Source organism: Paenibacillus anseongensis (assembly GCF_009757995.1).
In the GTDB taxonomy this organism is placed as follows: domain Bacteria; phylum Bacillota; class Bacilli; order Paenibacillales; family NBRC-103111; genus Paenibacillus_E; species Paenibacillus_E chondroitinus.
On the sequence record NZ_WSEM01000004.1, the window covers coordinates 173,014 to 288,356 of the forward strand.

Annotated in this window: 82 protein-coding genes (2 of these 82 only partly in view); 51 read left to right on the forward strand and 31 right to left on the reverse strand. The window is 49.0% G+C overall.

Translation table 11 applies throughout. From position 1 onward, the window contains the following. From GON05_RS02785 to GON05_RS02800, 4 genes are all read left to right on the forward strand, one after another. Window positions 1–2,675 carry the 3' portion of an NPCBM/NEW2 domain-containing protein gene (locus GON05_RS02785; RefSeq protein ID WP_157317717.1) on the forward strand. The gene continues 1,801 nt to the left of window position 1, outside the view, so only the last 2,675 of its 4,476 coding nucleotides appear in the window; the start codon falls outside the window, past its left edge; its stop codon occupies window positions 2,673–2,675. 164 nt (window positions 2,676–2,839) lie between these two features. Continuing rightward, window positions 2,840–13,810, forward strand: a complete 10,971-nt coding sequence (locus GON05_RS02790) for a glycosyl hydrolase family 95 catalytic domain-containing protein (protein WP_157317718.1) — start codon at window positions 2,840–2,842, stop codon at window positions 13,808–13,810. 164 nt (window positions 13,811–13,974) lie between these two features. Beyond that, window positions 13,975–17,799: a glycosyl hydrolase family 95 catalytic domain-containing protein gene (locus tag GON05_RS02795; RefSeq protein ID WP_157317719.1), complete on the forward strand. Its 3,825-nt coding sequence runs from the start codon at window positions 13,975–13,977 to the stop codon at window positions 17,797–17,799. Between the two features lie 79 nt (window positions 17,800–17,878). Beyond that, window positions 17,879–23,149: a discoidin domain-containing protein gene (locus GON05_RS02800; RefSeq protein ID WP_157317720.1), complete on the forward strand. Its 5,271-nt coding sequence runs from the start codon at window positions 17,879–17,881 to the stop codon at window positions 23,147–23,149. A 367-nt stretch (window positions 23,150–23,516) separates the two neighbouring features. On the opposite strand, the gene GON05_RS02805 is transcribed toward GON05_RS02800, so the two are convergent. The 6 genes from GON05_RS02805 to GON05_RS02830 form a co-directional block, all read right to left on the reverse strand. Then, window positions 23,517–24,416 carry a fumarylacetoacetate hydrolase family protein gene (locus tag GON05_RS02805; RefSeq protein WP_157317721.1) on the reverse strand — a complete coding sequence of 300 codons (900 nt, stop codon included), beginning with the start codon at window positions 24,414–24,416 and terminating at the stop codon, window positions 23,517–23,519. A gap of 57 nt (window positions 24,417–24,473) precedes the next feature. Beyond that, window positions 24,474–25,247, reverse strand: a complete 774-nt coding sequence (locus tag GON05_RS02810; protein WP_157317722.1) for an SDR family NAD(P)-dependent oxidoreductase — start codon at window positions 25,245–25,247, stop codon at window positions 24,474–24,476. Window positions 25,248–25,263: 16 nt separating this feature from the next. Continuing rightward, window positions 25,264–26,013 carry an IclR family transcriptional regulator gene (locus GON05_RS02815; protein WP_157317723.1) on the reverse strand — a complete coding sequence of 250 codons (750 nt, stop codon included), beginning with the start codon at window positions 26,011–26,013 and terminating at the stop codon, window positions 25,264–25,266. A 167-nt stretch (window positions 26,014–26,180) separates the two neighbouring features. Beyond that, window positions 26,181–26,861 carry a TIGR00266 family protein gene (locus GON05_RS02820; RefSeq protein ID WP_157317724.1) on the reverse strand — a complete coding sequence of 227 codons (681 nt, stop codon included), beginning with the start codon at window positions 26,859–26,861 and terminating at the stop codon, window positions 26,181–26,183. 36 nt (window positions 26,862–26,897) lie between these two features. Continuing rightward, window positions 26,898–28,097 (reverse strand): MFS transporter, encoded by a 1,200-nt coding sequence (locus tag GON05_RS02825; protein WP_157317725.1) that lies wholly within the window; start codon window positions 28,095–28,097, stop codon window positions 26,898–26,900. A gap of 280 nt (window positions 28,098–28,377) precedes the next feature. After that, window positions 28,378–29,283, reverse strand: a complete 906-nt coding sequence (locus GON05_RS02830; protein ID WP_157317726.1) for an ArsR/SmtB family transcription factor — start codon at window positions 29,281–29,283, stop codon at window positions 28,378–28,380. Between the two features lie 182 nt (window positions 29,284–29,465). On the opposite strand from GON05_RS02830, the gene arfA reads away from it, so the two are divergent. The 15 genes from arfA to GON05_RS02905 all read left to right on the forward strand — a co-directional run bounded on the left by arfA (window position 29,466) and on the right by GON05_RS02905 (window position 47,449). Beyond that, window positions 29,466–30,977: an arabinosylfuranosidase ArfA gene (gene arfA, locus GON05_RS02835; RefSeq protein WP_157317727.1), complete on the forward strand. Its 1,512-nt coding sequence runs from the start codon at window positions 29,466–29,468 to the stop codon at window positions 30,975–30,977. A gap of 250 nt (window positions 30,978–31,227) precedes the next feature. Further along, on the forward strand, window positions 31,228–31,557 hold the full coding sequence (locus GON05_RS02840; RefSeq protein ID WP_157317728.1) for a c-type cytochrome: 330 nt from the start codon (window positions 31,228–31,230) through the stop codon (window positions 31,555–31,557). Between the two features lie 97 nt (window positions 31,558–31,654). After that, the gene (locus tag GON05_RS02845; protein WP_157317729.1) at window positions 31,655–33,679 is read left to right on the forward strand and encodes an LTA synthase family protein; all 2,025 of its coding nucleotides are present in this window, start codon (window positions 31,655–31,657) and stop codon (window positions 33,677–33,679) included. A 172-nt stretch (window positions 33,680–33,851) separates the two neighbouring features. Further along, entirely contained in the window at window positions 33,852–34,628 is a 777-nt protein-coding gene (locus GON05_RS02850; protein WP_157317730.1) for an ABC transporter permease, read from the forward strand. Continuing rightward, entirely contained in the window at window positions 34,625–35,416 is a 792-nt protein-coding gene (locus GON05_RS02855; protein WP_181646620.1) for an ABC transporter permease, read from the forward strand. The genes GON05_RS02850 and GON05_RS02855 overlap by 4 nt, the downstream gene beginning before the upstream one ends. A gap of 32 nt (window positions 35,417–35,448) precedes the next feature. After that, window positions 35,449–36,420, forward strand: a complete 972-nt coding sequence (locus GON05_RS02860; RefSeq protein WP_157317731.1) for an ABC transporter ATP-binding protein — start codon at window positions 35,449–35,451, stop codon at window positions 36,418–36,420. A gap of 16 nt (window positions 36,421–36,436) precedes the next feature. Further along, window positions 36,437–38,731, forward strand: a complete 2,295-nt coding sequence (gene helD, locus GON05_RS02865; RefSeq protein WP_157317732.1) for an RNA polymerase recycling motor HelD — start codon at window positions 36,437–36,439, stop codon at window positions 38,729–38,731. A gap of 130 nt (window positions 38,732–38,861) precedes the next feature. Beyond that, entirely contained in the window at window positions 38,862–39,959 is a 1,098-nt protein-coding gene (locus tag GON05_RS02870) for an endospore germination permease (RefSeq protein WP_157317733.1), read from the forward strand. After that, the gene (locus GON05_RS02875; RefSeq protein ID WP_157317734.1) at window positions 39,857–41,407 is read left to right on the forward strand and encodes a spore germination protein; all 1,551 of its coding nucleotides are present in this window, start codon (window positions 39,857–39,859) and stop codon (window positions 41,405–41,407) included. The genes GON05_RS02870 and GON05_RS02875 overlap by 103 nt, the downstream gene beginning before the upstream one ends. A 2-nt stretch (window positions 41,408–41,409) precedes the next feature. Beyond that, on the forward strand, window positions 41,410–42,567 hold the full coding sequence (locus GON05_RS02880; protein ID WP_157317735.1) for a Ger(x)C family spore germination protein: 1,158 nt from the start codon (window positions 41,410–41,412) through the stop codon (window positions 42,565–42,567). A 246-nt stretch (window positions 42,568–42,813) separates the two neighbouring features. Beyond that, the gene (locus GON05_RS02885; protein WP_157317736.1) at window positions 42,814–43,737 is read left to right on the forward strand and encodes a hypothetical protein; all 924 of its coding nucleotides are present in this window, start codon (window positions 42,814–42,816) and stop codon (window positions 43,735–43,737) included. A 65-nt stretch (window positions 43,738–43,802) separates the two neighbouring features. Beyond that, window positions 43,803–44,540, forward strand: a complete 738-nt coding sequence (locus tag GON05_RS02890; protein ID WP_157317737.1) for an ABC transporter ATP-binding protein — start codon at window positions 43,803–43,805, stop codon at window positions 44,538–44,540. Continuing rightward, window positions 44,533–45,282: an ABC transporter permease gene (locus tag GON05_RS02895; protein WP_157317738.1), complete on the forward strand. Its 750-nt coding sequence runs from the start codon at window positions 44,533–44,535 to the stop codon at window positions 45,280–45,282. Before GON05_RS02890 ends, GON05_RS02895 begins: the two co-directional genes overlap by 8 nt. Window positions 45,283–45,287: 5 nt before the next feature. Further along, the gene (locus tag GON05_RS02900; protein WP_157317739.1) at window positions 45,288–46,763 is read left to right on the forward strand and encodes a sensor histidine kinase; all 1,476 of its coding nucleotides are present in this window, start codon (window positions 45,288–45,290) and stop codon (window positions 46,761–46,763) included. Beyond that, a complete protein-coding gene (locus GON05_RS02905; RefSeq protein WP_157317740.1) occupies window positions 46,760–47,449 on the forward strand; it encodes a response regulator transcription factor in 690 nt (229 codons plus the stop codon). The genes GON05_RS02900 and GON05_RS02905 overlap by 4 nt, the downstream gene beginning before the upstream one ends. Window positions 47,450–47,520: 71 nt before the next feature. Here the strand turns inward: GON05_RS02905 and GON05_RS02910 are convergent, their stop codons facing one another. After that, window positions 47,521–50,637, reverse strand: coding sequence for an efflux RND transporter permease subunit (locus tag GON05_RS02910; protein WP_157317741.1), 3,117 nt, complete (start codon window positions 50,635–50,637; stop codon window positions 47,521–47,523). A gap of 47 nt (window positions 50,638–50,684) precedes the next feature. Continuing rightward, window positions 50,685–51,971 (reverse strand): efflux RND transporter periplasmic adaptor subunit, encoded by a 1,287-nt coding sequence (locus tag GON05_RS02915; protein ID WP_157317742.1) that lies wholly within the window; start codon window positions 51,969–51,971, stop codon window positions 50,685–50,687. Window positions 51,972–52,974: 1,003 nt separating this feature from the next. Here GON05_RS02915 and GON05_RS02920 point away from each other — a divergent pair. After that, window positions 52,975–53,661, forward strand: coding sequence for an MgtC/SapB family protein (locus GON05_RS02920; RefSeq protein WP_157317743.1), 687 nt, complete (start codon window positions 52,975–52,977; stop codon window positions 53,659–53,661). A 325-nt stretch (window positions 53,662–53,986) separates the two neighbouring features. On the opposite strand, the gene GON05_RS02925 is transcribed toward GON05_RS02920, so the two are convergent. After that, on the reverse strand, window positions 53,987–54,439 hold the full coding sequence (locus tag GON05_RS02925; protein ID WP_127453647.1) for a flavodoxin: 453 nt from the start codon (window positions 54,437–54,439) through the stop codon (window positions 53,987–53,989). A 208-nt stretch (window positions 54,440–54,647) separates the two neighbouring features. Here GON05_RS02925 and GON05_RS02930 point away from each other — a divergent pair, with 208 nt between their 5' ends. Both GON05_RS02930 and GON05_RS02935 read left to right on the forward strand, forming a co-directional pair. Continuing rightward, a complete protein-coding gene (locus GON05_RS02930) occupies window positions 54,648–55,568 on the forward strand; it encodes a TrmB family transcriptional regulator (protein WP_157317744.1) in 921 nt (306 codons plus the stop codon). Then, window positions 55,565–56,245, forward strand: a complete 681-nt coding sequence (locus GON05_RS02935; RefSeq protein ID WP_157317745.1) for an HD domain-containing protein — start codon at window positions 55,565–55,567, stop codon at window positions 56,243–56,245. The genes GON05_RS02930 and GON05_RS02935 overlap by 4 nt, the downstream gene beginning before the upstream one ends. 287 nt (window positions 56,246–56,532) lie before the next feature. On the opposite strand, the gene GON05_RS02940 is transcribed toward GON05_RS02935, so the two are convergent. Continuing rightward, window positions 56,533–57,360 carry a DUF2935 domain-containing protein gene (locus GON05_RS02940; RefSeq protein ID WP_157317746.1) on the reverse strand — a complete coding sequence of 276 codons (828 nt, stop codon included), beginning with the start codon at window positions 57,358–57,360 and terminating at the stop codon, window positions 56,533–56,535. A gap of 166 nt (window positions 57,361–57,526) precedes the next feature. Between GON05_RS02940 and GON05_RS02945 the strand changes: the two genes are divergently transcribed. From GON05_RS02945 to GON05_RS03000, 12 genes are all read left to right on the forward strand, one after another. After that, a complete protein-coding gene (locus GON05_RS02945) occupies window positions 57,527–58,774 on the forward strand; it encodes a DUF445 domain-containing protein (protein WP_157317747.1) in 1,248 nt (415 codons plus the stop codon). A gap of 41 nt (window positions 58,775–58,815) precedes the next feature. Further along, window positions 58,816–59,655, forward strand: a complete 840-nt coding sequence (locus tag GON05_RS02950) for an ABC transporter ATP-binding protein (RefSeq protein WP_157317748.1) — start codon at window positions 58,816–58,818, stop codon at window positions 59,653–59,655. Next, entirely contained in the window at window positions 59,588–60,352 is a 765-nt protein-coding gene (locus GON05_RS02955; RefSeq protein WP_127453636.1) for an ABC transporter permease, read from the forward strand. The genes GON05_RS02950 and GON05_RS02955 overlap by 68 nt, the downstream gene beginning before the upstream one ends. A gap of 15 nt (window positions 60,353–60,367) precedes the next feature. Next, window positions 60,368–61,393 carry an ABC transporter substrate-binding protein gene (locus GON05_RS02960; RefSeq protein ID WP_157317749.1) on the forward strand — a complete coding sequence of 342 codons (1,026 nt, stop codon included), beginning with the start codon at window positions 60,368–60,370 and terminating at the stop codon, window positions 61,391–61,393. Window positions 61,394–61,506: 113 nt separating this feature from the next. Then, window positions 61,507–61,965, forward strand: coding sequence for a UPF0158 family protein (locus GON05_RS02965; RefSeq protein WP_157317750.1), 459 nt, complete (start codon window positions 61,507–61,509; stop codon window positions 61,963–61,965). A gap of 374 nt (window positions 61,966–62,339) precedes the next feature. Further along, a complete protein-coding gene (locus tag GON05_RS02970; protein WP_157317751.1) occupies window positions 62,340–63,299 on the forward strand; it encodes an ABC transporter permease in 960 nt (319 codons plus the stop codon). A gap of 94 nt (window positions 63,300–63,393) precedes the next feature. Then, window positions 63,394–65,124 carry an extracellular solute-binding protein gene (locus tag GON05_RS02975; protein WP_157317752.1) on the forward strand — a complete coding sequence of 577 codons (1,731 nt, stop codon included), beginning with the start codon at window positions 63,394–63,396 and terminating at the stop codon, window positions 65,122–65,124. Window positions 65,125–65,199: 75 nt separating this feature from the next. Beyond that, window positions 65,200–66,111 carry a carbohydrate ABC transporter permease gene (locus GON05_RS02980; protein WP_181646622.1) on the forward strand — a complete coding sequence of 304 codons (912 nt, stop codon included), beginning with the start codon at window positions 65,200–65,202 and terminating at the stop codon, window positions 66,109–66,111. Window positions 66,112–66,234: 123 nt separating this feature from the next. Beyond that, the gene (locus GON05_RS02985) at window positions 66,235–67,254 is read left to right on the forward strand and encodes a LacI family DNA-binding transcriptional regulator (RefSeq protein WP_157317754.1); all 1,020 of its coding nucleotides are present in this window, start codon (window positions 66,235–66,237) and stop codon (window positions 67,252–67,254) included. A 31-nt stretch (window positions 67,255–67,285) separates the two neighbouring features. Continuing rightward, entirely contained in the window at window positions 67,286–68,218 is a 933-nt protein-coding gene (locus GON05_RS02990) for a carbohydrate kinase family protein (RefSeq protein WP_181646623.1), read from the forward strand. Window positions 68,219–68,230: 12 nt separating this feature from the next. Next, a complete protein-coding gene (locus GON05_RS02995) occupies window positions 68,231–69,172 on the forward strand; it encodes an aldo/keto reductase (protein ID WP_157317755.1) in 942 nt (313 codons plus the stop codon). Next, window positions 69,169–69,924, forward strand: coding sequence for a sugar phosphate isomerase/epimerase family protein (locus GON05_RS03000; RefSeq protein ID WP_157317756.1), 756 nt, complete (start codon window positions 69,169–69,171; stop codon window positions 69,922–69,924). Before GON05_RS02995 ends, GON05_RS03000 begins: the two co-directional genes overlap by 4 nt. Before the next feature lie 79 nt (window positions 69,925–70,003). Here GON05_RS03000 and GON05_RS03005 read toward each other — a convergent pair whose 3' ends face one another. Together GON05_RS03005 and GON05_RS03010 are read right to left on the reverse strand one after the other, a co-directional pair. Continuing rightward, window positions 70,004–70,453, reverse strand: coding sequence for a bactofilin family protein (locus GON05_RS03005; RefSeq protein ID WP_157317757.1), 450 nt, complete (start codon window positions 70,451–70,453; stop codon window positions 70,004–70,006). Then, complete coding sequence (locus GON05_RS03010) at window positions 70,453–71,454, reverse strand: M23 family metallopeptidase (protein ID WP_246238778.1); 1,002 nt, start codon at window positions 71,452–71,454, stop codon at window positions 70,453–70,455. Before GON05_RS03010 ends, GON05_RS03005 begins: the two co-directional genes overlap by 1 nt. Window positions 71,455–71,699: 245 nt before the next feature. Here GON05_RS03010 and GON05_RS03015 point away from each other — a divergent pair, with 245 nt between their 5' ends. After that, window positions 71,700–72,911: a YCF48-related protein gene (locus GON05_RS03015; protein ID WP_157317758.1), complete on the forward strand. Its 1,212-nt coding sequence runs from the start codon at window positions 71,700–71,702 to the stop codon at window positions 72,909–72,911. A gap of 147 nt (window positions 72,912–73,058) precedes the next feature. Further along, complete coding sequence (locus GON05_RS03020; protein ID WP_157317759.1) at window positions 73,059–74,060, forward strand: C40 family peptidase; 1,002 nt, start codon at window positions 73,059–73,061, stop codon at window positions 74,058–74,060. Here GON05_RS03020 and GON05_RS03025 read toward each other — a convergent pair. From GON05_RS03025 to GON05_RS03045, 5 genes are all read right to left on the reverse strand, one after another. Continuing rightward, complete coding sequence (locus GON05_RS03025) at window positions 74,057–74,785, reverse strand: polysaccharide deacetylase family protein (RefSeq protein ID WP_164819546.1); 729 nt, start codon at window positions 74,783–74,785, stop codon at window positions 74,057–74,059. The two genes, GON05_RS03020 and GON05_RS03025, sit on opposite strands and share 4 nt — an antisense overlap. Window positions 74,786–74,841: 56 nt before the next feature. Then, window positions 74,842–75,348, reverse strand: a complete 507-nt coding sequence (locus GON05_RS03030) for a hypothetical protein (protein WP_157317760.1) — start codon at window positions 75,346–75,348, stop codon at window positions 74,842–74,844. A 24-nt stretch (window positions 75,349–75,372) separates the two neighbouring features. Next, window positions 75,373–76,554, reverse strand: a complete 1,182-nt coding sequence (locus GON05_RS03035; RefSeq protein WP_127453609.1) for an MGDG synthase family glycosyltransferase — start codon at window positions 76,552–76,554, stop codon at window positions 75,373–75,375. Window positions 76,555–76,630: 76 nt separating this feature from the next. Then, window positions 76,631–77,209, reverse strand: a complete 579-nt coding sequence (locus GON05_RS03040) for a thymidine kinase (RefSeq protein WP_127453607.1) — start codon at window positions 77,207–77,209, stop codon at window positions 76,631–76,633. 46 nt (window positions 77,210–77,255) lie between these two features. After that, window positions 77,256–78,233, reverse strand: a complete 978-nt coding sequence (locus GON05_RS03045; RefSeq protein WP_157317761.1) for an HD domain-containing protein — start codon at window positions 78,231–78,233, stop codon at window positions 77,256–77,258. Window positions 78,234–78,690: 457 nt separating this feature from the next. On the opposite strand from GON05_RS03045, the gene gltB reads away from it, so the two are divergent. After that, entirely contained in the window at window positions 78,691–83,283 is a 4,593-nt protein-coding gene (gene gltB, locus GON05_RS03050) for a glutamate synthase large subunit (protein WP_157317762.1), read from the forward strand. Between the two features lie 68 nt (window positions 83,284–83,351). After that, complete coding sequence (locus GON05_RS03055; RefSeq protein ID WP_157317763.1) at window positions 83,352–84,836, forward strand: glutamate synthase subunit beta; 1,485 nt, start codon at window positions 83,352–83,354, stop codon at window positions 84,834–84,836. 410 nt (window positions 84,837–85,246) lie between these two features. Here GON05_RS03055 and GON05_RS03060 read toward each other — a convergent pair whose 3' ends face one another. Then, window positions 85,247–86,524 carry an MFS transporter gene (locus tag GON05_RS03060; protein ID WP_157317764.1) on the reverse strand — a complete coding sequence of 426 codons (1,278 nt, stop codon included), beginning with the start codon at window positions 86,522–86,524 and terminating at the stop codon, window positions 85,247–85,249. Between the two features lie 153 nt (window positions 86,525–86,677). Here GON05_RS03060 and GON05_RS03065 point away from each other — a divergent pair, with 153 nt between their 5' ends. Continuing rightward, on the forward strand, window positions 86,678–87,148 hold the full coding sequence (locus tag GON05_RS03065) for a hypothetical protein (RefSeq protein WP_157317765.1): 471 nt from the start codon (window positions 86,678–86,680) through the stop codon (window positions 87,146–87,148). A gap of 162 nt (window positions 87,149–87,310) precedes the next feature. On the opposite strand, the gene GON05_RS03070 is transcribed toward GON05_RS03065, so the two are convergent. Continuing rightward, a complete protein-coding gene (locus GON05_RS03070) occupies window positions 87,311–88,003 on the reverse strand; it encodes a response regulator (RefSeq protein WP_157317766.1) in 693 nt (230 codons plus the stop codon). 82 nt (window positions 88,004–88,085) lie between these two features. Further along, complete coding sequence (locus GON05_RS03075) at window positions 88,086–89,294, reverse strand: sensor histidine kinase (protein WP_157317767.1); 1,209 nt, start codon at window positions 89,292–89,294, stop codon at window positions 88,086–88,088. A 137-nt stretch (window positions 89,295–89,431) separates the two neighbouring features. Here GON05_RS03075 and GON05_RS03080 point away from each other — a divergent pair, with 137 nt between their 5' ends. Together GON05_RS03080 and GON05_RS03085 are read left to right on the forward strand one after the other, a co-directional pair. After that, complete coding sequence (locus GON05_RS03080) at window positions 89,432–90,367, forward strand: ABC transporter ATP-binding protein (protein WP_157317768.1); 936 nt, start codon at window positions 89,432–89,434, stop codon at window positions 90,365–90,367. Further along, window positions 90,360–91,295, forward strand: a complete 936-nt coding sequence (locus tag GON05_RS03085; protein WP_157317769.1) for an ABC transporter permease — start codon at window positions 90,360–90,362, stop codon at window positions 91,293–91,295. The genes GON05_RS03080 and GON05_RS03085 overlap by 8 nt, the downstream gene beginning before the upstream one ends. An 82-nt stretch (window positions 91,296–91,377) precedes the next feature. Here GON05_RS03085 and GON05_RS03090 read toward each other — a convergent pair whose 3' ends face one another. The 3 genes from GON05_RS03090 to GON05_RS03100 form a co-directional block, all read right to left on the reverse strand. Then, on the reverse strand, window positions 91,378–92,112 hold the full coding sequence (locus GON05_RS03090) for an HAD family hydrolase (protein ID WP_157317770.1): 735 nt from the start codon (window positions 92,110–92,112) through the stop codon (window positions 91,378–91,380). Window positions 92,113–92,204: 92 nt separating this feature from the next. Beyond that, on the reverse strand, window positions 92,205–92,666 hold the full coding sequence (locus tag GON05_RS03095) for a bactofilin family protein (RefSeq protein WP_157317771.1): 462 nt from the start codon (window positions 92,664–92,666) through the stop codon (window positions 92,205–92,207). Window positions 92,667–92,671: 5 nt separating this feature from the next. Beyond that, a complete protein-coding gene (locus GON05_RS03100; protein WP_157317772.1) occupies window positions 92,672–93,700 on the reverse strand; it encodes a M23 family metallopeptidase in 1,029 nt (342 codons plus the stop codon). Window positions 93,701–93,901: 201 nt separating this feature from the next. On the opposite strand from GON05_RS03100, the gene GON05_RS03105 reads away from it, so the two are divergent. Further along, window positions 93,902–94,993 (forward strand): ParM/StbA family protein, encoded by a 1,092-nt coding sequence (locus GON05_RS03105; protein ID WP_157317773.1) that lies wholly within the window; start codon window positions 93,902–93,904, stop codon window positions 94,991–94,993. Window positions 94,994–95,038: 45 nt separating this feature from the next. On the opposite strand, the gene GON05_RS03110 is transcribed toward GON05_RS03105, so the two are convergent. The 4 genes from GON05_RS03110 to GON05_RS03125 are packed head-to-tail and all read right to left on the reverse strand — an operon-like array spanning window position 95,039 to window position 99,530. Next, window positions 95,039–96,418: a GerAB/ArcD/ProY family transporter gene (locus GON05_RS03110; protein WP_157317774.1), complete on the reverse strand. Its 1,380-nt coding sequence runs from the start codon at window positions 96,416–96,418 to the stop codon at window positions 95,039–95,041. Window positions 96,419–96,453: 35 nt separating this feature from the next. After that, window positions 96,454–96,684 (reverse strand): hypothetical protein, encoded by a 231-nt coding sequence (locus tag GON05_RS03115; protein ID WP_157317775.1) that lies wholly within the window; start codon window positions 96,682–96,684, stop codon window positions 96,454–96,456. 4 nt (window positions 96,685–96,688) lie between these two features. Continuing rightward, window positions 96,689–97,864, reverse strand: a complete 1,176-nt coding sequence (locus GON05_RS03120) for a Ger(x)C family spore germination protein (protein ID WP_157317776.1) — start codon at window positions 97,862–97,864, stop codon at window positions 96,689–96,691. Next, window positions 97,851–99,530, reverse strand: a complete 1,680-nt coding sequence (locus GON05_RS03125) for a spore germination protein (protein WP_246238780.1) — start codon at window positions 99,528–99,530, stop codon at window positions 97,851–97,853. The genes GON05_RS03120 and GON05_RS03125 overlap by 14 nt, the downstream gene beginning before the upstream one ends. A gap of 203 nt (window positions 99,531–99,733) precedes the next feature. Between GON05_RS03125 and cls the strand changes: the two genes are divergently transcribed. Beyond that, window positions 99,734–101,164 carry a cardiolipin synthase gene (gene cls, locus GON05_RS03130; protein ID WP_181646624.1) on the forward strand — a complete coding sequence of 477 codons (1,431 nt, stop codon included), beginning with the start codon at window positions 99,734–99,736 and terminating at the stop codon, window positions 101,162–101,164. Between the two features lie 23 nt (window positions 101,165–101,187). Here cls and ligD read toward each other — a convergent pair whose 3' ends face one another. Then, window positions 101,188–102,072 carry a non-homologous end-joining DNA ligase gene (gene ligD, locus GON05_RS03135; protein ID WP_157317777.1) on the reverse strand — a complete coding sequence of 295 codons (885 nt, stop codon included), beginning with the start codon at window positions 102,070–102,072 and terminating at the stop codon, window positions 101,188–101,190. 233 nt (window positions 102,073–102,305) lie between these two features. On the opposite strand from ligD, the gene GON05_RS03140 reads away from it, so the two are divergent. From GON05_RS03140 to GON05_RS03160, 5 genes are all read left to right on the forward strand, one after another. Then, complete coding sequence (locus GON05_RS03140) at window positions 102,306–102,923, forward strand: nitroreductase family protein (RefSeq protein WP_127453574.1); 618 nt, start codon at window positions 102,306–102,308, stop codon at window positions 102,921–102,923. Window positions 102,924–103,063: 140 nt separating this feature from the next. Beyond that, window positions 103,064–104,746, forward strand: coding sequence for a hypothetical protein (locus GON05_RS03145; RefSeq protein WP_157317778.1), 1,683 nt, complete (start codon window positions 103,064–103,066; stop codon window positions 104,744–104,746). Window positions 104,747–104,889: 143 nt separating this feature from the next. Beyond that, window positions 104,890–105,456, forward strand: coding sequence for a sigma-70 family RNA polymerase sigma factor (locus tag GON05_RS03150; protein WP_127453570.1), 567 nt, complete (start codon window positions 104,890–104,892; stop codon window positions 105,454–105,456). A 4-nt stretch (window positions 105,457–105,460) separates the two neighbouring features. Next, entirely contained in the window at window positions 105,461–106,189 is a 729-nt protein-coding gene (locus GON05_RS03155) for an anti-sigma factor (protein WP_157318047.1), read from the forward strand. 171 nt (window positions 106,190–106,360) lie between these two features. Next, the gene (locus tag GON05_RS03160; protein ID WP_181646625.1) at window positions 106,361–106,687 is read left to right on the forward strand and encodes a YnfA family protein; all 327 of its coding nucleotides are present in this window, start codon (window positions 106,361–106,363) and stop codon (window positions 106,685–106,687) included. Between the two features lie 8 nt (window positions 106,688–106,695). Here GON05_RS03160 and GON05_RS03165 read toward each other — a convergent pair whose 3' ends face one another. Together GON05_RS03165 and GON05_RS03170 are read right to left on the reverse strand one after the other, a co-directional pair. Continuing rightward, a complete protein-coding gene (locus GON05_RS03165) occupies window positions 106,696–107,307 on the reverse strand; it encodes a DUF2238 domain-containing protein (RefSeq protein ID WP_157317779.1) in 612 nt (203 codons plus the stop codon). Window positions 107,308–107,399: 92 nt separating this feature from the next. Further along, entirely contained in the window at window positions 107,400–108,692 is a 1,293-nt protein-coding gene (locus GON05_RS03170; RefSeq protein WP_157317780.1) for an arsenic transporter, read from the reverse strand. A 152-nt stretch (window positions 108,693–108,844) separates the two neighbouring features. On the opposite strand from GON05_RS03170, the gene GON05_RS03175 reads away from it, so the two are divergent. Both GON05_RS03175 and GON05_RS03180 read left to right on the forward strand, forming a co-directional pair. Continuing rightward, on the forward strand, window positions 108,845–109,246 hold the full coding sequence (locus tag GON05_RS03175) for a MarR family winged helix-turn-helix transcriptional regulator (RefSeq protein WP_127453562.1): 402 nt from the start codon (window positions 108,845–108,847) through the stop codon (window positions 109,244–109,246). Window positions 109,247–109,464: 218 nt separating this feature from the next. Further along, window positions 109,465–113,541: a sulfite reductase subunit alpha gene (locus GON05_RS03180; RefSeq protein ID WP_157317781.1), complete on the forward strand. Its 4,077-nt coding sequence runs from the start codon at window positions 109,465–109,467 to the stop codon at window positions 113,539–113,541. Here the strand turns inward: GON05_RS03180 and GON05_RS03185 are convergent. Then, the gene (locus GON05_RS03185) at window positions 113,538–114,506 is read right to left on the reverse strand and encodes a helix-turn-helix transcriptional regulator (RefSeq protein ID WP_157317782.1); all 969 of its coding nucleotides are present in this window, start codon (window positions 114,504–114,506) and stop codon (window positions 113,538–113,540) included. The two genes, GON05_RS03180 and GON05_RS03185, sit on opposite strands and share 4 nt — an antisense overlap. Before the next feature lie 169 nt (window positions 114,507–114,675). Between GON05_RS03185 and modA the strand changes: the two genes are divergently transcribed. After that, window positions 114,676–115,343, forward strand: partial view of a molybdate ABC transporter substrate-binding protein gene (gene modA, locus GON05_RS03190; protein WP_397370942.1) — the 5' portion only. Its footprint extends 205 nt past the window's final position; the window shows 668 of its 873 coding nt (coding positions 1–668); the start codon lies at window positions 114,676–114,678; the stop codon falls past the right edge of the window.

Genomic DNA, 115,343 nt, shown 5'->3' on the forward strand with positions numbered 1-115,343 from the left:
AGTTGGCATTGGAAAACAGCAACGGTTCTACCGCTGACGGAAATCCGGTTGTTCAAAATACGTATACCGGAAGCGACAGCCAATTATGGAAAGTGGAAAGCATGCCTTCTTTGATCAAAAATGTGAAAGTGAACGGAGTGCCTGTCAAAGGCCTTAATGCGGAGAATCCTACGGTAACTCTGCCTGTTTTGAGAGAAGGGAATCTAGCGGTCCCAACCGTTACAGTGGACAAAGCCTCAGAAGACGTGCAGGTGGTCATCGATCCAGCCGACAGCTTGCCAGGTGCAACGACCATCACGGCTACAGCTGACAGCGGAGCGAAGCAGGAAGTCTACACGTTGAACTTTGAGTTGGTGGATCGTTATGCGAGCGACTTGGAATGGTTGAGTGCATCCTCAGGCTGGTTAACCGTTAAGAAGGACAAGAGCCTGGATGGCAATGCGATTCGTTTAATGGGCAGTAACGGCGCTGTCACATACGAGAAGGGCTTTGGCGTACATGCGGATTCAAGAATTATTTTTGACATATCGGGTAAAAATTATGAGTCCTTCACTGCTCTTGTGGGTGTCGACCAAGAAATAGCCAAATCGCCGTCTTACGCTGATGTGGAGTTTAAGGTGCTTGTAGACGGCGTAGAGAAATTTGCGAGCGGTGTCATGAAGGTTACCGACGTGGCCAAACCGGTAGATGTCAATGTAACTGGCGCTAGTACAGTGGAACTTGTTGTCACGAAGAGTGATAACGACAATAGCGAAGATCATGCAAGCTGGGCCAATGCGTCGTTTAGAGTTGCGGCAGGCAAATCCGAACAGAAGGAACAATTGCCTGAAGTTGACTATTTAAGCGATTTGAACTGGGCAAGCGCGAATTCCGGCTGGTTAACGGTTCAGAAAGACAAGAGCATTGGCGGCAATACGATCGTATTGAATAATGGGGATCAGGATCTCGTCTTTGCCAAAGGGCTTGGGACTCACGCTAATTCAACGATCAAGTATGATCTTACTGGAGCAGATTATGACACGTTTTCCTCCTTTATCGGTGTAGATAAGGAAGTGAATGGCGGAAGTTATAACGGCTCGGTACAGTTCAAAGTGTCAGGAGTGAAGAACGATGACACGATCGAATCGCTTTACTCCGGAAGTGTGTTGAGAGAGTCGGGTAATGCCCAATATGTGAAGGTAAATGTGAAAGGCTATAAACAGCTAATCTTGGAAGTTACGGATTCGGGCAATGGCAACAGCGAGGATCACGGTGATTGGGCGGATGCGAAGCTGACTAAGGCTGCTGTTGAAGCGACACCGGTAATTACTGGAGTTACGCCAGTAAATGTGGTTACAGCTAAGAATGTTCCGCCGGTTCTGCCTGCGAGTGTCACAGCTGTGTATAACAATGGGACAACGGCTGAGAAGTCGGTTCAGTGGGATCAGGTAGATTCGTCCAAGTATGCAATAGCTGGCAGTTTTGTCGTAAACGGTGTTGTAGATGGCACAGTCATACCGGCTGTAGCGAACGTAACGGTTACGGAAGCACAGCAGGTGAATGTTCAATCGATTGCTGTCACAAGTTCGGCGACGACAATTACCGAGAAGGAAGGAAGTTTACAATTCCAAGCTTCGGTTCTCCCAGCCAATGCGACGAACAAGTCTGTGGCATGGGCGGTTTTTGAATCAGATGGGGTAACAGTAACAGATAAGGCAGTGATTACGTCCAGCGGCTTGTTAACTGCGCAAAAAAACGGGATCGTGAAAGTCATTGCGACAGCAACGGACGGCAGCGGCATTCGAGGCACCAGCTATGTCGTGATCAGTGGTCAGCTACCTGTGCCGACCGATGTACCGCAAGCTACGCTCACGGGACCGGGAGTTGTTCAGACAGGGGCTGCGTTCTCGACGCAGTTTGGTTTAAACAATGTAACTGCCAGCGTATATTCGGCGGTGTATGCAGCGGATATTACCGTATCGTTTGACGCTGACACCATTGATTTTGTATCTGTAGATCCATTAATTTCTGGATTTACTAACGTTGAAACCAAAACCGATGTACCCGGCCAAGTTCGGATTCTAGCTGTGAGCCAAGGGAATACGGGAGTCGTAACGACAAACGGCGATTTATTCAAATTTAATTGGATCGTTAAGCCGAATCATCCGTCCACGACAACGAATTTGGTACTGACCCAAGTAGCTGTTTCTAACGGGCTTGCGCAAAAGGTGGATGCTACTCCAGCTAGTCTGACGGTATCGGTTATGGCAGCGTCAGATAAGACAACGCTGCAGACGGTGATCGGCTTGGCGCAATCCATTTATGATCGCGCCGTAGAAGGGACGCAAGTCGGACAATATGCCGCCGGTTCCAAAGCGGTGCTGTTAACAGCTATCCAGACTGCCACTGCTATTCAATCGGATGCTACGGCTACGCAGCAGCAGTTGGAACAAGCAGCTATTACGTTAAACCAAGCGTTGCAAGCTTTTTACGGGAAGATCGTTACGGATTATGAACGTGGAGATGTCAATGGAGATTACGTCATTGATATTGGTGACTTGGGTAAAGCAGCTGTGCATTACGGGAAGACCACGGCTAGCAGCGACTGGAATTTGGCGAAAAGCGCGGATATCAATCAGGACGGCAAGATTAACATTGTGGATATCGTAGGGATTGCTAAGCTGATTCTGCAGTAACGAGCAATAAGAGATGGAGGAGAAAGGTAAACCCTTTCTCCTTCTATATTTAAATGTGGTGCAAAGGAATGGAGACTTTATTAAGCAAGTCCCCTTTTTTTTGTCGCCTAGATCTGATTAATCAATTAGAAAAATTGCTCCAAGAGAAAACGGAGGAATGGAAGATGTCTCTTTTTAAAAGAAAGTCTATCGCAAAAAAAATAACGGTAAGCCTGCTGTCAGCAGGCTTGCTTCTTCCAACTTCTTTGCCTGTCCCGCTCGCTGAAGCAGCTGCTCCCACACTTACAGGGTCTTCCACTGCGCCTGACCATAAGCTGTCTCTGTGGTACCGGCAGCCAGCAGCGGATTGGGAATCCGAAGCGCTTCCCATCGGTAACGGATTTATGGGGGGCATGGTGTTCGGCGGCGTAGAGCAGGAGCGCATTCAGCTGAATGAGAAAACATTATGGTCCGGTGGTCCGGGTTCCACCTACGTGTATAATTGGCCTTCATCCGAAGCCGGCGGAAGCGCTTCTACTCCTTATACTTACGGGAACCGCGAAGATGCATCTGTTTCACACTTGGAAAGCGTCCGCGCTAAACTGCGAGCAGGGGACGTGAATGGCGCTCATAGCGAAGCAAATGCCTATCTGACAGGCTTGAATGCAGGGCTTGGAAGTTACCAGACATTCGGTGACTTGTATCTGGACTTTGCTGCCGTCTCGTCGACGGAAGCGGCTAATTACCGCCGTGAGCTGGATATTGAAGACGCGGTATCTCGAGTGAAGTATACGCTGGACGGAGTAGAGTATACCCGAGAATACTTTATCAGCTATCCAGACAAAGTGATGGTTACACGATTGACAGCTAACCAGCCCGGAAAACTGTCCCTGGATGTACGTCCAACGAGCAGCCAGGGAGGAACCGTTACCGCGAATGGTAACAACATTCAGATTCGGGGAAATGTAGCTGACAATAACTTGTTGTATGAAGGAAACTTCCGTGTTCTGAATCAAGGCGGTACACTAACGCCGGGCAATGGCAAGATTGCTGTCGCGAATGCCGACTCGCTCACCATCCTCTCAACCTTGGGCACGAATTATGCGAACAGCTATCCGGCTTATCGTGGCGAAGATCCGCATGATACGGAGATAGCGGTTCTGGATGCTGCGGAAAGCAAATCTTACGATGCGCTGCTGACGAATCATAAGCAGGACTACAAATCGTTGTTTGATCGCGTCAAATTGGATTTGGGCGAAGCGAAACCAACGGTTCCGACGGATGAACTGCTGGCTGCGTATGCGGGAACGAAGAGCAAGGCGCTCGAGGTTCTCTTTTATCAATATGGACGTTATCTGTTGATCTCTTCCTCCCGAGCAGGCTCACTTCCGGCTAACTTGCAGGGCGTATGGAACAATAGCAATAAAGCACCGTGGAGCAGCGATTATCATTTTAATATTAATCTTCAAATGAATTATTGGCCGGCGATGGTATCGAATCTTTCGGAGACGATGACGCCGCTGATCGATTATATCGAATCGCTGCGTGTTCCGGGCCGTGTTTCATCTGAGAAATACTTTGGCATTAACGGAGCGTGGTCGGTGGGAGTAGCACAAAATCCGTTTGGCTATACGTCGCCGGGGTGGGATTTCGATTGGGGCTGGTCCCCGTCCTCTAATGCATTTATCGCGAATAATATGTGGGAAAGCTATAAGTTTTCCGGTGATGTTAATCTCTTAAGGGATCGTGTTTATCCGATTTTAAAAGAAACAGCGGAATTTTGGACACAGTTTCTTGTTGAAGACGGCGACGGAACATTAGTATCCACGCCTTGCTATTCACCGGAACATGGAACGATTAGCACAGGATGTGCGTATGACCAACAGCTTGCATATGATCTGTTCACTAACTACTTGGAAGCGAGCGCAACACTGGGCGTAGATACAACTTACCGTACTGAAGTTCAAAATAAACTAAATAAATTGTCTCCAATCCAAATCGGCAGGTATGGTCAAATCCAGGAATGGAAGCAAGACATCGACGATCCGAACGACCAGCACCGCCATCTATCGCAATTAGTCGCACTATTCCCTGGCAAGCAAATTAATAAAAGCACACCTGCTCTCCTGAATGCGGCCAAAGTGACACTGGAGCATCGCGGAGATGGCAGTACGGGTTGGAGTAAAGCCAACAAGATCAACATGTGGGCCCGTGCTCAAGACGGTACGCATGCCCATACAATTCTTGAAGGACAGTTAATGGAAAGCACGCTGAAAAATTTGTTCGACACCCATGCTCCGTTTCAAATTGACGGCAACTTCGGCGCAACCTCCGGAATCTCCGAGATGTTGTTGCAAAGCCATATGGATAATATCGATATTTTGCCGGCGCTTCCTGCTTCATGGCCCAAAGGCAGTTATGCAGATCTGGTAGCCCGGGGTGGCTTCGAGGTTGGTGCGGACTGGAAAGATGCCAGGGCTATTAGTATCACAATCAAGTCAAACAAAGGCAATCGTGCGGTTGTGTCTTATCCGAGCATTGCCGGAGCCATTGTCACTAACCAAGCGGGCGAGAACGTCACATATACAACGGACAATAGCAACCAGATTTCGTTTGATACCCAAGCGGGCAACACCTATAAGCTGAGCGCGATTCCTTTCATAGAGCGGAATCCGTTGGATCAACAAACATTCAACCTAACCGTTCAGCATAGCCAGCTTCGCATGGATGTAAATGGCGGATCCAGTGCGGACGGCGCCAAGATCATTCAATGGTCCGCCGGTACAGGGTTGAATCAACAATGGCAGTTTGTCAAAACGTCGCCTGGATATTACAAAATCATCTCAAAAAGCAGCTTAAAAGCACTTGCTGTACAAGATGCCTCGACAGCAGATGGAGCAGGAATCATTCAGGCATCTTACACAGATGATGCGACATATAATGACGAATGGTCCGTTGTGGATGCCGGAGATGGCTACTATCAGTTGAAGAACCGGCTCAGCGGCAAAGTTATTGAAATTCCAGGAAGCAGTGCAACTGGCGGCGTACAGTTTGTACAGCAGACAGCCGGTGCGGGAAGTAATCAGAAATTCCAATTCTCCTTCGATAGAACGGTGAATGATAATGCGACTGGGGCGGGGAGTGACCAGTTTGTTTACAGCTCAGGATGGGGCTATGCCTCTTCCGAGTCAGGCGCGTACAGCCGTGACAACCACTATTCGAACACAACGGACGCTTATGCGCTATTACGTTTTACTGGCTCCAAGGTCCAGTTATTCGGCGCCAAAAACAATAATCAGGGCATCGCTGCGATCTCGATCGATGACGGTCCTGAAACGCTAGTGGATACGTACGCTTCATCCAGATCGGATCAACAGCTGCTCTTCGATAGCGACAGCTTGGCGAATCAAGAGCATGTGCTGCGCATCCGAGTGACTGGCCAGAAGAATGCCGGCGCGAATAATACCTTTTTGTCGATTGACCGTGCGGACATTCAGTCCAGGATAGTCAAAGAAGAGGGAGCAGGTGATGACTTCACACAAAGTACAGAGATGATTAATGGGGTTAATCATACCGTGATCACCCTTAATTACACAGGCGATGACGCTGGGGATGCGGTAAGGGCGGCTATAGATGCTGCAAAAGCGGCACCGAAGCCTGTTATTCTGGACTTCCCGGCAGGGACGTATCATTTTAAAGCCGGAACTGCTACGAACGCGCAATATTATATTTCGAATACATCCACTTCCGAGCAAACTCCGGGAGCAATGAGAAAAGTAGGTCTTTTGTTTAAGGACATTAATGATCTAACAATTCGCGGAAACGGCTCGACCCTGCTGTTTCACGGCGTGATGACGCCTATGGTATTCGACCATGCAACGAATGTTAAGATCAACGGGATCAACGTAGACTTTAATCGTCCCGTCGTTTCGGAAATGACTGTTACCGAGGTTGGCAACAATTATATGAAAGCCAGCATTCATCCAGACTCTTGGTACGCTATTCAAAATAACCAATTGTCATGGCTCGGCGAAGAGAACTGGTCGCAGAATGGCACTCAGAATGTTAGAGCCACACAAGAATATGATCCAGCTACGAAACAAACCTGGCGGGTTGCAAACCCGTTGGACAACGTAACCAACGCGCAGGATTTGGGCAATCGCGTGGTGCAGTTCAACTATGCAAGCAAACCGAATGCAACAGTTGGCCACACCTTCCAGCTCCGGGACACCGCTCGTAGAGAACAAGGGACGCTCATTTATCGAAGTAAAGATATGACTTGGACGGACGTCAACTTCTATGCAGCGCCAGGACTTGGGATTATCAGCCAATATAGCGAGAATTTGACGCTCGATCGGTTGAATTTTGCGCCTAAAGCAGGAAGCGGGCGGACGAACGCGTCCATGGCGGACTTTCTGCAAGTTTCAGGCAGCAAGGGCAATATTCAGGTGACGAATTCCCATTTTGCCGGCGCGCATGATGACGCCATTAATGTTCACGGCACCCATCTGCAAATTGTGCAGATTCCGGCATCCAATCAAGTGAAAGTGCAGTTTATGCATAATGAGAGCTGGGGTTTTGATGCTTTTGCCATTGGGGACACGATTGAATACATCAACAAGTCGACATTGCTTTCTAAGCAGAGTTCAGTGGTTACGGGGGTGACGCGCGTTGACGATACGCAAATCATCCTGACATTGGATAAACCGGTGCCGGCTGCGGTAACTGCGAATGAATTTGTCGTGGAAAACGCCTCTTGGACGCCGAATGTCACCATTGCGAATTCGACGTTTGAAACGATTCCGACGAGAGGCATTCTTATGACGACGCGTGGTGCCATTCGTATCGAGAACAATACGTTCGGCGGCATGCCCATGAGCGCGATATTGATTGCAGACGATGCGAATAGCTGGTACGAATCCGGGATGGTGAAGGACGTCGTCATCCGAAACAATACGTTTACGAACGTTGGAAACGCAGTGATTAGTGTAGAACCAAGTACGTCGCTCTCGAATCCTGATCGAACCGTGCATAGCAACATTGTGGTGGATGGTAATCAGTTTATTCAGACGAGCGGAGACTCCAAAATTGCAGCCAAGAGTGTAAACGGGTTTACATTTACGAATAATACAGCCGTTCAAGGCGGCTTAGAGATTAATCTGGATGCCTCAAAAGCGATAACAATAGCAGACAACAGCTTTAATTCAGGTGCTGCTGCCAAGAAAATCAATATGGATCACATGTACGCGAATGAGGGTTCAATCAACGCGAATCAAGGGTTTGTTATCACACGAACCAATTCCTTAACGCCTTTGGATCCGAATGAGATTCCACAAAGCGAGATGACAGCGGTATCCACCAGCCAACACAGCGGGAACGAGGCGGGTAACGCGATTGACGGAGACCCTTCGACGATCTGGCATTCGGAATGGGATCCCATGGCGAACTTACCGCAGTCGATTACGCTTGATTTGGGTAATACTTATGCCATTTCGAAGCTGAAGTATTTACCACGACAAGAAGCTCAAATGAACGGCAATATCACAGCTTACGAAGTATCGACAAGTGTGGACGGGACCTCCTTTACCCCGGCAGCAAGCGGAACGTGGAACGATGATAGCACGGAGAAAAGCATTGCTTTTGCACCGGTAACAGGCCGGTATGTGAAGCTAACTGCTACAGCAGGCCACGGCGGTTTCGCTTCTGCTGCAGAGATTCATGTGAGCAAGGAAGCGAACGTTGTCGTCTCCAAGCAAGAGCTGATCGCGCTAATTGCCAACATGCAAAGCAAGCACGATAACGCGGTTGAAGGCAGCGACAACGGGCAATATCCGGTTGGCTCCAAACAAACGCTGCAAGCAGCAATTGATTTGGCACAGCAAGTTGTGGACAACAGTTCGGCGGATCAGCAGCAAGTAGATGGAGCAGTAACCAGTTTGACCAATGCGCTTCAAACGTTTGAAGCTTCGGTCATCCACTCGGGGCAAGGGCAATACGTGCCAGAGGCGACGAATAGACAGGAATTGAATTTCAATACCGGTTGGTTGTTCCATCGCGGGGATGTTAGCGGTGCGGAGGCGGCAAGCTTTGATGATACCAGCTGGGAAGGCGTCAACGTGCCTCATAGCGTGCGTTTGGAGCCTAAAGTGAATGGAGGCGACAATCAGAGCTATCAAGGCATCGGATGGTATCGGAGACATTTTCCGTTGGACAGCTCCTATGCAGGCAAGAAACTTTTTGTTGAATTTGAAGCTGCGATGACGAATGCCGAAGTATGGGTCAATGGTACTTATCTTGGCATCCATCATGGCGGGTACACACCTTTTACCATTGATATTACGAATGCTGTGCATTTGGACGGTACACCGAATGTCATTGCGGTAAAGCTGGATAACAGGGACGATCCGCAAACGCCGCCGGGTAAGCCGCAAAAAGATTTGGATTTTGCCTACTTCGGCGGACTTTACAGAGACGTCAAGCTTCATGTGACGGATAACCTGCACGTAACGGATGCGGTATTCGCGAACAAAGTGGCAGACGGTGGCATTTTTGTCACGTATCCGTCAGTCAGCGCTGCACAAGCGACGGTACAAGTGAACACGAACATCATTAACGAGAACGCCGTAGCGAAGAACGCCACGGTCAAAACAACGATTGTCGACAGTAACAATCAAGTAGTCGCAACGATGGAGAGCGGCGCCCAGCAGATAGGGGCGGGAAGCGACTATACATTCATTCAATCGACGACGATTGCCAATCCCAAGCTGTGGCATCCTGATCACCCGAATCTGTATACGGTTTATACTGCCGTTAGCGATGGGAATGGCTTTGTCGACAGCTATAAAACTCGAATCGGGATTAGAACCATTCAATTTACGCCCGATCAAGGCTTCCTTATTAATGGCGAAAAATTAATGCTGAATGGCGCGAACCGGCACCAGGAATATCTGTATGTCGGGAATGCTCTGCCGAATTCCGGACAATATCGTGACGCCAAGCAGATCAGGGAAGTCGGCTTTAATAACGTTCGTACGGGCCACTATCCGCAGGATCCGTCTTTCCTCGATGCAGCCGACGAGCTTGGACTTACGATTATTGAGCCTACGCCAGGTTGGCAATATTTTGGAGATTCCGTATTCCAGGAAAGATCTTATCAAATGATCAGGGATATGGTTCGCCGTGACCGGAATCATCCAAGCATTATTATGTGGGAATCAAGCCTGAATGAGACGTATTATTCGAGAGAGTATGCAGAAAATGCGCATCGCGTTACCCATGAGGAGTATCCGGGCGATCAGACGTATACGTCCGCAGAATATGGATTCTGGGGCAAAGAAGTCTACGATGTGAATTACAAAGAATTGACTTCGGCGCTCAAGCCACTGTTTACAAGAGAATGGGGAGACGATTGGTCGGAAAGTGCTACGAGCCCTACGGGGTATCGTTCAGTTAGAAAAGTTGGCGAAACCGATATGCTTAACTCCTTGATCCTGCGTCAAAAGGCGCTCAATGGAGACGGCGGCTACGATTGGGCAGGTCTCAATGCCAATCCGCGCATCGCGGGGAATGCATTATGGAGCTTTTACGATGTTAATCGGGGCATGGATACCGATCCATCTTACTCGGGTATCGCAGATATTGATCGCTATCCGAAATTCAATTATTACTTTTTCCAAAGCCAGCGCGATCCCAACTTGATGCTTCATGGTGTCGATTCTGGTCCTATGGTATTTATCGCTAACTACTGGACGGCAACCTCGCCGAGAGACGTTACTGTGGCCAGCAATGCGGAGCAAGTTAAGCTGTATTTGAACGACAGGCTCATTGCTACACAAAATCCCGACAGCGGTTTAACGTATGTGAAGCATCCGACGTTTACGTTTAACAACGTGCCTTGGGAGCCTGGCACGCTTCGGGCGGATGGACTGATGAACGGTGTCGTCGTTGCGTCTCACTCGGTAAGTACGCCGGGGCAACCGCATCACCTGTCCGTCGAGTTCGATACGAAAGGCAAAGGTTTGGTTGCCGATGGTTCCGATCTGGTTATGGCCTATGTCACCGTTCGCGATGCGAACAACAGTATCGTTCCGACGAATAATATTTCCGTTTCGTTAAGCTTGAGTGGTCCAGGCGGACTGATCGGCAATGGCGATACACGTACCTTTGCGAATCCGGTCGCCGTGGAAGCAGGCGTTGCTGCAGCGCTTGTGAAATCTACGCTGACGCCAGGAGCTATTAAGCTTACGGCAACGGCAAGCGGCTTGCTCGCAGGAAGCGCTGAAATAACAAGCACCGCGAACCAAGGCATATTCGTGCCTGGTGGAAGCGATGGCGGCGAACATTGGTTTGAGGGCGGGAATATCGCTCTGAATAAAAGTGTGACGACAAGCAGCGAACAGAGCGGGAATCCCGGATCAAACGGCAATGACGGGGATGAAGCCACTCGTTGGTTGGCAGCAAACGGAAACACGAACCAATGGTGGACGGTCGATTTGGGAGGCACCTATAACATTACGGGATCAGAGATCGTATGGGCTAGCGAGTCCTCCTACTATCAATACAAAATCGACGTATCTGAAGACAATACAAACTGGACTACCGTGCTGGACAAAACACAAAACATGACCCCGACAGATAAGCAGCGGGATGCGCTTGCTGCCAATGCACGATATGTGCGCATGACGGTGACAGGGGTTCAAACCGGAGGACAAGCCGGCTTTAGCGAGTTCAAAGTGTTTGGCGTGCCGCCGTTCCAAAGCGAGGTTCAGCAATATCCGGCTCTTGTCAATGTCGCGCTGAATAAGCTAGCAACGGCAAGCAGCTCGATCAGCGGCCACGATGCATCACAGGCGAATGACGGCAACGGCGTCACGTGGTGGGAAGCAAGCGATAGCGCGCCTGCATGGTGGCAAGTGGACTTAGGAGCCAATTATAATCTGACCGGCAGCAAACTCCTGTGGGGAAAAGACAACATCCAATATACGTACAAAGTTGAGGTTTCTACTAACGGGGTAACTTGGTCACAAGTTGCTGGCAGAAGGGCTTCGGGTCAGGATATGAACCCTGACAATTTTACAGCAACTGGCATCCGTTACGTTCGGGTGAGCGTTGATTCGCTTTTAGGTGGTACCGGTACGGAAAAGCCTGCAATCAAAGAAATGCAAGTTTACAGCGAGCCGATAAACGTGGCATTGAACAAGCTTGCTAGCGCGGATAGCTACCAAAACGACAATGCTGCCGCTTCCGGCAACGATGGCAACGAAACAAGCCGTTGGTCAGCGGCTGACGGAAACGTTGGACATTGGTGGAAGGTTGATCTTGGTGCCAGCTACGATATATCGGGTACTCGGGTCAAGTGGGAAATGAAAAATAAAAGCTACGAATACCAAATCGAGGTATCGAACGATAATGAGCACTGGTCTTTAGTTTCGCAAAAAACAAGCACACAGCAAACGCAATTTGATTATTTTAGCGCGAATGCCAGGTATGTGCGCATCCAAGTCACGAATTTGTCATCCGGCGTGTGGGCGGGCTTCTGGGAATTTGATGTGTACGGTGCGATTTCGATTGACACATCGCTAATTCCGCAATCCCAAATGACAGCTGCAGCAACGAGTGAAGAGACGGTAAATAAGGATAATCCCGCATCGAAGGCGATTGACGGCAATCCGTCGACGATCTGGCATACGGCATGGGATTCGGCGGGGAATATGCCGCAGGCGATTACCCTCGATCTTGGAGGCACTTATGTCATTTCGAAGCTAAAGTATTTACCACGGCAAGAAGTTCAAATGAACGGTAACATCACAGGTTATGAGATTTCGACAAGTATGGATGGGGTATCCTTTACCCCAGCAGTAAGCGGAACATGGAGCGATGACAGCAGTGAGAAGATCGCAGAATTCGCTCCGGTTTCCAGCCGGTATGTGAAGCTTACCGCTATTGCAGGCCATGGCGGCTACGCTTCTGCAGCGGAGATCAATGTGGTCAAGGACTCGAGCGATGTTCCGACGACGGTAACATCCATTTCCGTGAGTGGAGCTGGCGGCGTGAACGCGATTGCAACCAAAGCCGGCACGCTGCAAATGCAGGCCACCGTATTACCGGCGGGAGCGAACGGTCAAGTCACATGGAGCGTTCGGGAAGCCAACGGGGTTACGGAGACAACGAAAGCGGTGATTACAGAAAGCGGGCTGCTGACTGCGCAACAAGACGGCAGCGTGAAAGTCGTGGCGACAGCGACGGACGGCAGCGGTGTTCAAGGTTTCGGCTACGTCGTGATCAGCGGCCAGTCATCGGTGCCGACAGACGTGCCGCAGGCCACGCTCACGGGTCCAGCGGTTGTTCAAGCAGGTGCAGCGTTCACGGCACAGTTCAGTTTAAACAATGTAACAGCCAGTGTATATTCGGTGGTTTATTCTGCGGATATTACGGTAGCTTATGACGCAAACGCCATCGAGTTTATATCAGTAGATCCGTTAGTATCCGGTTTTACGGAAGTTCAGATGCATACCGACGTACCGGGTCAAGTTCGAATAATTGCTGTAAGCCCAAGCGATACAGGAGTCGTAACGACAAATGGAGATTTATTCAAATTCAATTGGATAGCGAAGCCGAGCAGCTCGTCCACGACAACGAATATGGTACTGACGAAAGTAGCTGTTGAAGGCGCGCTGGGGCAAAAGGTGGATGCTTCTCTGGCGAATCTAACGGTTTCAGTGTCGGCGGTGACAACGGACAAGACAATGCTGCAGACGGTCATTGAGATGGCTCAGTCCGCCCATGATCATGCAGTAGAAGGAACCCAAGCCGGACAATATGCGGTCGGTTCCAAAGCGGTGCTACTAACAGCCATCCAGACTGCCACTGCCATCGATTCAGATCCTGCAGCTACACAGCAGCAGTTGGATCAAGCAGCGCTTACGTTAAACCAAGCGTTGCAAGCTTTTAGCGGACAACTCATTACCGTTTATGCACGGGGAGATGTCAATGGAGATAACGTCATTGATATCGGCGATTTAGGCAAGGCAGCCGTGCATTACGGGAAGACTTCGGCTAGCAGCGACTGGAATGAGGCGAAAAGCGCGGATATCAATCAGGACGGCAAGATTAACATTGTGGATATCGTAGGGATTGCCAAGCTTATCTTGCAATAACAATCATTCGGAAATGGAGGAGAAAGGCTAGTCCTTTCTCTTTCCATATCCAAGATGTCATGAGACATGAAGGCCTCTGTCTGCATAAGTCATCCGATTTGAGACTTTCAAAGTTGTCATCCTTCTTGGAAGACAAAACACCTATAGAATTAGGGGGTTAATAGATGAATAGAAGAATGCTAAAGTCAGTTGGCGTCTTAGTCATAACTGCACTCTTCGTTTCGAATTATAGTTTTCCATTTAATGGAAACAAAGCCTATGCAGCAAATGAGGGAGACTGGCCGGAGATTTCTGGATTTCTGCAAAATTTGGTCGGGGTATACACGGCTCCTTCTTATGATACGGATAGTTTTACGCCCAATGGTCCAATTATGGGGAACGGGGATATGCAAGTTGTTCTTGTCGGAGATGTGAACAAGCAGGTTTTCAGTATCAGCGAGAGCGACATGTGGACCGATGGTGGCGGTAACAACGAGATGTGGAGCGACGGGGGCGGGGGAGTACGGGTAATTACGACCGGAGGCGTTACCATTAGGCCAACGACTGTACCTGCATCGCCCACGGCAGCATTCCGTCAAGAGCAGCATTTGCTAGATGCGAAAGTGAATGCCACTTCGCAAGCCAATTTCAAGACAAGTACCTATGTTTCCGCCAACGAAAATGCGATGATAACGGAACTTTGGACGGATGGAACCTCGCCCATTCCCATGTCGGTTGATGTCTGGACAAAGGCTGATACGCCTTCATTTCCGAGTCTATCGGGTATCGATGCCGCTAATGGAACATTGTGGGCTACCAGGGAATCGAATAGTGATGCCACTGCCCAATTTACGTTTAGCGGAACCTCGGTGAAATGGATCGGCGCGAAAAACGGCAATGGCGGCATAGCCGACGTATATATCGACGGTGTGTTGGATCAAGCAGGGATAGACACGTATGCGGCCAGCAAGCAATATCAGCAGGTGCTTTACAGTAAATCGGGCCTGACACCGGGAACGCACACGATCAAGGTTGTCGTAACGGGAACGAAAAATCCAAGTTCCGGTGATACGGTTCTCGTTGTCGATGCATTTGAGTACACGTCCTTAACTGGTTCCTCTATTACAGTGGATGATAAGGATACAGCTATCGTATATTCCCCACATTGGAGCGATTATTCGGACGGAGGAGATTATAGCGGAACGGAAAAATATGCGAATTCCAAAGCAGTCAAATGGACTTCAAGAAATGCGCTCGCGACCCGGGTTATCGGTGCGACAGCATCTTTAACAACGGACGACAAAGGCAAGAGCACGGCAAGTTTCACGCTTAATCCAGCTACGACAGTAAAGATCTATACGGTGCTTAAGGGAGGTAAAAATGCAACAAATCACCTCTCGGATGCGAAAAGCAGAGTAAGTCAAATGGATGATGTGACGGTGACAAACCTCAAGACAGCGCACGTCGAGTGGTGGAAACAATTCTGGCTCAAGTCTTATGTTAGAACCTATGACGATACCTTGGATAAGTTCTATTATGGAGCCCTATATCAATTCGGGGCCACGAACAGAGCCGAGTTTACGCCTGTTGGTCAATATCCGTTTTGTCTGACGGATGATCCCGGTTGGTTAGGCGATTATCATATGAATCAGGAGTATATGGGGCAGAACGCAGGGTTCTTTTCCGGCAACAGATCCGAGCTTTCGGATGGCGTCTTTCAGCCGCTTCTCGACTTCATGGAGACTGGGAGAACCTATGCTCAAACTAAAATGCAGCAGGTACACCCTTCATTTTCCCCGGCACAAGGCATTTTATATCCAGTCGGAATCGCACCATGGGGAATTGACTCATCAGAGGAATGGTTCGGACATCAGGTAATGGATGCGTCCTATACGGGAGCACTGGTTGTTTGGAATTATTATTATAATCAGGATCTGGAGTGGTTGCGAACGCAAGGCTATCCTTTTATCAAAGCTTTGGGGGATTTCTGGATCAGCCACATCGGCGCGAAAGTAAACGGCAAATATGTCACTTACGGTGCTGCTTATGAAGAAGCTTTCGGTAGAAATCCAGGTTTGGATATTGGCCTGATTAAATTCGTCATGAAAGCTTTATTGACGACAAGCCAAGATTTAGGCGTCGATGCGAATATGCGGCCGACTTGGCAAGACATCTACGATAACATTAGCGATTACCCAACGGCCGTTCAAAACGGAAAGACGGTATTCGTTAGTGTTGAGGGAGCAACTAGTTATAAATTTTATCCTGATTTGGAGTTGATTTGGCCTGCGGAGAATCTCAGTATATCTTCGTCGAAAAATCTGAAAGATATTGCTTTCAATACGTTAGATATCGCCCAGTTTGACGTCCCCAAATATAGCATTTTTGCAAACCGGGTTGGATATCCGATCGATACTGCTATAACGAAGTTGAAAAATAACTTTATCAACAAGCCTGTTGCGACTTTTGAGGGATTACGGCAGAACTTCACGATCGGAGGCTTGCATTACAATGGCGAGTACCTGGAGTTTATCAATTCCGCCATGCTTCAGAGCCAAGAAGGCTTTATTCGGATATTCCCGAACTGGTACAACAATAAAGCTGCGAAATTCAAAAGGCTGAAAGCGATGGGAGCCTTCTTGGTCGACGGAGAAATGACTTCGGCAGGCATCATTCAAAACGTTAAAATGGTTAGCGAAAAAGGGAAAACCGCTTCCGTTTTGAATCCCTGGCCTGGACAAAACCTTCGGGTCACTCAGAATGGAAATCCTGTTCCAACTTCAGTGAACGGTGATGTCTATACGTTCAGCACTTCGGCAGGAAGTTCCTACGAGCTAAGTCCGGAGCTCGCAAACAACGGTAATCCTGTTTCATCAATCTCGATCGCAACTGTAGATAATGTGTCGACGATTACGACGAAGAGTGGAATCTTACAATTAAGTGCAACGGTGCTTCCAGCCAATGCTACGAATAAAAATGTAGCCTGGGTGGCATTCGAAACGGACGGCACAACAGTGACGGATCGGGCGACGGTCGATGCGAACGGCGTGTTGACGGCAGTGAAGGACGGAATCGCGAAAGTGGTTGCATCAGCCACGGACGGCAGTGGCATTCAAGCTTTCCGTTATATCATCATTAGCGGCCAAACATCGCTGCCGACCGATGTGCCGCAAGCTACGCTCACGGGTCCGGCAGTTGTTCAAGCAGGCGCTGCGTTCTCGACGCAGTTCGGCTTAAACAATGTCACAGCCAGTGTAACTTCCGCGGTTTATGCGGCGGATATTACGATATCCTTTGATGCGGACACCATCGATTTTGTATCTGTGGATCCGTTGATTTCCGGCTTTCCTGTGGTTCAAACCAAAACTGAAGTACCCGGACAAGTTCGGATTATCGCTGTAAAAGAAGGGGATACGGGAGTGATCACGGCAAGTGGAGACGTATTCAAATTCAATTGGATCGCGAAGCCGAATCACCCTTCCACGACAACGACGAATTTGATGCTGACCAAAGTTGCTGTTTCCAATGGGTTGGGGCAGAAAATAGATGCCGTTCCAGCTAATCTAGCGGTTTCGGTTACTGCGACGGCAGACAAGACAACGCTGCAGACGATCATCAGCTTGGCGCAATCCATCTATGATCGCTCAGTAGAAGGGACCCAAGCCGGACAATACACGGTCGGTTCCAGAGCAACACTATTATCCGCCATCCAAGCAGCATCTGCCATCGATTCGGATCCTGCGGCTACACAGCAGCAGCTGGATCAAGCAGCTATGACGTTAAACCAAGCGTTACAAGCTTTTAGCGGACAAATCATTACGGTTTATAAGCGGGGAGATGTCAACGGGGATAACGCCATCGATATTGGAGATCTGGGCAAGGCGGCTGTGCATTACGGAAAGACTTCGGCCAGCAGCGACTGGAATGTGGCGAAAAGCGCGGATATCAATCAGGACGGTAAGATTAACATTGTGGATATCGTAGGTATCGCTAAACTGATTTTGCAATAATGATTAACCGGAATATGGGGGAGAAAGGTGAATCCTTTCTCCTCCATATTCAAATGGTGATGCAGTAAGGGGGAACAATATGAAATCAAAATTTAAAAAAATCATAAGAAATACAATGTTATTCTCACTTTCATTAAGCGTACTTGGTGCTTCTTCCATCTTTGGCTTGTTTATAAAGCCTGCATCTGCATCCGTTGCCCCTATCCATAATACGGAGCAGGAATGGAATGAGCTTTCCGGAATTCTTTCCAACATATATGGCGAGTGGAGCACGCCGTCATACGCGGGAGCCATCTCCACACAAATGCCCAATACAGCTATTCTAGGCAACGGAGATGTGGGGGTCACTTCCTATGGAGACAGCAAGTCGAAAGAGTTTTTAGTATCCAAGGGCGACTCCTGGAGTGCTGGAACGATGAATGGTGATAACAGCACGAAAATTATTACACTGGGTGGTATCAAAATCAGGGAACAAACACCTGTGAATTTGGCGCTCGGCAAGAATGTATCTGAAAGCAGTCATCACGATGATTTCGTCTCTACTCGAGTCACGGATGGTATTGTCGGGACAAGCGACGCTAATTCGTGGGTTTCGTCTCCTGCAAGTCCACAATGGGTTAGCGTCGATTTTGGAGAGGTCATCTCCTTTTCGAGATATGTGATTAAACACGGTGGGACAGCAAGGACTGACAGACAAGATTGGAATACGAAAAGCTTCAAGGTTCAAGTAACCAATGATGCTGTGATTACAGGGGCAACGGTTTGGACGGATATCGATTCCGTTGCCAACAATACAGCAGCAATGACAGATAAATTATTGGCAGCACCTGTACAAGCCCGGCAGATGCGGGTTTATATCACAGAGGGGACTCAAACTGGCGGTGATGGAAGGAGCCGATTAGCTGAAGTCGAGGTATACAACCAACCAGTGGGCAGTGTTTCGGATGATCCCCAGAAGAGTTCATTGGCTTTAAATGCTGCGGCAACTGCTAGTTCGACACACGATTCTTTTTCCCCGAGCCTTTCTGTAAATGGGGCTTCTCAGACGAATCAAGAAGCCGGCAACGAAAATATGTGGACATCCGCTGTCGGTAACAGCCAATGGATTTCCTACGATTTAGGCAGTGTGCAAACATTCGATCGATGGGTTGTGAGGCACGGGGGATTTGCCCGTATGGATAAGCCTGAATGGAACACGCAAGATTTTAAACTTCAGATTAGTTCTGATGGAGTGACATGGACCGATGTTGAATCCATCGAGGGCAATATAGAATCCGTTACGGATAGAATCTTGGTCAATCCAGTCTCCTCTCGTTACGTTCGTCTTCTTATTACAAAATCAACTCAGGCTACAACAACGGATTCAGCCAATAATCCCAGGGCGCGCATCGCGCAGTTTGAGCTCTATCACAATAGCAATTTTAGCAGTATCCTTTCGCCGGTTTCTTTCAATGAAATTCAAGATATTCAACATGCTGAAATTAGAACGCAAATGCCATTTGCAGGGCAATCCATGAAGATGCAAACATGGGTATCTGCAACGGATAACACGTTCATCACTGAAATTGTTTCAACGGGCAATAAAGCGGTTGACCTGGAGGTAACAACGTGGGCCAAAAATGATAACGCGTTATATCCAGCTAATGCTGGGAATGATGCCGGAAGCGTATGGGCGTCACGGAAAACCGATAATCAAGCGAAGAGCAACCCTAAATCATGGACATCTGAAGCTGTGCTCATGACCAAGCTCATAGGAGCAGGCAGCTACGTATCTTCATCTAATCAACAGCAAGCCGAAGGCGTATTGAAGTTTACCTTGCAACCGAATCAACCGATTCAAATCGTTACGTCCGTTGGAGGAGGGGGCCAAACCTATGACAATATGGACGTGTTGAAGCAAGCCAAGTCTCCGCTCATTCAGGCGAAGGATCTGCTCGGTGCATACAACAGTGCAGGAGATATTGCTGGATTGCATGAGCGACACTTAGATTGGTGGAAGAACTACTGGTTAAAATCGTACATCAACCTTGATTCTAACGATGCGGACTTATCCAAGATCGAGAGATACTATTATGGATCCCAGTACATTTTAGGGTCAACTGTGCGGGAAGGGAAGTTAGCTCCCGGCTTGCACGGGATTTGGAGAACGACAGACGATCCGCTTTGGTCAGGTGACTACCATTTGAATTATAATTTCTTCGGACCTGTTTACGGTTCCTATTCGAGTAACAGGCCAGATCAAGGTCTGCCGATTGTGGATGCTCTTTGGGATTTTATGCCTGAAGGCGAAAGAAGAGCGCGGGAAGACATGACATTAATTGCGAACCATGCTCCACCAGAAGCTTGGCAATATATCCAGAACAGGGGGTTAGCCACCGGGATAGACGGAGCCCTGTTGTATCCGGTAAGCATCGGACCTTGGGGAAGCGCTCCTGAAGGCCCAAGCTATATCGGTCAAACCATTGATGCCGCGTATGGCGCTACACAGTTCATTTCTTACTACAGATACACGCAGGATGAGCAATTTCTGAAAGATAAGCTGGTTCCGTACCTTGAAAAAGTAGCTAAATTTTATGAATCGTGGTTAGAAAAAGAAGACGATGGGCAAGGGGGATACCGCTACATCGCATACGATGGCTATCATGAGTATACGTTTGCTAAAAATTCAGGTGTAACATCAGGTCTTGCTTGGAATGTATTTAATATGCTTACAGAAGCGGTTGCTGTTCTGGGCGAGAATCAATTGGGGGTATCACAGCAAAGAGCCGATCTATGGAAAGATATTCGCGATCATATGGCCGATACACCAACCATGGAAAGGAATGGACAGACCGTATATGCCTTGGCGGATAACGGGGATTTCTGGCCGAACAGCGGAAATGTTGAACTTGAGTTCATACATCCCGGGGAAAGACTTGGCTTCAATTCGGATCCGCAGAAGCTGGAAATCGCAAGGAATACGTTAACACAGAAGGCTCATACTTTTGGCCAAATCAACAACACGCCAAAAGCGTATACACAGGCCGCCAGAGTGGGATATCCGGCGCAAAATATTATCGACTATTTTCTCCAACAAACCTATTCAGGCTTAGCTCAGAATTTCAGAATACCTGATAATAATCATGGCATCGAGAAGGCGGGGGCGACGGAAGCTTTTAATAACCTGTTGCTGCAAAGTGATAACTATGTGATCAAAATATTTCCTGACTGGGTGCAAGACAAGGATGCTAAATTTGTAAGGCTTAGGGAGAAAGGCGCATTTCTTGTTTCATCGGCATATAAAGGAGCAACGCAAGAGGTTCAATATGTTGATGTCACGAGTGAAAAAGGAAAAGATCTCTCCCTTATGAACCCATGGCCGGGACAAGAGGTAGAGATCTATGAAGATGGGGTAAGGATTGAGGCAACAAAGAGGACGATTCAATCAGGTGAGATCTATACGGTGCCTACAAAAGCAAATTCCACTTATGTATGGAAGCCGGCAGGTGGAGTGCGCCAAGTGACGCTTGTGAGTATTACACCATCTACAGCAGTCACTGACATACAGATGGGCACGGCAAAGACGGCAGCAGCGTTAGGATTGCCTTCCACGGTGGAAATCGTGACGAACCAGAACAAAGCGCAAGCAGCTGTCGTATGGGATCTAACGAATGCAAGCTATGATCCAACGCTGAAAAAAGGTCAGACCTTTACAGTCAATGGTCATGTCACTTTACCTGAGGATATTCAGAATCCAAATGATGTATCTTTGTGGACTGGCATTCAAGTTACCGTCAATCAAGTTCCTCAGTCGCAAATGACAGCAACAGCGACAAGCGAGGAGCTAGGGAAAGAAATCGCTGCTAATGCGATTGACGGTGACCCGCAGACGATCTGGCATACGAAATGGAATCAATCCGACGTGCTGCCGCAATCGATTAGCTTAAACCTTGGAGGAACCTACAATAATATTCATAAAGTTACGGTATTGCCAAGGCCAGAAGGCGGTAATGGAAATATTACGGCCTACAATATTTATACAAGTACGGATGGAACGGCCTTTACCAAGGTTGCGACCGGAAGTTGGGCAAACGACGCTGCGGAGAAAAGCGTAACCTTTACTCCAGCTAATGCCGCGTATGTTAAGGTCGAAGTGACATCAGGCGTCGGCGGATGGGCGTCGGCTGCGGAAATTCATGTGTTTGCTAGTCCAATTGTGGATGATGTTCCGCTGAAGGTGCAATCCATCTCGGTTTCAAGCACATCGGCGAGTATCAGTGACAAGGGAGGCACGCTTCAGTTAAGTGCTATGGTACTTCCTGCCAATGCTACGAATAAGTCAGTAACATGGGCTGTATGCGAAGAAGATGGCACAACGGCAACGGACAAAGCGACAATTGACCAGAACGGCGTACTGACGGCTGCGAGAGACGGGGTTGTCAAAGTAATGGCAACCGCCACAGACGGCAGCGGCGTCCAAGGCTCTAGTTATGTCTTGATCAGTGGTCAGATATCGGTGCCGACGGACGTGCCGCAAGCTACGCTTACAGGTCCGGCGTTCGTACAAGCAGGTGCTGCGTTCTCGACGCAGTTCGGTTTAAACAATGTGACAGCCAGCGTATATTCCGCGGTTTATGCGGCGGATATTACGGTTGCGTTTGACGCCGACTCGATCGGCTTTGTGTCTGTAGATTCGTTAATTTCCGGATTTACGGAAGTTCAGACGCATACCGACGTACCGGGTCAAGTTCGAATAATCGCTGTTAGCCCAAGCGATACGGGAGTGGTAGCGACAAACGGAGATTTATTCAAATTTAATTGGATCGCGAAGCCGAATCAAGCGCCCACGACAACGAATATGGTACTGACGAAAGTAGCTGTTGAAGGCGCGCAGGGGCAAAAGGTGGATGCTACTCCAGCTAGTCTTACGGTATCGGTAACGACAGCTGTGGATAAGACAACGCTGCAGACGGTCATCGGCCTTGCGCAGTCCGCCCTTGATCATGCGGTAGAAGGAACGAAAGTCGGACAATACGCAGACGGTTCCAAAGCGGTGCTGCTATCCGCCATTCAGGCTGCCACAACCATCGAATCGGATCCTGCAGCTACACAGCAGCAGTTGGATCAAGCAGCGATTACGTTAAACCAAGCGTTGCAAGCTTTTAACGGGAAGCTCGTTACGGTTTATGCGCGGGGAGATGTCAATGGAGATAATGCCGTCGATATTGGCGACTTGGGCAGAGCAGCTGTGCATTACGGGAAAACTTCAGCTAGCAGCGACTGGAATGAGGCGAAAAGCGCGGATTACAATCAGGACGGCAAGATTAACATTGTAGATATCGTGGGGATTGCTAAATTGATCCTGCAATAGCTAGCAGTGCCCGGTTCAACGTTAAGTTGGCCCGGGACAGGCACTGTGTCATTCTTGGCTTGCATCAGATAACAAAAAGGTAGGGGATTATATATCCTCTACCTTTTTGTTGTAATTTAAAGGAACGACAAGCCTCTATTTCCTTGAGAAATCGAAGTTTCCACAGGCATGGGGAACTACGTTCCACTATTTTGCCAATTTCACCTGAAAACATCGCCGCAGAGGACAAATAAGAACCTGTAGTTCCGCTCAGATAGAAAATACGCTTGTTTTCCTAAAATAGTGGCCTCCAGTTCCCCTAAGCTAAGTTAAGCTGAGGAAAACCCTCTCAGCATCCTCGCCTAGAGAACGAGATCCCGGTAACAGGCTACTCGCTAACCATGCGATTCGTCAAACTTCCCAGCTTCTCGATGGAAATAGTAACAACGTCGCCGTCTTTTAAATAAACGCGCTGATCAACCGGATCGCCAAGCACAACACCCTCCGGTGTTCCTGTGAGAATGATGTCTCCCGGGTACAGGGTCATATGCTGGGAAATATAGCTGACGATCTCGTCACAGTGGAAAATCATATCCGCCGTATTCGAGTTTTGGCGCACTTTGCCATTGACCGTGGTGCTGATCTTCAGGTCATTCGGATTGCCGACTTCGTCTGCCGTGACCAGATAAGGGCCAAGTGGGCTGAAATCGTCACACGATTTCCCAAGCAGCCATTGCGCAGTACGCATTTGCAGGTCGCGTGCAGAGAGATCATTGACACAGCAGTACCCGTAAACATGCCCCAATGCTTCTTCTTTGGAGACGTATTTCGCCTGCTTGCCAATGACGATAACGAGCTCCGCCTCATAATCGACTTCTTTGGTGACACGAGGGAGGGCGATATCATGGCCATGTCCTGTCAGCGTATTATTAAATTTGTTAAAAAGAATCGGATACTGAGGAATAGGGGCATTCGTTTCTTCTGCGTGCTTACGGTAGTTAAGTCCGACACAAATAATTTTGGCGGGTTCTGTAACGCAAGGACCGTAGTTCAAATGCTCTTCATTATGCAGCAGCGTTTGGCGCTCATCGCTTTCAAGAGCGAGGTGAACAAGCTGATGCAGCGCTTCGGTAGCAGCGGCCCCGCCTTGGATAGCTTCCATAACTGTGGTTGGAACTGCGAATGCCGGAGATAGCTGTTGGACAGCTTGAACGACATCGAGTACACCGGAATCGGTTTGAATACCTAGACGGGAAGCATTGTTTTGATTAAACGTGAGTAGTTTCATGTGAAAACCTCCTAAGTCATGATTTATATGAAGAGTTTATAATAACAGAAGAACAGGCTAAGCATTTTTACCAAAAGTGACCCCGCCGTCAATGTATAACGGTGAGCCCATCATGAACTTGGAATCGTCAGAAGCAAGGAACAAGGCAGCTGATGCTACATCTTCTGGACGGCCCAATTCATTACTGAGCTGTCTGGTTTTCAGAGAGGCGATAGCTGCTTCTGGATCGTCGTAAGAGGTCCGAATGTAATTTTCGACGAAAGGAGTCATGATCGTTCCCGGCAGCAAAGCATTCACCCGAATGCCGTATGAGGCATAGTCCACTTGCATGGATTTGGTCAGCGCTAGGACGGCGCCTTTCGTTGCGGCATAGGAGGCACGGCGAGCCAGCCCGATTTCGGCAATGCAGGAAGACATGTTAATGATCGAGCCTGACTTGCGTTCCATCATATAAGGGAGTACATGCTTCGAAGGGAGGAAAACGCCCTTCACATTAATGCTCATGATGCGGTCCCAAGCATCGGGTTCCAGCTCATGAAGCGCGCCGACGCCGCTGATGCCCGCGTTGTTAAAAAGCACATCAATTCGGCCGTAAGCCTGAATGATTTGTTCAACCATCGCCTTGACGGAGTCGGAATGCGTAACGTCGGCCTGAATGAAGTGGGCTGCCCCGCCAGCCTCGATGATTTCATTCACCGTCTCGATGCCTTTGGCCTCATCGAGATCATTGACGATAACCTGGGCGCCTTCCCGCCCAAATAAGAGCGCTGTGCTTTTGCCAATCCCTGAAGCTGCGCCTGTGATGAGAATGACTTTGTTATGTAACCGCATGTTCAATTCTCCTTTGCTATTCGGATAGTTGATGAGCAAGCTTACAAACTTCTTCTATACAGATCTGCTTCTTCTGCTGCCACTGAGGCAACATCATCGAGCAGCTGACAGCGGCGATGACCTTCCCATGCGAGTTGCGGATTGGAGCAGCAGCGCAGTTGAATCCGATAACAGCCTCCTCCAGATCGAGGGCGAAACCTTGTTTGCGGATTTGCTCCAGGTCCTGTTTCAATTCTTTTAAGGAGACGATGGAATGCTCAGTTAACTGTGAAAATGGCTCTTGATCTACGCGGTAAAATCGATCAAGTTCTTCATCGCCAAGATCCGCCAGCATGACCTTGCCGAGTGCAGTGGCGTGCGCTGGAAGGCGCATGCCGGGTCCAGAAGCGAGCCGAACTGGCGTAAGCGCTTCCTCTTTCGCAAGATACAGAACTTCATTGCCATCTAGTCGGGCTAATTGCAGCGATTCACCCAGTTTCAACTTGATTAGTGAGGCTTCCTTATGGAAGGACTCGTTCAAGTCTCGGTGCTGCACAGCCGCATGGCCCAGACGAGAGAGCTCGCGTCCAAGGCGGTATGTTTCGCCGGTATCCTTCTCAACCCAGCCCAAGTTCTCCAACGTTAAAAGCAGCGAATACATCGAGCTTTTGTTGATGCCAAGCGAACGCGATAGATCAATGAGTTTCAACTGACTGGGCTGCAGCGAGATTTCCTTGAGAATAAGGTGAGCACGTTCAATGGCTGGAACGCGGTATTTATCGTCCAATGGTAGGCCTCCCAGCTCATTTGGTTTACTATACAAAACTAAGTTTACTAATTAAAACTATCATAGCATAGGCTTGTGCAAAAAAGTAGTGGGTAAAAAGAAAAGAGACTGTCCTATAAGTCATAAAAATGACCAAGGGATAGTCTCTTGTGAGGTTTAACGCTACGCTATCTAGCGCCCGGTATGAATTGCTTCAGCCATCCGCCGAAGCTCTGCGGATTCCGCGTTTGAATAAGCACAACGCCTTCGCCGCGGAACCGGCATACGACGCCTTCACCGCTTGTGATGCTGGAGAGCCAGCCTTTGGCAGCTTTCTCAATTGTATACTGCGTATAATCCGGCCATGCGACCAGATGCCCGTTATCAATGACAACCTCTTGCCCGGGAGCAAGGTTGATGGCATGAATAGCTCCGTAGGAGGAGAGGAAAACCGTGCCTCTACCGCTGATTTCAACGATGAAGAACCCTTCGCCGGACATGAAGCCGCTCATCAGATTTTGCATTTTCGTATTCACTTGAATCCCGGATGTTCCGGCAAGAAAGCCGTCCTTTTGTACATACAGCTTGTACGATCCGTCTAGCTCGACAGCTTCAATGTCGCCAATTACAGAGGGTGCCAATAGCACTTCGCCACTACCGCGAGTGGGAGTTAACTCCTGGAAGAAGAATTTCTCGCCACTCAGCATACGGCCAAGACCTTTCATAATACCGCCATCTACGGTTCCTTTAAGTTCAATGTTAGGCGACATCGAAACCATTGCGCCTGATTCAGCTTTAATATTTTCTCCAGCTTCAAGTTCAACGCGCAGCATTGGAAATGCGCCCTTATATAAAATCTCGTGTTTCATAAACCATCCTCCATCAATAAGTAAAATTTGAAAAAACTACGCCGAATTCGTCTGGCGCAAGGTCTCCAGGCTGCGGTTCAAGTAAACGAACATCGCACAGAGCAGCAGGATACCCATGGTGATATAGAACACCGACTTAAACCCATACGCTGCCGCAAAATGACTGCCAAGCAAAGGGCCGATCAGATTGCCGAGAAACAGCGAAGACGTATTAAAGCCGTAGGCCGTTCCCTGAATTTGAGTAGGGGCGAGCTTCAAAACTAGCACGTTCAAGGAAGGAATCATGCCTCCGATGAACAGCCCCAGCAGGAACCTGCCAATTAGCAGCATTGTCATGCTGGTGGCGAAAGCCTGCGGAATGAAGGCGAGTGCCGCCATCGACAAGGCGATGACGAGTAGCTTGCGTTGGCCGATACGGTCGCCAAGCCTCCCTAAGGATGGCGCGCCAAACAAGTTGGCGATACCCGTAATCGCCACGATTAAACCTGCGAACAGCTCCAAATGATTGCCGAAATAAATCGTCTTGGCATAGACCGTCACGATCGGCTCGATGCTCATCATCCCGATTTGCGTAATCAGCGAAGCGGCAAAGACCGGCAGCAGCGGCCGAAACAGGCGCCATTCTGTACGCTGGCGCACTTTTTTCTGAGCGGGGGCTTTGCGCTCCTCATGAACGAAAATCATCACGATGAGGCTGGCGCAGAGCATGAGACCGCCGGTAACAAAAAAGATGTGGCTATAACCGATCATACCAGCAAGCAACCCGCCGATCAAAGGGCCGACAAGCGATCCGGCGATGGAGCCCGTCTGCAGCGTGCCGAGTGACTTGCCGGAATGCTCCGGGGGTGTCACCGATGCTTGCAGGGAGACCGCCATGGAGATGAAGCCGGAGAAGAAACCGTTCAGCAGCCGAAGCGCAAGCAGCTGCCAGGGCTCCGTGACGATTCCCATCAAGGCTGTCACAACAGCCATGCCGAACCCGGCCCGGAGCAGCATGATTTTGCGGCCGCGGCGATCTGCGATGGCTCCCCAGAGAGGCTGAGTAAGAAATGAGGTGATGAATTGAGCGGCAACGATCCAGCCTGTCCAGCGCACGACATCGCTAACCTCGTGAACCCCAAGTTGTCCAACGTATAAGGGTAGAAACGGAAGAATAAGGTTCATTCCGCACATGATGGAAAAGTTAGCCCCCCATAATATCCATAGTGACTTTTTCCAATGTAAGGGTGCAGGCATCAGAGAGGCTCCTTTTCTTTTTTTTCCAGTATAGCATACTTCACTTCGATGCCATTTATTGCGCGGTTGAAAATAAAAAAGGCTATCCCTAAGCGGATGGGACCGCCTGATGAGGGATAGCTGCAAGATAGGTAGTCTATGTATTTAAACTGGACATCACGGTCCCGAATAGGATAACTCTCCCTCGCAGTCATTTACCTTACTGTATTGCCAGAGAGCCCCATATATGCCTTGAGGCTGACAGAATTAGCTGCCCGCGGCTTTTCGCGTACACATGCACTTACCGCCGGTAGGTGCGGAAAATAATATCCCGGTTGTAGTTGCCGAAGCCTTCACCGTATAGCGTAAGCCCGCCGACATGCACCGCATGCTCCGGCACTTCAATCCGCAGCGTCCATTCGTTGCGCGACATGCGGATGTTCTTGATCGTGACGTTGGAAAGCCGCTGCCCGTCAAGGAAAGTGCCCTCTTCGGTGATCCGAATCACCTTCAACCAACCGTATTGGTTGATAGAGTCCGGCCACCAACTAGGGGTGTAATGCCCGCGGCCTTGCCCTGAATCTCCGGGGCTCGTCCAATAGCCGAGCAGTGTGTCGTTGACATAGAAATGAATGTCCGACGGCCAATTCTCGGCTATGCCCGGCGCTTCCGAGCCAAGTTCCAGCGAAATCTCAATCTCCTCCAGCGTCTGGCTGGGGAGCAAATAATTCGGGATGCGGTACTCGACGAAGCCGCTCCCGAACCAGAGAATCTTCGCATGCATGCGCTCAGGTTCAAGAAAATAGCGCGGATCGTCGTACTGCCCGATCGTATGATCGGCCGTAGCGAGACCGCACGTAGGCTGCACTTCAAAGCGCGTGTAATGTCCGATGGGAATGGACACCTCATCGAACACGCGCTTCGGCTCGTCCTGCTGCGGCAGCTGGATCTCGACACGCGAAACCGCAAGCGTGCACATTTTGTGCGTGCCGCCTTGTTTGCGTACTAACGCCGTGTGAATCAGGCCGCCGGCCTCAAGCTTCTTCACGTGCATGGTCACGATGGCGCTGCTTAAGCCGAGCGTCTGAGCTAACTCCTTCACGTTCATCTCTTGTTCGGCCAGCAAATCCAATATCTGAAGCCGCACATCGCTGGCCAAAGCTTCATAGAGCGGCAGCCATTTGCGGTCTGTTGATGCATGTATCATAATACAAATCTCCTCTATTCCTATCGATTCATAGTTTTGTCTGATTCATATAAATATAAATCCAAAACATTCGCAAAGAAAGTCTTGAAATCAAGTACTGATTATTGTTTAATAGAGACAACGTAATAATATTTGTATTAATTGATTTATACTTTTATTAATTATACGACGAGGTGAAGGCAATGTCTATGAAAGCAAGCATGATTGTTGACAAAGATTTTAAAATCGGAGAAGTGGATTCCCGTATTTACGGTTCGTTTATTGAGCATTTGGGACGCGCTGTCTATGGGGGCATTTATGAACCGGGACATCCGCAGGCTGACGAGCAAGGGTTTCGTGCCGACGTTTTGGAATTGGTCAAAGGACTGGATGTCCCTATCGTTCGTTACCCGGGAGGCAACTTTGTATCCGGTTACAATTGGGAGGACGGTATTGGGCCGATTGAGCAGCGTAAGAGAAGATTAGATCTGGCTTGGCGTACCATTGAGCCTAACTTGGTAGGACTTAACGAATTTATGGATTGGTGCCGCAAAGCGAACACCGAAGCCATGATGGCGGTGAACCTAGGAACCCGCGGACCGGATGAGGCTAGAGATATTATCGAATATTCCAATATCCAAGGCGGTACATACTGGAGCGATTTGCGGATCTCTCATGGCTACCAGACGCCTCATAACATCAAAACCTGGTGCTTGGGCAATGAAATGGACGGCCCTTGGCAAACTGGAGCCAAAACAGCTGCGGAATACGGCCGTACAGCCTGCGAAACAGCGAAAGTCATGAAGTGGGTAGATCCTTCGATTGAGCTGGTCGCCTGCGGCAGTTCGAGTTTAACCATGGCGACATTCCCGGAATGGGAAGCGACTGTGCTTGAGCACACCTATAATCATGTTGATTATATTTCACTTCATCAGTATTATGGCAACCGCGATAAAGATTCTTCGAATTTCCTGGCACAATCCATGGGCATGGATCGTTTCATTAATACGGTCATCTCTACAGCAGACTATGTTCAGGCGAAAAAACGCGGCAAAAAGAAGATCAACCTTTCCTTTGACGAGTGGAATGTATGGTACCATTCTAATGAAGCAGACCGCAAAATCGAGCCATGGTCCATTGCGCCGCCGCAGCTCGAAGACATTTATAATCATGAGGATGCGCTCCTCGTGGGTTGTATGCTGATTTCCATGCTGAAGCGTGCGGATCGCGTCAAAATGGCTTGCTTGGCACAACTCGTCAACGTTATTGCGCCGATTATGACGGCGAACGGCGGAGCCGCATGGAAGCAAACGATTTATTATCCTTATATGCATGCAAGCTTATTCGGGCGTGGAACAGTTCTCGTGCCTCTCATTAAATCGCCTAAATATGATGCCAAGGATTATACCGATGTGCCTTATTTGGAGGCCGTTGCTGTTCATAATGAAGAGAAGTCGGAAGTAACGATCTTCGCGGTTAACCGTCATTTGGCAGAGGCGCTTCCGCTTGAGTTGGATCTTCGCAGCTTCGGCGCTTGCCAAGTTATTCAGCATATCGTGCTAGAGAGTGACGATTTGAAAGCCGCGAATACGATAACTGCCCAGGATCGTGTGAAACCGCACAATGGCGGCAATGCAGCGGTGGACTCGAACGGCCAAATTCACGCAACGCTTGGGAAAGCGTCATGGAACGTGATCCGTTTGAAGTTGGCTTAGGTTCATCAGCTAGTTAAAAGTAAAATGAGACATGGTAAGAAGGAGCAAGTGCTTCTGCCATGTCTTTATGTTGTTCCATTTAAGCTTTATCTTTGCATCATCTTAACAAAATAAATCGTCCTCGGGCATCACATACTATGACCAATCAGCCCCGCGGGAAGTCTTTCAGTCGCTCAGATTGGTGAATTCTTTATTTTGCAGGCCATGCTCTGGTATGATGGAGGGAAATCTTCCCTTAAGGAGTTTCTGTATGAAAATAAAGCTGCTGCTGATGAGTACGATCATTTTATCTATGGGACTAACGGCCTGCGGAAATGGAAATCAACAACAAAAAGACGCGCAGACAACGCCTGCACAAGCCGATCCGCATAAGGTTTATCAGAACTTTTGTATCTCTTGTCATGGTAATCAATTACAGGGCGGAGAAGGCCCCAACATTCAAAAAGTCGGAGAACGCTTAACGGAAGATGAGATCATAAAGCGCATCCAAAAGGGTGGTGGCGGGATGCCGCCGTTCCAAGTCGCGCTCAAAGAAGAGGAATTGAAGGTGTTGGCTGCATGGTTGGCAGGTCTCAAGTAAAGGGAATAAATGGGTATCCTAAGGTTCCTTTAAGGTTATCTACATATTTTCTTCACAATTGGGGTTTACAATAGGGGCAAGAGGAGAGTGATGCAAGATGCACTTGAATTTGAAGCCCCGGAGCCGTCTTCGCAAGAAGCCGAATAAGAAGATGAGACCACAACGACTGGGTGCGACGATTTCGTTAGTACTTTTTTTAATTTTATTACCCGTATTATCAGTAGCCGGCATGGAGCTGCTCGAGCGCGGCTCGCTGCATAATACGATGGATTGGATAACCAACAATCAATCACTTTTTTTATTAAACGCAGGAATCACCTTTTGTTTGCTTATTTTTATCTATGCTTTGGTTGGATCTTTGGCAATCTCAGGAGCAATTTCAACCTTACTTCTCGGCCTAATGGCATTAATTTCTTACATGAAGGTGACTATGATCGGGGAGCCGTTCTTCCCGTGGGATATTTTGCTTAACAAAGAAAGTATGGATATCGCTTCGCTTGTGACGGGTAAAGCCGCGCTGATCAGAATCGGAGCCATCGTTGCTTCAATTATTGTAGTACTTTCATTAAGATGGATTATTCCGCGTGCCACGATTTCTATTATCTCAAGAATTGGTTTAGGGTTGTTCTCGCTCTATGCCTTATATGCTTTTGGGATCAAAACACCTTTAGCAGGCAAAATCCTGGACCATATCGGTGTGAATGAAATTGTATGGAACCAGCAAGAAAATTACGCGAATAATGGTACGGCACTCGCTTTTACACTCAATGTCAAAAACTCCATCGTTCAAAAGCCGGAAACCTACAGCAATGAAGCTATTGGGGCTGTAGCGGCGAATATTGAGCAAGTCACACAGACACAGCCAACTATGAAAAAGGCGTCCGTTAATCTGCAGGGGAAGAAGCCGAACGTCATTTTCATTATGAGCGAGGCATTCTGGGACCCGACGTTGCTGACGAATGTCAAATTTAGTGAAGACCCGCTGCCTACGATCCATCGTTTGCAGAAAGAGTCTACTTCCGGTTACTTGTTGTCTCCTCAATTCGGTGGGGGAACAAGCAATGTAGAGTTCGAAGTGCTCACTGGTAATTCCATGAGCTTCTTGCCGGGGGGATCTATCCCGTATCAACAATATGTAAGTAAACCTGTGCCAAGTTTAGCAAGTTATTTTGCCGGTCAGGGTTATAAAAGCATGGGGATTCACTCCTACGAAGGCTGGTTCTGGGATCGTAATTCCGTTTACAAACAGCTTGGTTTTGAATCTTTCAAAAGCAGCGAGCATTTCGTGAATCCGGAGACGAAGGGTTACTTCATCTCGGATGCCGAGGTGTCTCGAAACATTATCGATGAAGTGGATAAAACGGAAGATCCGATGTTTATCTACACGGTTACGATGCAAAACCACGGACCCTACGATGATCCGCGGTACGGTGAGAATCAATTCAAGGCGGAAGGCAATTTGACGCCGCAAGCCAAAACGATTTTGGAAACATACACACAAGGTGCGCATGATGCGGATCAAAGTCTGAAAATGCTCATCGATCATTATCAAAATTCGGATGAACCTACGATGATCGTCTTCTACGGGGACCATCTGCCGATGCTTGGCCTCGACTACCAAGTGTACAAAGAAGCCGGGTTCATCTCAACAAGCAACGCCAATAATTGGTCACTGGATGAAATCAAGAAAATGCACAGCATTCCGCTGGTGACTTGGTCGAATTTCGATATGCCCAAACAGGATATCCCATTGCTTAGCGATTCCTTCTTAGGTTCTCACGTGCTCGATATGCTGCACATGGAGAAACCGGCTAACTTCGCATTGAACGCGGAAATAGCCGCCCAAGTACCTGGATTGTTAAGTAATCTGGTTGTGGAACCAGACCAAACGCTTCATGCGCAGGCGCCTGATTCTGCTAAAGCACTTATTGACGATTACAGGAACGTTCAATACGATCTCCTCTTCGGTAAGCAGTATTTGGCCGGATACCTTGATCATGATTATTTAACGAAGGCCTCGCAGCCTAGTTACAATGCCGAGTTTGATAACCCTGATACGAAACTTCGGGCTGAAGGGGATAGCGGCAGTCCTCCGGAAGCTAAGCCTGTGAGCGCGCAGTAAAAGATATAGAAGCAATCCCGTAGTCAGGTGATGACTCTGGGGTTGCTTCTTTTTGTATGAAAAAAAAAGATTGCCATACCGTGGGGAATTTTGGTAATATGAAACTCCGTCTCTACGCTGCGGCTGCAGTGGAAAATCGTTTTTTTGCACGAAAAAACATAGGAGGTGTACGATGCTTTTCGCGGTTTTAGCCCGTAAGGCATACGCAAGGAATTTGCAATATCGCGGTTCGCATTTGCTCCACAATGCCGTCAGTGCAGTGTTTGGCTTCATTTATGCAAGTATCTGGTCCGGACTCGGGAGCGACTCCTCGCTCGGCGACTACGGAGCCAAAGGAATGGTCGGCTACATTGCTTTTAACCAGGCGGTCCTGTGGATTACACAGTTTACAACGAACGGACTGGGACTCGAACAGTCAGTGCGCACAGGCCAGATTGCGGTTGATCTCATGAGACCTGTTCACTTGTTCTATCAGGCCATGAGCAGGGAGTGGGGCCAAGTATGGTATCAGTTTCTGTATAAATTTATCCCGATTTACGTCCTCTATATGTTTATCTTCTCCTTACAGCTTCCACAGAAGGCTTCCGTTTACGGCTGGACGGCGATTGCGCTGATTGCAGCAGCTTATATCTCCATTTGCATGAATTATTTGATTGGCATCGCCGCTTTATGGACCACGGAATCCCGTTGGTTGTATTGGTTGAACTACTCTTTCAGCATGCTGCTCTCCGGATTTTTCATACCGCTCGAATGGCTGCCGGGTTGGCTTCGCACCATAAGTAGTTTTACACCTTATCCGTACCTTCTCTATTATCCAACTCGAATTTATATGCAATTTGAACAAGGCACGATTGTGCTCGGAGCTCTTCTATGGGGCATCGGGTTTACTTGTGTCTGTCTGGCCGTTACGCACGCGGTGCGAAGAAAGCTGGAGGTGCAAGGAGGATGATGTCAGTCAAGCTCTATCTCCTGTTGATCAAGGCGAGTTTGCGCAGCCGGATGCAATATAAGTTTAACTTTCTTTTCTCGGTGGCCATGGCCTCATGCATACAAGTTTCAGAATTTCTCATGGTGGCGCTGGTCATGATGCGCTTCGGCAATATCAAAGGTTGGACGCTGTATGAAGTCTGTTATCTCTATGGTGTCATGATGATTTCCAAAGCGATTTACCGTACGCTGGCTTCGGATGTTCATCATCTGGAAAAGTATCTCGTATCCGGTGACCTGGATGCGTTATTGACGCGCCCTGTTCCAGTGCTGCTGGCGCTGATGACCCAAAACTCCCGGGTACTCTTCGCTGAAATCGGGCAGGGGATCGTCCTGCTAGTCATTTCCATGCGAGTGCTGATGGCCAAAGGGCAAATCGAGTGGTCGGCCGTACCGTTAACGGCATTAATGATTTGTACGGGGGCGGTTATTTTATTCGCGATCGGGCTGGCTACGGCGGCTGCGGGCTTTTGGCTGACACGCATCGAGTCCTTACAAAATATGACGGAAGACGCCTCTCAAACAGCAGCTCGTTACCCGCTTACGTTATATCCGAAATGGCTGCAAGGCGCCCTACTGGTGCTTGTGCCGGTAGGCTTCGTAAATTACATACCCACCTTATATTTGTTAAGACACGAAGGCGGCATCGGCATGCTGCTGGGAACCGTGGGCGTCGCTTGGGTTGCGCTTTGGCTGGCTATGCGATTTTGGAAGCTGGGCTTATCCCGCTATCAAAGTACAGGTAGTTAATATCGTTAATAACAAGGAGGGAAGGCATCAACATGATTACGGTCACGAATTTGCGCAAAACTTTTCAAACCCCGGTTATCCAAGAAGGCAGGTTCTCAGGTATTCGCACTTTGTTCTCGCGGGCTTATAAAGAAAAGGAAGCGGTACGAGATCTCAGCTTTGAGATTGAATCCGGTGAGTTCGTCGGGTATATTGGACCTAATGGTGCTGGAAAATCAACGACCATCAAGATGCTGACCGGCATCCTGCATCCCACATCGGGTGAAGTGCTGATCCATGGCTTAAGTCCGCAAAAACACCGAAGGCGCGTCGTAGGCAAGCTTGGCGTCGTGTTCGGGCAGCGAAGCCAGCTATGGTGGGATTTGCCGGTTAAGGATTCGTATGAAATTCTAACGGCGATGTATCGCGTGGAGGAGAGCACCTCACGCCGCAGGTTAGACGAGTTGAGTGAACTCCTTGAGCTTAAAGAACTGATGGATATGCCCGTTCGCAAGCTTTCGCTCGGTCAGCGGATGCGTGCTGATCTGGCGGCATCCATGCTGCATGATCCGGATATTTTGTTCCTTGATGAGCCTACCATTGGGCTGGATGTTGTAGCCAAAAAGAATATACGCAGCTTCCTGCAGACGTTAAACCAGGAGTTTGGGAAAACGATTTTGCTGACGACGCATGACATGGATGATATCGAGCAGTTATGCAAAAGGGTGATCGTGATTAATCACGGTCAAATCGGATATGACGGCTCGCTGGATACACTAAGAGACAGAATCGGTTTGCCGACGATGATGAAGATCACATATCGAGGGGATGTCCAAGTGCCGGAGAGCTGGGAGCTGCCGTTCCGCGTAGTGGAACAGGAGGCGAACGTGCTGACGATCGCCTGCAACCGCCAGGAGCTGAAAGCGATGGATGTCCTGCGATTGGTCAGTCTATGGGGTGATATGGACGATGTACATATGGAAGAGCCTGAGTTTGAAGAAGTCATCCATGGGGTATACAAATAGGCAGGAGGGAGAATAAATGCCAATTGATAAAGAAGAACGGGAGCGGGAAGATCAGCGGGTTGCCTCGGTACGCTCCCAAATTAAAGAGCGAATTATTGACTTGGGGGAGACGGTGGATCAACGCCGTTCGGAAGTCACGGAGATTGGACGCAGCTTCTGGGACGATATCTCTGTTAATGCAGATAACGCCGACGACGTGATCGAGACAGCCGCGAGTATGGCCCAGCAGGAGCATGTGCTGATGGGTCAGAAGCGCAGCTTTCAGGTGGCGCAGGATGCGCTGTACAAACTACAGCGTGTCGTTGATGCGCCGTATTTTGCGCGCATCGATTTTCAGGAACGCGGCGAGCAGGAGCGCGAGAAGATTTATATCGGTCTAACCTCCTTCATTGATCCGAAGACCGATGAGATACTTATCTATGACTGGCGCGCGCCGATCGCCAGCTTATTCTATGATTACCCGCCGGGACCGGCCACGTACCACACGCCGGAGATGGATGTCAGCGGGGAGCTGTTGCTCAAACGCCAGTACATCATCAAAGCCGGTGAGCTGCAGGATGTGTTCGACACTGGGATCTCAATCGGCGACGAGATGCTGCAGAAGATGCTCAGCCGCAGTGCCGACGAGAAAATGCACAGCATCGTGACGACGATTCAGCGTGAGCAGAATCAGATCATCCGCGATGATCGGCACAAGGTGCTTGTCGTGCAAGGCGCGGCCGGCAGCGGCAAAACCTCAGTCGCGCTGCAGCGCATCGCGTATTTGCTCTATAAATACCGGACGACGCTCAGCGCCGATAATATGATTTTGTTCTCGCCGAACTCGCTGTTCAGCGATTACGTTTCGCACGTTCTTCCGGAGCTGGGCGAAGCGACCATGCAGCAGACGACCTTTCAAGATTATTTAACCCATAAATTAAGCGATACGGGCTTGAAGCTGGAAGATCCCTACGATCAGCTGGAATTCATTTTGACCGGGACAGAGCAAGATCCGGCCTATAAAGCAAGGCAGCAAAGCATCATGTACAAAACGTCGGCAGCCTTCCTCAGTGTCATTGAGGCTTATGGCGAGAAACTGAAGCACGGCGGAATACGCTTCCTCGATTTGTCGGTCGGCAAGAAAGTACTGATTACGGCTGAAGAGTTAAGCGAACGGTTCTACAGCAAAACCTCGATTCTCGCGCTCGGAGAACGGATGGAGCAATTGTCCGAGTGGATGCTGGAGAAGCTGGATGAGATTCAAGCGGATGCGCAGAAACGTTTCTATCGCAAAATGGTGCGCGAGCCCAAATATGTGGGTACAGAGCATGAGATGAAGAAGATGAGCAAAATGAAGGCGCATAAAGCGATCGCTCCGCTGAAGGAGAAGGCACGCAACCTTGCTTATGTCGACGTGCTCGGTATGTATCGGGATCTATATACGAGTAGAGAGTTGCATCAGGAGCTGATGGCGCAGGCTGGCCAACAGCTTCCCGAGGCTTGGGCAAGCATCAGCTCGTTCACGTCGGATGCCTTGGAACAAGGGATTTTGCACTACGAGGATGCAACACCGCTTGTTTATCTGAAGGGGCTTGTTGAAGGGCAGCTGCGGGTAGGAACGATCCGCTACTGCTTGGTGGATGAGGCGCAGGACTACTCGCCATTTCACTACGCGTATCTCAAAAAGCTGTTCCCGCGCGCTCGATTTACCTTGCTTGGCGACTGGAACCAAGGGATCTTCACGCATGCGAACGCCGAGGGCGGCGCAGGCGGCCTTAAAAACGAGATCAGCTCGATCAGCGAGCTGATGAAAGAAGAGGAGACGGAGACGATCCGTCTCGTCAAAAGCTACCGCTCGACGCGCGAGATCGTCGAGTTCGCCAGCCGCGTGCTCCCGTTCGGCGAGCCAATCGAGCCGTTCAGCCGCAGCGGCGAAGAGCCGCGTCTGCTGCGCGCGGCGAACGCGGCCGAGCTCAGCCGCTTGGTCGCGGATACAGCGCTAACTCGTCAGCACGGCGGTGCGAGCTCCGTCGCGATCCTGTGCAAAACCGAGCGCGAGACGGAAGCCGCGCACGCAGCCCTTAAGCCATTGCTGCCGGGCCTCGCGCGGATCACGAAGGAGACGCTGCACTATGAGGCAGGCGTCATGATCATGCCGGCGTACCTCGCCAAAGGGCTCGAGTTCGACGCCGTGATCCTCTACGATGCCGGTGCGGCTGTCTACGCGGAGGCGAAGGAGCGCAAGCTGTTTTACACAGCTTGCACCCGTGCACTGCATCACCTGGATGTATGCTATCTAGGTGAACTGACACCCTTTCTCCCGCAAAATTAGAAAGTTTAAACGTTAAGATACCGCTCTTCGAGAAATCGAGGGGCGGTTTTTTATTTGTATAATTCCACATGGATTGGAAAACTTAACAAATAAAAAGTTTCCACCTAATACCAAAGTGGGAGATTACCTCATGGCTGCACGTTATCGGAAAATTACTGCGCTTCAATTGTATTACGTCATTATTATTTCAATTGCCATTACGAATCATGTGCTTCTAATCCCTGTATTGCTGCATTACGGCAAACGTGATTCCTGGGTGGGGGCAGGCTTATCCATTCTGCCTACAGTACTATGGGTATGTCTCGTGTATCTCATTATCAAACGCTCCAAACAGCAGAATTTACTGCTATGGATCGGACAGAGATATGGAAATTTCGTTGTATTTTTTCTAAAAGTGGTGGCCATCGGCATCGCGATGACACATGCCACCATTACTATGCAGGATATGGTGACATGGACGCACATCTCCTATCTACCTCGAACCCCGCCGATCATGATCTCGTTGGCGTTTATGATTTTTTGCTTTTTTGCTGCCCGTGAAGGGATACGCGCCATCGCGATAACCTCGGGCATTTTACTCCCCGTGGTTGTATTGCTGGGCTATTTTGTAATGGGCGCTAATTTTCAATACAAAGATTACAGCTTGCTTACGCCTTTATTTACCCATGGCTACGGACCTGCGCTGAAATCGATGTATTTAACCAGCGGTTCTTCGTTTGAATTGTTAAGTATTGTTTTTCTCCAGCATCATGCAGATACCCGTATCCGGCTGCCCTCCTTGATCATCGTTGCGGCTTGCTTAGTGGGCTTAACCGTTGGGCCTTTAATTGGGGCCATTGCGATTTTTGGACCGTTTGAAGCGGATGAACTCAGGTATCCGGCTTTTGAACAATGGCGGATGGTGACGCTTGGGAAATATATTTCCCATTTGGACTTTTTATCGATTTTCCAGTGGATATCGGGCGCATGTATCCGGATGTCCATGCTGATGTTTCTAACCATTGACGTGTTGATGATCCAAAAGAAACGTACCCGAACATGGCTGCTGATTGGAATGAGCTTGTTTTTTGTAACGATGTGTCTATTGCCGGTCACGGACAATCAAATGGTGGGTTTTATCCAGGAATGGTATTACCCTATGATGTTTGTTACCGGAGCAGGATTGCTCCTGGTGCTGCTTGTGCTGATCTTCCTGCCGATGAGGCGAAAGGAGAACGTGATGAAGTGAACGAGCGAGATTTGCGAGATTGGTTTGCCTCGTCAGCTGATGTCATTATTAAGGAGTACCCATTATCAGAGGGGGATGCCAGTAATAAGATCCTGCTCATGTATTGCGACGGTATGATCAATAAGGATCATATTGAGCAGCGTGTACTTCCGAACCTTCAAAATATCATCTCACATCACCGGGAAGGGAACATGTCCACGTTCGCACTTCCTACACTGCTTCAAATGCACGAGATGACCGGACCTGATGTGATGGAAACGATGAGCGTCAATCTGTATGCAGGGTTTCTGATTATATATTTTGAAGAGCAGCAGCGCTTTTTTGGGCTTGATTTGTCCAATCCGCCTAACCGATCGCCGGAAGAATCCAATACGGAGACTTCGATTAAAGGACCACGGGATGGGTTCACGGAGAGCATCATCACCAACATCGCTCTGATTCGCAAAAGGTTGTTAACCCGCAGTCTTTGTTGCGAGAAAATGGAAATTGGCAAGCGCAGCCATACTTCCATTGCTCTTATGTATATCGATGATGTCATCGATTCGGATTTGCTTCAGGACGCCAGGCGCCGACTGCAAGAAATTGATATTGATGCTGTAATTTCCAGTGCACAATTGGAAGAGCTGCTATCGGGGCAAAAATACAATTTCTTTCCCTTGCTGGATTATGCGGGAAGACCTGATTATGTAGCCGACAGCTTGCTGCGTGGACGATTCGTTATCCTCTGTGACGGCTCACCAATGGCCCTCATTGCCCCGGCGAATCTCATGTATATTTTAAAATCACCGGAAGACGTGCACACTCCCTTTTATTATGTAGCGTTTGAACGTGTGCTTCGTTTGGGAGGACTGATCGTTGCCACGCTTCTTCCAGGTTTCTGGATTTCGTTGTCTGCCTTTAATATCGATCAAATTCCTTTTTCTTTAGTCGCTACCATTTCCTCTTCAAGACTGGGATTACCGTTATCGGGTCCTATGGATTTTATCATTATGCTGCTGCTGTTTGAATTGTTTCGAGAAGCCGGCGCGAGGCTGCCTAAAGTCGTCGGACAAACGGTTACCGTTGTTGGAGGGTTGATTGTTGGCGACGCAGCGATTCGTTCTGGAATCACCAGCCCGACGACTCTAGTTATAACCTCGATATCGACGATAGCTATGTATACCCTCGTGAACCAGACACTTGCCGGGATCGTGACGATTTTACGGGTAATTATCTTATTGGAATCGACGGTTTTTGGCATCTACGGGTTCATGGTGTCGCTGATCGGGCTTGTTTTATACATGTCGACCTTAGAGTCATTCGGTGTTCCGTACTTGTCGCCTTTATCGCCACCTCGCTTTAGGGAAATGATTACGGCAATTTTCGCCAAGCCTTTCAGCAGTATGAAGAGCAGGCCGAAGATGCTAAGCCCAAAGGATGATACACGTCAGAGTGAGGATCCTCAATGATCATGATGAAACGAATAGGGCGGATGATGATTGGCATACTGATTCTCGTCAGTCAAACAGGCTGTTGGGATATCAAAACAATCCAGGACACGAACTACTTTACAGCGATAGGCTTCGACTTCCAAAAAGGGCGTTACATCGTCTATGCACAGATGTTGGATTTCGGTTCCGTCGCGAAACAGGAGGGGGGCAAAGCCGGGCAGCCGCCTCAGATTTGGGTAGGCCGCGAAGAAGGGGCTACGGTGAATGAAGCCTTCAATCGATTGTACAAAACGACGCAACAGCGCGTTCTTTGGGGGCATGTCAGCGCTTATCTGTTCTCCAGCGCTGCTCTGAAGCAGGGGATAAGTAAATTTATGGATGGGTCTGTCCGATACAGTGAAACAAGATTTACCCAATGGATCTATAGCACGGATGAATCAATTGAAGCTATATTCTCCGTTGTTCCTTTTTTCAATGTCTCCCCGATGGCCTCCATTTTGATGCATCCAATTGAAAATTATCGCCAACTTTCCTTTATACGTCCATTTCGATTGTACAGGGCTGCCGCTTTGCTTCGTGAACCCGGCTATACGTTAATGATACCGACTTTGAGCATCCGGGACGATGTTTGGAAGAGAAATCAGAAGCCTGATCCTAAACTGGAAGTTAGCGGTGTATATGCACTAGGAAAAAACAGTACGGTCGAATGGTTTTCAGATAACCAGTTTAAGGGAGACCGCTGGATGGAGAGAAGCACGGCCCGTTCGCCATTAGTCGTCTATATCAACGGGAAGCCTGCTCAAACCGTTTCGATTCAAAGGCCGAAACCGCGGATCACACTGCGCAAGGGAGATAATCTGATCTTTGATGTTCATATGAGATGCAAATCGATCACGATTGAATCTCAGGAGACCGTAGATGAAGAGTCCGTACGCAAACAAATTGAAAAGCAGATCGCAGAAGAAATTGAGGAGACGTTCAAGCAGGGAAAAGACCGTGGCGTCGATATCTATCAGCTGGAGCACATCTTGTATAAGCAGAATTTTCAGTTATGGGCCAAGCTGACCTCGAACGGCGAGCAGCCGCTTGAAGGGTACCAGTTAGGGGACGTTCTAGTGGACGTACAACTCACGCATACCGGCATGTTGAGAGAGAGGGTGGAAGATAAGCAGTACTGAAAGCAGTAAATAGTGCTTTGCACGTGGGAGACGTAAGAGGTGAGCGAAAGCTTACCTCTTTTTGCTATGGCTGCTGCCAGGGGCCGGTTGATGGGGAACCCAGTTTAGAAATATTTAAGAATTGTTTTAGGCGAGGTTAATAGGTGTTTTAGAGGCAATTAAGATCGGGGGGATAAGATGAATACATGGAAGCGAGGAACGCATCCAAATTAGATAAAGCGTTAGAAGACGCGGAGGCAGGCAGGTATGAATAAGAAATTAGCAATGATGGGATTAGGCGTGGCGGTAGGCAGCATGATGCTGGTGACGTCGGTTTACGCCGGTGTGGGCGATGCGCCCGGGTATGAGACGTTTAAATCAGCCGTGAAACAGACGGCAACCGTGCACAATGTAACACGCCAAGTGAACGTGACGCTGCAGGATAACGGAGCTCCATTGCTTAACGTAAAATCCACGATTAAAAGCAGCGGTGCGAATCACGCAGGAAGCGCAGAAGTGACCGTGAATAACGGCACGAACGAACAAACCATTCATTTCTACAACCAAGACGGCAAACAAATTATAAAAACAAATGATTCCGATGTGTACAAAGTGCTGGAAGGAGAGGGCATGGGCGGCAAATTCAAAGATCATGAAGGCGCAGAGCATACACCGGACCCTCAAGTTGTTAGCGAAGTGGAAAATGTGGTTGACGCCCTTGTCGGCAATCTCAAAAACTATGTCACCATGGATGAAGCGGCAGGCAACGTGAAGGAGATTCATTTCAAATTGTCAGGCAGCCAAATTTCTCCGGTTGTCAACACGATCGGTTCCCTGGCTATCAAGCATGCTACGATGGAAAACAGTCAACGGCCAATGCCATCCAAGGCAGATACGCTTGGTGTTGATGTGACGACACTCAAAAACAGCCTACCGCAATTAACTTCCGACATTAAAATGGATGAAGTTGAAGTGAACGCCAGCGTGGACAGCGATAATCATATAACCAATCAAACCGCACAAATTCATATTTCCGGTAAAGATGCACAAGGTGCAGCACACAACGTCGTATTGAGTGTGGATATGACACTGTCCAGCCTGAACTCGACAACGCCGGATACGGTAGATTTGACAGGGAAGCAGTTGGAAACCGTCAAGATCGACCCTGAGAAGTCCCACCACAGAAACTAAGGGGAAAAAGGAAGGAGGCAGGGGCAACCCCCCACCTCCTTATTATCTTGAAAGGCGGCTAATGCATGAAGCCTGTTGTAGAAATCAATCGTCTCACGAAAATTTACAATAACCTGCGTGGTATCCACGAGGTGAATATGACCGTGCAGCAAGGCGACATTTATGGGTTTTTCGGACCCAACGGCGCCGGGAAGACGACCGTCATGAAGATCATGACCGGCCTTGCCAGAGCGCAGCAAGGAGAAGTGAAGCTCTTTGGCCATCCTGTGTCAACGCACTATGAGCAGGCGATGGCCAAGGTAGGCGTCCTGATCGAAACCGCCGAAGCGTATTCCTATATGAGCGGCAGACGGAATTTGGAGCTGGCCGCGAGATTTTACCCGGGCATCGATAAGCAGCGCATAGACGAAGTCTTGGAGATCGTCGGACTTACCCTTTTTCAGAAGGAAAAGGTAGCGGGTTACTCGCTAGGCATGAAGCAGCGGCTAGGGCTCGCGGCAGCGATGCTGTCGAAGCCGGAACTGCTCATACTCGATGAGCCGACGAACGGTCTGGATATCGAGGGGATGGTTCATATCCGCGAAATTATTATGCACCTGGCGCGGGAAGAGCGCATCACCTTCCTAATCTCCAGCCATTTGATTCATGAAATGGAGCTGATGTGCAATCGCATGGGCATCATCCATCAAGGACGGCTTGTCCGTGAGGGTCTCGTGTCGGAGATCGCGCAAGGAAGCGCGACGCTGGAAGAAGCGTATCTGCGTGAAATTAAAGAAGTAAGGAGGCTCGCTGCGCATGCATAGCCTAACCGCCAACGTATGGAACGAAACGGTCAAAATAACGTCCAAGAAGAAAACGATCTTTTTCCTTGCGGTTACACTGCTGCTTCCGCTCCTGGCAGGGCTGCTGTTATCGCAGTTCCAAAGCGGTATCGGAATCGGAGCGATTGCCTCACAGGATTTCCCAATCATTATGCTGGGGCTGCTAACGAGTATTTTTCTGCCGTTATTCGTTTTCATGGGAGCTGCCGATGTATTCTCGGGTGAGATGGGCGATCGCACGATGAAGATCACATTGACGCGGCCCATTTCGCGGTTCAAAGTGTTCGCTTCCAAGCAGATTGCGCTTGGTGTTTTTATTGCGCTGTACTTAATTGCCGGATTGCTGGCATCCGTTATCTCAGCGCTATTTTTCCAGCACTTTGGCGGCTTTGGCGCAGTGATGAATTGGTTCCTCGCGTATGGCGCGGCCTTTCTGCCACTGCTTGTGCTCAGTATCGCCGCTGTGTTTCTGGCACAGTTCTTTTCCAGCTCTTCTTCCGCGTTGACCGTGAGCATATTTCTTTATTTAGCGTTTAAAGTGGCCGCCTTTTTCATCCCGCAAATCGCCACGTATTCGCCTACGGCGTACACAGACTGGCATATGCTTTTGATTGGAAGCGGCATGGCGCTTGGCAAGGTGAGCAGCATCTTTATGTTTTTGATAGCGTGTAGTATATTGTTTTTTACAGCAGGTTTTTATTTGTTCGATAAAAAGGAGATCTGACCACGATGTCGATTCGCTTACGGCTGGTACTCTCATACATTGCCATGCTGCTTGTACCTCTCGTCCTATCGGGGCTAGCCGTGATTCTTATCTCCATCGCAACGTTCGGCACACTGAAGTCCGGCTTTCAGGTCGATTTCTCCCAAGGCAACCCGATCAAACGCGTCGTTGAACAAGAACTCGAGAATGTCGCTTACATGAAAGCGAAAACGGAAACCGAACCCGACGCGTTCCTCGATCCGGTGTTTATTCAGGATTTGGAGGACCGTTTTCATAAAATCAATATGGGCATTATCATCCGCAAAGATAAAGAAATCACGTATAGCTCTCCCTATTTGAAAGAGGGCGAAGCGCAGAACAGCTCCAAACTTCCCGCTTATGGTACCTCATCAGGCCAATTTCAGCGCAATCAGGGTTCTCTGTGGATAACTCGGCAGCAGGATTTCCTGTTTTCCGATCAAAGTAAAGGATCCGTTTTTGTATTCTTGGATGGAGGCCCCTTTCAGAAATATTTGCACCAGTTTTCCAAATCGGTTGTTTTGACGTTCATCCTCATCCTTGTGGGTACGAACGGTGTGCTGACCTATTTCGTTTCTCGCAGCATCATCAAACCTCTGAAGGCGCTCAAACGAGCGGCGGAGGAGATCAAGGAAGGCAATCTGGATTTTGAAGTGGTGCAGCAGTCCGATGATGAAATCGGGGAGCTCAGCAGAGCTTTTGAAGAAATGAGGCGCAAGCTCAAGAAATCCGTTGACCTTCAGCTGCAATATGAAGAGAACCGCAAAGAGCTAATTTCTAACATTTCGCATGATCTGAAAACGCCGGTTACCGCCATTAAAGGATACGCTCACGGCATTATGGATGGCGTTACGAACTCTCCGGATAAGCTCGAGAAGTATATTCGAACGATTTACACGAAAGCGGCCGATATGGATCGACTGATTGACGAGCTCTTTTTATTTTCCAAGCTGGATCTGGGGAAAGTCCCGTTTCAGTTTGAAACCGTGGATCTAGGCCAGTATGTGCAGGATTGCGCGCAAGAATTACAATTCGATATGGAGAAAAAAGGCGTACAGTTCAAGCTGACGGATTTGCCAGATGAGCCTTTGCTTGTAACGGCAGACCGTGATAAGCTGCGGCGTGTGCTGCTCAACATCATCGAAAATGCAATCAAATACAGTGATGAAGGCAATTGCCGCATCACCTTAACACTACGAGAAATCGACAGCAACGCTGTCATTCAAATAAAAGATGCCGGTCAAGGGATATCCGAAGAGGCGCTGCCTCATATCTTTGACCGCTTTTATCGGGCGGATCCTTCGCGCAATACCGCGACCGGGGGAAGCGGGCTGGGTCTTGCGATCGCCAAACAAATCATGGAAGAGCACGGCGGACGTATTGGCGCAACCAGCATGATCGGACAGGGGACGACCGTTTATATGGCATTACCGCTTAACAAGCAGGAGGAGAGTCAGGAATGAGCCGGATTTTAATCATTGAGGATGAACAAAGCATCGCCGAGCTGGAGCGGGATTACCTGGAAATTAGCGGCTACGAGGTCGACATCGAGAACAGTGGGGACAAAGGGCTGCAGGTCGCGCTCTCGACGGAGTATGATCTCATTATTCTCGATTTGATGCTGCCGAAAATCGACGGTTTCGAAATATGCCGGCGCATTCGCAGCGAAAAGGACATTCCGATTTTGATGGTTTCCGCAAAAAAGGAAGACATCGATAAAATCCGCGGCTTAGGCCTCGGCGCGGATGATTACATGATCAAACCGTTTAGCCCCAGCGAATTGGTGGCAAGAGTCAAAGCGCATCTTGCTCGGTACGAAAGGTTGATGGGGCGGCGTGAAGCGAGGAACGATGAGGTCCGCATTCGTGGTTTAATGATTGATAAAACAGCGCGCCGCGTATTTGTGAATGAGCGAGAGGTCGTATTTACTACTAAAGAATTTGACCTTTTGACGCATTTGGCGATGAATCCCAATCGCGTGTACAGCAAAGAGCAGCTGTTCGATCTCCTCTGGGGGATGGATGCCATGGGCGAAATCGCGACCGTTACGGTGCATATCCGCAAGCTGCGCGAGAAGATTGAGCAGGATCCTTCGAATCCGCAGTATATTGAGACGATCTGGGGTGCGGGGTACCGGTTCCGGATTTAGCTTCATATAGAAGAAAAAGACTGCCATTGCTCCCGGAATGTGGGGGCATGTGCAGTCTTTTTGTTTGGAATTTACAGAGAAGTTGTTCCGCCATGAGACGGAAGGTTTGGCTCTACTGACGCCTTTCGCTTCAGCTTGCGTTTATCCCTCCACAGGGCTAGCCGTAGATAGAAGGAAGGGACGATAATGAGCGTAAGGATCGTGGAGACAATAAGCCCTGAGATAATGACGACGGCCATCGGTCGCCATAGACTGCCTCCCATAATTGCCATGGGCAGGAGGCCGCTGATTGCGGTAGCAGACGTCATCAGGATGGGGCGAAGCCGCGCACGGCCTGACTCGGCAATGGCATCGTGCAAGGCCATGCCGTGATGTCTGGCGTCTTCGATAAACTCAACCAGCACGATACCGTTGCGCACGACAATCCCGGCCAAACTGACGAAGCCCATGAGTGCCATGAATCCGATTGGCGCACCGGTTATGAATAAACCAATTAGCGCTCCCCCCATGGCCAAATAAACAGTCATCATGACCAGGAACGGTATGGATAATGAATAGAATTGAATTGCAATAATGATGAAAATGAGGCATACAACAACAATTGAAAGCTTGCCGATGGAGGAGAAGGCGTCGTTCCGATCAGCGTTCTCGCCTGCAAATTCAATCGTGTAGGCGTTAGGTTTTTCCAGTTTGTTTACTTGTTGCTGCAGCTCGGTGACAATATCTGCTGGCAATCTTCCGTCCGTATAAGCTCTTACCGTAATCGTTCGTACCAGATTGCGATGCTGCACGGAGGTGATCATGCGGTCATTTTGCACATTGATGAACTGCTTGATTGGGTACAGTTGCCCGGATTGCGAAGGAACGAGCAGTTCGCCAATCGTTTCGTCGGACGTCGTTTGGTTAGCCTTGCTGAATAAGGTAACGGGAATATCCTCGTTGCCTAGTTGCAGTTTGGACACCTCAATTCCGTCGGTTGCGAGTCGGGCGGTTCCCGACAAATCCTTTTCCGTGACGCCGTAATAACGCGCTTTCTCCTGATCGAGCTGGAGATCCATGGTATAGGTTTCATCACCGACGCTGTCAGAGACGTTAGTCGTTCCAGGGATGTTTTTCAGTATCGTTTGCAGCTGATTGGATAGCGATGTTAGCTCGGTTAAATCCGGGCCACTGATTCGAACGGCAATCGGCGCTCCGACTGGAGGGCCTTGTTCCAGTTCTCTGGGCAGCAGCTCGATGTCCGGATAGATACGCTTGAGTTGATCTCGCCAGTCGGAAACAAGCTTGCCTGTTTGGGTTCGGGACTCGTCGACCTTGACATATAGCTGGCCTATTCTTGTTCCGACATTAGCGGTTTCCGCATAGTAAAACTTAGGTGTTGTCCTACCGGCATAGGTAGAAACAGACTGAACCCCATCCTGCTTAGCCGCCCAAACTGATAAACTTGTCATCATATCGGCGGTTTGCTTATAGTCGGCGTTCACGGGCATTTTCACATCAAGCAAAAATTCGCTTCGTTCCGCGCTCGGAAAGTACTGAACGCCTAGAAAGGGCAGTAGCCCATAGCTGGCCGTACCAATAACAAGGCCTATCATTCCGGTTAACAGCGGTTTTCGCAGCAGCCGGCGAATGAGCTTTTCATAGAACTCGCTTAGGAGCCATATCGGTTTACCCAAAAGTCCAGGCAGCTTATTCTGGGTGGAGGCTCCTTTGCGGAGACTGCGTTCGCTGCTCCATTTGCGGAAAATCGGAATGATGGTTAACGACATAGCCATCGACGCAGCTAAAGTTAAGCTAACGACGACGGGAATCGGTTTGATAAAGTCCCCGATGTTGCCTTTTAAGAAAAACAGTGGGAAAAAAGCAGCTGCTGTAGCGATCGTTGCCGTAAGAATTGAAATCGCAACTTCCTGGCTGCCTTTCAGTGAGGCGTCCAGGGAAGAATCGCCCAGAGACAATCTACGTTCGATATTATCGTTAACGACAATGGCATCATCGACAAGAATACCAAGTACAATGACCAGCGCGACAATGGATATCTGATTAAGATCGATGGATGTCATGCTGATCGGGAGGAAGCCAAGTGCGATGGAAACGGGAATCGCGAGTGCGACAATAATGGACGTTCCGAAAGCGAGCCCCAAGATACAAACAACGAGTACCGCAGCCATCCCGATCAACATTTCCCGTGACAAATCGGCAAACAGATGGTCGACGTTCTCCTTTTGCGTGAACAACGATACCATCGTCACATGCGAAGGAAGCTGAGCCTGCAATTCGGAAACCCTTGCGTCGATCCCATCTTGCAAAGTAGGAATATTCTGTCCTTTAGCCGGATAAATGACGACATCGACGGCGGGTTTGCCTTGATAGAAGACCTCCTCCTCCGTTTTCTTAGGGCCTATTTTAACTTCAGCGACATCTTTAATGCTCAGCGAATTGCCTTGCCCTGCAGGTCGGTAAACAACCGTATCGGCAATATCGTTGGCGGACTTCCATTCGCCGGTTAATTGAACATAAGTGTTGTTATTATTGGCAACCACATTCCCAATGGGTGTGCGGTCGTGCGAGGTGGTGAGCGCCTGCATAACCAGGGTCCAAGGAAGCTGCAGGCTTTCGAGCTTCTCCTTGTCCAGAATCACCTTCACTTCCTGATCGGGAAGCCCAACAATTTCAACATCACTGACACCGGAAACTGTGCGCAATTGGTCCTTCCATGTTGTAGAAATGGACCGTAAGGACTCCAGTTCAGATGGGTTTTCCACAATTAAGTGAATGATTTGAGCAGAAGTCTTGGCTAGATCATCATCGATCTCGGGCTGATCCGCCTCTGCGGGCAGTTTGACTTGCGCGGTCTGCACCTTTTGTCTGAGCGTATCCCATGCACGGCTGTTATCGACTCCGGGCTGCATCTCTACAGTAATGAATGACACATTGGTAGAGGAAGTCGAATCGATCGACTTGATGGACTCCATCTTTCTAATTTCCTCTTCCAACGGCTTGGTGACGAGCTGCTCAACCTTTTCCGGCGATGCGCCGGGATAGATGGTCTTTACCGTAGCCATGGATACGGTGATTTCGGGATTCTCACGCTGGCTTAACGATAAAAAGCTGAAGGCGCCCAGCAGCACGAGCACGACAAAGAATAGCAGGGTAATCTTTTGATATTTGATCAGTTTGGCAATCAAGCGGATTCACTCCTTCTGTCCAGCTGTTCCAGTTAGACAATTGAAAACTACTGGCCGGGCGCTACTTTCTCCATATGTTTAAGTTGGTACTGACCGGAGACGATGAACACCTCGCCTGCCTTCAGTCCTTGTGTAATTTCCGTCATGTCATCCTTGCTGCGGCCGAGCTTGACGCTCCTTTTTTCAACATGGTCTCCTATCAAAATGAATACATAGGGCTCGCCATCCTCGCGCAAAATGCTGCTCGTCGGCACAACGATGACCTGCTGTTCGCCGCCACCAGCCAGTAGAAGCTGGACGCGCATTCCGGGTTTGAGGCGGCCGTTTTCGTTTGCGGCTTCAAGTTCCAGCGAATAGGTTTTCGTCTGAGTATTGGCCGTGTTCGCCAAATAAGTCACTTTACCTTCATATGTATCTGGTGAGTCCGACGTTTGAAAGATCAGGCTCGGTTTGCCCTGCAAGAGCGGTAGGTCCGCTTCCGTTACTTCAGCGCGGATTTTGATCGGTGATTGCCGCTGTACGACGCCGATTTTTTGTCCTCTGGCCAGCGTCATTCCTTCCTCAATGGGCATTTCGGTCAAAAGTCCAGACGCAGGCGCCTTGACTTCAAAATAAGCGAGGTTGACATCAGCATCCTGCAAATCAATATCGTTAGCCTGCAATTGGTATTGGATGGCGGCTAGCGGTTGGGTATTTTGGAGCGTTTGAAGCTTCTGCTGCAAAGTTTGAAGATTGAGCTTCAACGGTTTGACCTGAGATTCCATTTGCTCTTTCTGGTCTTTCGTTGCCTGCCCGGTGTCATAGTCATTCAAAATCCGGTTATATTGCTTGTTCGCATCGTCCAAGGACTGCTGGGTTATGGCAATATTGTTGGTTAACTCCAGAATGCCGTCATCCCAATCCTTTTTGGCCTTGGATAATTGTTCTTCGAGACTGGCTCTGGCATAAAGCAGTTTTTGTTTTTGGCGAAGCAAATCTTTATTATCCAGCTCGATGATCACATCGTCTTTTTGGACTTGTTCCCCGCGTTTTTTCAGGACGGACTTCACGTCGCCATCCACTTTGAGCACGACATTCAACTCTAATGAAGGAACCACATCGGCTGTGAGTGTCTTAGCACCTGCCCATGCTTGTGTGGCAACCTTAGCCGTTTTTACAGGCTTAATCGCTGCCTCGGCCGCATGCTCAGCTGTTGTGGCAGAAGATGATGGGGCTCCATTGGAGCAGCCTGCGAGCACAACGGCGGTCAGGATGACTAGAAAACCCGTCTTATGTAGAAATTTTCCATTTGTTCTTACGATATCGTCTTTCGGTTGATTTGAACGAGCAGCCATGATTGAGCCCCCTAATTATTAATGGTGTATAAGAACAGATATTTCTTTAAGTATGACTTTTGGTCAACTTTTTGGTTTAATCGGTTCAAATGAGTAAGAATATTTGATTCGCGATCCATGAAAGGACAATAAAATCCTAATGATTAACATTATATAAGTACATTTATAACAATAAAGTGACTTGTGGTCAATATTATTTTTGGGTTAGGGATGAATCAGGGATGAGGGGAAGGTATTGATAGGAATTTGAATGGATTTGATAGGGGGCGTGGGGGGAATAGTAAATCTTTGGATTATATTTGTAAATGGTTGCTAATTTATAATGGTATGTTGTAGGATTTTGAGATAGAGGTAATTATTCCAAAAAAAAGGGGTTAGAATTCGTTTGATGAGAGGAGATCAAAATAAATATGATTAATGCAATGATTCTACTAATTACCCTTCCTCCGCTGGCCTATCAGCTTTATTAAAGGCACTGGTACCTCGCCGTTTTCGTTCTCGTATGCATGATTGTTATGCTCGTTACTACAAAATTAAGCAATAAATAGAACTTCATACCGCATAGGAGAATTAGATGAAAAATAACCGATTAGTAATTTTTGCTATGGCATGTAACATAGTCTTTATGCTGTTTGCTCTGTACGGTAAAAACTACGTTGAGTACGCTCCAACGATTGGATGGATAGGTGCAATTATTACATCTACTACTATTTCCATCCTATACTTTATCAAAAAAACGAAGTTTAGGTTTGGATGAGAAAACAGGAATAAGGTTCTTAATATTGATAGTATTTTTCACTATAGTTGGGGTTATAACCATGCTTCTAAGGAGTATGTTTGTATCGGTAAATAAGCATATAAAAGAAGCCTGCCAGAGTGAACAACTCTAGAAGGTTTTTTTGTATTTTTTGACTAAAAAAGCAATTCATTCATCCCTATTTATATTTACCTCGTTAATGTTAATATATTGTAAATGACTTCTAAAATAGGGGAGACAACAACGATGCTAGTAACAGTAGACGTACATGATTTAATAAAATTAGGAATTGCAGCTATCTTCGGTTTAATTATTGGTTTAGAACGAGAAATCAGAAATAAACCTCTTGGACTCAAAACCTCTCTGGTCATTTGTTTAAGCAGTTGCTTGCTAACAATAGTATCTATTGAATCTGCGAATAAATATGCGGTTCCCGGGTTACATGTCATGGATCCTATGCGGCTTGCGGCGCAGGTGGTTAGCGGGATCGGATTTCTTGGCGCAGGAGCTATACTTCGGAAGCATAATGATGTCATTATTGGGCTAACGACGGCGGCGATGATTTGGGGAGCGGCTGGGCTAGGAATTGCCATTGGTGCCGGTTTTTTTGTTGAGGCGTTTGTGGGACTGCTGCTTATTATGGTGAGTGTCGTGTTACTGCCGTATTATATTAAGAAAAAGGGACCAAGACCGCTGCTGATGAAGGATTTGCGGGTCAAACTCATCGTTTCCCATGAGGGTAGTTTAACGAATATCATCAAGGACATTATTGCTAGAGGGTATAGAATGAAAAGTGTACACATCAAAGAGTTGAGTCATGAGCTGCAGGAACTCAATTTCATTGTTTTCATTGACCGTAAGTATGCATCAGAAGTATATGAAGAGTTAAAGAGTATGCCGTATATTGAAATGGCCGAAGTAGAGACTTTGTAAAAATAGGGATTGGAGCAGCAGTGAAGCAGCTGTGTTCCGATCCTTTTTGTTTGGAGCACAGTTGAGCTATTGGGGAGCTTCGTTGCATTTTTTGCAGCGAAAGTGGTGCTTTTTGCAGCCTGAAGGGCAGCTCGTTGTACTAAGTACAACGTTACTTAGCCAAATGGCGATGAATGGGGCGATTTCAGCTAAAATAATTGCACATTGTACAACGAAAAGCTGAAGAGATGCTTAATTCGATCAATTTGATTGTAAGAAGTGCAACATAGGCGGAAGTGTCAATGAGAAGCGAGCCCAGCGAAATGCCAAAGCCCGCCAACATGTATTAGGCCGAAACAGCGACAGCAGCAGCGAATTTCGCGCCTAGTTCACGACATAATTTCTTTTGCTCGCTAGTCGGATTAAATTCGATTTTCAAACCGTCAAATACTTTCTCCGTTCCGATCTCGGCAAGTCTCTCTTCGATTGTGTCTACAGCTGCACCAAAGTGTGTGTAGGAAGAGTCAGCAGAGCCGAATGCGCCGGATTTGCGTCCACTTAGATCCAGATCTTCTAACTCATCGTAGAAGTCTTCGAATTCGTCTGGTAAATCACCATCGCCCCATGTATAAGCGCCAAGCAGAATACCATCGTAGTTCACGAGATCTACACCGCTCACATCCATGACGGATTTCACAACAGGCTCAATGCCTGCCTCACGTATGCCTGCTGCGATTTCTTCAGCGATTTCCTCCGTATTTCCTGACATGCTGGCGTAAACGATAATGATTTTTGGCATGGGAATCCCTCCACGAAATGTTTTTATAGGTATGTAGTCATCTTGTAAATGTCCTGCTGTTACCAACCATCTTCATATTATTTGATAATGATTATCATTGTCAACATATAATTGAGAATATATTGAGAATGAACATTTTTGGCTGAGAGGGCCGGCAAGGAAGGACTATACGACTTCGAGGAAGAAATCATGTTACAATATCGAAAACATGAACTTATCGCAGCTTATGAAAAGGGGAACTGGCATGGAGGATATCCACCTGCATTTGAAAAATCTCGGCTTCACCGACTTGGAAGCCAAGTGCCTGCATGTGCTTGCTGAAAGCGGCACACAGACGGGTTATGAAATCGCCAAGCAGCTTGGCGTATCGCGTTCGAATGTGTACTCCGCGCTCCAGAAGCTTGCGGAGAAAGGCGCCGTGCTCACCAGTCACGGTGAGCCAACGCACTACCAAAGCGTGCCGATCGAAGAGATCGGCGATCGTGTTGAGGCGGAGCTGCAAGCGTCAATCCGCTACGTGAAAGAGCACATGCCGAAGCAAGGTGCGCACCGGTCGGAGTATTTCAGCTTGGAAGGCGACACAAAGGTGCTGGATCGTATTCGAACAGAGCTGAGGAAAGCGAAGGAGGAAGTCCTTTGCGACCTTTGGGCGCAGGAGGCGCAGCTGCTGAAGGAAGAGCTGCGGAAAGTACCCGCACAGGGTGTGCGTCTGCTTGTTTCGGCGATCGGAGATGCGGCTCTGCCAAGCAGCGTACAGCAGTTCTCGCATAAACGTGATGCTACGTGGAACGAACGCAACGGGAGGAAATTTACGCTGCTGATCGACCGCAAGCTGGCTATTGTCGGCACAAGAGGCGGCGATGAGCCGACACTTGCGATGTTGACCGAGCATCCAGCGATGGTTGAGCTGCTGCTCAATAGTTTTTGGCGTGATGTGGTAATTCACGAGCTGCAGCAGGATATGGGCGCGAAGCTTGAAGATAAATATGGGAAAAATTTTAAGAAAATTATCCAGAAATACACGGTTCCCGAAGGCAGGGAGAAGGATACGCCATCCGTTGAGGGAGAAGCGGCATCCACAACGGATGAAAGTAAAACAGGTGAAGGAAAGAGGAAAAAGAAGAAATGATGCAGCAAGATGGAAAACATTTGACGAGAGAACAACAAGAGAGCATTTTACTCGCAGCGGAGGCGCTAGTGAAGGAAAAGCTAGAGCGCGATAGCAGCGGCCACGACTGGTGGCACATCTATCGCGTCGTGCAGACGACGAAGCGCATCGCCGCCCAAGAGGGCGCCGACGCTTTCGTCTGCGAGCTTGCGGCGCTGCTTCACGACGTCGTCGACGAGAAGCTGAACGCCGATCCAGCCGCTGCGCAGCGCGAGCTGGAAGCATGGCTGGCCGCCAGCGGTACGCCGGCGGCCGCCGTGGATCACGTGCTGGAGATCATCAGCACGATGTCGTTCAAGGGCGGCGCGCGGCCTCCGATGCGTACGCTTGAGGGCCAGGTCGTGCAGGATGCCGACCGGTTGGATGCCATAGGCGCGGTAGGCATCTCGCGCGTATTTGCCTATTCGGGCTGGAAGGGCCGCCCGATTCATGATCCCTCCGTCACGGCGCGTGAGCACATGACGGAAGCGGAATATCGCGCGGGAAATGACACCGCGATCAATCACTTTTACGAGAAGCTCCTTAAGTTGAAGGAGCTGATGAGTACCGCCTACGCGCGCAAGCTTGCGGAGGAGCGGCACCGCTTCATGGAGCAGTACCTCGAGCAGTTTTATGCCGAGTGGGAGGGCGAGCGGTAATTGCTTTGAGGTAGAAAGCGGCGGCGTGTGAGGCTGACTATAGTGCTGGGCTATTAGCGGGATATGCTCCCGTTGATTTTACCCGAATGAAGGCAACTGAGAGGTTTAACTGGAAACGCTCCAGCTATATTCCAATGGAAACCTCAAAAAAAGGTCAATGTGGTTGAATTAACGGTATTTTTTCCAGTTCAATCGTTCGACTGATCGACGCATAATGAAATTTGCTCCATATTTTCCTGCTAATATAAAAAACCGTCGAGGCAATGTAAGCCTGACGGTTTATTTTTTTACTCAAATGACGGCTTCGTCAGCGGACAATTCGGCAAACTAAGAATCTCCACGTTGTAAGCAGCCAGCTTATGCAAGAAATAGCATGTTTCCGGTAGGTGATGCTCAAGGAAACGCAAGGTCAGGCGGCTAAGCAGCTCCGTATGCTGATATTCGCGGATGACCTCTTCGACGAGTCGATAGAAGCCGATAACTGTCTCAGCAACTTGTCTGGCGAATTTCTGCTGGACCGGGAAACCCGGTGCTGTGAAGCGGAGGAAACCGCGGATGGCGGTGTTTTTGACGATATGTGCGCTGAATTGCTGCGCGTATTGCTGGGTGCTTTTCAGCAGCTCCATTTCCGTTGGATCCAAATGATTGCTCAGCAGCACGGTATGTCCAAGTTGATCCTCCAGCCACATCTCCATCAGCGCAACAAGCGGCAGGGGTTCGTAAGGCACACCGTTCATCCAAGCGTGCAAAATCCGCAGATACTCGCCGTTTTCCAGTAAAGTTCCGTTGAAATACACAGGCGTCAGCGAGATGACGACCTTATTTTCTATGCGTAAATGCTGCATAAAACCCTCAAACTGGTAGTACCCATGGGCAACGGGGTATATGTCTTTAGAGAGCTGAATCATGGTTTCCGAGGAGACCGGGAGGGAAGGATCTGTTTTCAAAATACGGTTGCGCAGTTCGGTGAATGCGGCTATGTACCGTTTGGCAATGCTGATCCATTGCACTTCTTCATTGGCAAGCGCCTCGTCCACAAAAATGGCATGATCCTGCAGGATTTCAACCCAAAACAAATGTTCCTGCCAAGGCGTAATGGTTTCATTTAGGCTCATGGAAAGGTTCCTCCTAGGTCTCTTAACTTCGGGCCAAGCCTTGCCGATATTTCACATACCGAAGTGTATTCAACAGATTCAGGTTCGAGAACAGCTTTCGTCGGAATTTGTGGTAAAATAGAACGAATAGCGATTGAAAATCGAGAAAGAAAGAGATGTTATGACGATGAAAAAAGAAGCAAAGTATATAGCAACGGTCTCCTTAGGTGTGATGGGAGCAGGTTTTTTGGCTACAATTCCTGTAGCTTCTACGGTGTGGGGAGGCTTCCTGCAAGGCGGCTTCGAAGCCGGGGTTGTGGGCGGTTTGGCAGACTGGTTCGCGGTTAGCGCCTTATTCCGTCACCCGATGGGCATCCCGATTCCGCATACGGCGCTGCTGCCGAAGAATCGCGAGAAAATTACGAACGCCCTTGTCTCCACGGTTCAAAATGAGCTGCTTTCCAAAGAAACCATCCGCGCCCGTTTGCAGCAAATTCGTTTTCTGGAAAGAGGGCTCGAGCTGGCGGAAAGCCATCTGGATAGTGAGGCGCTTCACAAAGGCCTGAGTACGCTTGCCAAACAAGCATTATCCGCAATTGATCTTGAAAAATTAACACCGCTGCTGGCGGATGAGATTAGCAAAGCACTCCAGGACGTGGATACGAGCCGATTGGTTCGTGCGCTTGTCGATACGGTCAAGGATGGCGATTATGACGGCAAGACGTTTGATTTTGTCCTTGATAAAGTGGAAGCTTGGGCATTCAAAACGGAGACGCGTGATCAGCTTGGAGCCATGGCGATCAAGGCATTTGAGGGGCTGCAATCCAATGGCTTCATGGCGTTTGCCGTGAATGCGTTCATCGGGATGGTCAATGAGGAGAAAATCGGGGGCATTATCCAGAATTTCTTGCTTTCCTACATTGAGCAAATGCGCATGAAACAGCATCCGCGTAGAGAGGCCGTGCTTTCCTTTATCCGCAATGAACTGAATAAGCTGGAGAGAAATCCGAAGCTTTTGGCCGAGCTGGAATCACTCAAAACGAAGCTGCCGGACATGTTCGAGATGGATGCGAAGCTGTCTGCACTTCTTATACGTTTGAAAGCTAAAGCTGAAGAATTCGTGGACCAGCCTGATTTTGTCCCTGTCCATGTCGTTCCGATCCTTCGGAATGTGCTTGCATCCGTGAAGGAGAACGAAGCTTTGCTGCAGCGCGGCGAGATCTGGGTGCAGGAGCAGATTGCTTCTTATTTGGAGAAAAATCATAGCAAAATCGGTCAGCTCGTCAAAGAGAACCTGGATAAATTCGATAACGAGAAGCTGACTCAGCTGATGGAAGATAAGATTGGCAAGGACTTACAGTGGATTCGTGTCAACGGTGCGATCTGCGGATTTATCATCGGGCTTGGTCTGGCAGGATTAAAGATGCTGTTTTAAGGGAAACGACTACGGGATATACCCGAGTAGGGGGAAGCATTTTGATCGAGATAAAAGGTGTCAGCAAGACGTTCGTACAGCGAATCGGTGGCAATTATAAGGCGCTGGACAATATCACTTTAACGATAAAAAAGGGAGAATTCGTCTCCATTCTGGGGCCATCCGGCTGCGGGAAATCGACGGTGCTGAACCTCGTTGCAGGCTTCGATACGCAAAGTGAAGGCACGATTGAAGTGAATGGTAAAAAGGTTACCGGCGCTGGGGCCGACCGCGTGGTCGTGTTCCAAGAGCACGGTCTGTTTCCGTGGCTTACTGTGCTGGACAATGTGGCTTTTGGCCTCAAGCAGAAGGGCATCCCCAAAAAAGAGCGCCACGAGCTCGCCATGGAGCAGATCAAAGCGGTGCATCTCAGCCGCTTCGCCGATCGTTACCCGCATGAGCTATCTGGCGGGATGAAGCAGCGGGCGGCGATTGCCAGAGCGCTGGCGATGGATCCCGAGATTTTGCTGATGGATGAGCCTTTTGCGGCTTTAGATGAACAGACTCGCCTTATTTTGCATAAGGAATTGGAAGAAATCTGGATGCGGACGCGTAAAACGATTCTCTTCATCACCCATAACATTCGGGAAGCGGTTATCCTCTCAGATCGCGTTGTGGTCATGTCTACACGCCCTGGCACGATTAAGAAGGAGTTCACCGTACAGGCGGCAAGACCCCGGGATGCCGCAGATCCGCTGCTGCACCATGTGGAGAATGCGGCCATGGACGCGCTGGCGGATGAGCTTGAGAAGGTGGTAAGGGAGGAGACGGGCGATGAGTACCGCATTAAGAAGAACGATTTTTCTGGTACTGCTTCTGATAGCTTGGGAGGCGGGATTTAGGCTGTTCGGTTGGGGCTGGAAATTTCCTTCTCCGACCCAGACGCTGCAGGCTTTTTATGACGGATTGGTGCATGGCGAGCTGCTTGCAGCGACTTTGGCCAGTATGATCCGGCTGTTAGTTTCCTTCGCCCTGTCGCTTGCCATTGGGACGACATTAGGTTTCTTATTCGCACGATACCGTCTACTGGATGATACGCTTGGTTTCCTGGTCGTTTCGCTGCAGACGATTCCTAGTATTGCTTGGCTGCCTTTTGCTATTATATGGTTCGGTCTTAACGAATCCTCGGTTATTTTCATTACGACGCTTGGCGCAACCTGGACGATGGCGCTGGCAAGCCGCACAGGGATCAAGAACATTCCGCCGATTTACCTGCGTGCCGCACAGACGATGGGAACAGGCAACGGGTATAAAATGTTCGTGCAGATCATGATTCCGGCGGCTTTCCCGCATTTGATCAACGGGGTGCGAACGGCTTGGGCTTTTGCTTGGCGCGCCCTTGTTGCCGGGGAACTTATCGCCAAAGGGGCGGGGCTCGGCCAATTGCTGCAGGATGGGCGTAATTTGGGCGACACATCGCTAATGCTGTGTATCGTCATTATTATCGCTGTATTGGGTACGGTCTCTGACCATTTCTGCTTTAAGAAACTGGAAGATAAAGTGCTGGAGCGCTACGGCCTCGCCGGCTCGAAGTCTTAGCAGGGAGCGGATCGCATGAGAAAAAAAGCATGGATGCTGCTGCTGCTTTTGCTCGTCATTACGATGCTGAGCGCCTGCGAGGAGAAGCTTACAGCTTCCGGCAAGCCGCAGGTGGTCAGGGTTGGTGTTTTTAAAAATGTCACGCATGCCGCAGCCTATATTGCACTCGAAAAAGGCTATTTCGCCCGCGAGTGGGGCGATGACGTGAAGATCGAGGTCACGGCCTTCGATAACGGCTCTGACTTATCGATTGCGATGGCGACAGGTGATATTGATATAGGTTTCGTAGGTCCCGGACCTGCGACAACATTTTTTCTGAAAAGCGGGAACTATCGGGTCGTTTCCGGCTCCAATAATGGCGGTGCGGTGCTTGTTGCCCGCAATGGCTCAGGAATTAATGGCGTTAAAGATTTGGTGGATAAAACGATTGCGATCCCGTCCAAAGGGAATACGAATGAGATCTCACTACGGATGCTGATGCAGCAAGAAGGCATCTCCTTAGGTAGAGATGCGGGAAGCGCACATCTTATCGTGCGCTCCCCGTCGGATGCGCTGATTTCCTTCCGCCAGAAGGAAATTGACGCGACGCTCGTTCCCGAGCCATGGGGAACGCAGATTGAGAAGGCCGGACTTGGAAAGGTCGTCGTCGATTGGCAGGCAATCCCGCCGAATCACGGCGATTATCCGACGGTCATTATGGTGGCTAGCGATCCGATGATCCAGCGCCACCGGGATATTGTTAAGGGCGCGATCAAAGCCAATATGGACGGCATCGCGTTCATTCAGAACAGCCCGGAGCAAGCCTATGAGCTCATCAACAACCAGCTGAAGCAGTATAGCGGTAAAGGGATGGACAAAGGCTTGATCCAGGCCTCGCTTAGCCGACTGAAGCTCACCACGGACGTTGATGTCAAAGTGATGGAAGAGATGGCGAGGGTCTCGATTGCGGCGCGATATATTAAGGGCATTAAGGAAAATGAACTGGACCTCAGCAAATTTGTTGATTTATCCATGCTCGAAGAAGTGAAGAATGGGAAGTAAGTTAGAAGCCTGTATCGATCCGAATGTTGGATGGATGCGGGCTTTTTTAACGTGCGACGTATAAAAGAACAAGCCTTTCCAATACTTGATAATAAAAGAGGAGGTTGATAGAAATGGATCTAATGAAAGAGCTTATTGATGCCTACTTGGATTATAACTTTGAGCATCCATACTATTTGGATCTGCATACTGGAGAAGTAATCCTGGATATGGATGAAAACTATACCGGGGAACCGGGAATTGACTGGGATGATGAGGAAAATGAAGATAAGTATATCCTCATTCCACAGATCGATTCAAACGAAGCATTTCGAGTAATGGCGAGCTTTTCTCATAGTAAGCAATCTGATCCTAAAGGTAGGTTGTTTGATGCCCTTAGAGGTAATAAACCATTTCGTAGATTTAAGGACATGCTTTACGAACTGAATATGTGGGACGAGTGGAACAAATATCAAAACCAGTATGCAGAAAAAGAAATCCAATCATGGATGGAGGAAGTTGAACTAAATTTCAATGAATTGGACGAAAAGTACAAAGCTAGTCAATCTTTTTACGCGGAAGACGCCATATAATATTGAGGAAGTGGTTGTCGTTGATAGATTTGATGATTCAACGTTAGCAATGAGACGCTACAACGAGTTGCATAAACAGGACCCTCATCGTGAATACTGCTTTTTCCATACATCCCGTCGTGCTTTAGTGGCCCGCGAACGGTATGTTGGATTGCGGGAGCCTAGATGAATCTTAACGTGAGTTTTGGTTTGCCACTCCTCAAAAAAAGTCATTGCCAAATATAACCAACTCATCTATACTGAGATTAATTCCATATGGAAGCGATTCCAGAAACCGCTTTCCTACACCTGATCCTCGTCATGAGGATTCTATTTGACAACAATATGGAATCGATACCAGAAAAATGAGAATGTCTTAGGAAGGTGGTCATGACATGGAAACGAATCTGCCGCAAGCTAGTATCGGCGCTGCGGTGAAAAAGAGAAATGCTGATCTGGGAAAACGAATACGACAGCACAAGATTATGTACCTCATGCTCCTTCCCTGTCTTGTATTTTTCGTTATTTTCTCGTATATCCCCATGGGTGGATTGATGCTGGCTTTTAAGAATTATCAGTTTAACAAGGGGATACTGGGCAGTCCATGGGTGGGACTCACGTATTTCAAGGCATTTTTTAACGACTATCAAAGCGGGAAACTTATTAAAAACACATTGATTATTAGCAGCATTAAAGTTTTCATAGGATTACCTTTTCCGATTCTGCTTGCCCTAATGTTTAATGAAATCAGACATCGAAGATTCCGAGGAATCGCCCAAAGCATTTCGTATCTGCCGCATTTTCTTTCATGGGTTATCGTGATCGGCCTCATGCAGCGGATTCTTGCTCCGGATACTGGACTGCTCAATGAAGTGATCCGCTTTTTTGGCGGAGACGGAAGTACGTTTTTCATGATGGAAAGGAAGTACTTTTATTCTCTCATGTTCGGCAGCCATATTTGGCAAAGTATTGGCTGGGATTCTATCATTTATTTGGCCGCTATAGCAGGCATTAACCCTGAGCTACATGAAGCCGCCAAGATTGATGGCGCTAATAAGTGGCACGAAATTTGGCATGTTACTTTGCCAGGTATTCGATTAACGATTTCCATTCTGTTTATTTTATCGCTAGGCAATATTTTGCAGGCAGGGTTTGATCAAATCTATCTCATGCGAACTCCCGGTAACATGGAGCTGGCAGATATTTTAGATACCTACATCATTCGGGTAGGACTTCAAAATGGACAATACGGCTATGCGACAGCTGTTGGTTTAATGCAAGGCATAATCGGCTTAATCCTTGTTGTGGCTGCGAACCGAGCTTCAAAAAAGTTATTTGACGAGTCAATATGGTAGCGATACCAGAAATCTTTCACTTTTCGATAGTTGATGTGTTGAAGATCACCGCCAGGTGTTATTCATAATATTTAATGGAAAAGGGGAGTATGGGATGAGCAAAAGATGGGTTAAATGGGTGACCATGCCCTTGGCAGCAAGCTTGCTGCTAGCAGGATGTGAAAGCTCCACTCAGCCTGCGGCAGGAGGGGACACGGCTTCTACGACACCTCCATCTACAGTCAGCAGCGGTAAGCCCGCAACTTGGATTGCAGACCGAACCATTAAAGGACTACTGTTTATTGACAGCGATGACATAACGAAAGATATCAACCCGGAGATTGCTAAGAAAGTGAAGGAAATGACAGGGATTACGCTGCAAATGGAGGGTGTAAATTCGCAGCATGCGATTGATGGACTCATTGCAGGGCTGGCTTCCAATGATTTGCCGGACTTCATCGTCTATTATCTGAACAACAGCGGCCGCCCGGAAATGCCCGTCATTTTGAAAGCTGCCAAAGAAGACATGTTAACCGATCTAACTCCTCTTATAAAAGGAACAAAGGTGTTCAGCAAGTACCTGGATGATAAGTATTTACCGCTGGATACGAAAAACGGTGTAATGTTCCGGCCGGAATTTAACGGCTCCAGCTATTTTGTCCATATGAACGTCCCAAGAGAAGGCGGCTACGAAGAGCGCAAGTATGTTTCCGGCCCTTACATCCGTAAAGACATTGCCGAGAAGCTGAACGTTGATCCACGGAAGATTAACACTACCGATCAAGTGTATGAGCTCGCCCAAAAGATCAAGGAAGGCAACTTCAAGGATAAAAACGGTAAAGATATCACGCCGATTGGTCCTCGCTACTGGGGGAACAGCAACCATGAGAACGGCACGCTATTCAGCAGTTTAACTTGGGGGGCTATTGATCAAGGCTTCGACAAGGATAAGGACGGCAAAATTGTTCATGAGAGCAAAACGGAATATCCGCTCAAGCGCATTGAGTTTGTTCAGAAGCTTTTGAAGGAGAAATTGATGGTGCCGGATTACTACGCCATGCAGGAAAACAAAGCAACGGAAGGAGCTATTAACGGGTCATTTGGTATTATCGGCGATATGCATAACTATCTGGAGTTTAATAAAGATATGAGCTACATCCCGTTAGGGCCTATTAATTCTGTGGATGGAACTTACCGGATGAACGTTGATTATAAAAGCGGGTATATGGCTTGGTCGATTCCAAAAACGACGAAAAATCCACAAGACGTCGTCAAATTTGCGGATTTCCTGGCCAGCCGTGAAGGGAAGCTGATCTGGCAGTACGGTCTGGAAGGGCGGGACTATACGTTGGATGCCAAAGGCAATCCTTTGGTCAAAAAAGAAGTGCTGGAGCTTCGCAACAAAGATCCGAAGGCGGCCAAAGATTTGGGCTTTGACGGCGTAGGCAATGGCTGGGGTGGTTATCTCGGCAGTACGGATATCAACAGGCTGGGTGATTTCGGCGAAATGCAGTATGCAGATGCGGTCTCTCCGGAAGCTAATGAGACACCGCTGAAAATTGCCGACTACTGGGGCTACGATGAGAAAAAGAAAAACGCCAATATCAACGATGGTTATCGCCCGCTCTCCTTCATTAACGAGCTTCCAACGGGCAATGAGTTGAAGACGGCTTTAACCAACTATAATGAAAGCATCATTCGTGCATTTTACGCCAAAAGCATGGATGAAGCGCAGAAAATTCTGGATGCTTCGAAAAAGCAGCTGCAGGCAGCGGGTTTGGATCAATTCGAAGCTCTGCTTCAGAAAAAAGACAGCGATCCTAAAACGAAAGTTATTCTCAAATAGTCCAAAGCTGAGTTGGGAGGCTGGCGCTCCTGCAGGAATAGCGGGAGCGCACTTCTAGTATGGGGAGAGATTAACGTGGGAAATGAATTCTATAAGCTCTCAGCAGAGGAGAAAATATTTAAGTTCGTTAATTATGCCCTGATTATTCTCCTGTGCTTGTCCATCGTGCTTCCATTTCTGAATATATTGGCGCTTTCCTTTAACGCTGGTAAGGATGCGGAAAGAGGGGGCATCTATTTCTGGCCCCGCGTATGGACGCTGGAAAATTACCGTGAAGTGTTTACATCGGCTAATATCGGCAGAGCATTTGCCATTTCTATATTTCGAACGGCTTTGGGTACGATTGCCGGCGTATTTCTATCCGCCATGGCTGCGTATACGCTGAAAAGCAAGACGATGCCGGGCGTCCGATTTTTTACGCTGATGGTTTTCTTTACCATGCTTTTCTCAGGCGGCATTATTCCTTATTACATGCTGCTCAAAAGCTTGCATTTGACGAACACCATCTGGGTCTATGTTCTTCCGGGCCTGTATAGCGCGTGGAATTTGATCATCATGCGCACGTTTTTCCAGCAGATCAGCATCAGTCTGGAAGAGTCGGCGAAACTGGATGGCTGCAGCGATTTCGGCATTTTCATGCGGATCATCATGCCGTTAAGCAAGCCTGTGCTGGCCACAATCTCCTTATTTACGGCGGTGAGTCATTGGAATGATTGGTTCACGGGTGCTTTTTATGTCAGAACCGCATCACTGAGACCGTTATCCACCTTGCTGCAGGAGATGCTAACCAAACAGGATGCCATTCGGGAGTCCCTGATGCAGGCGGCAGGTTCGTCCCAGTTTCAAATGCTCGAACGGATACAGCTAACAGGTGACTCTCTGAAGATGGCGACAATTATTGTCGTTGTGGCGCCCATTATTGCGGCATATCCATTTATACAGAAATATTTTGCAAAGGGAGCCATGATCGGATCGGTCAAAGAATAAACGGCTTCAGCCGAATAATTGATGATCTTCGCCATGCCCAATGTGTGATAAAATGTATAAATATGGTTCTGTCTACTAACAGAGAAAACTGTTCATGTTGCGAAGTAAGGAAGGATGATAATCATGGCGCCCAAAATCAAAGATGTAGCCCAAAAAGCGGGAGTATCCGTCACCACGGTCTCCAGAGTATTAAACGGAGAGAAGTACGTGAAGGACGATCTGAAGGCCAAAGTAAAACGAGCGATTGACGAGCTTGGTTATGCGCCCAGCCATATCGCGAGAAGCTTGGTACGGAAGAAAACGAACCTGATTGGCGTGATTGTTCCCGATCTAACCTCAAGCTTCTATTCGACGATCTTGAGCAGCATCGAGGAAACGGCGAGTTTGAATGATTACAACCTGCTGGTCTGCAACATTATCGAGGATACGGATAAAGAACTGAAATATTTGAATGTCTTTCACGAGATGCGTGTAGACGGCATCATTATTATGCATGAAAAGTTAAGCGATGAAATTCGTAATTTTATTCATAAATTGGATATTCCCATCATTTTTTCAAGTGTAAGACCTGTCGATCATAAGTTTATTTCTGTGATTATCGATGATTACGAAGCAGCCTATGATGCGACCAAGTATTTAACCGAGCTCGGCCACGAGCGGATCGCTTTTATAGGCGGGGATATGCGAGACGTTACCTCAGGTCAGAATCGTTACGTAGGTTATCGGAATGCCTTGAAGGATCAACGGGTGAGAATCATCAACGATTATATCCGGTTTGGCGACTATAAGACGCAAAGCGGATATGACATGATGAAGGAGCTGCTGGCCTGTGAACCTCGTCCTACTGCTCTATTTGCAGTGAGTGACGATATGGCGGTAGGCGCTATGAACTGTATACATGACCATCAGCTTAAAGTCCCTGACGATATATCGATTATCGGATTTGATGGAAGCCAACTGACAGAACTTGTACGACCGCGGTTGTCCTCGATGGAGCAGCCCATTCAGGAGATGGGGAAAATTACGGTAAATACGATGATTGACGTCATCTCGAATCCCGCCTCCAGTCCGCGGGAAGATGTGATACTGAAGCACAAGCTCGTCGTTCGCGATAGCTGTAAGGTATATCCAAAAGAGAGATAGGCAGAGAACAGAGCGGAAGAGGGAGAGCGGCGTGAAGAAGTTTGATGCGGTAGTCATCGGCGATGTCAATATTGATCTCGTGGTAGTGGGCTGTAATCAAATCCCTCAACCTGGACAAGAAATTTTCGTAGATAACATGATGATGCATGTAGGCGGAGGCGCAGCTTTATTTACGATTGCATTAGCCAAGCTGGGGCTGCATGTCGCATTTGACGGTGTTCTTGGAAATGATGGCTACGGTCATTATATCCGGGAACGTTTTGCTGGATATGGTATCGATACCAGTATGGTCCGAACAAGCGGAACAAGTCGGACAGGGATCACGATAGCGATTAATCCCGAGCTGGATCGTTCATTTATTACCTATGTGGGATCCAATGCTGAACTGCATGTAGAGGAACTGGATTTAGGGCAAATCGCGTTAGGCAGACATGTGCATGTTACCGGCTACAGAGGGCGGCGCAACCACACGGAATTCGTGGCCATGGCTAAGCGATTAAAGGAAGCGGGGGCTACGATTTCCTGCGATGTAGGTTGGGATGATACCGGAGAATGGTATTCGGGTGTTTTTGAGTTGATGCAGCATGTGGATGTTTTCTTGATGAACGAAACGGAGGCCCTTCATTATACCGGATTTGAGCGCATAGAGGATAGCTTAAGCTACATGTCGGGCTTCAGTCCTCATGTCGTCATCAAGCTTGGACCGCAAGGAGCGGCAGCGATGAAAGACGGCTTGCAAACGATGAGCCCCGGATTCCCGGTTGAAGCTGTTGATACGACAGGAGCAGGGGATTCGTTTAACGCCGGCTATATCTATGGCTTTTTGACGGGGCTGGATGTGGAGACATGCCTGCTGTATGGCAATGTATGCGGAGCTTTGTCAGTTGGAGCTTACGGCGGCAGCACAGGAACGCCAGATCATGAAGGATTGGAAGCTTTTATCAGACTAAGGCAAAACAGCTGAGGAGGATTCTGCATGCAGACTATGCGCATACAAGGTGTAGACAAAGCCATTTCCCGATTGATTATGGGGACTGGGGATTTGAGGAAGCTGGAGGAACCGCAGCGGATGATGCTGGATGCTTATATCCGTGCAGGCGGTAATACCTTCGATACGGCTCATCAATATCGGAATAAAGAGGTTATTCTCGGCCAGTGGCTTGAAGAAAAGCAGCTGCGGGAGAAGGTTGTCATTCTCACGAAGGGTGCTCATCATGACGATGGCAGCCCCGGTGCGCGGGTGAATCCGCAGGCCATCCGCAAGGATCTGCTGGAGAGTCTGGACAGATTAGGGACCGATTATGTCGACTTGTATGCCCTCCATCGCGATGATCCTGATATAGCGGTAGGTCCGATCATGGAAGAATTGAATGAGCACATTCAAGCATCACGCATCCGGGCTATCGGAGCTTCGAACTGGTCCTTTGGGCGTATTCAGCAAGCGAATGAATATGCTGCTTCCCATGGGTTGATCGGTTTTACCTTCAGCAGCCCGAATCTAAGCCTTGCTAAACCGAAAGAGCCCAGATGGGAAGGCTGTGTATCGGCAGATGCAGACACCTGCGCATGGCATGGGGGCAATCAACTGCCGCTCCTTGCGTGGTCTTCGCAGGCAGGGGGATTTTTCTCCGGCCATTTTACGCCCGATAATCAAGAAAATCTTGAAATGGTCAGGGTTTACTATAGCAACGACAATTGGGAGCGATACCGTCGTGCGGCCAAGATTGCCACGGATAAGAACGTCAGCCCGATTCAAATTGCGTTAGCCTATGTGCTGAATCAGCCTTTTCCGACTTGTGCCATCATCGGTCCGAAAAATCCTGAAGAACTGCAAACTTCAATAGAAGCTATGCATATTCCGTTTACGCCGGAGGAGCTTGCGTGGTTAAATCTAGAACGGGAGGAAGCTGCGAAATGATTAGACAGAAGCTGGCAGCCCAGTTGTATACGTTAAGAAACGAACTTAAACAGGATTTTCCGGGCGTGTTAAGAGAGTTGAAAAAGATGGGATGGGCAGCCGTCCAAATCGACGGATTGCACGGGTACCCTGCCGCGGAGATTGCGGCTGTGATGAAGGAAACCGGCTTGCGCACGGCAGGCATGCATGTAGGCTTAGAGCGGATGAAACACGATCTTGAGGCTGTATTGAAGGAAGCCAAATTATTCGATACGCGGGATTTCATCTGCCATTCCTTGCCGAATGGCCTGCAAAATCCGGAAGGCTACCTCAGCGTGCGCAACGATTTGCATCAAGTTGCCTCACAGGTAAGCGGCTCAGGCTATCGGGTCGGTTACCACAATCACGACTTTGAATTTCATACGACGATGGATGGAAAGTTTGCGCTCGAATATCTGCTCGAATACCCAGCTGTTTATCCGGAAATCGATACGTATTGGGTCCAAAAAGCAGGTCAGGACCCGCTGTCTTTCATCAGTCAATACGCGTTTCGTATGCCGATTGTTCATTTGAAGGATATGACCTCTGACGGAAAGCAATATTTTGCCGAGATCGGTACAGGTATCATCGATTTCGCACCTATTCTGACATGGGGATTGCAAAATGGCGTTGAATGGTTCGCCGTTGAGCAGGATTATTGCCCAGGTAATCCAATGGATAGTCTGGCCATCAGCTTAGCCAACTTGTTGGAGCTGGAGAAGAAATTGGTTTAGCGCCCTGTAGCTCCCTTGGACACAAAAAAATAAGGACTGTCCCCCAAAGAAAGCCTACTTCTTTGGAGGACAGTCCTTATTAATTTCCGCCAGAAGCAGCTTGCTGCTCGTTTTTCTGCTGCTTATGCGCCTGCGCGTCGATGACCTTGCCGCCGCCGCTTTTGTCGCTCACGGCCGCGATCTGCATCGCGCTGCTGCCTTGGAAAATCCCGCCCTCCTGAACAATGAAGGAGCGGACATCGATGTTGCCCACCAGCACGCCGGAGCTGGTGACGAGCAGCTTGCCTTTGGTGTGGATGTTGCCTTTCACTTTGCCGGCAATGATGACGTCGCGCGCTTGGATGTTGGATTGGACGACAGCATTTTCGCCAATGGTGATATCGCCTGCGCATTCAATGTCGCCATGCAGCTGGCCTTCAATACGAAGGCTGGCTTCGGACATAATTTTTCCTTCGCAGATCGTACTTGCCCCGATTAACGTGTCCGTTGTTTTCGTATCTATGCGCTTCGATTTTGAGCTTCCAAGCATTAGCGTTCATCCTTTCTATTGCTTATTAGATAAGGGGTGGGGTCAATGGGGACACGGTTTTTCTGTACCTCGTAATGCAGATGAGAACCCGTGCTTCGTCCTGTGGAACCAAGCAGGCCGATCAGTTGACCTTTTGTTACTGATTCTCCGCGTTTCACGAGCATTTTATTCAGATGCATGTAACCGGTTTGAATGCCACGCGAATGATCGACAATAATACGGTTGCCGTACTCATTGTCGAAGCTGGCTTCGATGACTTTGCCTGAAGCCGTTGCATAAACGGGATCGCCTAACTCGCCGTCGAGATCAAGGCCCGTATGCATGGATGGCTTGCCTGTGAAGGGGTCTTTGCGGATGCCGAAGCCGGAAGTTAGACTATGCGTGGTGATGGGCCAGAGGGTTGGCGTGATGCTGCGTAAATAGTCGGCTTCCTTCAATCGCGCTTCCGACTCACTGAGATTAACAAGCAGTGCGTTGATATCTCCGACCAAAGAGGAGAGCCCTTGTTTGGTATTGCTCACAAGCTGAGTCACTTCCTGTGAAGTGACCGGGACCTCATTGCCTCCGACATCCGAGTTGGCAGTGGAGTCACTTAATGCGGACAACTTTTTGCTTGTCCTGTTTGGTTCTTCTGATTCGCTCATTAACTGAATGACGTGATCCAGTTTCTTAATTTCTTCGAGCTTGCTCTTAAACTCATCTGCTTGCTGGGATAAGTCAATCAAATTAGCTTGAAGCTGCTCTAGTTCATTATCTTTAAGTGTAATTTGATTAACTAGTTGGCGTTCTTGTCCATCGAACGTTCGCTGCAAGTTTTCTTTCGTTTGATGGGAGTAGGTATTCATAAAGTAAATCGTGACAAAAAAACCAATCAGCACGAGCAGGATCACGCTAGGCACAATATACAAGCTACTGTGCGGCAGCTTAAATCTTACGGTACGGCGGTTGGCGCCCGGAATGATCATGAAGGTTAATTCTTTTTTACCCCATATGAATCTCAACCGATCCTCTTCCTTTCCGTAATAGATGTCCCCCCTCCTTGATTGGATTGTATTCGAAAAGTAGAAGAGTCATGCCTAATTTATTCATTTGCAAGAATTAGCCAATGAATTGTGTGATGCAGGACATACTAAATTTGGGTATACATTTGGGTGTAGGCAGGATGCCCCAGGACTCAACTTTTTCAGAAAAGAATACGTCTATAGGGAAGAATAGCGCAGTACAAGAAGTGAAAGGAGTGATTAGGATGCTGAAAAAATATATACCTGTATTGGCGTTAGCTGCTATGACGCTTGCCGGATGCGAGTCGTCCGGAACGACGAACGGGGCTGTGAGCGTTTCTGATTCACCTCAGCCGACAGCGACTGCAAGTTCGCAACCGACGGTAGAACCAACCGGTCAACCAACGGATCAAACGACAACTCCCTCTGGCACGCCCGTCTCCGGAACCAGTGATAAACCATCGAAAGTTGCGATGACGGGGGTAACGGCTGTTCGCTTGGCGGATGCCAAATCCGGCTGGATTGGCGGTAACGGGTGGATTGCTCATACGGATGACAGCGGTGCCAAGTGGCAGGTCCAATATGAGGGCAAAGGCGAAGTCAAACAAGTGTTTGCTCTGAATGGGAAAGAAGCTTGGGCGAGTGTCGGGACGGAAGGCAGCTTGCTGAGCACCAAGGACGGAGGCCAACATTGGGCATCTGTCGGTCAAATGCCGAACGCCGCATTCTTTCATTTTGTATCGAAGGGGGAAGCGTTCAGCGGCAATGCTCACATCGTGGATGGCGGCGTAAAATGGACGAATATGCCTGTACCTGAAGGCATTACAGGAGATGCTTATTTCCATGATGCCAGTAATGGTTGGGCCGTCAAGCAAGGAAAAGACACGGTGGAAGTGATGAGAACCCAGGATGGAGGAAAAACTTGGAACAACGTGATGTCCCGTAAAAGTGCCGCGGGCCTCACTGGCACTGTGATTCGTTCCGCCGGAGCGAACGACGCTTGGATTGAGCTGATCGGGGAGTCAGGGATGACCCAAACCTCGTATTCCTTGTTCCACACGAAGGACGGCGGGAAGACCTGGCAGACGGTGCTCGCGAACAGCACCGCTGGAGGCGGGCCGGCGCCCGGCATCCCTGCAGGTGATACCGCAGGGCCGAAGAACACGGGCTCGAAGCCCGGGCCGCTCTACGTCGTAAGTCCCGACGTAGCCTTCATGGGCGGCCAATGCCCGAGCTGCGACAAGCCGAACTCCGTCGGATGGACGAAGGACGGCGGCAAAACCTGGGTGAACGGCAAAGAGACGTTCACCGGCTACGGCCAGCTGCTGCTGGGCATGGCAGATGCGAATCAAGGCTGGCTGATCACGAATGACCATGAGCAGCCAAGCGTAATGTACACCACCGGCACAGGTGGTGTGAACTGGACGAAGGCGCATACCTTCGATGCGCCGAAATAACAAAAAGCCTTACCGGAAGCTGATAGCTGACGGTAAGGCTTTTTCTCATCCATGAAATTCCAATCGTTACGACCCCCTAACCACGGAGATGGTGTTAGAATGGTATGTAGAGACTTGCTATATCTGCACATACACAGGAGGTCAGACATGCTAGCCCCTAAATATACGATTTCTACGCTAGTCATCGCACTTGCCGTACTTATTGGTTTTACGGTGAAAAATCCGGAAAACATGGCGCTGAACGCGGCCTTGACGAATACAAACGATCATCAAACCATACCTACGGAACCGGCGCAACCAGCACAATCAGCCGAATCGGCGACGCTGGAACCAACCCCCTCAGCAACACCTATAATAAAAAGTGTGATAGAGGCAGCGCCTTCCACGTCATCCCCGGCTCGGACAGCGAAGCCAATAGCGAAACCTTCAGTGACGCCAAAAGCAGCAGCCCCAAGCTTATCGCCATCTGTGACCCTGCCTGGTGAAGGGGAGAGTCTAACAGCAGCGACTCCAGTTGCAACTCCAATTGCAACGATAGAAGCACAAGAAAACTTGGCACCGCAGGCAAGCCCGACACCGACTGTGGTCATTGCTGCGACGCCTTCTATAAAGCCTGCGATCGAACAAATTCGAGAGGGGGATGACCCCGTTCCAGGTGTGAAGAAAGTGAATCTCGCCTCCACCGAAATTGTGAAAATCAAAGAACAATACGAACAAAAGGCAGCTTCCGATAGCAAGGATGAAATGTGGAAACGCAAAGCCGACCCTCTCATCATCAAAGGAATGAGCTTCCTTGGTACCCCTTACGTACTCGGAGCGAAGGGAGGTCAGACCGAAGCGTTCGACTGTTCTTCCTTTCTCCAATATCTGTTTGCGACCCAAGAGGTAAGCTTGCCTCGTGATACAGGTCAGCAAAGTGAACGAGGGACTGAGGTGTCCATGGGCGAGTTGCGCGAGGGCGATCTCGTGTTTTTCACGACGCCCAAGCGCAAAAACAAAGAAGGTACCGAACAGATCGGCCATGTGGCGGTCTATATGGGTAATGGACTTATCCTGCATACCTTCCGTTCTGGCATCGGCGTAACGATCTCGGAGCTGGATGCCGTTTGGAAAGATCGCTTTGTTAAGGCCAAGCGTGTGCTGTCTTAATGAATTTTCGCGGGGATGGCCTTGTTATAGCCCAGAAGCTCCGATACGGTAATTAACTTGTATCCCCTGTTTTTTAATTCAGGCAAAATAATCTTCAAGGCGGCGATGGTTTGCGTCGGGCCTTCAATATAGTCATGAAAAAGAACGATGTTCCCATTTTTCGCATTTTTCAGCACTGTGTTCACAATGCGATTGACCCCCGGTGTATCCCAATCCTTCGTATCCAGCTGCCAGCTCCACATGATCATTTTGTAGCCCTCATCTTTGACAACGGACACAAGTCGTTCGTTGTAGAAGCCCCCAGGAGGACGGAACAATTGTGACCGCTGCCCTGTTTTTCCAACAATCAGATCCTCCGTCGTATTCAGCTCTTTCTTGATATTGGTGTTCCGCCCGATGTAGGCATGGCTGTATGTATGATTAGCAATCTCATGACCTTCTCGAGCTGTTTGTTCCAGCACATCGGGATAGAGCTGAATTTTGTTGCCGACGACGAAAAAGGTTGCCTTCGCGTCATATTGCTTAAGCAGTTCCAGAACTTGCGCCGTATACTTGGGATGCGGACCGTCATCGAAAGTAAGGGCAATTACCTTCTCATCCGTATTCACTTCCCAGACAATTTCTCCACGGTTTTCATAGTAGCTGCGGTCTTTCTTAGGGGCGGCGCTGGCTGCTAATGGCTGCATCAAAAACAAGCAAATACACAAAGCTGCAATGATTCTCATGATGTCTCCTTCGTTGATTTGGTATAAGTAGCGTTTCCAAATCTCCTGAAAGGAATTCAAGATTTTGGCGGTTCACTTCCGCTTCCATTGCCATTGCCGTTTCCGTTCCCGCCTGTCGTTCCATTCCCATTGAAAAAGGTCGTCGTAAGCGCCTTGATTTTTTCCATAAATTTACCATACCCGTAACCGGTCAAAAAAGCGATAGAAATGCGTGCCGACATGGAATCGCCGACCTGCAGCAGCATAATGCCGCTCTCGAACAGGATGATGGTGATGATCGCTGAGCCGAAACAGAGGATAGGCCGCATGAAGTACCAGTACATCCACTGTGGAGTCAGGTCGTGATAATGTTCGTGGAACATCCTAAGGCCGTATAAAGCTCCGCCCAATGCGCCGGCAAAGCCGAAACAGGCATATTCATGATATAGGCTTACGTCAATGCCTAACAGCTTCCCCTGAACGGACCCGCTGCCGAGTACGGCCATCATCCAGAGACTGCCGATGAACCATGCGAGCAAATAAACAAAGATAGCCTGCTTGCCGAATCGTTTCAAGGGGTCCAAAAAAAATCACCGCCCTATACATGGTTAATACCATTGTATGAGCGGTGTTGTTGTTGATGCCTGCCGATAGGGGCGTTGATCGGATAACTTTAAATACTGAATGATCGCTCTGGAGCAATCTTGGGCGCCGAATTTCTGATGCTTGCGGATCGTGATGCGGCGTTTCGAAAGCTCGGGATACTGCTCCAGCAACAGCTTGAACCAGTGATCGACCATTTCGAGCGATGTAATCATTTGACCGTAACCTTGATCTTGAAAATATTGACAATTCATTTCTTCCTGTCCTGGAATAGGGCTGTAGAACAGCATCGGAATGCCTTTGGCCATAGCTTCGGTGCAGGTCATCCCACCAGGTTTGGTGATCAATAGATCCGAAATGTCCATTAGTTTATTAATTTCATTGGTGTACCCGATCAGATGGATATTGGGCTGGCGGAAAATCTCTTCCTCTAACAGCTGCTGACGCGCTTTCTCGTTCGTTCCGAGACAGATGAGAAGCTGTATCTCCTTGCTCCAACTGGCTAAATACGTTAACAACTCTTCTTTTTCTTCCTTCTTAAAAACACCCCAACCGCCGCCCATCACCATCACCGTAGGCATGGCGTTAAGCCCGAACTGCTTGCGGGTCTGCACTTTGCTATGCTCGAGATGGAAGTCAGGGTGGACGGGGATGCCTGTAACTTCGATGTTCGTCTCCGGTACGCCGCGGGCGATGAGACGTTCTTGCACCTTCGGCGTCGATACCAGATACTTGTCTACCGCAGAATCAATCCAAGCGCCGTGGACATCGTAATCGGTGATCACGGTGAACAGAGGTACCGTAAGTCCGGCACGTTTCAAACGTGAAACGATCGCGCTTGGAAAGGGGTGCGTACATACGATAATATCCGGCTTGAGCTGTTTAATAATCGCTTTGGTTTGGGAATAAAACATCCGGTGCAGGAAGAGTCCTGCAAAGCGGCCCAGTGACTTTTCATATTGATTGCGGTAAAGCATACCATAGAGTTTGGGTTGTGAAGTAACCGTGCGGCGGTATGCCGAGAAGATCCAAGGTGCAAGGGTAGGGTGCAAAAATGCGCCGAGCTCAAGAACGCGTGTAATAATTTCCGATGAGTTTTGTCTCAACTCAACGGAAAGTGCGTGTGCAGCTTGTGTATGACCTTTCCCGAAGCCCTCAGATAAGAGCAAAATCCGTTTTTTTCGCAAGGAACTCACCTTTCTTTGACAACCATATCAATCTTATTCGTAGATTAGACGTAATTTGCTGGGAAATCCCTGCAAATTAACCGTTAAGCGTTGCTTTCAGCTTGGATGCGTAGCATTTGCGGCAGACGGGAACATAACTCTCATTGCCGCCGATTTGAATCTGCTCACCATGGAAGATAGGCTCTCCGTCTTTGCAGCGCATGTTCATGATGGCTTTCTTGTCGCAGTACCAGCAGACCGTTTTAATTTCCTCAATCGTATCCGCCGCTGCAATCAGTGCCATGCTTCCTTCAAAGAGTTGACCCATGAAGTCCGCACGCAAGCCATAGGCGATAACAGGAATGTTCAAATCATCAACAATCGTGATTAATTGTGCGACCTGCCCTTTGGTTAAAAACTGTGCCTCGTCCACAAGAATACAGTTCGGAGACTCTACTTGCGCCAGTTCCACCATGTCCAAAGTATCGTCTACCACAATGGCATTTTTTTGCATGCCAATTCGGGATACGACCTTGCCAACACCAAAACGGTCATCAACGACGGATGTCAGGAGGAGCGCTTTTTTACCTTGTTCTTCATAATTATGCGCAACGCGCAGTACTTCAATGGATTTACCGCTGTTCATGGTACCATAACGGAAATATAATTTTGCCAAGCTGGGCCAGTCCCCTCTGAAGATCTAGGATCGAATGGATGTATGACTATATGTTAAAAAAATAAGTAGCTGAAAGAGATTGAAGCTCTTCTAATTTCACGGCAGCCTGGAAGCTTGTTTCCGAAGCGGGCTTGTCGCCGATGAGCGGCTGTTTCTTGTATATTTTACGAATATTGACTTCAATACTGCCTTTCACCGGCTCTTCCGTAATCTGAATGCGGTGGGGTTCGTACATTAAAACATGCATCGTGTCCTTAGCCACCGGGTTTGCACTTTGCAGCAGCTCCTGAATGAGCTCATGATCCAAAAGGGATGGAAGCCTATCTTTCATACCCGGGTTCGTTTCGCAGTGATGAGCCACCGCTTTGGCAAGCAGCGCATCCATGGCGAGGAAGGGAGGGCTAAGGAAAATACGGTGGTCCTCCACGACCGCATGAATTAGCGCAGCAGCTGTTTCTTCATCTGTTTCTATATAATTGCCGCGAAGGCGCAGCTTACGGACGAGATCGGAAGGCGGCATGAGCTGCTGCCCGGCATAATGGGTATCCCGTAAAAAGCTGTCCAGATGATCGAGGCCCATCAAGGAAGTTTTGTTCGTCAAAGGGCTGTCCTGATTCAAAATGGATACAATCGCTGCTGGAGAGATGCCATGTTCAGTCAGGATGTCGGCAACGGTTCCGTTCAGGATCAATCGCTCTGTATGTTGATGGTGGTCATAACCGAGTGTTCGTTCCACCGCATGCGAAAAGGGCAAATGGCCGATGTCATGCAAAAGTGCAGCTATGCGAAGCAAGGGCTCGTCCGGGCAAAAATGGGCCATCAAGGACCATACACCAACCGTGTGCTCGAACCGTGAATGGGTCATTGGCGAAAAAAGCGCGGAAGCTCCGAAGTGATGCAAAAACTTCAAACGGCGTACCGGCTGCGATCGGAAAAGCTGGACTTCAACCGGATGGGCTGGTATATGCCACTTATAAAGGGGCTCCCAAATCATCCCAGTCGAAAAAGTATGCTGTAGACTCAAAGCAGCGTTCCTCCTAGGCTGTGGAATCTGGATGTATATTTCATTTCAGCGCATTAGCTATCATAGCATGAAACATAGAAAGTTCGCTATCATGAGCGTATGAAAAGGCAGCGTAAAACATGCACGACAAACTGCGAATGCCTCGTTCATACGGGGTTAGGCAGTGGCAGTGTTGGATTTCGTCCAATGAAAAAAGAAGCGAACGGCATACTTGGTTGTCGTTTCCTTTTTTTAGGACTATCTTATAAAAATATTAAAATGAAAACCTTTACATTTAGATTGAACTATACTATTTCTGGTGTTAATATAATATAAAAAATATTGAGACTATTTCACCAATTTGTACTATTCAATATATTTGGGTGAAATAGACGTCACCATGTTTCGATAATTTAATACTTTAAAGCGTACATTGGACAAAGTGTGTCCAAAAACCAGAAAAGAAAGGTTGCACAACATGACCAAAAACGGGTTACCTCCCAAGCAAGGATTGTACGATCCTCAGTTCGAGCGTGATGCCTGCGGTATTGGCTTTGTAGCGAATATTAAGGGTGTCAAATCGCATGAAATCGTCAAGCAAGCGCTTCGTGTACTTTGCAATTTAGATCATCGCGGTGGTCAAGGCAGTGAGCAAAACACAGGCGACGGAGCGGGAATTTTGATGCAAATTCCGGACGCGTATCTCCAAATTGCTTGTGCAGAGGAAAACATCAAGCTTCCTGCAGCAGGTCACTATGGTGTAGGTATGGTCTATTTGCCTCAAGAACTAGAGGCGCGCCAAGCATGCGAGAAAATCATTGAGCGCATTGTTAGCGAGGAAGGTCAGCAATTCTTAGGTTGGCGAACTGTTCCTACAGATAACAGCTCACTTGGAGAATCCGCGCAGTCGGCAGAACCTTTCGTACGCCAGGTATTTATTGGAGAAAGTGCGGATGTGGCGAGCAATCTCGATTTTGAACGGAAGCTGTATGTCATACGTAAACTTTCTGAAAACGCTATCAAATTGTCGCTTCAGGATGCGCAATTTTACTATTCTAGCTTGTCTAGCCGAACAATCGTTTATAAAGGGATGTTGACGCCTAAGCAGGTCGACGCTTATTACATGGAGTTGCAGGATGAGAAGGTGGAGACCGCGCTTGCGCTCGTTCACTCCCGGTTCAGTACGAACACATTTCCCAGCTGGGAGCGTGCGCATCCCTACCGCTATCTGATTCATAACGGTGAGATCAACACGCTGCGTGGAAATGTGAACTGGATGTATGCGCGTCAGGCGATGTGCGATTCGGAACTGTTTGGCGAAGACTTCAAACGCATTCTTCCTATTATTGATACCGATGGCTCGGATTCGCAAATGTTCGATAATACGCTCGAGTTCCTTATGCTTTCAGGACGTTCGCTGCCGCATGCGGCGATGATGATGGTGCCTGAGCCGTGGTCCAAGCATGAGTCGATGGATGACGCTAAAAAAGCGTTCTACGAATACCACAGCACACTCATGGAGCCATGGGATGGACCGGCAGCCATAGCCTTCACGGATGGCAGTCAAATTGGCGCTATTCTTGACCGAAACGGTTTACGCCCATCGCGTTACTATGTCACAACGGATGATTTCATCGTTTTGGCCTCGGAAGTTGGCGTCTTGGACATTGAGCCTGAGCGGATTTTGTACAAAGATCGCCTCAGACCGGGTCGCATGCTGCTTGTTGATACCGTAGCAGGCCGTATTGTAGCCGACGAGGAAATTAAAAGCGGCATTGCCGGCGAGCAGCCTTATCGCGACTGGCTGAACGAGCATCTTGTTTCACTGGAGGATTTGGACGATGCGCCTATTGTGCTTGGATCCGATCATGACACGGTCTTGCAGCGTCAGCAAGCTTTTGGATATACCTTTGAGCAGCTGCGTAAAATCCTTGAGCCTATGGCCAAAACAGGCGTAGACCCTATTGGATCTATGGGTACGGATGCACCGCTTGCCGTGCTGTCCGACCGACCGCAACTGCTGTACAACTATTTTAAACAGTTGTTCGCGCAGGTCACGAATCCGCCAATCGATGCGAACTTCGAAGAGATCATCACAGCGCAGGGGACAACGATCGGGCCAGAGCGCAATCTCATAAGCCCTGAGCCGGCGAGCTGCCGCCAAATTCGGTTGAAAACGCCGTTCCTCTCCAATGAAGAACTGGCGAAGCTGCGTCATATCCAGCGTGACGGCTTTAAGACGGTCACACTGCCTACCTTGTTCGAGGCTGCTCAGGGCACGCCAGGCTTGGAAAGCGCGATGCAAGCTCTATATGCTGCCGCAGACGGGGCGATCCAAGATGGCGCTTCTTTGTTAATTCTTTCGGATCGCGGCGTGGACGGGCAAAAGGCGCCGATTCCGGCGCTGCTGGCAACGTCAGGACTGCATCACCATTTGATTCGCCAGGGCACTCGGACCAAAGTCAGCTTGCTTGTCGAATCGGGCGAACCGCGCGAAGTGCACCATTTTGCTTTGCTGCTTGGCTATGGCGCAGGTGCGATCAATCCGTATTTGGCTTTGGAAACGTTAGATGACATGATCAGACGCAATCAGCTTGTCGGTATTGATCATGATAAAGCAACTTATAACTACATCAAGGCCGTGACCAAAGGCGTCGTGAAGGTTTTGGCGAAAATGGGCATTTCCACGATTCAAAGTTATCGTGGAGCGCAAATTTTCGAAGCGATCGGTCTCAGCCAAGAGCTTGTTGATGCGTATTTTACTTGGACCTATACGCCGGTTGGCGGTGTAGGTATCGATGTTGTGGCTAAGGAAGCGGCGCTTCGCCACCAACGTGCTTTCTCTGAGCAGGAGGGGCGCGATAAGGTGCTCGATACCGGCGGTGATTTGCAGTGGCGTCGAGATGGGGAAGACCATCTGTACACACCGGAAACGGTGCATGCTCTTCAATCGGCGGTTCGTACGAACAATTACGCCCAGTATAAGAACTTTGCGAAGCTCATCAAACGCGAAGATGAGAAATATATGGCTTTGCGCGGGCTGCTGACCTTCAAGGCAGGCCGCGGGTCGATCCCGATCGAAGAGGTGGAGCCGATCGAGTCGATTTGGGGGCGCTTCAAGACGGGAGCCATGTCCTACGGCTCCATCTCGAAAGAAGCGCATGAGACGATTGCGATCGCGATGAACCGCATCGGCGGCAAGAGCAACACCGGCGAAGGCGGCGAGCATCCGGAGCGCTTCACGCCGGATGCGAACGGCGACCTGCGCCGCAGCGCGATCAAGCAGGTGGCGTCCGGCCGCTTCGGCGTCACAAGCCATTATCTCGTCAATGCCGACGAGATTCAGATCAAGATGGCGCAGGGCGCGAAGCCCGGCGAAGGCGGCCAGCTCCCGGGCACCAAGGTGTACCCTTGGGTGGCCGAGGTACGCGGTGTTACGCCAGGCGTAGGTTTGATTTCGCCGCCGCCGCATCACGATATTTATTCGATCGAGGATCTCGCAGAGCTGATCCACGATCTCAAAAATGCCAACCCGCGCGCACGCATCAGCGTTAAGCTGGTATCCGAGGTTGGGGTTGGCACCATCGCCGCCGGCGTAGCCAAAGGGAAAGCGGACGTCGTCCTTATTTCCGGCTACGACGGAGGAACGGGCGCGTCACCGCAGACGAGTATTCGTCACGCGGGACTGCCATGGGAGCTCGGTCTTGCGGAAACGCATCAGACGCTCGTGCTCAATGACCTGCGCAGCCGTATCACCGTCGAGACGGACGGCAAGCTGATGACAGGGCGCGACGTGGTCGTCGCTGCGCTGCTCGGTGCCGAGGAGTTCGGCTTCGCGACGACTCCGCTGATTACGATTGGCTGCGTGATGATGCGCGTGTGCCATCTGGATACTTGTCCGGTTGGAGTGGCTACGCAAAATCCGGAGCTGCGCAAGAAATTTGCCGGCGATCCGCAGCATGTCGTCAATTTCATGACCTTCATCGCGCAGGATGTACGTGAGCTGATGGCCGAGCTTGGCTTCCGAACCATTGAGGAAATGGTTGGCCGTACCGATGTGCTTGAGTCCAAGCAAGCTGTAGCGCATTGGAAAGCCAAAGGCGTTGATTTATCGCCGCTTCTGCATCAGCCGAATGTCGGCGAAAATGTGGGCCGCTTCTGCCAAATGCCGCAGGACCACGGCTTGGATCGCTCGTTGGATGTTACGAAGCTGCTTGAAATTTGCGAACCTGCGATTGAGCGCAAGGAACATGTGCATGCGATCATGGACATCGCCAATACGAATCGCGTTGTCGGCACGATTGTCGGCAGTGAAGTCACTCGCCGGCATGGCGTAGAGGGCTTGCCTCACGACACGATTCGCCTTCACTTTAACGGCTCGGCGGGCCAGAGTTTCGGTGCTTTCGTGCCGAAGGGGGTTACGCTCTCGTTGGAAGGCGATGCCAACGACTATGTGGGGAAAGGGTTATCCGGCGGCAAGCTGGTCATTTTCCCGCCTGCGCAATCTGCTTTTGTCCCGGAAGAGAACGTAATCATTGGAAATACTGCTTTCTATGGAGCTACGGATGGTGATGCGTACATTCGAGGGATTGCCGGCGAACGTTTCTGTGTAAGAAACAGCGGTGTGCGAGCAGTTGTCGAAGGCGTAGGGGATCATGGTTGTGAATATATGACAGGCGGACGTGTTGTTGTGTTAGGATCGACCGGCCGTAACTTTGCGGCAGGGATGTCAGGCGGAATTGCCTATGTACTGGATGAGAAAGGCGATTTTGCAGACAAGGTTAACAAAGAGATGATCCATCTTGAGCAGGTGGAAGAAGCTTTTGAAATGAACGAACTGAGAACGATGATTCAGCATCATGCGACATTTACGGATAGCAGCGTTGCCCACCGCGTCATACAGCACTGGGATGAATACGTTTGGAAGTTCGTGAAGGTGATACCGAAGGACTACAAGCGGATGTTTGATGCCATCGAGAAGGTGAAACGATCCGGGCTTGGCCAGCAAGAGGCCATCATGGTTGCTTTTGAGGCAAATATGCGGGATGTTTCCCGTGTCGGTGGAAACTAACGAATCGTTGCAGAAGCGTACGACGTAAGTTTTGCTGAAGCAAAACTCTTGGGAGGGACTAAACGTTCATGGGTAAACCAACCGGTTTTATAGAACATCGCCGTGAAGTGGCAACCGAAGCCGCTCCGCTGGTCCGTATCGGCCATTGGAAAGAGTTCGCGACACCGCTGACGGATGATAAATTGCAGACGCAAGGTTCAAGATGTATGGATTGCGGCATTCCGTTTTGCCACACGGGAGCTTTGATCAGTGGCATGGCTGCCGGCTGTCCGGTCAATAATCTCATTCCGGAGTGGAATGATCTGGTGTATCGCGGACAATGGCGGGAAGCGCTCGATCGTCTGCACAAAACGAATAACTTCCCGGAATTCACGGGACGTGTATGTCCGGCGCCATGTGAGGGTTCCTGCACAGTAGGTCTCAAAGACACGCCGGTTACGATCAAAAGCATCGAGAAAGCCATTATTGATAAAGGCTTCACAGAAGGCTGGATACGGCCGGAGCCGCCTGAAGTGCGTACAGGCAAAAAGGTTGCCGTCGTAGGCTCGGGCCCATCCGGTCTCGCTGCCGCAGCGCAGCTGAACAAAGCCGGACACTGGGTGACGGTGTTCGAGCGCGCGGACCGCGTGGGCGGATTGCTGATGTACGGCATCCCGAACATGAAGCTGGACAAAAAGTACGTCCAGCGCCGAGTAGATCTGCTTGAAGCAGAGGGAGTTACGTTCATAACCTCCGCGCACGTCGGCGTGAACTATCCGATCGAGAAGCTTCAAGAGGAGTTCGATGCCATCGTGCTGTGCGGCGGAGCCACCAAAGGCCGCGACCTTCCGATTGAAGGCCGCGAGCTTGGCGGCATCCATCTGGCGATGGAATTTCTCAGCAAGAACACGAAAAGCTTGCTGGATTCCGAACATGCCGACGGTGAATTTATTTCCGCGGAAGGCAAGGACGTTATCGTCATCGGCGGCGGTGATACGGGGACGGACTGTGTGGGCACTTCTTTGCGCCACAAGTGCAAAAGCGTAACACAGTTCGAGATTATGCCGAAGTCCCCGGAGACGCGTCCGGCGAATAATCCTTGGCCGGAGTGGCCGAAGGTTCTCAAGGTGGACTACGGTCAGCAAGAAGCAGCCGCGGTTCAAGGCGAGGACCCGCGCCAGTACTTAATCAACACGAAGAGATTCGTGGGGGATGAGCACGGCAACTTGAAAGAGCTGCACACGGTGCTGATCGAGTGGCAAAAGAACGAGAAGGGCGCGTTCGTCCCTGTGGAAGTGCCCGGCAGCGAGAAGGTGTATCCAGCGCAGCTGGTCCTGATCGCGATGGGCTTCACAGGACCGGAGAACACGGTGCTGGATCAGCTTGGCGTCGCCAAAGACGAGCGCTCCAATGCGAAAGCGGAGTACGGCAAGTTTGCGACGAGCGTGGAAGGCGTTTTTGCCGCTGGTGACATGCGTCGCGGACAAAGTCTTGTCGTCTGGGCGATCAATGAGGGGCGCGCGGTGGCTCGCGAGGTTGACCGTTATTTGATGGGATCATCAAATTTGCCATAGGTTGGAAAATAGGAAAGGAAGGCCCCTTGGTTTTGCTTTGGGGCCTTCCTTTTTGTATGTTGAGCGTGGGCTTCTATTTGTCCGTTTTCTTAAAGAAAACGGGATTAGGCGATCCAATAAAGCCATGTAGTTCCGCTTGAACGTGGAAACGGGCTGGAATTGCTAGAATTGTGCCCTCTAGTTCCTCAAGGTTGTCTCGTTGGCCAACTTAACTCTCGTATCGATATGAGGTTACCCGACCCCATACGCCAAGTGTCTCTGTGCCCCCTATGTCTAATGGACTGAGCCGACCTTATTTGCCGTATTTCGGCCGGATACAAGTTCTAACGGATCCAGGAGACGCTAACAGCTCTGAAATAGCTTAATACTGCTCTAAAACTCACAGTTAACGCCCGCTGAGTCCGAACCGCCTACTGAAACCGCCGAATCGCCGGCACACAAAGCACACTGGCGACAATGGCCAGGCCGATCGAAGCGAATATGGAGATGGTGATCACGCCCCCGATTTGATCTGCAATCCAGCCGACAAAGAAATAACTCAGCGGCAATAAGGCAAAAGAGCCTAACAAATCCAAACTGACCACCCGCCCGAAAGCTTCGGGGGGCACTAGCACCTGAAGGCTGGTTTCCCAGATGAGACCGAAGATCATCAGCCCGAAGCCTTCGACGGCCATGAGCAGCGAGAGCGCAATAGGTGACGTTGTGAAAGTCATCGTCAGCAGTGCAGCGCCACTCAGGATCACTGCGCCATAGGCGATTATGCCCCGGTGGTGCCACTGCCTTTTAGACCCAAAAAGAAGGGCTGCTGCAATAGCTCCAACACCGGAGCATGTGATGCCTATCCCATACGCGAGTGGATCGAGCCCAAGATGAACCTTGAACAGCCAAGGAATAAGAATGACAATAATGCCCGTGTAGCAAATATTAATGAAACAAAAGGCGAGGATCGTGATCCAAAGCCAGGGGTGGCCTTTGAGGATCGTGATACCTTCGAGGAATTCGCGCTTCCAAGTAAAGCTATGATGGCTTGTTGAAGATTCCGGTTTATTTTGATGCGAAACTAGCGATTTTTTTACTAACACCAGCAGACACAGATAGGAAATTAGGTAGGTTAGCGCGTCCAAGCCGAACCCATAACTGGCAGACATGGACGAAACGATAAGGCCGCCTAGGACAGGTCCAATGATTTTGACCCCTTGATTGCTCACTTGTGTTAACGCATTGGCGGCATTGCGGATGTCTGGCGTGAATACGGTCGCGCGTACGGCAGAATAGGCAGGGTGAAAAAGTCCTTCCATAAGGCCATAAAGGCTTACCAATCCAAAAAGCATGGGAATGGACAAGCTGTCTGAGAAAATAAGCACGGCGATAGCCAACATGACGATGAAGCGGACGATATCGGATAGCATCATAATTCTCACGCGATCATAACGGTCAACAATCCATCCCGAGAGGGGGAGCATGAGGACGTAAGGCAGCATGTAGGCGGTCATGACCAAGCCCATCATCGTCGTTGACCCCGTGAGCGAATAAACGACCATTGGTAAAATAACGGTGGTAACGGAACCGCCAAGCATAGAAATGAGTTGACTTAGCCATAAATAAGGGAAGGAGCGCGATTGGATAAAAGGAAGCAGGAAGGAGTCCAGGACGCGTGGTTTCTTTTTGAGTGGTGCATCAATGTGCATAGGAACATGCCCCTTCTGTTAATTTCTTAGGTTGAGTAAATTGCAGCTAATCAAAAAGGTGAACAATTCGTGAGCATCATGTACAATAGAGGGAACAGGTTAACGTCGGAAGAGCACGGACGCCTAGAATCGAACCGGAATTGGAGGAAGCACATGAAGAAAGAGGATCTCATAAAGGCGGCAGAACTTTATGCGCTTCTGGCCGAGAATGGCGAGGGCACTCTCGATTTTGATGCGGAAGAACCTATAGGAACGCAGCATGTGATTGCTCTTCAGAAAGCAGTCTTGCTACTCTCCAGGCAGGTCGCCGATCTTCAATCTCAGCTTCATGAGCACCTTGAGCTCCATAACAAGCAGCAGGAACAGCTGCTTCGGCAAATGAATCACCAGATGGAGCATAAGCTCTATGAGCAGATCATTCACCGGGTTGTCGGAAGACAGGAAGTCACGGTGGATGAGGAACGGACAGAGCTGCAGAACATTGAAGCAACGCCATCAACAGCATTGGCTCTAATTACGGAAGAGCCATCACCGGTGGAACAGCAGCCTACTTATTCCCGTGTGAAAAGTTACAGGAAGATCCGCAAGAGAAAAAAGGGATTTCTGGAGAGGCTTTTTGAATAGTGATAAGCGGTTTGTGGATCGCTTTTGGATCAGTCGGTTGCGGTGCTCGCGGTTAGCTCGAGCGACGAATCTCAGCAACCGGTCCCGCCGACCCGCTCCCAAGCAAAGACAACAGCGATACAAGATTCACTCTTGTATCGCTGTTGTTCGCTTTTAAGCGGTCTAAATCATACCTTCCTCATGCGCCTTCTTGGAAGCCTGCACGCGGTCACGCACGTCCATTTTGGAGTAGATGCTCGAAATGTAATTTTTCACTGTACCTTCGGACAGGAAAAGCTTCTCGGCAATCTCCCGGTTGTTCAGCCCGTCAGCGATGCAGTGCAGCACCTGCACCTCGCGCTCGCTCAGTCCGTAAGCGTCAGTGCGAGCCGGTTCCTCGCTGGGCGGTCTTGAAACCTCCGTATCGCGAACGGTCGGCTCAGCAGCGCCTTTGGCTTGCTGGACAAGCATTCTCGCGATATCCTGCGGAATGAGGGTGCCGCCTTGATGCACCCATTTAATGCCGGCGGCCAGATCCTTCGGATGAATGGCCTTGAGCAGATAACCTTCAGCTCCCGCTCCCAAGGCGTCGACGACGTAGGTGATCTCCTGGAAGGTAGTCAGGATAATGACGCGGATTTGCGGCCATTTCTCCTTAATTTTTCGCGTTGCTTCGACTCCGTCCATAACGGGCATATGAATGTCCATCAGGACGACATCAGGGTGATGCTCTTCGCATTGCTGGATGGCGATATGGCCGTTCTCGGCCAAGCCTACGACTTCAATGTCCGGGTCCATGCCCAGCACAATGTGGAGGCTTTCTCGTATTAAATCCTGGTCATCGACCAGGAGCAGTTTCAGCGGGACGTTGTTCATGCGGGACTCCTCCTAGCGTAACTTGCTTGTGTGTTGTTATGCATATTGTATCATTCACGGCTAGCAACTTGGAAGAAAGCTTTTAAAAAGAGGGCAAACGCTTAGCAGGAATGAAACATTCGACAACAGTTCCCTGACCGACGGTTGAACTTACCTGTAACGTTCCTTGCAGCGCAAAAATCCGCTCCTGCATGGCATTAATCCCGAAGCCGACTTTGAGCTGCTCGGCGCCGACGCCATCATCTTCAATACGGATACCAACCCCATCATCCACATAATTGAGCTTGATTTCGACCGTGGTGGCGCGGCCATGCCGTTTGGCATTCGTTAGGGACTCCTGTAAGCAGCGAATGAGCGAGAGCTTGGTTTGTTTCGGAATCTCAAATTCCTCCCCGACCGTCGTGAACCGGATCTGTGTGCCGGTATGGAGGGCGAACTCATTAGCCAGCCTCGTTAATTGCTGCGAGAGCAGCATATCGCCTTCTTTGGGCACCATTTGATGAATGCTGCGCCGTACTTCTTCCAACCCGTTGCGGGTTACACCCCGCAGGACGTCCAGCTTTTCTTTGGCTTTGTCAGGCGCAGCCTCTATTAAATAGGAAACAGCGTCCATTCCCATGATGACGGAAGTAAAGGTGTGCCCGACGGTATCGTGCAGCTCGCGAGCCATCCGATTGCGTTCTTCCAGCAGAGTCAACTGCTCGATTTGGTTGGCGTACTGCTCTAAGGCATTATTTTGCTCATGAATAAGATAGTATTGTCGTTGATTTTCGGCTAAAAGCTTTTCCGTCTTCTCATTAGAGGTGACAACTCTCTGCAAGCTAAGGCCGATCGCAAAAAACAACACCGCATTCAGGATGATGCTGAACAGCTCGCTAACACCCATATCCATATCCCGATGAAGGACCAGGAAATAGGCAACAGGCATTGCGACAAGCGAGATTGGAGCGGCCCACCAAGCATTTTTTCGATCCGTAAGGAATCCAATGACCATTAATGGGCAATTAATAGTAAGGTAGGCATCTTCTTGCATCCAAGATAGATAGATTTGTAGAGGAATACCTGTGAGCAATACGGAAATCGGGTACATAGTTGTGTTAATGTAAGTAGGTCTCCAAAATAAAAAAGGAATACCATACGATAGAAGCAGGGCTAATATGGTTAAAAAGATATTACCGTGCTCGTTTTCGTTCATATGGAGCAGCGCGTAAAGCAGGCCTAGCAGTACAGAGCCGGTCAAAACGATAAATAAGGACCACTCCACGCCATGCCACGGTCTTCTTTGGATCATAGAGGAACTCCTTCTAGATAAAATCGTATAAGATCATTGTACATAATTGTTGGGAAAATCCATAGTGAGCGCAGTCATATTGTCAGCAGCAATCAGGTATGACTCTTATGACTAATAGCGGTAGGGAGAGATATAGTATGGCGGCAGCAGCCCAAGATCAATCACCGATTGTACAAATTGAGCGAATAACCAAACGAATCGGTACGAAGACGATTATTGATCAATTAACGTTCGACGTCCCACGGGGAGAAGTTTTTGGATTTCTAGGCCCGAACGGGGCCGGGAAAACAACAACGATTCGAATGATGGTTGGACTCATGTCGATCACGGAAGGAGATATTCGGATTGGCGGTTATTCGATTCGGACCCATTTTGAACAAGCGATTCGCCATGTCGGCGCGATTGTTGAAAATCCGGAAATGTATAAGTTTCTGAGCGGCTACCACAATTTGGTCCATTACGCCAGAATGTTTCCCGGAATAGGAGAGGACCGCATTGAAGAGGTCATTGAGCTTGTAGGCATGGAAAACCGGATTCATGATAAGGTGAAAACCTACTCTTTGGGCATGCGCCAAAGACTAGGTATTGCGCAGGCCTTGCTGCATAAGCCGGATGTGCTGATCCTGGACGAGCCTACGAACGGCCTGGATCCAGCCGGCATTCGTGAGCTGCGCGATCATTTGCGGAAGTTGACGCGCGAGGACGGCATCTCGGTCATTGTATCCAGTCACCTGCTGGCTGAGATGGAGCTCATGTGCGACCGGGTTGCCATTATACAAAACGGGAAGTTAGTTGATGTTAGGTTGATCAAAGAGTACGCCCAGACGGACGGCAAGCTCCATGTGGCTTTTGAAGTGTCATCGCCGGAGAAGGCACTGGCATTGGCTTCAGCTCAGTCTGTTAAGGCTGAGGTGGATGGCGATGATCTGATCCTGATGCTGGATAAGGAAGAAACGGCAATATGGAACAAACGTTTTGTAGAAGCAGGAATTGCGGTTTACGGAATCCGTACGGCAACGAAGTCGCTGGAGGATCAATTCTTAGAGATGACGGGGAGTGATCCGATTGCTTAATTTAATCCAGAATGAACAGATGAAAATTTATCGCAGGCTGCGTACTTGGATATTGGGCCTGCTGCTGATCGTTATTGTCGTCTTGGCTGGTCTCGTTTATCATCCGGGTACTGACGCAGGCGATAAATGGAAGGTTAGTGCTGTAGAGACGATTGAGCATAATAAGAAAGAGCTGGAAAATAAAGATCTTCCGGACAAATTCAAACAAGAGATGAAGGAAGAAATCGCGCTTCAGCAATACATGTTGGACCATAATTATCCTCCTACGGATTACACACTCTGGGGCGGAGCCATTAGGGCCTCCGGCATAATCCTCGTAGTGACACTGTTTACCGTCATTATTGCCGGGGATATGGTTGCCGGTGAGTTCACTTGGGGAACAATCAAGCTGCTGCTTATTCGTCCGGCGAGCCGGGCCAAAATTCTTCTCTCCAAATATATAACAACGCTCCTGTTTGCTGTGACCCTGTTGATTGTCTTGTTTATCACGGCTCTCATTGTGAATGGGTTCCTGTACGGCTTCCAGAACCTTGGAATTCCCCACCTGAAAGTGGATGCAGGGGGGCAAGTGCATGAAGGGAGCATGCTGGTGTTTACGCTAGCTACTTATGGGCTGAAGCTGATTGAGCTCGTGATGATTGTGACGCTGGCGTTTATGATCTCGACCGTATTCCGAAGTGCCTCTTTGGCCATCGGTATCAGTATCTTCATCATGTTCGCCGGGCAGATCATTACCATGCTTCTCTTAAGATACAGCTGGGGCAAATACTTCCTTTTTGCCAATACGGATCTTACCCCCTACTTAAAGGGGCAGCCGCTTGCGGAAGGCATGACACTTGGATTTTCCATCATCGTTCTGATTGTCTACTTCCTACTGTTCATTCTGCTTTCCTGGGAAATATTCCGCAGACGCGATGTGGCGGCATAAGCAATTAAGGCTACCCTAAAGAAAAGGCTGCCCCTTGGTCAATTAATGACTTTGGGACAGCCTTTTTGCGTTAGCTTCTTATTTATTTCTTTATATACGATTGAATAGTGGTTGGAACTTCTTGCAAGGAACCGAGCTGGTAGAAAGCTCCTTGAGGCTTGATATCGATCGTTCCTGTGTTGTAAGCCCAGTCCTGTTCGACAGGAATGTGGATGGAGTGAATCCCCGCATGGAGGGCAGGAAGCACATCCGTTTTGACGGAGTTGCCGATCATCCACGTATGTTTGCGATCAAAGCCTTGCTCATGCATGATCGTTTCCATGAATTCCTTGGTCTTATGGACCGTGACGAAGATTCGATCATGAAAATAGGTGTCCAGACTTAGGTCCTTGACCTTTTTCATTTGAATCGATGCATCGCCGCCTGTGTACAGGAAGAGCCGATGGCCATCTTGCTGCAGTTGATCGAGCGTTTCGTTCATGAGCGGATAAGGTTCGACCGTGTATTCATATACGGTATGGCCTAATTGCATCAGCCATGATTCTTCTTTGGCGCTCATTTTCCGGTTGAAGTGCCTGCTAAACCATTGATACGTTTCAACAAATGACTTGGGAAAACGATCGGGCATGAAGCCATGGATATGAATGCCGGCGAGATCAATTTGGAGCTGTTTTTGTTTAATGTCTTGCGCGTTAAGCCCATGTCCGGAAAACCAGGTCAGCATGAGATCAACGAACTGGTCAATGACGACGTCAAAATATTTATTGCAATGGACTAATGTATCATCAAGATCAAAAAGTATCGTTTGTTCTTTCATAGGCGCTGTCTCCTGCAGTTAGAAATGAATTTCCAACCATTATACCATGCTCTTATCGCATCTCCTAGGGGCAGCGTTGATGATCCATTAGCTTACATCGCAATGGTATTTCCTTTGTAAGTGCCATTTGTAGTGGAAGCAGGAGGATTCATATGGCTATCCGGCTCGTTTTTTGGCTGAGGTTGAGGTGCTGGAGCAGCGGATGTTGTTTCCATTTTGCTGTTTCCTTGGAATTGCCCACCTTCTTCAATAATAAAGGAAGCAGCGCTAATGTTGCCATGCAGCGAGCCCGTTGACGTTATGGTCAGTTTCCCTTTGGTGGTAATGTTGCCATGGACATTCCCTGCAAGAATCACATCTCTGGCTGAAACGTTGGATTTCACTACGCCGCGTTCCCCGATGATCACATCCCCGGCACATTCGATATCCCCTGTGATCCCGCCTTCAATACGAATGCTGGCTTCGGATTTAATGCGCCCTTCAAAGGTGGTCCCTTCTCCAATCAACGTATCTGTCGTATTTGGATTCATAAGGTTTTTCTTGGATTTAAACATGGTGTCTAGTCATCCTTTCGATTCGCTTTGAGATATGGTTTAGGATCAATGCTTTCTCCATTTTTGAGCACTTCATAATGAAGGTGCGGGCCAGTGCTGCGTCCTGTGGACCCAACTAGGCCTATGGTACTACCTTTGGTGACGTTGTCTCCATTGTTGACAAGAATTTTATTTAAATGCATATACCAAGTGCGTAGGCCCTTGGAATGCTCGATGACGATGTTATTGCCGTGGTAAATATCCTTTCCGGTGCTGACGACTTTTCCATCAGCGGTGGCGTAGACGGCATCATTCTCCCTGGCCCCGAAGTCAATGCCGGAGTGGAAGCTCGGGCTATGTGTGAAGGGGTCGGTTCTATAGCCAAACGTCGACGTGACGATCTTTACATTCGTCGGATACAGCGTAGGCGTTATTGCGAGCTGGTGTTGTTTATCGGCAACCTTTTGTTTCGTTTCGGTTAAGCTGGTTTGCAGTTCTTTCACTTCGCTGTTCAGCGCTGTAAAAGAAGCAGATGTCTGCTCGCCAAGCTGCATAATAGCTTCCTGAGAAGCTGGATTAGGACTTCCGCCTATTCCGCTCGTGGCAGCAGCGGGAGTCTGTTCCTTCGTAGATTTGTTTTCGTCAGCTGCTGTCGCGCTGGCGACCGCTTTGCCGGTTTCGTTGGCATCGAGACCCGAGATGGATTTGAGATCATTCTCGAATTTTTTCATTTCTTCGACTTGCGATTTCATCTGCTCCGCTTGCTGGGACAGTTGAATGACTTCATTTTGCAGCTGTTCAATCGCTTTGTCTTTCGAGGTTAAGGTCGCGTTCCATTGCTGGCTGGCTCCGCTAAGTTTAGCCTGCAGCGCATTGGCTTTTTTCGAGGTTTGCGCGTGCAGGGCATAGGTAATGAGGGTTATAAGGAGCAGCAGGGAAAAGCAGGCCGCTGCGATATAAGCGAATAAATGGGGTACTCGAAACCTGACGACCGATTGATTGGCATCCGGTATGATCACCAGCGTCAGTTTTTTTGGCTTCCATTTGAGCTTCATAAAGGCTAATTTGTCTCCTTATCGTGGTTGAATTTGGTAAAGTCTATCTAACAACATCATTCGTCATGATCCGATAAAAACCTTCCTTATACCTACTGGTCCTAGTCAAAATGAGTCGAAAGTAGGAAGGAATAGTGTCGGATATAATCGAATGTTCTTAACAATTACAGGAAAGACAGCAGATTTGGAGTGGAGGCACGCATGATTAAGCTTGCAGGTATTGATATTGGTAACGACAGCATTAAGCTGGTGCTCGATGGATCCAGGGAACCATTAGTCATCCCGAACATTATTGCGCCGGGTTACGAAAGGCACATTTTACAGGAAGAGGATTCCCCTTGGAAAGCGCTCGACGTCATGATTTACAGTCCTTCTCTTTCTCAAAGAAATCAGCGTTATTTCGTCGGTCAGCTTGCGCTGGAACACGAAGACAACCTGGAGCTGGAAGACACCGATAATAAAGCGGTCTCGGATCAATCCCTTATTGTCGCGCTTACTGCGCTGGCCTACCAAGGTCTCGCCACGCAAGCCTTCAACAGCGGTTACGGCGCCGTGGAGGAAGTGGAGTACACGCTGGGAACCGGGTTGCCCGTTCGTGCATTTGCGAAATACAGTCAACAATTCGAACAAAGGTTACTTGGCGAGCATGAAGTCACGTTCCTGTCCACGCCGCAATTCCATAACCGCAAAATTAAAGTATCCATTCGCAAAGTCGCTGTTTCCATTGAAGGAGCTGCAGCTATTTTCCATCTGGCCACCCACGACAGTTTAATGGTGAAGGACGAAGAAATTTACAATGGTTGCATCGGCGTTTGCGAGATTGGTGCATTGACGACGGATTTCCCTGTTATTAAACGGATGGCAATTGATAACCATTTCAGCCATGGCGAGCAAATTGGCATCGCGACGTATCTGGATGCAATCATTCGCGATGTGGAAGATGCTTACAGCTACGTGTTTCCAAGCCGAGCCAAGCTCGTGCAGCGCATTAAACAACGCGATTTCACGATTCAATTGCTTGGCGAAGGCCAGGTTGACATCCGCCCGATCGTGGATCAGCACTTCCGGCGCGCAGCTTTGCGCATGATCGAGATGATCAAGAAACGCTGGCGCAAATATCCTGACATTCAATGCTTCTATGTCATTGGAGGCGGCGCATCAGCCCTGAGACCCTACATCCAAGAGGCGGCAGGATCACTTAAATTACGTTTCGCGAACGATAGCGAATTCCTCAATATGCACGGCTACCTGAAGGTGGCCAAAAGTCGGTTAAACCAGGCAGCTCCTGTCTAAACCGAGCAAGCACCTGTGAATCGGGTGCTTTTTTTATACCCGCTTTCATTTGCCGGCTTCCAATTGTTTCAGTTGACTCACCTCCATATAAGTCGTCAACGAGGTCAGCAGCATGCAGATGGCGAAAATAATGGCGCAGATACTTCCGATGCCCGAATGGTATTTACTGAACATAAGTCCTACCATCAAGCATAGAGCCGCAAGAATCATCAAGGCATTGCCTCCCCAAAGCCAGTGTTTGTAGGAGACCCGCTGGCTGAGCTTTCCGATTTTCTGGGATGCTTGCACGCCGGAATTCTGACTGCTTGGCGAGCTGTCTTTCATTTCGGCTGGCTGGCCCAATTTGCGCTTCTTCCGGGCGCTGGCGATAACCATAATGACGATTAACAGAGGCTGATAAGCTAGCGCGAAAACTGGAGCACTGTAGTTAGAGAACGCTAATAGATCCGTTGTGTTTTTAAAGGACAACAACGTGGTCATCACAATGCACAGTGCGACAGGTTTATTAATCGTCGGGTAGTTGCGCTTATCCAGGATGGCAGAGATACCTAGCAGAAGCGCCATATAGATCGTAATCATTTTACAAGCCACCGTTGGATACCAGATCATCAAGATGATGAGATCAACACGATCGAGAAAGTCCGTGACATGAATCGTTTGAACCAAATTGTAGATGGGGTACAAGAAATTACCGGGCATCTTGGGTCCAAGAACAACCAAGATCAGGAAAACCGCCATGGTGAGCAGGAAAATGCCAAGCAGGGAGCCATGTCGGATGGAAGACCTGACTTGGTTGGAATTGCTCATCATATGGAGAAAAGCCCCGAGAATGAAGATATCTCCTGCACTGCCGATCGTGAGTACAGAGCTTGCGGCAACATGCTGAATCGGCATGGTCATGGCAGGAGTAACAAGCTGCAAATATAACTCATTCGACAGCAAGAGCGGCATGCTTAGAACTGTAACGACAAAGAGAGGGTAGAATAAATCATTCACCCGGGCGATCACTTCCACGCTGCTTTTGCCGAAATAAATCAGCAGCAGGCAAGGCAGCAGCGTTAGTATTTCAAGCGGTGTATTGTGAAGCAGCAGCGTTGTACTAAACCTGGATACGGAAGAGATGTCGCGCATCACAATTTGCCAGAAATGAAACAGCATAATCAGATTAACGAGGGTACCGCCAACACGGCCCAGCAATTCTTGCGTAATTTCGAAGATATGTTTTTGCGGATAATGTTTTGTGATGTAGCCAAAGAAGCTGGCCACGCCAAAAACATAGAACACAGAAGGCAAATAGCTGTACCAAGCATCCATCTGTGAGATACGGATCAGCACATTCTGCAAGGTGAGAATCCCTCCGCTTGTGATGACAGAAGAAGCTAACCAGGAGAGTTGCCGCTGATTGATCACTTGTTTTCGATCCATGGTGAATACCACCCTTTTCCCTTAATGCTTATCCCTCAGATGCCCAGTAATCTTGCAAACCAAGGAGAAACGGTATGAATAAAGAAACGTGAAGGCATAGGGACTTTCCAATGCAAGTACTTGCTGAAGAAGAGGCCTAGGGTGAGAAAAGTAAAAAAACCATAGGTCACCTTGATGGAGCCTTTCTCTTGCCTTAGCATCCTGCGATCGATGAGAAGCGAACCTGCCATCGTAATCAGAAAACATATCATGAATATGCGATCCAATAGGTTACATCCCCTCTTTGATAACATTTTTGTTAATCAGGCCGGTTTCTTCAATGGAAGCATTGACGTGAATGCGGAACTCTGCATCCTTGAAATAAGCCCCCCATTTTGCCTCTATGCCATTGTTCCACTCATACGGATGGCTTCGCCAAACAGTCAAACCAAGATGGGCAGAGTCCGTTCCTTCTTTTTGCATTTGCTTAACCGTCGCTTGAATGGACTTGACAATTTGTTCCGCAAGCTGCTTCTCAACTTTCCGCATCACTTTGGCCTTGTTCAGATCCAGATTCGATAGATCTTCTTTCACTGAGGCGCTGGCGTCGATGAGGATATCAAAGATGACCTTGTCTTGTTGAAGACTAGGTTTGATTTGCGTTTGCCCTTTCGTCACGGTAATGGAAATCTTGTTGGCGTTTCCCTCCTCTGGCGGGAAGGAAACGAGATATTCCTTCACATGGTTCCTCAGCCACATGAGCCCTTCTGCTTCGTGGTCCTTGTAAATGCCAACCAAGCGGTCGCCTTTAAATTGTCCGTACCCAATCATTTGAATTTCATGGGATGGTTCCTTGGAAGCTTGCGATTGCTTTGGTTCCAAATAAGTCAGGATTGGATCGCTGTTGAAGCTCAACGTAATGCCAATATCCTTGGTGGAAGTGCCCAAGGACTGCCTGGATTTCGTCAGCTCCCGAATGACTTCAGCCGGGAATCGTTCGAATTTCGGCTCGGTGTTCAGCAGGTCATAGCCCTTGCCTTTGGATATGACCAGGAAGGATGTCATCCGGCTTTCCGGTGAGCGTGGAACGGTGTCGAAGATGACACCGATGCCTTTCCTGGCCAGCTTCTCTCCAATGATGATCGTCCTCCGATGGGAGAGAAACAAACGGCGCGACATGCGCATCTGGAGTTTTGTGTTGGCTTCGTGAAACGTAGCGCCTACATCGGAGTCGATGTAGTAGCTCTTGCCGCCGGCGGTGCCTCCGCCTCCGCCGCTTGCACCTCCCATGGAACCGGGGAGAGGCAGCATGTAGGATACACGAAATTTGCCGTCATCCTCCAAGTCGACGGCAGACGTGAGAACAAACGCGATGTCGTTGGTTTCCGTTCGATCCCAGCAGCCTGTCAGGCAGACAAGCAGGAGGGGGAGCGATAAGAGCTGGCATAGCCGTCTAGGATGAACCATTCTGATTGCCCTCCTCACTGGAGTGATGCTTATGCTGGATCGAGCTTCCGTCTAGGCCTCCGTCCTGCATGATCTGTTGGCTGAGTTTGTCATCCATGCGGTGGGCATCTTGAACGGGCATGAATTCCGGACGTTTATTGAGCTCCCACCAAGGGGCGCGAACGAATACATCCTTCATATCGCCGGAAGATAAAGGTCCGATAGGCGACAAGTAAGGCACGCCAAAAGAGCGGAGATTCGCCATATGTCCAATTAAAATCATCAACGAAAAGAAGATGCCATAGAAGCCAAAGACCGCTCCTGCCAAAAGGATGGGGAAACGCAGCATGCGAATGGCGATGGCGCCGTTAAAGCGCGGGATTGTGAAAGAGGCAATCCCGGTAATGGAAACAACGATAACCATTGGCGCAGAAACAATCCCGGCTTGCACGGCTGCTTGTCCGACGACCAGCGCCCCCAAGATGGAAACCGCAGAGCCAACTGCTTTGGGAAGTCGGATACCGGCTTCGCGCAGCGCCTCGAACGTGATCTCCATGATGAAAGCCTCTACGGCCGCGGGAAATGGAATCGCTTCTCTGGATGCCGCGACGCTTAGCATCAAGGTCGTTGGTAGTAGTTCTTGATGGAACGTCGTTATTGCGACATACAAAGCGGGTGTCGTCAGCGATAAAAAAACGAAAACATAACGAAGCAGCCTTAAGAGAGAGCCGATTTGGAATCGCTCATAGTAATCCTCAGCCGTTTGCATCGTTTGGATGAAAACAAAAGGCACGATGAGCGCAAACGGCGTGCCGTCCGTGAGAATGGCCACCCGTCCCTGCACCAAGGCCCCGGCCACAACATCAGGCCGCTCCGTATACTGCATCTGCGGGAAGGGGGAGTACGCATTGTCTTGGATCAGCTCTTCAATCATGCCGGATTCCAGAATCGCATCGATCTTGATGAGCTCCAGACGTTTGACCACCTCCTCGACAAGGGAGGGCATCGCCAAGTCATCCATGTAACAGATGACGAGATTGGTGTTGCTCTCTTTGCCGACGCACATGGATTTCATCTTCAGCCTGGGCGTCTTCAGCTTGCGGCGGATCATCGAGGTGTTCGTGCGAATGCTCTCCACGAACCCCTCTTTCGGTCCGCGCACGACGGTCTCCGTCTCCGGTTCTGCAACGGAGCGCTTTTCTGTTCCGCGGATGCCGAGCAGGATCGCCTTCGCGTTTCCTTCAACGAGCAGGGCGGCGTCACCGCCCAGCACGGAAACGAGCAGGTCTCCGTAATTATCGGAGATCTGTGTTTGGGAGACGGGGAGAATGGCGTCTGCGATGCGCTGGACGGACGTCTCGCCGCCGCCAATCAGCATGAGCGATTTCATCGTGTCATTCAGCAGTTCGGTATTCGTGAGCCCGTCTACGAATAACAGCAGTGCGGGAATGTTCGGCTCAATGTCAAATTGGCGAACGACGACATCGGAGCAGTCCTGGAAAATGGCTTTAATGAAGGCGTGATTATCATCCAATAGCAATGAGAGCGGTGTTTTCTTCAACTCTTCAATGAATTGATAGTCCAGCGAATCATGTAGACCTTTTTGCTCGCCACTGGAATCCTCCTGCTTGTTTGATGTGCGCTTGCGCAGGATGCTTTTCATCAATGGATTGGATGTTTTGACCATGCGAATGGCACCTCCCGCCAGAATGATCATAGGAATGCGTTTATTATTCTCTGCGAAATGAAGGATTTTATTACGAAAGTTGGAAAATTTTATTGTGTCCCTGACTTGAAGGTGAATAAGTATAGTGGGAAAGCCCTTGGCAAAAGCTAACGTGACAAGAATTAGAAGGAAGTTTTTCGCGCCAGGAAGAGGGGGTGAAGCTCGTGATTTGGGTGGTTGGTGTACTGCTTCTTTTCATTTTTCAGACAGCTACGATTTTGATTGGTGAGTACAAAAGACCCGCCAAGACGGTGGCTTGGCTGTTCGTATTATTTATTCTCCCGATCATCGGCTTTCTCATGTACTATTTCTTGGCGAAGGAATACACCCAGCGCAAAACGGTTCGCCGCAAAGGGCGCCGTAGAAGCTCTGAACCCAGGTACCAATGGCTGGGCATGGGAAGCCATAACCAGGAGAGAATTGAGGAGCAGCACTATCAGCTCTTCGAGGACTCGCGGCTATGCGGGTTGCTTCACAACATTCCGGGCTCGGCCATTTCCCCGAACAACCGAGTGAAAGTGCTGACCAATGCGGATATCACGTATGAGGCGATGCTCGAAGCCATCGAGAGGGCCGAGAAGCATATTCATTTTGAATTTTATACGATTCGGCATGATGCCATAGGTAACAGATTTCAAGAAGCGCTCATTCGCAAAGCGCTGCAGGGGGTGAAGGTCCGCGTCATTTATGACGGAATCGGCTCCTACTCACTTTCGTCAGCTTATATAAATAGATTTAAACAGGCGGGGATTGAGGTTTATCCCTTTTTGAGACCACTTATTGCATTTTTCGATAAACGAATGAATTACCGTAATCATCGCAAAATCATTGTCATTGACGGATTGGTTGGTTTTGTCGGGGGTATTAACATCGGAGACGAGTATCTGGGAGGGGATCCCAAGCTCGGCTTTTGGCGCGATACGCATCTGATGCTGCATGGGGACTCGGTGTATTACTTGCAGACGACCTTTATGACGGATTGGTTGTTCGTAAGCGGGGAACGTTTGGCTGATGATTCCATGTATCCAGAGCATCATGAATCGGAGACGTCCTTGGTTCAAGTGATTTCGAGCGGCCCGGACGCTTATTGGGATGCGATACAGGAGATGTTTTTTGCAGGAATTGTCGCGGCCAAGAAGCGGGTGTATATGACGACACCCTACTTTATTCCAGATGCAAGTATAACGATGGCGCTTAAAACGGCCGTACTCAGCGGTGTGGATGTCCGCATCATCCTTCCTTATAAAGCTGATTCCCGTATTGTTCAATATGCCTCCCGCTCCTATTTATTAGAGCTAATGCAGGCCGGGGTTCAGTTCTACCTCTATCGGAAAGGATTCATGCATGCCAAGGTCATGATCATCGATCATATGATGGCAACCGTAGGAACCGCCAATGTGGATATGCGCAGCTTTTTCAGCAATTTTGAATTGAATGCGGTGATGTTTAATCAGGACGTGATTGACCGTCTGGAAGATGACTTTTGGATGGATTTAAAAGATAGCGATGAGTTGAAATTGGCTGAATTTGAGCAAAGATCGCGATTGGAGAAGGGGAAAGAAGTGATTGCCCGACTGCTGTCACCTTTGTTTTAAGGAGTTCTACACAGAACTACTAGCTAGCCGAGTCGGGCTAAAATTGCGTCCAGATTTTGGAGAGGGACCCCTTCAATCAAGTCTCCGTACTTTTTTAACCGGTCGAGGACCGTATGCAAATTGAATTCACGAGGGCTGGGACGCAGTTCAACCTCTTTCCATAACAGGGGAGTGGAGACGGATGCGTCTTTTTTGGCGCGCGGCGTATAAGGGGCGGAGAGTGTTTTCCCGTACCAATGCTGAAGGTAGTCGATATAGATTTTATCCCCGCGGTTTTTCTTAAACCGTTCGATCGTAAACAGATTCGGATAAATTTTGACGACATACGAAGCGATAAAATAGCCGATTTTCCGCAGCTGTTCGAACGTGTAGCCAGGCTGAATCGGAATATAAATTTGGACGCCTGTGGCACCGGATGTTTTGGCAATGGACTGAATATGCAGCGAGTCCAACACCTCGCCGATGACATGAGCGGCTTCCATAATACGTGGCTCTTCCTCCAAAGTTGGGTCGATATCAATTACCCACTCTGCCGGCAGTGTACTCCCAATATGGTGAAAAGAGGGATGGAACTCCAAACAAGCCAGGTTGCCCAGCCAAAGAAGTGTGGATAAGGAGTCCAGGTTAACGTACTGAATGCCATCGAGCGGAGCCAGCTTCACGAAGCTAGGAACCGGATCGGGGGCATTTTTTTGGTAAAAGGACTTTTGATCATACCCGTTGGGAAAGCGGATGGTCGTTAAGTGCCGGTTGCGGCAGTAACGCAGCAGGTAGGGGGACAGCTCGGATAATTTGGAGAGATAATCTCCTTTCGTTATGCCTGCTTCAGGCCATAGAAGCTTATTAGGATTGGTGATGGTCAGTTCATGACCTTCTACAAGCAGTGTTCCTTTGGTTGTGACCGCCATGGGTATATCCCTCCTGCACATTGTTTAGTTCTGATTATTCCCTCCAGGACGGGTTCTCAAACTTTCGGGGCGATTCCGTATTCGAAGTGGTTGACAAAATCCGAAGAATGAATCATAATAATAAAAGTAAATAACAAATAGTAAGTAACATATAAATAAGAAGATTGTGCTATTTTGTTATTAAATTTATTTTATATATTATTCTAAATCACATGTGATGGAGGAGATTTTATATGAGTAACAATGCGGTAGAGAAAAGCAATGCTTTCCTGAAGGCTGTTAAAGAAAGACGTACGTACTATGGACTAAGCAAAGGCACAGTGATTTCTAATGAACGCATTCAAGAGATTGTAAACGAGGCCGTAAAACACACGCCTTCCGCTTTTAACTCACAAAGTGCAAGAGTTGTTGTTTTGTTCGGCGATCAATCCGATAAATTATGGAGCATCACCAAAGAAACTTTGAGAAAAATCGTGCCTGCAGGAAGCTTCGCTCCAACAGAAGAAAGAATTAATGGCTTCAGCAATGGTTCCGGTACGGTTCTTTTCTTTGAAGATCAAACTGTTGTAGAAGGTCTTCAAGCTCAATTCGCCGCTTATGCCGATAACTTCCCGATTTGGTCGAACCAATCTTCCGGCATGCTGCAGCTCGTTATTTGGACGGCGCTTGAGCAAGAAGGTCTTGGAGCATCCTTGCAGCACTACAACCCGCTGATTAACGATGAAGTTGCTCAAACATGGAATATTCCAAGTGAGTGGAAATTGATTGCTCAAATGCCTTTCGGTAAACCAACTTTTGTTCCTGGAGACAAAGAGTTTCAACCGCTTGAAGATCGCGTGAGATTTATCTAATCGCTAATCACAGCTGGAATACCCCTTTCATTGTCTAACGACAGTGAAGGGGGTTTTTAAATTATTTTTAAAAAAAAGCAAACCGCCCTTGCCTAAGCTTCGTTACCTTAAGTAGCAAAAATAAGGAGGAGTCATCGCGCATGGTTAATGTGAAAAAAGTAATCGTATCTTCCCTCGTTTTATTAGGTCTAGCAGCAGGCGCTACGGCTTTATCGGCCGCGGCGGCGGAACCGCTGAACGTGAAATCCGAAACGGATATTGCGGGAGACTTGGGCATTTTGCAAGGAGATGGCAGCGGCTTGACCGCGGAATATTTGAATAAATCGACGACAAGACTGCAAGCGGCGGTTATGTCTTTGAGGTTGAAAGGCCAAGAATCCGAGGCGCTCGCTTATAAGGGGACTGATAACTTTAAGGATGCAAGCGGCGTATCCACAGCGAATCAAGCGATTCTTGGCTACTTGAAAGCGAATCCCTCTCTGGGCTGGCAAGGAACGGGGTCCGATACTTTCGAACCTATGGCCGGTATCACTGCTCAGCAGTATTACAAAGTTTTGCTGGAATCCCTTGGCTACGGGCAAGGCACTGATTTTCAGTACGATGATGTCATTACGTTTGCAGCCAAAAATGGTTTGTCCAAGATTTCTGGTGTGAAATCATTCAAGAACCTACATATCGCGACCGCTACGATCGAGGCGTTAAAAGCGCCAATCAAAGGGTCATCCAAAACACTGGCGGTAGACCTAAGCGACAAAGGCAAAATTAATGCGAGTAAACTAAGCAGTCTCGAAACTCCGGCGCTTGACTTGAAGATGAGCGATACGTTAGGAAGTTATTTAACAGATGCCAAAGGGATGACTTTATACTATTTTACTAAAGATGTAGCGGATGTTAATTCTTGCGTAGACGCTTGTTTGGCGAACTGGCCGATTTTTAATGCCAATAATTTTACGGTTCCCGCTGAATTCAGCGCGGCCGACTTCGGAGTTTTCACGCGTGCTGACGGCAAGGATCAACTTACTTACAAAGGGTGGCCGCTGTATTACTTCGCGAAGGATCAGAAAGCGGGCGACACGGTTGGCGATAATGTAGGCAAGGTTTGGTTCGTGATTAAGCCTTCCAATGGCGGAATCGCGATTGGCACGAAACCCGATCTTGGCAATTATCTGACCGATGCTCGCGGTATGGCGCTGTATTACTATGATAAAGACACGAAGGGCGTTAGCAATTGCTCGGGCAAATGCTTGGAGAAATGGCCGGTCTTCTACTCAAGTACAATATCTGCGCCTACTGGGGTGAACTCAGCGGATTTCGGAACTTTGGTCCGTGCTGATGGCAGTCTGCAATCGACGTATCAAGGATTCCCGCTGTATTACTGGGTAGATGACAAGAAAATGGGAGACACAACGGGACAGGACGTTGGCCATGTTTGGTACGTGATTGATCCTGCGAAGTTCAGTGGAACAAAAGCTGTGAATACCTCTGTGAAAACAAGCAAATCCGATGCGTTAGGTACCTACTTAGTCGATCAAAACGGCATGGCTCTGTACTTGTTTACTAAAGATAAAGCTGATCCTAACTCCTGCGTAGGTCCTTGTTTGGTAAATTGGCCGATCTTCTACGACGAGAACCTAACGGTTTCCGCGGATCTTGCGGCAAGTGATTTCGGTGTGCTGACGCGAGCTGACGGTAAAAAGCAAAGTACTTATAAAGGCTGGCCACTTTACTACTGGGTGAAAGATCATCTCCCTGGTGAAACGACGGGACAAAATGTAGGCAAAGTCTGGTTCGTTCTCGATCCGGCGAAAACAGAAGCGAGATAAACAAGACAGCTTTCGAACGCTCCGGCATGCTGGCAAGCTCAGCGATGCCGGGGTTTTCTTTTTCTATAAATCTATTGCCAAGACAACATGCGGGGAGATAAGGTAGTAGTATTAACTTTATTTCCACTCGGAGTGTGCCGAATATGCGAAATCGAACGGATGCCGAACTCATGAAGTTGGTCTTGGGTAAGCACCATCCTGCATTGGAAGAGCTTTACGATCGTTATGCAAAGCTTGTGTACTCCTTTGCGCTGAAGTCCTTGAAGGAGGAACAGGCGGCTAGAGAAATTGTTCAGCTTGTTTTTACGCGGCTCTGGACGACGGAGAAGGGGTATGACGCAAGCAAAGGCGGATTTGTGAATTGGATTATTACCGTTACGAGGAATATAACGATTGATTATTTAAGGAAGAAACGAAGACTTGAGCAAGTGGTCCGTTTTGAACCCAGAGAATGGGAACATTCCCTTGTTTCTGACGCTCCGGATCCGGAATCCGTGATCTCGCGCAAATGGATCGGGGAGCAAATTCACGAGGCTTACGTGCATTTGTCCGAGAGCCAGATTCAATTGATCGATATGATGTATTGGCAAGGTTATTCGTTAAGCGAGATAGCCTCTCAAACCAACGAACCGGTGGGCACGATTAAAAGCCGCCTGCATCAATGTTTAAAAATACTTCGTAAGCATCTGACATCACTGAGGGAGGGATGACGTCATGAAAGAACATGAAACTGTCGATTGCAATGATTTGGTCAACTATTTGACCGGCGATTGCACAGAGCTAGAACGCGCGGCTTTCGAGCGGCATCTGCGAACTTGTGCCAGCTGCCGCGAAGAATTAAGAGACCTGCAGGAAGTTTGGCAGGCTTTGCCTTTTGAAATGGAAGAAGTGGAGCTGCCGCCGGACTTAAAGCAGGAGGTCATGCAGTCCATCCTGCCACCGGCTAAGCTTAAGACGATAACAAGTAAGAAAAAACGGTCATACAAATGGATATATGGGTTGTCCGCTGCGATTATCTTAGGATTGGCAGTAGGTATTTGGTGGAGCAGCCAACCGAAGAATTCAGCCCTATCAGCGAATCCGGGTTTAAGTGAGCCGGCAGAAATCATGCATACGTTCCAATTAAAGTCCGTTGAAAGCACAATGCCAACAGCTTCAGGGACGGCATGGGTGCTTCAGAACGGCGATGTTCATAACGTAGTCATTAATTTGCAAGGCCTCCAGGAGACGAAGGGAGATACGGCGTACCAAGTTTGGTTCAATCGGAACGGAAAACGGTACAACTGTGGAACGCTCCGCGTTGATGAGAAAGGCACAGGGGTGCTGACTTACAGCATTCCGGTGAAAGGCAAGGACTTTCAGATCGACTCCTTCGGCGTTACGCTTGAGCCTGATCCTAATGGGCTGCAGCCGCGGGGGAAAAAGATATTGGGCACCTCCTAGAACGCTGCCTATGAAAACGAATAAGCCGCCTTATGAACGATTAGGTTCATAGAGCGGCTTGTTCGTTTTTTTGAGGGGAATTCCTTGACAAGACATGGCAAATTTCAGATGATGGCTTCAAATGCCGAGGCGTGACTTGGCGGAATCTTTATCCGTGAGGAGAATGAGCTTGTGTTGTTATCCATATTGATTTTTGTTGTCGCAGGGTTAGCGGAAATTGGCGGGGGTTATCTGGTTTGGCTATGGCTGCGAGAGTCGAAGCCTTTGTGGTACGGCATCGTGGGAAGTATCATCCTCATCGCATACGGAATTATTCCAACCCTGCAGAGCTTTCCCTCATTTGGTCGAGTGTACGCTGCTTATGGCGGAGTGTTTATCATACTAGCCGTGTTATGGGGATGGCTTATCGACAAAAAAACACCGGACCTTTACGACTGGACCGGAGCGGTAGTCTGTGTCATCGGTGTTTCCATCATGTTATGGGCGCCCCGGGGTTAGGGGCTGCTTCAACGAGCGAGCTTTGTTTCTCCATGCTTGCGTTTCCAACCCAGCAGTATCATCGCAATAAGCGCTCCGATTAAACCGAGTCCCATATCTTTTTCCGAGTCAAAGACATCCCCTTGCATGCCGACATACTCCTGGCCAACTTGACCTGCTACATAAGCAGCGCCCATTTCTATAATTTCGAAGAAGGCACTGAAACCGAAAACGACCGCCACGGGCATCGCATAAGACCAGAAGCCTCGCATTCCGCCGGCGCGGGTCAGCCATTCGCGGACCGGATATGCCCAAAGCAGCCCGAACAGGAGATGCACAACCCGATCATAGTAGCTGCGATGGGTATGGAGGGCTCCCTTCAGCCAAACGTCGAAAGGGGTGCCTTGATAGGTATAATGCGCCCCATAGGTATGAAAGCACAAGAAGATAAAGATGAACAAATAGGACAATTGAGAGAGGCGAAATTTTTTATAAGTGAAAAGAAGGACAAGAATGACAGAGACAAGCAGTATATTTTCCATCAGCCACTGCATGCGATTCGTTGGTGTAATCGCCATAAACACCCAGTACACCACAAAAACAGTGATCATCACGTACAAAGGCCATTTCTTTTTACCCATACCCATCCAGTCCACCTTCTATATATGACTATTGAAATAGCAAATCTGCTAATTCTTATAGTGTGGACAGAAATACAAACGTCATGCGGCCCCTAGGTAATAACCTTCAACCACAGATATAGACCAAGTAAAGTGATGAGCAGCGTAGGGATCGTAAGCACGATACCGATTCTAAAATAAGTCCCCCACGTGATCGTTACCCCTTTTTTCGAAAGAACATGGAGCCAGAGCAGTGTCGCCAGCGACCCGATCGGTGTCATTTTAGGCCCCAAATCCGACCCGATCACATTGGCATAAATGAGAGCTTCCCGAATCACGCCTTCAGTCCCCGTGCCATTTACCGCTAGTGCGCCAATCAATACGGTTGGCAAATTGTTCATAATTGAAGAGAGAATAGCAGACAGAAACCCCATGCCTACAGAGGCGGCCAACAAACCATACCCCGAAATAACTTCAATTAATTCTCCTAAAGCATCGGTTAAACCGGCATTTTTTAAGCCATATACGACGACATACATGCCAATTGAAAAAATAACGATAGCCCATGGGGCGTCTTTGATGATCTGCTTCGTTTGGATGGCCTTACTGCTGCGGGCAAGCAGGAGAAAGACGAGCGCAGCGATTCCTACAATGAAGGAGACTGGGATTTTAACGAATCCGCTGGCCAAATATGCCGCTAACAAGACACCCAGAATGACCCAAGACAGTCGGAAAAGCCGAGGATCTCGAATGGCGGCAGATGGCTGTTTGAGATGAGTCTCGTCATAATCAGCAGGGATATCTTTTCTGAAATATAGATACAGCACCAGCAGGCTTGCTCCTAATGAAAAAAGGCTGGTGACGAACATCCGGCTGGCATAGGTCGTAAAATCAATATTGAAAAAATCGGCCGAAACAATATTCACCAAATTGCTGACAACAAACGGGATGGAAGTTGTATCCGCGATAAACCCGCTGGCCATGATGAAGGGCAGAATCATTTTATCCGGGAATTTTAAAGCCCGAACCATGGCGAGCACAATAGGTGTCAAGATGAGCGCAGCACCGTCATTGGCGAAAAAGGCCGAAACTGCGGCTCCCAGCAGGATGACGTAGATGAACATGCGCTTGCCATTGCCCTTGGCCATACGCGCCATATGCAGGGCTGCCCACTCGAAGAAACCTATGTTATCGAGGATGAGGGAGATCAGAATAATGCCTACAAATGCCAAGGTAGCATTCCAAACGATCCCTGTCACTGTAGCGACGTCCTGCAGAGAAACAACTTGAAAAATCAATGCCAATAAGGCGCCTGCCGAAGCGGAGTAGCCGATATTAAGTCCCCGTGGCTGCCAGATGACGAAAGTAATGGTAAGTAAAAAAATAAAGACCGCTAAATAAATCATGTGTTCCTCCCGACTCGGATTTCTTCAACATTTTCATAGTTCCTCTATCATTTGTCAATGCTTAAATCAAAGAATTGATAAAGGGTGCCAAACCGTACCTTTAAATCGAAGTAGTGTGTTAAAATGATGTATCTTATTTTCGAGGTGCAGATATGTCCAAAGAACGATTACCCAAAGCGGTTTATGAGCAGCTGGCTTTATTTCGATATCAGATCCGAAAGTTTATTCATTTCAGTGAGTCAGCGGCGAGAGCCCATGGGCTCACTCCGCAGAATCATCAGCTGATGCTGGCGATCATGGGGTTTCCAGGGCGGGATTATGCAACGCCAAAGGAGCTTGCCGAGCGCTTGCAAGTTACTCCGCACGCCTGTGTGGAATTGATTAACCGCTGTGAACAGCTTCAATTGGTGTATCGTGTGCCTAATCCGGATGACGGGCGGAGCATATTTATCCGTTTGTCGGAGTCCGGCATGCGCCTGTTGGAGGACCTTTCGGAGATTCATATGAATGAATTGAAGAATATCGGGCTTTTGGAATTCCCTGAAGAGGATTGATGTTATATAAATTAACATTAAATCAAATATATTAAATTAACGTCTGAAAATTAGGTATTTTAATGTTATTTAAATTAACACAACTACTTGATTTTTATCGCAACACGATATATATTTTGTAATAAGTAAGGTTAATTGGTTTGTGATGATGTCACTTTTCTTACATGTATACAAAAATTAATTACGTGCATCCTGCACGTTAGCGCTGGTGAACCAACATGACAACAAACAAAGTGAAAAGCGTCTGTCCCTATTGCGGTGTTGGCTGCGGAATTGTGCTTGAGGTGTCTGGCAACCGTGTGCTCAAAGTGACGGGTGATAAAGAGCATCCGACTAATTTCGGCCGTCTGTGCACCAAGGGCAATACCTGTGCGCAAGCGATCGCAGAGTCTGGGCGGATGGAATACGCATATAAACGTTTAGCGCGTAAGAAAGAGCCTGTCAAAACCGGGATGGCGGATGCCATCAAGGAGACGGCGAAGCGGCTGCGTTCTATTGTTGACAAGTACGGCCCGAATGCCATGTCTTTTTATGTGTCGGGCCAAATGTCGCTGGAGGCGCAATATCTGGTTAACAAGCTGGCGAAAGGCTTTATCCGAACCAATAACATTGAATCCAACTCCCGCTTATGTATGGCTAGCGCAGGCAGTGGCTACAAGCTGTCGCTTGGGGCGGATGGTCCGCCGGGATCGTATCAGGACATGGACCGCACGGATTTGTTTTTCGTCATTGGCGCCAATATGGCGGATTGCCATCCCATTCTCTTCCTGCGAATGATGGATCGGGTGAAAGCGGGAGCCAAGCTGATTGTGGTGGACCCCCGCCGTAACGCGACAGCAGACAAAGCAGGGCTTTATATGCAAATTAAACCTGGAACTGATCTTGCGCTTTTGAATGGCCTGCTGCATTTGCTTGTTAAGAATGGCCATACGGATCCGGCTTTTATAGCGGAGTTCACGTCCGGATGGGAGAGTATGCCGGCATTCCTGGAAGACTACACGCCGGATAAAGTTTCTGAACTAACCGGCATCCCCGAAGCCGACATCCGTCAAGCGGCATTATGGATTGGTGAGTCGCCGGAATGGATGACGTGCTGGACGATGGGGCTGAACCAGAGCACGCACGGAACTTGGCATACCAATGCCATCTGCAACCTGCACCTGGCAACAGGCGCCATCTGCCGACCAGGAAGCGGGCCGTTCTCCCTTACGGGCCAACCCAACGCCATGGGTGGCCGGGAGATGGGGTACATGGGTCCTGGCTTGCCAGGGCAGCGATCCGTGTTGGCGCCGGCAGACAGGGATTTTATCGAAGACATGTGGGACGTCTCACGGGGAACATTGAAGACCGAAGTAGGCACAGACACGGTGTCGATGTTCGAAAGCATGCAGGCCGGAGATATCAAAGCCTGCTGGATTATTTGTACCAATCCGGTCGCGACGGTGCCTAATCGCAAGAATGTGATTGCAGGCCTTGAGGCCGCAGAGCTCGTTATCACGCAGGATGCCTTCTATGAGACAGAGACGAATGCGTATGCGGATATCCTGCTTCCCGGCGCCTTATGGGCGGAGGCCGAAGGCGTCATGATCAACTCCGAGCGGAATTTGACGCTGATGGAGAAAGCAGTCGAGCCGCCCGGCGATGCGATGGCGGATTGGCAAATCATCGCCAAGGTTGCCTGCGAGATGGGGTATTCCGCTGGTTTCACTTACACGTCCTCGGCGGAAGTGTATCAGGAGATTCAGCGGGCATGGAACCCTAAGACCGGCTACGACATCCGGGGAGCCTCCTATGAACGGCTGCGCGAAACACCGGTGCAATGGCCGGTAGCGCCGGACAGCCGGAATGATCGCAATCCGATTCGTTATTTGAATGACGGAGTCAGCCAGCATTTGAAGGAACTTGCGGATGGAACACGTCCGCGCATCGTGTTTGCAACGGAAAGTGGAAAAGGGATATTTTTGGCCCGGCCCTATTTGCCGCCGGCGGAGATGCCGGACTCCGATTACAGCTTCGTGTTGAATACGGGCCGGTTGCAGCATCAATGGCATACCATGACGAAGACGGGGAAAATACCGACGCTGAATAAGCTGAACCCCGGTCCTTTTCTCGAAATTCACCCGGAGGATGCCGAGTCGCTTGGCGTCAAGGAGCAGGACAAAATAGAAATTCGTTCGCGTCGCGGACTTGCCATTCTGCCTGCGGTCATAACCGATCGCGTGAGGCCGGGGAACTGCTTCGCTCCTTTTCATTGGAATGATGTGTTCGGAGAGAAGCTGGCCATTAACGAGGTGACAAGTGATGCGGTTGACGGCATCTCTTTTCAACCGGAACTCAAGTATTGTGCGGTTTCACTAGCTAAACAGAAGGAGGAAGTGAAGATGGCTACGATGGCACCTATCGATACACTTGCAACGATGTTGGGCATTCAATCCTCACCGCCAATGGCGCTAGATAATCATGAGAAGATGTATCTTTCCGGATTTTTGACAAGTCTCCGAGCGGAAGATTCGCGTCAGGTGCCAGGTATTCCTGTTCTGCCTCCTACAGCGCCTTTGGAGGCATCCAAACGGTATTGGCTGGACGGTATGCTGGCTGGTATGTTCTCTCGCACCTACCTTCCAGAAACCATAGCGCTGCCTGTGATAACGCCGGAGACCCAGCCAGAAGTGAAAGCAGCAGAAACAACGCAGTCTGATAAAGAATCGGTGACGATACTGTGGGCCTCCCAAACAGGGAACGCAGAAGGGGCAGCTATCCAATGCGCGCAGAAATTGCAAGAAGCGGGCTACAACGTGCGTCTGATGAATATGAACGCCTATGCATTGGCCGATTTAAGCGCGGAACGTTACGTTTTCTTCTTGGTTAGCACGTTCGGTGCCGGAGATCCGCCGGATAATGGGGAGAACTTCTGGAACGCGCTAAAAGGAGAAGCAATGACGCGTTTGCCTGAGCTGAATTACTCCGTCCTGGCATTCGGGGATTCCAACTATGATCTGTTTTGCGGCTTTGGGCGCAATTTGGATGCGCGTTTGGAGCAGTTGGGGGCTAAACGCCTTAACGGGAGGGTCGACTGTGATACGGATTACGAGGAACAAGCCGCAGCATGGATGAAAGCCGTTGTGACGAAACTAAGTGAACCTACTGCTACGGTTACAACCGAAACCCAAGTGACCTATGACCGCAATCATCCTTTAACTACACGAGTGGTAAAGAGCAGGCTTTTGAACGGAGAAGGTTCGGAAAAAGAAACCCGTCACTATGTTTTCGATCTCGCGGGCAGTGGGGTGTCTTACGAGGCCGGGGATGCGCTTGGCGTATGGCCAACCAATGATCCGCAGATGGTCTCTGACATATTGGAAGCCGTTAAGGTGGATCCATCGACACAGGTGACGGTAAAAGACAAAGGTCAAATGACCGTCACCGAGGCGCTTCGCCGTCACTTCGAACTTGCCAGGGTCACTCCGGCGATTATGGAGTTCATCCAGGAACGTGTCCATAGCGAAATGCTGGGTAACTTAATGCAAAATAAAGCGGAGCTGAAAAAGTGGCTTTGGGGCCGCCAATTGGTTGATGTGCTGCAAGCTTATCCGATGAGTAAAGCTATCTCTGCAGAGGAACTTCTACAAGTGTTAAATCCGCTGCAGCCTCGCTTGTATTCCATTTCCTCCAGTCCCAAAGCGAAAGCTGATGAAGTCCACATTACCGTATCGACCGTTCGTTATGAGATCGAGGGCAAACCGCGGACCGGCGTTTGTTCCGGATTCCTGGCGGATCGCCTCCAGGGCGAGGGCGAGGTGGGACTCTTTATTCAAAAGACTGCTCACTTCAGACCGCCGGCCAATCCGGACGCTGGCATGATCATGATCGGACCGGGGACCGGAATTGGGCCTTTCCGGGGCTTTCTTCAAGAGCGTAAGGCGACCGGGGCCAAAGGAAAGAACTGGCTCATTTTCGGGGAACAGCGTGCAGCATGTGATTTCTACTTCAAAGAGGAGCTGGAAGCCATGCTGCAAGAGGGAAAGCTGCACCGTCTGGATACCGCTTTTTCCCGTGACCAAGAGGAAAAGATTTATGTTCAGCACCGCATGCTGGAGCATGGGGCTGAGCTGTGGGCATGGCTGAAGGCTGGCGCTCACTTCTATATTTGCGGAGACGCCAGTTCAATGGCCAAAGAGGTGGATGCCACACTGAAACAAATTATTCAGCAGCATAGCGGCATGAGTGCAAGTGAAACGGAGAGTTATGTGAAAGAAATGTCGCGTACCAAACGATATGCGAAAGATGTCTATTAAGTTTCAAAGAGAACGCGCCCTGTCTGGGAGAGATTATATCCTTGGATAGGGCGTAGTTCGTTATGGAAAACCTCGGATTGCAGCACTTCTTTTACCCGTTCGATCCATGCCAGGTTCTCTGGTTTCTTCAGCATAACAAGATCAACGCGCTCTTGAATGAGCGGAATGAAGTCGACGCCACCGACCATAGAAGCCGCTTTTTCGATCCCTACGCCGAAATCTCCTTCCCCAAGAGCCACTTTGCCTGCGACGCCCATATGATTCGATTCCTCACGTTCATAGCCGATAATGTCCCGATAGGAAATGCCATGCAGACGGAGCTGCTCATCGAGTAATACGCGGGCGCCGGAACCCTTTTCGCGATTAATCAGCCGAAGGCCTTTCTGCTTGAGATCAGCCCAGCCCTGAATCTTTTTGGGGTTTCCTTGCTGGACGTAGAGACCTGCCGATCTTGAGACAAGATTGATGACAACGTAAGAGGAGCCGATCAGTATTTTGCGTACATAAGGAATGTTGTATTCACCTGTGTCACCATCCAAGAGGTGCGTGCTAACGATGTCGGTTTCCCCTCTGTACATGGCGATTAAGCTGTCCAAGCTTCCGACATAAGATCGCAGAGGCCATCTGTCAGGGATCTTTTTCTCGATATGTTTGGCTAAAATGTCCAAGCTGACATCTTGTCCGGTGATGACAAGCGTGTTTTTGGGGACGGATGACAAGCCGGATGAAGTGCCTGGCGATGTAGTTGGCGGCGCTGACTCCGCAGTGTCCGCTCTGGGTGCAGCTAGCATATCACCTTTGGCGCGCGTTTTATAAGCCTCCAAGTCTGAGGCGTCTACACGCATTTGTTTACCTACCCGATAGGCGGGTAAATCCCCTTTTTTAATAAGATCATAGACCGTTAGTTTGGAGATTTTTAAAAGCTTCGCGATCTCTTCCGTGGTATAGGATATTTCGGCTGTCATGGTCACCCTCCGTGCGCTCTCGTTATTCGTTATCCTCTATCATAAGCGGATCTATGGTGTAAGACAATCTTAATCCCTTCTAGAAAAAAGAATGATTATATAATAGAATGAAACTAAACCATGCTATTTATATTTAAATAGATACAATAATGATGATGGAGGGGTTATTTTGTTTAAAAAAGGACTATTTGGTTATGTTTTATTGCTTCTAGTTATTGCTTCAATGGTATTTACAGGGTGCGCTAGTACGAAAGAGCCAGTGTCGACTGCTCCAGCAGCGACGGCGCAAACGACGCAAGCTACACCGTCGCCAGCACCGGCCGCAACAGCTTCAACGCCGGCGGAGAAAGTGGAATTGACCATTTCTGCTGCTGCCAGCTTAACGGATGCCTTGAAAGAAATTCAAACCAGCTATGAAGTTAAAAATAAACAAATTAAGCTGAACTATAACTTTGGCGCTTCTGGAGCGCTTCAACAGCAAATTGAGCAGGGAGCTCCAGCCGACGTATTTTTATCGGCAGCGACCAAAAATATGAAAGCACTCGTTGACAAACAGTTGATTGACGCCGCACAGCAAAAGAACCTGCTGATCAACGAATTGGTGCTCGTTGTGCCGGCAGATGGCAAAGTAGCGGTTCAGAAAGTGGAGGATCTGACATCTGAAGGAGTTAAACACGTTGCGATTGGCGAACCGCAAACCGTTCCGGCAGGAAGCTATGCCAAAGAAGCGCTGACACAAACAAAGCTTTGGGATGGGCTGCAAGCCAAAATCGTTCAGGGGAAAGACGTTCGTCAGGTACTGACTTATGTAGAATCAGGAAATGCTGAAGCTGGTTT

Excerpts from the sequence above, each read along its gene's own strand:
- GON05_RS03100 (WP_157317772.1), bottom strand. The coding sequence starts at position 93,700 with ATGAAGCTCAAATGGAAGCCAAAAAAACTGACGCTGGTGATCATACCG.
- GON05_RS03110 (WP_157317774.1), bottom strand. The coding sequence starts at position 96,418 with ATGGATCGAAAACAAGTGATCAATCAGCGGCAACTCTCCTGGTTAGCT.
- GON05_RS02905 (WP_157317740.1), top strand. The coding sequence starts at position 46,760 with ATGAGCCGGATTTTAATCATTGAGGATGAACAAAGCATCGCCGAGCTG.
- GON05_RS03070 (WP_157317766.1), bottom strand. The coding sequence starts at position 88,003 with ATGAACAACGTCCCGCTGAAACTGCTCCTGGTCGATGACCAGGATTTA.
- GON05_RS03170 (WP_157317780.1), bottom strand. The coding sequence starts at position 108,692 with ATGATTTATTTAGCGGTCTTTATTTTTTTACTTACCATTACTTTCGTC.
- GON05_RS02880 (WP_157317735.1), top strand. The coding sequence starts at position 41,410 with ATGATGAAACGAATAGGGCGGATGATGATTGGCATACTGATTCTCGTC.
- ligD (WP_157317777.1), bottom strand. The coding sequence starts at position 102,072 with ATGGCGGTCACAACCAAAGGAACACTGCTTGTAGAAGGTCATGAACTG.
- GON05_RS03005 (WP_157317757.1), bottom strand. The coding sequence starts at position 70,453 with ATGCTTGGAAGCTCAAAATCGAAGCGCATAGATACGAAAACAACGGAC.
- GON05_RS03125 (WP_246238780.1), bottom strand. The coding sequence starts at position 99,530 with ATGGTCAAAACATCCAATCCATTGATGAAAAGCATCCTGCGCAAGCGC.
- GON05_RS03150 (WP_127453570.1), top strand. The coding sequence starts at position 104,890 with ATGCGAAATCGAACGGATGCCGAACTCATGAAGTTGGTCTTGGGTAAG.
- GON05_RS03185 (WP_157317782.1), bottom strand. The coding sequence starts at position 114,506 with ATGACAGCCGAAATATCCTATACCACGGAAGAGATCGCGAAGCTTTTA.
- GON05_RS02930 (WP_157317744.1), top strand. The coding sequence starts at position 54,648 with ATGAACTTATCGCAGCTTATGAAAAGGGGAACTGGCATGGAGGATATC.
- GON05_RS02855 (WP_181646620.1), top strand. The coding sequence starts at position 34,625 with ATGATGTCAGTCAAGCTCTATCTCCTGTTGATCAAGGCGAGTTTGCGC.
- GON05_RS02960 (WP_157317749.1), top strand. The coding sequence starts at position 60,368 with ATGAGAAAAAAAGCATGGATGCTGCTGCTGCTTTTGCTCGTCATTACG.
- GON05_RS02920 (WP_157317743.1), top strand. The coding sequence starts at position 52,975 with ATGCTAGTAACAGTAGACGTACATGATTTAATAAAATTAGGAATTGCA.
- GON05_RS02955 (WP_127453636.1), top strand. The coding sequence starts at position 59,588 with ATGAGTACCGCATTAAGAAGAACGATTTTTCTGGTACTGCTTCTGATA.
- GON05_RS02995 (WP_157317755.1), top strand. The coding sequence starts at position 68,231 with ATGCAGACTATGCGCATACAAGGTGTAGACAAAGCCATTTCCCGATTG.
- GON05_RS03020 (WP_157317759.1), top strand. The coding sequence starts at position 73,059 with ATGCTAGCCCCTAAATATACGATTTCTACGCTAGTCATCGCACTTGCC.
- GON05_RS02820 (WP_157317724.1), bottom strand. The coding sequence starts at position 26,861 with ATGAAACACGAGATTTTATATAAGGGCGCATTTCCAATGCTGCGCGTT.
- GON05_RS02975 (WP_157317752.1), top strand. The coding sequence starts at position 63,394 with ATGAGCAAAAGATGGGTTAAATGGGTGACCATGCCCTTGGCAGCAAGC.
- GON05_RS03155 (WP_157318047.1), top strand. The coding sequence starts at position 105,461 with ATGAAAGAACATGAAACTGTCGATTGCAATGATTTGGTCAACTATTTG.
- GON05_RS03120 (WP_157317776.1), bottom strand. The coding sequence starts at position 97,864 with ATGGTTCATCCTAGACGGCTATGCCAGCTCTTATCGCTCCCCCTCCTG.
- GON05_RS03140 (WP_127453574.1), top strand. The coding sequence starts at position 102,306 with ATGAGTAACAATGCGGTAGAGAAAAGCAATGCTTTCCTGAAGGCTGTT.
- GON05_RS03065 (WP_157317765.1), top strand. The coding sequence starts at position 86,678 with ATGAAGAAAGAGGATCTCATAAAGGCGGCAGAACTTTATGCGCTTCTG.
- GON05_RS03015 (WP_157317758.1), top strand. The coding sequence starts at position 71,700 with ATGCTGAAAAAATATATACCTGTATTGGCGTTAGCTGCTATGACGCTT.
- GON05_RS03025 (WP_164819546.1), bottom strand. The coding sequence starts at position 74,785 with ATGAGAATCATTGCAGCTTTGTGTATTTGCTTGTTTTTGATGCAGCCA.
- GON05_RS03105 (WP_157317773.1), top strand. The coding sequence starts at position 93,902 with ATGATTAAGCTTGCAGGTATTGATATTGGTAACGACAGCATTAAGCTG.
- GON05_RS02940 (WP_157317746.1), bottom strand. The coding sequence starts at position 57,360 with ATGAGCCTAAATGAAACCATTACGCCTTGGCAGGAACATTTGTTTTGG.
- GON05_RS02860 (WP_157317731.1), top strand. The coding sequence starts at position 35,449 with ATGATTACGGTCACGAATTTGCGCAAAACTTTTCAAACCCCGGTTATC.
- helD (WP_157317732.1), top strand. The coding sequence starts at position 36,437 with ATGCCAATTGATAAAGAAGAACGGGAGCGGGAAGATCAGCGGGTTGCC.
- GON05_RS03055 (WP_157317763.1), top strand. The coding sequence starts at position 83,352 with ATGGGTAAACCAACCGGTTTTATAGAACATCGCCGTGAAGTGGCAACC.
- GON05_RS03180 (WP_157317781.1), top strand. The coding sequence starts at position 109,465 with ATGACAACAAACAAAGTGAAAAGCGTCTGTCCCTATTGCGGTGTTGGC.
- GON05_RS02890 (WP_157317737.1), top strand. The coding sequence starts at position 43,803 with ATGAAGCCTGTTGTAGAAATCAATCGTCTCACGAAAATTTACAATAAC.
- GON05_RS02830 (WP_157317726.1), bottom strand. The coding sequence starts at position 29,283 with ATGATACATGCATCAACAGACCGCAAATGGCTGCCGCTCTATGAAGCT.
- GON05_RS02795 (WP_157317719.1), top strand. The coding sequence starts at position 13,975 with ATGAATAGAAGAATGCTAAAGTCAGTTGGCGTCTTAGTCATAACTGCA.
- GON05_RS02805 (WP_157317721.1), bottom strand. The coding sequence starts at position 24,416 with ATGAAACTACTCACGTTTAATCAAAACAATGCTTCCCGTCTAGGTATT.
- arfA (WP_157317727.1), top strand. The coding sequence starts at position 29,466 with ATGTCTATGAAAGCAAGCATGATTGTTGACAAAGATTTTAAAATCGGA.
- GON05_RS02900 (WP_157317739.1), top strand. The coding sequence starts at position 45,288 with ATGTCGATTCGCTTACGGCTGGTACTCTCATACATTGCCATGCTGCTT.
- GON05_RS02845 (WP_157317729.1), top strand. The coding sequence starts at position 31,655 with ATGCACTTGAATTTGAAGCCCCGGAGCCGTCTTCGCAAGAAGCCGAAT.
- GON05_RS02840 (WP_157317728.1), top strand. The coding sequence starts at position 31,228 with ATGAAAATAAAGCTGCTGCTGATGAGTACGATCATTTTATCTATGGGA.
- GON05_RS03175 (WP_127453562.1), top strand. The coding sequence starts at position 108,845 with ATGTCCAAAGAACGATTACCCAAAGCGGTTTATGAGCAGCTGGCTTTA.
- gltB (WP_157317762.1), top strand. The coding sequence starts at position 78,691 with ATGACCAAAAACGGGTTACCTCCCAAGCAAGGATTGTACGATCCTCAG.
- GON05_RS02945 (WP_157317747.1), top strand. The coding sequence starts at position 57,527 with ATGAAAAAAGAAGCAAAGTATATAGCAACGGTCTCCTTAGGTGTGATG.
- GON05_RS02895 (WP_157317738.1), top strand. The coding sequence starts at position 44,533 with ATGCATAGCCTAACCGCCAACGTATGGAACGAAACGGTCAAAATAACG.
- GON05_RS02850 (WP_157317730.1), top strand. The coding sequence starts at position 33,852 with ATGCTTTTCGCGGTTTTAGCCCGTAAGGCATACGCAAGGAATTTGCAA.
- GON05_RS02970 (WP_157317751.1), top strand. The coding sequence starts at position 62,340 with ATGGAAACGAATCTGCCGCAAGCTAGTATCGGCGCTGCGGTGAAAAAG.
- GON05_RS02800 (WP_157317720.1), top strand. The coding sequence starts at position 17,879 with ATGAAATCAAAATTTAAAAAAATCATAAGAAATACAATGTTATTCTCA.
- GON05_RS02965 (WP_157317750.1), top strand. The coding sequence starts at position 61,507 with ATGGATCTAATGAAAGAGCTTATTGATGCCTACTTGGATTATAACTTT.
- GON05_RS03075 (WP_157317767.1), bottom strand. The coding sequence starts at position 89,294 with ATGATCCAAAGAAGACCGTGGCATGGCGTGGAGTGGTCCTTATTTATC.
- GON05_RS03145 (WP_157317778.1), top strand. The coding sequence starts at position 103,064 with ATGGTTAATGTGAAAAAAGTAATCGTATCTTCCCTCGTTTTATTAGGT.
- GON05_RS03060 (WP_157317764.1), bottom strand. The coding sequence starts at position 86,524 with ATGCACATTGATGCACCACTCAAAAAGAAACCACGCGTCCTGGACTCC.
- GON05_RS03000 (WP_157317756.1), top strand. The coding sequence starts at position 69,169 with ATGATTAGACAGAAGCTGGCAGCCCAGTTGTATACGTTAAGAAACGAA.
- GON05_RS02810 (WP_157317722.1), bottom strand. The coding sequence starts at position 25,247 with ATGCGGTTACATAACAAAGTCATTCTCATCACAGGCGCAGCTTCAGGG.
- GON05_RS02790 (WP_157317718.1), top strand. The coding sequence starts at position 2,840 with ATGTCTCTTTTTAAAAGAAAGTCTATCGCAAAAAAAATAACGGTAAGC.
- GON05_RS03090 (WP_157317770.1), bottom strand. The coding sequence starts at position 92,112 with ATGAAAGAACAAACGATACTTTTTGATCTTGATGATACATTAGTCCAT.
- GON05_RS03095 (WP_157317771.1), bottom strand. The coding sequence starts at position 92,666 with ATGTTTAAATCCAAGAAAAACCTTATGAATCCAAATACGACAGATACG.
- GON05_RS02935 (WP_157317745.1), top strand. The coding sequence starts at position 55,565 with ATGATGCAGCAAGATGGAAAACATTTGACGAGAGAACAACAAGAGAGC.
- GON05_RS02870 (WP_157317733.1), top strand. The coding sequence starts at position 38,862 with ATGGCTGCACGTTATCGGAAAATTACTGCGCTTCAATTGTATTACGTC.
- GON05_RS02875 (WP_157317734.1), top strand. The coding sequence starts at position 39,857 with ATGGTATTACCCTATGATGTTTGTTACCGGAGCAGGATTGCTCCTGGT.
- GON05_RS02925 (WP_127453647.1), bottom strand. The coding sequence starts at position 54,439 with ATGCCAAAAATCATTATCGTTTACGCCAGCATGTCAGGAAATACGGAG.
- GON05_RS02885 (WP_157317736.1), top strand. The coding sequence starts at position 42,814 with ATGAATAAGAAATTAGCAATGATGGGATTAGGCGTGGCGGTAGGCAGC.
- GON05_RS03080 (WP_157317768.1), top strand. The coding sequence starts at position 89,432 with ATGGCGGCAGCAGCCCAAGATCAATCACCGATTGTACAAATTGAGCGA.
- GON05_RS03165 (WP_157317779.1), bottom strand. The coding sequence starts at position 107,307 with ATGGGTAAAAAGAAATGGCCTTTGTACGTGATGATCACTGTTTTTGTG.
- GON05_RS02985 (WP_157317754.1), top strand. The coding sequence starts at position 66,235 with ATGGCGCCCAAAATCAAAGATGTAGCCCAAAAAGCGGGAGTATCCGTC.
- GON05_RS02825 (WP_157317725.1), bottom strand. The coding sequence starts at position 28,097 with ATGCCTGCACCCTTACATTGGAAAAAGTCACTATGGATATTATGGGGG.
- GON05_RS02915 (WP_157317742.1), bottom strand. The coding sequence starts at position 51,971 with ATGGCTGCTCGTTCAAATCAACCGAAAGACGATATCGTAAGAACAAAT.